Here is an 88,188-nt window from a genome sequence, read left to right as displayed (position 1 = left end):
GCGGACCCTGGTCAGGTTCCGCGAAGGTGGGCGCAGACATGCTGGGCTCGTCAGGATCAAACTGCACTATGAGGCGGCGGTTCATACCGCGCCAGGGGAGCGAATGGACAGCGAGGAGCCTCCGAACGTTCGGGTCGCCTGCTCGGGTGATATCGACGAGGTTGTGCGGCTGATGCACGACGCTGCGGCGTGGATGTCCGCCAAGGGAACGCCCGCCTGGGACGTCGCGCGGATCGACCGGACATTCGCGGAGACCTTCGTCCTGAGATCCGAGCTCCTAGTCGCGAGTTGCAGCGACGGCATCGTCGGCTGTTGCACCTTGTCGGCCGAGGATCCCGAGTTCTGGCCCGACGCCCTCAAGGGGGAGGCCGCATATCTGCACAAGCTCGCGGTGCGACGGACACATGCGGGCCGGGGTGTCAGCTCCGCGCTGATCGAGGCTTGCCGCCATGCCGCGCGAACGCAGGGGTGCGCCAAGCTGCGGCTCGACTGCCACCCGAACCTGCGTGGCCTATACGAGCGGCTCGGATTCACCCACGTCGACACTTTCAATCCCGGCTGGGATCCAACCTTCATCGCAGAACGCCTAGAACTCGAAATCTAACGTCCGTTCGGGCATCGAGGTCCATGTCGGGGTGGGACGGGCCCGTGGCGGCTCTGTTGCAAAAATCGTGAAGCTTGAGCATGCTTGGCGGAGATTGGACGGACGGAACGATGACGGATTTCAAGTGGCGCCATTTCCAGGGTGATGTGATCCTGTGGGCGGTGCGCTGGTATTGTCGCTATCCGATCAGCTATCGCGACCTTGAGGAAATGCTGGCGGAACGCGGCATTTCGGTCGACCATACGACGATCTATCGCTGGGTCCAGTGCTACGCCCCGGAGATGGAGAAGCGGCTGCGCTGGTTCTGGCGGCGTGGCTTTGATCCGAGCTGGCGCCTGGATGAAACCTACGTCAAGGTGCGGGGCAAGTGGACCTACCTGTACCGGGCAGTCGACAAGCGGGGCGACACGATCGATTTCTACCTGTCGCCGACCCGCAGCGCCAAGGCAGCGAAGCGGTTCCTGGGCAAGGCCCTGCGAGGCCTGAAGCACTGGGAAAAGCCTGCCACGCTCAATACCGACAAAGCGCCGAGCTATGGTGCAGCGATCACCGAATTGAAGCGCGAAGGAAAGCTGGACCGGGAGACGGCCCACCGGCAGGTGAAGTATCTCAATAACGTGATCGAGGCCGATCACGGAAAGCTCAAGATACTGTTCAAGCCGGTGCGCGGTTTCAAATCGATCCCCACGGCCTATGCCACGATCAAGGGATTCGAAGTCATGCGAGCCCTGCGCAAAGGACAGGCTCGCCCCTGGTGCCTGCAGCCCGGCATCAGGGGCGAGGTGCGCCTTGTGGAGAGAGCTTTTGGCATTGGGCCCTCGGCGCTGACGGAGGCCATGGGCATGCTCAACCACCATTTCGCAGCAGCCGCCTGATCGGCGCAGAGCGACAGCCTACCTCTGACTGCCGCCAATCTTTGCAACAGAGCCACCCGTCCTATTTCGCTGTCGTGCCCCTGCTCGAAGTCCTGCAAACTTTGGTGCATGAGATGGTCCACGCTTGGCAATTCCACTTCGGCAAGCCGGGCCGTCGCGGCTATCACAACAAGGAATGGGCCGACAAAATGGAGGCCATCGGCCTGATGCCGTCCAGCACCGGCAAGCCCGGCGGCGCGCGCACGGGCGAGAAAATGGCCGACTACGCCATACCGGGCGGCCTGTTCATGCAGGCGACCGACAAGCTGCTGACGCAGGATTTCAAAATCTCGGGTATACGGATTTAATGGTTGATGGGGCATCTTCACCCCATCAATCTGATACCACCCTCAGATGGTTGATAGATCGACTCCGTAGTTGAGTTCCTCTGCGAAGTCCGGCAGTCCGTAACCGATGGTTTTCTTGTAGAAAGGAGAGACCTTCGCAGTCGGTGCCTTCTTCTTGTGCTTCGTGGTGTAGAGCATTCGTGCCCGCATCACCTCGAAGGAGTAACCGCGCCCTTCACGGTTCTTGTCCTTGGCCAGTCGGTTGATGGGCTCCGTGTAAGCGTTGGTGACGGGCATGTCCGTCTCGAAGTAGGTCATGGTCTCTTCGCGCCAGTTTCCCACTGCCCTGACCAGATCGCTCCAGACTTCCTTTTGGCCCTTCGGGATGGTGGCTATCCACTCGTCCAGGGCGGCTTCTGCCTGGAGCCGTGTGGTGGCGTCCCAGATGCCGTAGAAGCGCTCTTTGTGCTCGTAGGCGGCCAGCAGTTACGGGAACGCGCCTGTCCAGGTCTCCATGATGAGGCGCTCCCGGTCTGAGACTTCGTGAGCGCGTTTCAGCAGGATTTTCCGGTCTCCCTTGAGAGTCCAGCTCTGGGACGGTTTCAGCTCCTTTCTGAGGCCCTTGCGCACTCTCTCTAGGGCATCGTTGGCCATGCGCACCACATGGAACTTATCGACCACGATACGGGCCTGGGGCAGCACAGCCTTGACCGCTGCCCGGTAGGGGTTCCACATGTCCATGCTGACGATCTCGACCTTCTGCCGGTCTTTCAGCTTCATCAGGTAGTTGGTCACCACGTCCTGGCGGCGGGTGGCCAGCAGGTCGAGCAGGGTTCGCTCCTCAATGTTGGTCAGAATGCAGCGGTAGCGCTTGTTCAGGTATAGCTCGTCAATGCCCAGGATGCGGGGCGTCTCGAAGCGGTGCCAGCGCCCCAGGAACTCGGCGCGGGCGTTGAAGATGTCGCGCACCGTCTTCTCGTCCAGGCCGGTCTGTGCCGCCACAAAGGTGTAGGGGTGGTTGAAGGATTCCTTCTCCACGTACTCATGCAGCCGCAGTGTCATACGGAATCCGTCCACCATCTCCGGTAGCTGGGGCCTGAATGTTGTCTTGCAGGCCCGGCAGGTGTATCGGCGGCGGACCACCCAGAGAGTGACCCGCTTGCCGTGGATGGGCAGATCACGATAGGGAACGTCACGCTTGCCGAACCGTACGAACTCACCCTGCACGCCGCATTCCTCGCAGGCGATGGGATCGGGCACGTCCACCTGGAAGTGCATTTCATCGTCGGTTGATTTGCAGCCCAGTACTTGGTATTGCGGCAGGTGAAGGATGTTGTCGGGAAGTTCGGTCATGGTGTTGTATAGGCGTAGGTGTCAGTCAGATCCATCCGGCTCGGCATTGGTGTTTGCTTTTTTACCCAACAAGCTGCTGGAAACGAAAAGTAAGGCACCGAGGACAATTGCAATATCAGCCAGGTTGAAGGCCGGCCAATGCCAGTCTCGCCAATAGAAATCAAAGGAATCCACAACATAGCCGCGAAAGACCCGGTCAATCAGGTTGCCCATGGCGCCACCGAGGATAAGACTGTAAGCGATGGCTTCTCCTTTATGACGATTTTCAAGGATCAGCTTGATCAGAAAAATCGAGACCACTACCGCGATTCCGATAAAAAAGTAGCGCTGCCAGCCTCCACCATTCGCAAAAAGACTGAATGCGGCACCGGTGTTCCATAGGTGCACCCAGTTAAAGAACGGGGTCACCGAAACATACTCGCCATAGGCCATTGATTGCTGCACCAGCCACTTTACAGCCTGATCAGACGCTGCCAGCAGGCCCGATATGGACAATAGGGCATACGGCGAGAGCTTTTTGCCAATAATGAGCATTATTTAACCCTTCAACGCCAAAATGCGTCTGGCACCGTTAAGTACAATGCCCCCCGCGATGGTGCCGATAATCAGATCCGGATAATTGGAACCGGTCCACGCGACCAGGGCGCCGGCGGTGATGACCCCCAGGTTGATCACCACGTCGTTGGCCGAGAATATCCAGCTTGCCTTCATGTGCGCCCCGCCTTCCCGATGTTTGGATATGAGCAGCAGACAACTGGTATTGGCAATCAATGCGACGAATGCGATAGCCATCATCACCAGCGATTCAGGCTCACTACCGAATACAAAGCGTCTCACCACCTCTACGAGCACGCCCACAGCCAAGATCAGTTGCAGTACACCAGCAAGATGCGCGGCACGTACCTGCATTTTCACGCTATGTCCAACCGCATAAAGGGCAAGCCCGTACACCGCCGCATCGGCAAAATTGTCCAGGGATTCTCCAATCAGGCCGGTGGACTGGGCGATCAGACCGGCAGTCATTTCCACCACGAACAGAAGTGCATTGATGCCGAGCAACCAGCGCAGGGTCCCGGATTCTTGCTTAGCAGAAGCTGCCGAAAACTCGGCGGCCTTGATGGTCTCCGGATTTGCAGCGACGGTTTCCTGAAGCGAGGCGCCTAGCCCCAAGGTCTTCAGTTTCGAGGTGACGGGCTCGACCTCGCCGTCATGCACGACCTTCAGCCGGCGGTTCGACAAGTCGAAGGACAGCGCCCGAATCTCCTCAAAGCCGTTCAGGGCTAGGCGAATCATTCGTTCTTCTGATGGACAGTCCATCTTCGGCACGGCATAAACACTGACCCATCTCCCTGGCGCCTCGGAGGAGGCCTGTATATCGGTATCCGCTGCGGACGTTGCATCACCGCCACAGGCGCCACCACAGGATTTGCTCATGATACGACTCCACATTGAACAATGTTGTGGTACCATTTAAAACTATAAAGCTACTATAAGGTCAATAGAGTAAAGAATCCGTTGGGGAGGAGGCTGATGCGCATTGGTCAGTTGGCGCAGTTGGTAGGGGTCGAAACACAGACGATCCGCTTCTATGAACAGCAGGGCTTGTTGCCGCCGCCTGATCGGCAGGACAACGGTTACCGTGTCTATACCGAGAAGCATGGTGAGGGGCTGGCCTTCATCCGTCGCTGCAGAATCCTGGGCCTGTCACTGGCTGAGATTCACGAACTACAGAGCTATCAGGACGACCCTCATCAGCCTTGTACCGCCGTCAACGCCTTGCTCGATGATCACATCTCTCATGTGCGGTCGCAGATAACCGCTCTGCAAGCGCTTGAGAAACAACTCGTTTCACTGAGAGCGAGTTGCAACGATGACCGGGAAGTTGAGGCGTGTGGGGTTCTTGCTGGAATTAGCGAAGGAAACATGCACCAGCAGTAGGTGAAGCATCAACCAGATAATCCGATGAGATGCCGGTCTGTCTCACTCTCATGCAAAGGTAAGATCAACCATTTAATCCGCTTACCCACAATAAGAAAAGAGGTTGACCGATGTTACCGATAGTCTCCCCTTGCGTAGTAACCAAACAACTTGCGTTCAATCGAGTAGGCGATAAGCGCAAGGTTAGGGTTTCGTCCAACTTTTTGGATGTTATGGGGTTCAAGCCAGGCATGGGCATCGCCGTTGAGCCGGGGGAGAGGATGGGCGGTTTTTCGGTGATCCCAGCGTCTGATGAACTACAGACACACCAGGTTTATCAGCGTCGGTATCAGCCAAAGAGTCGCTCCAATAACCCACTGGAAACCGTCATTGAGTTTTCGGGGCAAGGGCTCATAGATAAGTGTTTCCCTCGCTATACAGAGCGTTTCCACGTCGAAATGCGGAAAGGCCGAGTAGTCTTCACTCCTGTAGCAAACAGAGCCTTTGCTATTGCTGATCGATTCAGAAAAACCAGCCCTTTTCGTGCTTTTGTGGCATTAACTGGTGGGGTAGACATTCATGTTATGGAGTCACTTGGATGGAAGGCTGAGATTGTTTTGGAGCATCGTCCAGTAGAAGCCAGAGACAGGGCATCCGGGCGGAATCTGAGTGAAGTACATGCGCTTAACACGCTGGTGAACAGTTCCCCGCGTATCTTGCTTAATGAAGACATTCATCATCTGGAGCTGGATCGCCTCGGTGCCTTGCTTGAGGAATGCCCACCAATTGGCTTGGCTCACTATTCACTGGGTTGTGACGACCACTCGAACGCAAAGAGCCCAAAAGACAAGGAGCGTTCTCTTCAAGATCTCTCCACTATGCTCGACATGGTTTATCCGGCATTGAAACAGATCGAGGTAGTAAACCCTGCGGTCGTGCTGGTGGAGAACGTCCCAAATTTCAAATCATCAGGAGCTGGTGCGATGATGGGAACCACTCTGCGGCGTATGGGGTACTTCCTTACTGAGATGGTTTTGAACGGTCTTGATTTCGGGGCTTACCAGGGACGAGAGCGCTATTACATGGTGGCGTCGGTATTCCCCGGATTCGTTCCGCCGAAACCTCAGCAGAGAGCTGGTGGACGGCTGTGGCCCGTGATCGAGAAACACCTTGGAGATTGCACAGACGTGACAGGGTTAAAGTCAATTCAGGCCAGAGAGTCAACATCTCGTAGGATGCCAGCATTCTTGACGAGAGAAAGTATCAGTTGCCCGACCATTCTCAAGTCTCAGGACCGTGGGGTCAAAGACGCAGTGTACATCCAAGACGGCGGACGCATTTACAAGCCATCGGTCGATTTGGTTCAAGAGCTGATGTCGATTCCTGAGAGCTTTGATGTGTCGTGGATGGCAAAAGAACAAGCGACAGAAACGCTTGGGCAGAGTGTGGATTACAGATTGCATTCAGCGGTCATGTCCGCAGTTCGGGATCACCTGAATGTGAATTGCGGTCGCCATACCGTGGTGCAGCACGGTATCAGAAGTAAGGAAGGTAGATAATGGCAGTCATTTACTACGGCGAGGGAACCCATGATGCCGGTTTCGTCGGGTTCCGTGTCGCACGAACAGTTGGCGTGGCGGATGATTACCGGCAGGAATATTTCTCCTTGAGAGAGTATTCCTACGCCACCGCTCACCGGCTGGCCTACAGCTTGGACCGAAAGTGGGAAGCTGAGGCAGAAGAGGTCAAGCGCCAAAACAAGACTTGTAAGCGGCGACGCAACTCCGGGCCAAACATCATTGCTGATGGGTTGAGAGCTTACATCGGTATCGAGAACAGGAGTCGGATGGGGGGGAAGAGAACCTACTTTACACCTTGTTTTCTCGTCACAAAGCCAGGTTACGGCAATGGGGATATTGCTTTCCGGGTTTCTACTCATGGCTACAATGAAGCCTATGAAAAGGCGGTGGAAACGTATTGTGAGATCCACAACCTTACAGACGAGCAGTATGTTGAATTGCTTGACCGTATGCCGAGTAAAGAGGTGTTCACTGGCTACCTGCTGGATGCTCTTCTAATGCGCGGCCATCGCGCTACAAAAGCAGAAATACTGAGTAAGTTGGGTTCAGTGGAAAATGAAGGGTTATCGCCAATGGCAAAGGGGAAAACGGCCCGAACAGAATTCGTGGCCCAGAGTATCGGTGGGCGTAATAATCAAGCCACCAGCTATTTGGTCGAGAAGAACATGAATTTATACAAATAGGAGACACTATGTTTTTTGGTAACAATGCAGGGGATCATACGTTCTTTATGGGAACAAGTGGAAAAGGTAAATCTGTCTTTTCCGAACAAGCCCGGAAAAATGCGAGGCAGCGCGGTGATTTGCTGGTGGATACTGAAATGTTCCGTGAAGGCCGAGGGTTGAAACCATACGAGCATGAGTATGCTCGTCGCTTAGTTCTGGGGCTAAGTGGACCGTTGCCGCGTGAACTGCGTGGGAAGCCGGTGACAGTTATCTCTGATGTGTCCAGGCCAAAAAAGGTAAAACGTCAGCCAAAGCACATTGTTAAAACCGTGAATGGAGTCATCCTTGAACGCCAATTGGTGGCTGATGCCAGAGAACAGTTGGAGATGCAAACAGGTGTCAGGCTCAAACAGCCGCAGCTCATCGAGCTGATGGAGGAATCGGGCATAGATGAAACTCTAGCCGAGTTTGGTGAGGCTGAAACACAGATCAGAGAAATGCTGGCGGATGCGTTGGCTATGAAACTGGTGGGTCGCTCATGGCCTACGTGTGGAGCCCTTTACAATGCGGCAGATAAGTCAGACGTCAGTTTTGCCGCCGAACTTGATGTTGCTGCCAAAGAAGCTGGATACACGATTCGTTAATAGGATTTAGCGTGAAAAGTATAGATCGCCAAAGTTGGCTCGTTAAATTCAGGCGAGCGAAGTGTCAAGAAACCTTAGATACCATGAGGGACGCGGCCATTCGCAACTACGAGGGAAATATTGGTGTTATTGCGGATATTATACTGGCTCATGAGACAAGAGAGACTGAAATTGAAAAAGGAGTATTTTGCCGGGTGCCTCGATGCCCCAGTTTTACTCCAGGAAGGTGATTATGAAAAAACGAATACTTCATCTGTCAGTAAAAAAGATCTACTTCGATCAAATAAGGTCAAGGGAAAAGCCAGATGAATATCGCCTCGTTACGGAATACTGGATAAAGAGACTTGAGGGACGTGAGTATGATGAAATTCATGTGAAGTGTGGTTATCCAAAGGCTGGTGATATGTCTAGGATAGAGGTGAGACCGTGGAGTGGTTTCGCAAAGGAGGTAATTACACACCCACACTTCGGAGCCGAGCCCGTTGAAGTATTCGCCATCCATGTGAATTAGAGTGAGTTGTAACAACGATTCATTCATTGTAATCTGGTTTTAGTTCGCAGCTAAGCTGCGCGAAATGTCACTTGAGATAACAAGATTAGGAGATAGTAAATGCGTTTATTGATAGCTGAGAAGCCTCAACTTGCCAAAATTCTTCATGAGAACAATCTAATCGAACATGATACTGAAATTGTGTTCACCTTTGGTATTGGGCTATGGCGTTATACCATTCCTAGATTGTCTTTTGCAGACATTCCTTTTACCACCCCACCATCCTTGATAAGGCCTCAGTCATTTAAGCCCAGAAATGTCCTACTTGGAGTGGATGGGAAAGCCAAGTTTTACGTCTCTGAGGATGCTACCAATACTGAGCATGAAAAGAGATTAAATGACCTTGTGGAGTATCTACGTGGTCAGATGGGAGAGTATAAGGAAATCATCTGCGCGGTAGACTGCGACAGAACAGGTTATGGATCAGCGAAACAGTTGTTAGACAAACTGGGGTGGACTGAGAATAGCGACGTTCCAGTTCATTGTCTTTATTTAATGGCAACGGATAAGAGCTCTCTGGAAAATGCCTGGGAGAATAGAACTGAAAATACGTGGAATCAAGATTCCCTTGCAGAAAAGCTCGCAAGACAGCAACTGGCTAAGAAGACTTTTGATTATTGGTGGAATGCAAATTCATCTGTTGTTTTCTCAGAACTAAGTAAGTGGTCTGGGCTTGTAGCATCACCACTTATTTCAAAGTATGAGCTGATGTTACTTTGTATCTTGGCCGACAAGCCCAACCCAATGAGTGAAAGTGAAATAATCCGTTTGATGGATAGATGGAGAGGCTCAGGGAAATACAAGGACGATTTGTGTCAAGGAATAGGGTCTCCCATGTCAAGAGTCGCTATATTCGTGAGAGCAATGCAACGTGGAGCATTATCTGTGTATGCCGAAGATAGAAACAAAGCGTATTCTCTGTCTGCTGCCGGTAAAGCGTTTGTTTCACAGCTCCACAAAAAGACATTTGATCCAGACTTGCCATTCCGAATTAATGACTGGTTAAATAGAGGTGATTATGATGCGATGTCTCGATATATAAGAACGGTATTTGGCAGGCAAATAAGGTTTCAAAGAAATTTAGGCAATTGAAAGCAGGGGCCATAAGGCCCCTTTTTTTAATCTTCTAAATGCGAGCAGTTGAGTTCGGATAGCACCTTCTCGTAGGCGCTATTTTCATTTGCTTTTCGCAGTTCTACCATCTCTACGATGAATGGGGTTAGGGCCAAAGATTGTGGCTCCCAGATGCGATTACACATATCGGCCATGTGGGCATTTACATCAGTAATGACGTAAATAAATTCAGGAAGATCTTTTAGACCTCCCAAAGCCTTTGCCATATCAACTGCTTCCGTGTTCTGGTAGCTATGGTTACTTTTAAGTCCAGAAGTGAGAGGCATTATGTTTTGTGCTAAATAGCTTGCTGACGCCGCCATTATTCCAGATGAAATACCTTCACCTGTATCTTCGGTAATGGCTGAACTTGTGGTTAGTATGGTAGCTAGGATGATTGATCCGAACATAGTTAATTCCTTATTCTAAGTCTGATTTTTTGAAAGGCATTGTGCCTTTGCAGTCTGGATAAGCTGTGCAACCCCAAAACTTAGAGGCTCGTTTTTTACCTGGAGCTTTCCCTTTTCTAAGGCGCATAGGGCTACCGCAATCTGGGCAGTCTGGGCAATCCTCCGCAGCGATGCGCTTCTCGGGTTTACCTCTATTATCAGGGAATGTCTTTTTACAAGCCTCGTTCTGACAACCCCAGAAGAAGCCGTTTTTACCTTTGATTCGGTGCATCTCTCCACCACAGTTAAAGCATTCGTGTGAAGGAGGTTTCGCGCCTTCAAATGCTTTAGCCATCGCGCCACCTTCTTTTGTCAGAACTGGCGCGGCCACTTTGAGCTGATCGACCATCTGGCAAATCCAAGTGGAAATCTGCTTCATGAAGACAGACATGTTTCCGGAGCCAGTGGCGACTTTTTCAAGCTCTTGTTCCCAGGCCGCAGTCATGCCAGGTGACTTGATTGCTGGTGGAAGCACAGCGATAAGTGCATGAGCTTTATCTGTTGCAAGCAGTACCTTTTTCTGACGCTTGAAATAGCCTTTATCTACAGCTCCCTGGATGATGCTGGCGCGTGTTGCTGGAGTGCCCAGACCGGCTGTGTCTTTGAGGATCTGCTTGAACTTCTCCTCAGTCACAAACCGGGCAATGTTCTCCATCGCGGCAAGTAATGTGGCTTCTGTGAAGTGTGGTGCTGGCCGCGTCATTTTGTTCATCAGCTCAGTACCATTGAGCAAGGCAGGTTCGCCCTGACTAACCCTGGGGAGCTTCTCCTGTTCAACCGGCGCGTCGGTATCTTCTCCTTCATCCTTGGGGCTGCTTTCGCTGTCAGAAGCAAACAAAACCTTCCAGCCTTGTTTGGTCGGGGTCTTACCGGAAGCAGCAAAGAGGTGACGTCCACACTGCACCTCGATGGAGGTTTTGGTGAACTCGAACTCGCTGTAGAACTGCGCGATGTAGAAACGACGTATGGCGTCGTAGAGATTTAACTCGATCTCAGACATGGCACTGATGTCTGTTCTTGCAGGGGTGGGAATGATCGCGTGGTGCGCGGTCACTTTAGAGTCATTGAATACTCTGGCCTTGCGGTGAGGGTCTGCGCCAGCTACCAGCCCTGAGACGTTCTGATCGGACAAAATAAGCGCCTGTAGGATGTCAGGAATGTCTTCCTTTTGGCTCTCTGGCAGGTAGCGACTGTCGGTACGAGGGTAGGTTGTTGCTTTGTGTGTTTCATACAGAGCTTGGGCTGCATCAAGCACCTGCTGAGCTGTATATCCCCATCGTTTACTTGCGTATTGCTGTAATGAAGTCAGATCGAAGGGAAGGGGAGCAGACTCTTTTCCTGGTTTCGTCTCTGCCTTGCTGATAACTGCATTGGCACCGTTGACCTGAGAGGATACCTGCTCGGCATAGGCCTTATTGATACATCGGCCTTGTTCGTCACTACACTCCTCTGGCGGTATCCACTGAGCAGCAAACTGACCATTCTGCACGGATACGTTCACGCCTAGAGTCCAGTATGGGGATGGTGTGAAACCCGCGATCTCTCGATCTCGTTGACACACGAGAGCTACGGTAGGTGTAATGACCCGACCTACGTGGAGGGTATGATTGAAACCTACATCTCGCGCCAATACTGTATAGAGTCGGCTTACGTTCATCCCCACCAGCCAGTCTGCGCGTTGCCTTGCTAGTGCAGCGTAGTATAGCGAGACAGTTTCTTTGCCGTCCTTAACGTTATTTAGCGCTTTCTTAATGCTCGACTCATCGAGTGCAGTCAAGCAAACACGACGAATAGGACCTGAGTAGCGGAATCGATCCAAAAGCGAACGGGCGATAGCTTCACCTTCTCGGTCGAAGTCGGTAGAGATGTAGATGGTACTTGCTTTTTTGACTAGGCCTTCAACGATTTTGTACTGCTTTAGCGCACTCTTGCGAACGTTGTACCGCCAGGATTCAGGAGCAATCGGAAGAGTCTCCAGTGACCATGACTTGTATCGTTCGTCATAGTCATCTGGCATATACAATTCCAGAAGGTGGCCGAAGGCCCAGGTAATAACCCTGTTTCCTCCATCATGGATAAATCCATCTCCCCTTTGGGAGGCTTTCATTACTCCTGCCAAGTCTTTGGCCTGAGAAGGCTTTTCGCAGATATAAAGGTCCATCAAGCAGCTCCCTTCATCTTTGATTCCAGATTCGCCAGCTCAGTCCAGTTTTGGGCAAGAACTTTTATCTCGGGATAGTCTCTGGAAAGGTTTTCGAGGACTCCAGAAATGACATAGGCCGCTTCGTGGGTATTACCCCTCGAACCAGCCTCCTGGAGCATGATTGATAAAGCGTCGAAGAGCTCAGCCTTTCGGCCAGGCTCTGTGTGATTTCTTATTTCAGAGCTTTGCATGGATTCACCACAGAGTAGGGACGCACGGATTCGCGCACAATACGGCGATCTGCGTCTGTTACGGCCTGACTGGAGCAAAAGTGCGTCCAGGCATTCAGGTAATCTTGATAGTTATGAGCAGGCGGTATGCAGCCAGTCACAACGTCCTGGGGTATGTTTGTGGCACCTTCACCCTCAATAAAGCGCCAATCGTGCTCATCCATGCCCTTGCCGCTATCGCAATAGCGTTCCCAGCGTGACAACTCGTACAGCGAGTAACCTTTACCTTTGTTCATGGACTTGAAGGTATTGATGGCTTCGCCTACATCCCCTTCTTGCTTTATTCCAACCGGAGTTTTAACTGCATCAGCGGAATCATCTTTCACCTTGTTAATCGTCGCGCTGACATTACCGTCGCCCAGCACATGGATATAACCCGGTTGGCGCAATGCCGCACCACCGCGTCCCATATTGTCCCATGCGATAGAAAGTTCCCGGTTAACTCGGGCCGGTTTGTCATTCTCCGCAGGGGATACTTGGGATTGGGGTTTTTGTTCAGGGGCGTTAGAGGCACACCCGGCCAAAATTGCTACTCCCAGAATTGCTATCAGTTGTCTCATCGTGTCATTCCTCATCAAAAATTGTCGATGAACCCATTCTAAAAGGGGGGAGATGGAAAGCTGGTTTCTCAAACTGCCCAAATTGGACAGATAGGCGTGTGTGCGATCTAAACGTGTTTTGAGAGCATGTACTGACGAAAAATACGATAGGAATATGGTCAACCTACATGCTGAAAGCCCTGAACAAGTTATTTGGTGGGCGAAGTGGAGTGATCGAGGCCACGCCAAGCGCCAGAGTGTTGCCGCTTAAAGACGTGGAAGATGAAGAAATCCCTCGATACCCACCTTTTGCCAAGGGCCTGCCAGTGGCCCCACTAGACAAGATACTGGCAACCCAAGCTGAACTAATTGAGAAAGTGCGGAACTCTCTCGGTTTCACTGTGGACGACTTCAACCGGCTTGTTTTGCCAGTGATCCAACGGTATGCCGCTTTTGTTCACTTGCTGCCAGCTTCCGAATCTCACCATCACCGAGGAGCTGGTGGGTTGTTCCGGCATGGGCTTGAAGTAGCCTTTTGGGCAACTCAGGCTTCTGAGTCGGTTATTTTTTCAATCGAGGGAACGCCTCGGGAACGCCGCGACAATGAACCTCGTTGGCGATTGGCGAGTTGCTTCTCCGGGCTCCTGCATGATGTGGGCAAACCGTTGTCAGATGTGTCTATTACAGATAAAGACGGATCGATCACATGGAATCCTTATTCAGAGTCACTTCATGACTGGGCGCACCGTCACGGAATAGAGCGTTACTTTATTCGGTGGCGCGACAAGAGACACAAAAGGCATGAGCAATTCTCGCTACTGGCTTGGCATCGAATTATTCCGGCTGAGACGCAGGAGTTTCTTTCCAAGTCAGGTCCTTCCATCATCGAGGCGATGCTTGAAGCTATTTCGGGAACCACTGTCAATCAGCCTGTTACAAGACTGATGCTTCGTGCTGACCAAGAGAGTGTTTCAAGGGACCTTCGCCAAAGCCGTCTTGATGTGGACGAGTTCTCTTATGGTGTGCCAGTAGAGCGGTACGTGTTCGATGCTATCCGTCGTCTGGTGAAAACTGGGAAATGGAAAGTCAATGAGCCTGGCGCGAAAGTTTGGCATCTAAACCAAGGTGTTTTCATCGCATGGAAACAGCTTGGAGATCTCTATGATTTGATCAGTCAAGACAAAATCCCCGGCATTCCAAGAGATCCAGATACGCTGGCCGACATTCTCATCGAGCGCGGTTTTGCTGTGCCAAACACTGTGCAGGAAAAAGGTGAGCGAGCGTACTACCGATATTGGGAAGTGCTGCCGGAGATGCTCCAGGAAGCGACAGGCTCTTTGAAGATTTTGATGCTCCGCCTCGAATCAAACGACTTGGTGTTTACCAATGAGCCACCATCAGCCGTTGCAGCAGAAGTTGTTGGAGACGTTGAAGATGCTGAGATTGAGTTCGTTGACCCTGATGAGAGTGATGACGATCAAGATGAAGGCGGAGTGTCTCTGAACGATGACATGTTGGCCGCAGAGCAGGAAGCAGAGAAAGCTCTAGCCGGTCTCGGTTTCGGTGATGCGATGGAAATGCTGAAAAGCACTTCAACAGAACCCGAAGACACACCGGCCCAAGGCGCGGCTGAAACAAAGGACTCGCCTAAAGCACCATCAGCCACAACACCAAGCAAGGGAAAACAGGTTAAGGCTAAACCCAAAAAAGACACAGAAGAACAAACAGAGAAACCTGAGGCAAAAGAAGAGTTGTCACCTCAGGACATCGCCAAAAACGCGCCACCTTTGGCGAACGATAACCCTCTGCAAGCCCTCAAGGATGTTGGGGGTGGACTGGGTGACATCGACTTCCCATTTGACGCATTTAACGCATCGACTGACGCCTGCATTGCTGACGAAGAGAGCCTTAAAAACTCCAACGAGGCAGAGCTCGAACAGCCCAAGCCTGACTTCGTTCCAGAAGAACAAAACTCCCTGCAGGACGATGACTTCCCCATGTTTAGTGGTTCAGATGAGCCTCCATCATGGGCTATTGAACCATTGCCTATGTTGGCCGTTGAGTCAGAAGAGGCTTCTGCCACAACAGAAATGTCACAAGCGAACATACCTAATCAGCAGGAAAAGGACTCTAAGACATTGCTGTCTGAGATGCTTGCTGGCTATGGCGAAGCATCTGCTCTGCTTGAGCAGGCGATCATGCCTGTTCTGGAAGGGAAAAAGACGCTGGGAGAGGTTCTGTGTCTGATGAAGGGCCAAGCCGTCATCCTATACCCAGAAGGTGCTCGGTCATTAGGTGCGCCGTCAGAAGTTCTCTCAAAGCTATCCCATGCCAATGCGATTGTTCCAGACCCTATTATGCCTGGTCGTAAAGTGCGAGATTTCAGCGGTGTGAAAGCAATTGTGCTGGCGCAACAACTTTCAGATGCGGTCGTAGCGGCCATCAAGGAAGTAGAAGCGTCAATGGGTGGATACCAGGATGTCTTTGAGCTTGTGTCTCCTCCTGATTCTGATGTCAGAAAGAGCAAGTCTGCTCCGAAGCAACAAAGCCAACCGATGCAGAAAAAAAACCAACAACAGAAGTCTGATGCTGGATCAGGTCAAGCTGCACCGGCAAAAGACACGAAAGGAAAAGCCGCTCAGAAACCTCAAAAGGAGAAAAAAGGTGACACCTCCTCTGTGGTTGCGGGGCATGAAAGCAAGCCGATTGAAGAAAAACAGAACGTGGCTCGCCTTCCCAAGAGAGAGGCTCAACCCGAAGCTGTTGTAGTTACCAAAGTTGAGCGTGAAAAGGAACTTGGTCACATCGAGGTCCGAGAAAGGGAAGAGCAAGAGGTGAGGGAGTTTGAACCACCAAAGGCTAAAACAAACCCGAAAGACATCAAAGATGAAGACTTTTTGCCGCCTGGTGTTACCCCTGAGAAAGCGATTTTGATCCTCAAGGAAATGATCCAGAAACGTTCGGGCAGGTGGCTAGTTACACCTGTCTTGGAAGAAGACGGCTGCTTAGTAACCAGCGATAAAGCGTTCGACATGATTGCCGGGGAAAACATCGGCATCAACAAACACATCCTCTGTGGGATGTTGAGCCGGGCACAAAAACGCCCTTTGCTCAAAAAACGTCAAGGAAAATTGTATTTAGAGGTAAATGAAACATGACAATGAGTTATGACCCGCTCGCCTACGAGATGCCGTGGCGGCCTAACTATGAAAAAAATGCTGTGGCAGGCTGGCTTGCAGCCTCCGGGGCTGCTTTGGCCGTGGAGCAGGTCAGCACTATGCCTCCAGAGCCCTTTTATTGGATGACGGGGATCTGTGGTGTGATGGCAATGGCTCGTTTGCCTAAGGCTATCAAGCTCCATTTGCTGCAAAAGCACTTGAGGGGCCGAGATTTAGAGTTTATCTCCATTACGGAGCTCCAGAAGTACATCAAAGATACGCCGGAAGATATGTGGCTTGGTAGTGGGTTCCTGTGGGAAAACCGTCATGCCCAGCGCGTGTTTGAGATCCTGAAACGAGATTGGACATCTATCGTCGGAAAAGAATCGACGGTTAAAAAAGTTGTCCGGAAAATACAGGGTAAGAGAAAAGAGTTGCCTATCGGCCAGCCTTGGATTCACGGGGTTGAGCCAAAAGAAGAAAAACTTATGCAGCCTCTAAAGCATACAGAGGGGCACACTCTAATTGTAGGGACTACCGGCTCGGGCAAGACCCGTATGTTCGACATCTTGATCTCTCAGGCCATCCTGCGCGGGGAAGCTGTGATTATCATAGACCCGAAAGGTGATAAGGAGATGCGAGACAATGCCAGACGGGCCTGTGAAGCTATGGGACAGCCGGAAAGGTTCGTCTCATTCCACCCGGCATTCCCAGAAGAATCAGTGCGTATCGATCCCCTGCGAAATTTCACCCGTGTAACAGAAATCGCAAGTCGATTGGCTGCATTGATTCCATCCGAAGCTGGGGCTGATCCATTCAAATCATTTGGCTGGCAGGCTCTTAACAATATTGCTCAAGGGCTTGTTATCACCCATGACCGTCCTAACCTGACAAAACTCCGTCGTTTCCTTGAAGGTGGCGCTGCTGGTCTAGTCATCAGAGCCGTTCAAGCCTATTCAGAACGAGTTAGGCCTGACTGGGAGGCCGAAGCTGCGCCTTTCCTAGAGAAAGTAAAAAACGGCTCTCGTGAAAAGATCGCTTTCGCTTTGATGAGGTTCTATTACGAAATCATTCAGCCTGAACATCCCAACTCAGACCTTGAAGGTTTGTTGTCGATGTTCCAGCACGACCAAACCCACTTTTCCAAGATGGTGGCAAACCTCCTTCCGATCATGAATATGCTGACGTCCGGAGAGTTGGGGCCATTGTTATCGCCAGACTCAACTGACCTAAGTGACGAACGCCAAATCACTGACTCCGCGAAGATCATCAATAACGCCCAAGTAGCCTACCTGGGCCTCGACTCGCTGACCGACAATATGGTGGGTAGCGCTATGGGCTCAATATTTCTTTCTGACCTTACAGCGGTGGCTGGGGATAGATACAACTATGGCGTCAACAACAGACCCGTGAACATCTTTGTTGACGAAGCTGCTGAGGTGATCAACGACCCATTCATCCAACTTTTGAACAAAGGACGTGGTGCGAAACTTCGTCTTTTCGTTGCAACCCAAACTTTTGCAGATTTCGCAGCTCGACTGGGCAGCAAAGACAAAGCGCTCCAAGTCTTGGGGAACATCAACAACACGTTCGCTCTGCGTATTGTTGATGGGGAAACCCAAGAATACATCGCGGATAACCTGCCGAAGACGCGGCTCAAGTACGTTATGCGTACACAGGGCCAGAATTCTGATGGCAAGGAACCCATTATGCACGGAGGCAACCAAGGCGAGCGTTTGATGGAGGAGGAAGCGGATCTTTTCCCTGCCCAATTACTGGGAATGCTTCCGAATCTGGAATACATAGCCAAGATTTCAGGCGGAACTATCGTAAAAGGCCGTCTGCCAATATTGACCCAGTAAGAGCAGAGCTATGTGTAATAAGAAGTATAGAAACTACGAGGTAGCCATCATGGTCGATGTGAACCCTTTTGACCGGGTTATGAATGAATTGAAAAATCGTGGCCGCAAAAATGCTCATATCCTGAGCATCCTTCAATTCGATTGGCCTGCATCAGAGGTCATCATCGAGAAGCTGAGCTGCTACATCACAGACGGTATTAAGGCTAATCAAGAGCCAGTGATTTACCCGATCATTGAAGAGGCTCTTCATCGCTACAGCCAGCTTGTGTTTCATGAACAGAGAGAAAAGTACGAAGACCCAGCCCGAATAGGGGCGTTTTTAGAAACTCTCATTACCGAGACTTGCCGGGCGCTGGAAGTACAAATCGTCGATTGCGGTGGCGATTTATGGTCTGTCGATTCAGGAGAACCGTTCTCACTGTGGCTGTCTTCCCATCCTGGAGAATTATCTATTAACCCGCAGCCCCACGAGGATGAAACATCTTTGCGCGGCTTGCTGTATGAACTCATCACCTGTGAAAGTGTGAAAATTGTTTTAAGGAGAACTGACTATGAACAAGCCGTGGTTGCTGGTCGCATGGCTGCTGGCTATTGAGATACTTGCGATATTGCTGCTGATCCCAGGTGACTGGACAGACAAAGCTATCAAAAGAGAGTCTGTGCTGGTGGAGCAGAGTCTCGGGATCGAAGCCAGAGACTGGATACAGGACAAAGCATCTACCTGGTTCCGGTCGAGCATTATTGATTCTGGCTTCTATGAAGGGATGTACCAAACGTTGATCCCCTCAGAAGAAGAGCGCCAGAAATCCAAGGGTATGCAGGATATGGGGAAGGGCTGGTTCGCGTGGGTTAAGGGTCGCATGGAGGCCTTTGTTAACGTCATTTACCAGTTCTATACCAGACTGGCGCTGTTAGCTGCTTGGGCTCCCTATATGCTCATCCTGTTTGTACCGGCTGTGTACGATGGGATGATGACCTGGCGCATCAAACGGACCAACTTCGACTACGCAAGCCCAGTTTTGCATCGCTATAGCGTTCGCGGAACAATGTACTTGATGGCTGGTTTGTTCATCGCATTCTTCGTCCCTATAGCTCTCGATCCGGTTGTCATTCCACTTACGATGATGACCTGTTGCGTTCTGGTAGGCCTGACGTTCGGCAACCTACAAAAACGGGTATAGGAGGGGGAATGAGCTACTCCGTTTTAAATCAAGATGGTGTGCATCTGTGTGACATTCCACGGAATGTCTATCAGTTGATACGTCGCCAGTCCCTGTCAGAGTTGTGGCTTTACTGGGTGCAGATTTTGAATTTGGTTAAGGTGTTAATTGCTTGCGTCGGGAAGATGGTCTTTGTTATGCCAGTCGCATGGTTCTGGGTGCTGTTTTTGTGCAGCATGGTTGCACCAGAGCGAATTTCTGACGTATCAGGACTTTTCTATCCAGATGTGATCGGGTGGGCCGCTGGCGCGGCTATCACCATCATCATTTACTCTGCATTCACACGACCAACAATGTACGGATACCACAACGTATTCAAGCAGCACATCTGCTCAAGAGTAAAGCAAATAACGCCCGAGCTCAGAACAGTCTCGGGGCCACTGTTCTTCTACAGAAACGAAATTGGAACGATATAGAGAGAAACCATGAACGTAACCAAGAAAATTCATCTGCTGGCGCTGGGATTGTTTATGACCGGTACTGCCATCGCTGCACCTGATGTGCTCAATGACGACGCAAAGCTCAAAAACCTTGAGAAAGTTTGCCCTGACTGTGAAATGGTGGCAAAAGATGTGCTCAATCTTCGGGTTCAAAACTGCCAGCTAAAAGATACCTCCAGTGCAATGATGATAGGAACTATGCAAAATGACCCTATGTTTTCGTTTATGCTGGCGGTACACACTGCGGCAGGCTCGGAGGCATACAAAACAGTAGTTGGTGCCGCTGGCAACCATGTTGACTGTGAAAACCCATTGAACTGGATCAAGCTGACCCAGCAAGCAATTAAAGGAGGCAAAGTCTAATGCGTAAGAGAGATTTCTTTTTTGGAGAGGTGTATGAGGGGAGTGGAGGAGCCACTCTACGGCTGAGTGATATGGAGCCATTGGCAAGAAAAGTATCAGCAGAGTTCTTCACCGCACAACTGAACCGTATGTTGAAAGAGCATGACGGTCAGTTGACGCTCAGCGATGGAACGTCGTACCCCAGCTTTTGGAGTTTCATCGACAAGGTTGATACCAAACAGGTTGGCTATGTGGAAATCTATGCTCGTCAAGATGTCAACGATAATGTGAAAGCAACGCTGGCTTGTGACATCGTTTTGGTTAATGGCGTGATCACCGTGAAGCCGCACTGGTGTGCTTACAAGGACATCCGTGCTGACGAAGTGATTTCCACCTTACTGGTGCCTTTGCACTTGAAAGCCCTCCAGGATAAGGCTTACATTCGCTGGGATGATGGTGAAACCGAACCTCTGTTACAAAACGACTACTATCAGGCTGAACTTGAAAATGTGTTTAGTGTTGCCAAGTACCCATCAGCTATGAGCTGGAGCGATACAGCAAACCAGAAGGTTAAGCAGTACAAGATGGACCTTGAGTGCGCCACAGATGTTGGTCGTCGAGGTGTCTCATCAGAGCAAGCATGGGATGCTTATCGAGAACTCCGGCACAATAGAACAATGTGAAACAAGCGGCCATTGGCCGCTTTGAACTTTCACATGTGAAAGTTTTTCGCCTCCCGCTTTTATCATCTCCTCGAATAAACCTCCATAAAGTGCCCAAAATGGGCCGTAACAGCACTGTTCCTAGATTGCTCAATTAAGAGACGATTACATCCGTGATGACGACAAGTTATTTGGAGGGGTTATGTCCGCACAAGCTCACGTCAGAGAAAGCGAAAGCTCATCTGGTTCATTCATCTCCTGGCAGTTCCTTGTATGGCAGGTGATGTTCGTTATAGGTGTTGTTGCAGGGATGAACCTGGAACACGCATTCAATTTTCTAGGTTAATGGGAGGAAGTGTGAACGTTAATAAACAATTTTTCTGGTTTTTGATGAACGCGGTGCTTATGTGCATCTTTATCCTTCCCGTAGCGGTCGCCTTCTGGCTGTCTGCATTTGCGGCAGGGTTTGACTGGAGTCAGTGGGTCAAGTTGACCGCTGATGCTGTCAACGGAGCTGCAAGTGATCCGATTAAGGCTCTGGGTACTGTTCAGACCTACTGGGGTATTTTCAGCTTCTTTTTGCTGGCGGCGTACAGTTTTATGTTCAAGTTTAAAGCCAAGGCCAAAAAGGAACAGGAAGCGCTGGCCGGTATTCGCACTGCCAATGAAATTGGCGTTGCTTCTTCTGAAAAAGATTCAGTTGCAGTTTCTCAGAACTAATAACCGATCCTATGAAAGTAAAAGGGGCAGCTTCGGCTGCCTTTTTTTATTTGTCGCTGGAAGTGCCCGAAAAGGGCGCGAAGCCGTGGCAAAAAATTAGTCCCCTTGAAAGAGAATACAGTCCACTAGGAAAAGAAGAGGGTTGCTATGAAGCCTGTAAAGATACCGCGCCGGGTTGATGAGCCACCGCATCTGCTGTTGTGGAGCGCAGATGAGTTGGCCCCAATGCTTTTGGGGCTAACTATTGGAGTCATCATCGGTAAGGCCTTGATCTGCTTTTTAGGGGGGTTACTTGTAACCAACCTTTATCGACGGTTCAGGGATAACCATCCGGATGGATACCTGCTCCACATGATCTACTGGGCCGGGTTCATTATGACCAAGGCCAAATCTCTCAAGAACCCGTTTGTCCGGAGGTATTTGCCTTGAACTTTAAAAAGTATCTCAAGACCTGGGAAGGGACCCAAACAGAAAATAAGTGGGGTCGAGTCTTTCAGGGTGGTCTCATCGCAATCGTTTTGCTGCTAGTTATCCAAGTTTTCAGCAAGGAAACAATCGTCACTATGCAGCCGTTCACTCTGACCGAAGAAGCCTGGGTGACAAAAAACAACGCCTCCCAGTCGTATAAAGAGGCTTGGGGTTTTGCCTTTGCTCAGTTGCTTGGAAATGTGACTCCCGGAACTGTCGATTTCGTTAAGGAACGGCTTACCCCGCTTCTCTCCCCGAGCATCTATCAAGACGTGATTGATGCCATCGAAATTCAAGCTCAGCAGATCAAGAACGACCGAGTAACCATGAGGTTCGAGCCGAGATTTGTTGAGTATGAGCCCAAGAGCGACAAGGTTTTTGTCTACGGATATTCCTATGTCAAAGGGGCTTCTTCTAACGAGGAACGTAGCGAACGCTCCTACGAGTTCGCTATCAAGATTTCAAACTACGCGCCCGTGCTTGACTACATCGACACCTATGTAGGAAAGCCACGCACCAAAGCTGTTTTGGAGCAACTCCAGCGCAAAGAAGAGAACCGGAGAAAGAATGAAGAACAACGCTAAAATTTCGCTTCTGGCGCTGTCCTTGGCGCTTGGAACATCAATGGCCTATGCCTCGGATGATATTCCTGTTGTCCCGGCAAGCGTTATGAAAAAAGACGTTCCAGCCCCTGTGACGTCGGGACAAAATACCAGTGAAGTAGTGGGCCATGTAAATGAAAACCCCATGCTGACGATGAAGCCCGGTGTAAACCAAATAATCCCTATTGCCATTGGTCATCCCAATCGTGTTGTAACACCTTTCAGTAATCCGGAGATTGTCTCCACTTCCCTGACTGGAGCAAACGAAAACGGTCAATGCGGTGAGGTTTGTATCAAAGAGAACGTGGTCTATGTCGCTACGGATAAACAATACCCTGTGACTATGTTCATTACGGAAAAAGGCTCAGAAGCCCAAGCATTAAGCCTAACGATGGTTCCTCGCCGTATTCCGCCTAGAGAAGTATTTCTCAAACTCGATGGTGGTGTAGGGATCAGTGGGGCATTTGCTAATTCCAAGGCTGAGGCTTGGGAACAGAGTCAGCCTTACGTCGAAACTATCCGCTCTGTGTTCAGGAAAATTGCCATCGGGGAAGTTCCACAGGGTTATACGTTGAACCGTATCCCTGCCGGAGTCGCTGTACCTAGTTGCTCACACCCTGGGATTAAGGTGGATTTCGGAAAAGGGCAATACATGATGGGGCATCACCTGAATGTATTCATCGGTGTAGCACAGAACGTTTCTGAACAGCCTATCGAGTTCAAAGAGGCTCTTTGTGGAAGCTGGGATGTTGCTGCTGTTACTACGTGGCCGCTCAACGTGCTTGAGCCCGGCCAGAAAACGGAACTCTATGTAGCGAAGAAACAAAAGCGTGGAATTGCTCCAACGTCTAAGCGTCCTTCGCTATTAGGAGGTGGTCAATGATCAAACGATTCTGGACTGAGCTAGACCCCCAAAAGAAACGCTGGGTAGCGATTGCTGGTGGCCTATTCGTTCTTTTTGCAGTAGTGACGATGTTCTCTGGTGAGCCGAAGAAGGAAGAAAAACGCGGTAGGCAAGAAACCATCAAACATGTCCTCACAGACAAAAACACCCGTGAGATAGGGATAGATTCGCTGTCTGCCGATGTGAAGATGGTATCTCGTGAGAATTCGGATCTGAAAAAGGAGCTGGATAGAGTCAAGAGAGAGCTGGAGGAAACAAAGGATACTGCCGGTAAATCCAGCGATGTTGGTAGAGAGATTTCTCGCCTACGCCAAGACCTTGATCGCCTGACTCAGAAAAATATGGAGTTGGCTAAGAAGGTTGAAACTGGTGAGGCTGGTGGAAAAACGGCCTCTTCAACAGGTGATGCCAGAGCAGATGTTAATGGTGCATCAGACGGTGAAGGTCAAGGTCAGTTCATGGAGAAAAAGCTGGACTACAAAGATCCGGCATCTTTTTTCCGTGATGCACCACTCCCGGACTCGAAGGGTGGAGCTCCAGCAACAGGTAAAGGTGATGGCCGTGATGCCACTAAGCCAGGCATTCAGATTGTGAGCTACTCACAGAAGGCCCCAGAAGTTGATGTGAAAGACGACAAAGATGATGAGTCCCTCTATCTGCCGTCAGGTTCCATCCTGACAGGTGTACTTATCAACGGTATGGATGCGCCTACTTCCCAGGGTGCCCGACGAGATCCATTCCCTTCAACTCTTCGGATTCAGAAAGAAGCAATATTGCCTAATCGTTTCCGTGCGGATGTCAGAGAGTGTTTCCTGATTGTTTCAGGCTATGGCGACCTTAGTTCTGAACGAGCCTACCTACGCGGTGAAACATTCTCTTGTGTCAGGGAAGACGGTGGGGTGATTGAAGCGAGGCTTGATTCTTATGCGGTTGGTGAGGACGGAAAGGCTGGTGTTCGAGGCCGCGTTGTATCGAAGCAAGGGCAGATTATTGCCAAGAGCTTGATGGCTGGGTTCCTTGGTGGCGTGTCTGAGGCCTTTGATGTCAACCCTGTACCAGTTGTTAACACTAACCCTGGCTCAAATACCCAGTATCAGTCAGTTTTCTCTGATCAGATGTTTCAGGGGGCTGCTGCTAAGGGAGCGAGCAAGGCGCTGGATCGTATCGCTCAATTCTACATCGACATGGCCGAAGGTATCTTCCCGGTCATCGAGGTCGATGCTGGCCGCCAAGTAGACATCATTGTGACAAAAGGCACCAAGTTACAAATTCGTTCCAATGGGGGCAATAAGAAATGAAAAATTTGAACATTTTGACCAGAAAGGGCAGTTCCAGAGGCAAGGCTCAAAAGGAACAGGCAGTAAGATCGGCAAAGATGTTGGGGGTGGGAGCAGTTCTTCTAGTTCTGTCGGGCTGTTCCTCACTCAACATCGGTAGCGATGAGTATAGCTGTCCGGGAATGCCGAGTGGTGTTCAGTGTATGTCAGCGAGAGACGTTTACGCCGCAACAAATGACGGAAATGTCCCTCGCCCAATGAAGCCTGAGGAAGTCGAGGCCAAAGCGGAAGCGGATGGCGGAGGTTCCTCTGACGTTTCAGTGAACTCATCTAACTCCGGGGATTCGGTTATCGACAATTATGTCGCACCACGTCTTCCGGATCGCCCAATTCCAATTCGCACACCCGCGCAGGTTATGCGGATTTGGGTAGCTCCCTGGGAGGACACCAATGGTGATCTCATCGTGACAGGGTATGTCTACACCGAAATCGAACCGCGCAGGTGGGTAATTGGGGATGGCACACCGCAAAGTGAGCCAGTTTTGAGACCGCTGCAAACGGTAACACACGAACCGAAGTCTGAAACAACTAAATAGGAGATGTTCTTAATGAACGTAAATCAGTTGGCGAATGCCTCAAGTAAAAACAAAACACTCTTCCTCTTCATGGGGTTGATGGTCGTAGCCTTCCTGCTTGTGCCTGATCAGGCACACGCTGGTACTGGTGGTACAGCGTTTGATGACGTGTGGGTAACTCTCAAGGATTGGACCCAAGGTACTTTGGGTCGAATCGTTGCGGGTGCGATGATCCTGGTCGGCGTTGTCGGCGGTATCGCTCGCCAGAGTCTCATGGCATTTGCTATGGGTATCGGTGGCGGTATGGGCCTGTACAACTCACCGACCGTTGTGGAATCCATCATGTCTGCCACTCTGGAAAATGCAGAGAAGGTTATCCCGACGGTTGTGCAACTCAGCAATGGCTTGGGTCTGTAAAAGACCCTTCGCCGTTAATGATAGAGTGATATGGGCAGCCTAAAAGCTGCCCTTATTTTTTGGTAAAAAAGTCTAGTCATAACAAATTCTCAACTCTTTCCTCATTTGCTCAAAAAGGGCACTTTCACAGCCCATGTTTATGCACACCATCCCGTAACCTCCGATATTGGGTTCCTGTAACTCAAAACGAATGGAGAATGCGATGATCAATTTTAAGCCTAAACTTCCGGCGTTGCTTGGAGCTCTGGCGGTTATTACCGCTGGTGCTGCTCATGCAGAGTTGCTGGAATATACCTTTAAGGCTCCAGATGGTACTCAACGGTCTCTGCCTCCGAATACCAACTACGCCAACCCGACGGGCAACGTTTCGTTTGCCTTGAGTGCCGGTATCGACCGTAAGGTCAAGATTTCGGTGCTTCGGTCGGATGGAACAGTGGTTTCGACAGCGACCAGCCACCTTCTTGGGGCTACAGATCGTATTACAGTAGGTGGAAAATCCTACTATGGTGCGGAACTTCAACTACCAGCTCCAGTTGGTGGGGCGTACACTGTCAGGGCTGAAATTCTTGCCTCTGATGGTTCTACAGTACAGACGGACGAATACCCTCTTACTGTCGATGTGACGCCGCCAACCTACTCTTCGCTTGCCCCGGTTTATAGTAACTATGGGCAGGTTACTAGCGGTGATGTTTGGAAACTGGGTCTAGGTGGCTCTGAGGATAATGCCTTTTTGCTGTCTGGAATTTCTGATGAGTCACCCATCAAAGGCGTCAAAGCAAAGTTGTATCGTCAAGACGGTTCACTCTACAAAGATGTATCAGTGAACTACGATGACGCTAACGGACAAGCTAGACAGTCTTTCCAATCTGGCTTTTTCCCCGCCTCTGACTTGGATGAAGTGTTTACACTTCAGTTTGAGATAAGCGATAGCGCTGGAAATAGCTATCTTTCGCCTCGTCAAAAAGTGATGTTTGATAGCATAACCAATGCCCCGTCTGCACCTTTTGGTGTTTATGACCCTTCCAGCACAAACAATTTGGGTCCAGGACTATCGGGATTCGTTGCTTATACTGGTGGAATGGCTGTTAAAACCAACCCTATCAGGTTGGCTTGGCGGGTGCCGCGAGATAACTGGCATGAATACCGAGAAGGCGGCATTAATATGGTCAACGCCTTAGGTGAAATGACCAAAGTTGGTGAGGATGGTAACTACGTTTATCTCGTCACAACATCGCCTTTTGGAAATACTGACAACAACTCTTGGCGTTGGGAGAACTTCGGCCAGTGGGGTGGAGGAGGCATTGGTTATTACCTTACTCTAGCTCCATCAGCGCCACAAAGTCCCAAACTTTTGGGGGTGGATTACAACTACAGCGACATCGGGTGGTCAACTATGCACCGCTACTCGGTGAACAGTTCTGTTCTTCCTGTCGCTGTTAGCAGTATCCGTGTCAAAGTTGAACCAAGGCCTTACGTTCAAACTGCCGTTCACAGGGGAAGCTGTGAGATTCCTGTTGGTCAAGATAGCTGCGTGATTGCTAATAGCTTCACAATGGATAAAGGTACAACAGGGTATGTCCACGACAATGCTACGGTCTACAATCCAGATAAGTCCCTTCGGTCAAACTCTCTTTGGGCCGAAGTAAACTGGAACGACCAGCACTACCCTCAGCTAAGTCAGCAGTACGATCAAAGCAGCAAGGTATTTACCTTATTCGTTAACCAGCCAGGACGAGGCGCTTACTTTGATAGGCTGCGTCTGCGAAGTGCTTGGATCGAAGATAGTAAAGGCAACAAGCTGTCCCCGACAGGTGGGTTAATAGCCAACAACTGGCAGAACTACACCTACCAGTGGGATCTAAAAACTCTCCCTGAGGGGCAATACAGTCTTGTTGCCGCAGCAGAGGAAATGCACGGGCCTTTAACTCGGCAACCCATGTTTCAGATCACGTCCGATAGAACTGCACCAACACTGACGATCAGTGTGGCAGATGGGGCAGCTATTCAGACTCTGGACGATGTGGTCATTACCTTGGCTGATGCTGTTGATCCTTCCCCTAAGCTGACCTCTCTTGCCCTCGTCGGAGGCCCGGCCAATGACAAGGTTCAGTTGTCCTGGCGCGAAGAGTCGAAAGGGCGATTCCGCCTTGAGTACCCGGTAATGTTCCCGTCTTTGAAAGAAGGGGAATCTTACTCGCTGACTGTGGCGGGAGAGGACGCCCAAGGCAACGCGGTACAAAAGGCTGTTGGCTTCGAGTACAAGCCTCGTCAGGTGATGTTGGCGGATGGTATGGACGGGAAGGTCATGATTCCTGCTGTCACCCATGAATTTGTTCATGCGGATGGCAAACGGATCATTGAGACTAAACCGCTGACGCTCAGTGATGGTGCTGTCGTGACAGGTTCATATGACGTGTTTGCGACTCTCCGTTCTGATGCACAAGTGCCGCTGGTTGTTAATGGTGTTCGCATCGAGCCGGGCCAGACAATGGGAATCATGAGCCAACATGATTTTGGTGCATCAGGTGGACGCTTGAGTATCCCTGTTAAACCTGCTGTACCAGATGAGGTAGGCTCTTCCAGCCTTCTTGTCATGACTTCTGCGCCGAACTCACCCATCCTGGTTGTAGACATCAATACTTGGAAAGGTGCCGCTAAACTCTCTGCCGAGTCATGGACAATTCGCCAGGTTATTGACCCGGTGAAAATCTATGCCTTACCAGAACTTGGCGTTCCTTGCCGGTTTACTACGAAAGCAGATGTGGCTATGGCCGCAGACCCGATTCGTGATCCGGTATGTTTGCTCCAGTGGGACAGAACTCCGGATGAAGCGGAACAAACGACACAGGACAACAACGGTATGAAGGTTGCTGGACTGGTCGGTCAGGCGGTGAGCATTGGTGAACAACCTGTCGAATATAGCCTGTACCTGTTCAGTGGTGATGGCTCCAAGGTGAAGGTTGGTTCAGGCTCTCAGAACCTGACGGTAACTACAGCCTATGATTCTGTCGGCTACTCACCGATTGATGATATTGCTCAGGTGAATCGCGTCATTGAAGATTTTGATGTGAACTTCAAGCAGAGCAAAGGTCCTGATTGTTCAATCACTCTAAGCGCTGACCGAGCGAAAAACGAGGCTGCGAACAAAGGGGTGGGGAGTACAAGCCGAACCTGTCTGTTTGAGTGGCAGCAGATCCCTGATGGATTGGTCCAAGACCAGTTATCGGAATCGCCTTCGCTGTCTGGCTCATTGGCTGCGAACGGAGATCACCCATTGGGCTGGCGGGTAAGTATTTTTACCCGTAATGGCACTCGGGTGACATTGAACGACCAGACGTTCAATATCGAAGCTGTTGATCCACCAGCTCCGACCGTGGAACTGTCCTCTAAGTACAACTTCAAAGACAACATTTACATGGTGCCAATGACAGGTAATTACCTGGGTGATGCCGTTATCAACTCTGAACGGGCTGATCTGGATATTGCCATCTCGCGCAACTCTGATGTTTTGGAGTCTGAAACCTTCACTCCTGGGTGGGGTGCCACCAACAAGGTGTATCGTCGCATCAACACCGATGAGCGAGCTTTGTGGGAGGAGACTACTTACAAGGTGAATGCTGCGTACAACAAGGTGCCTGATGTAAAAGCGGAGGTTGTCTACCGAGCTATAGCTGCACCTTCTGATAGCATCCGGCCTATCGTTGAGGTTCAAGGTGACACGGCGATTGATACTCAGGCCTTGCCTGTCCGGGTGCTTATCCGTGATCAGTACAAACCTGACGGTGACTATGACGCCAACACGATGGGTGTATGGAAAGTACGTCTGATCCAGCAAAAGGCCTATAACGAGACAGTAGCTCTCACTGATTATGCGGAAGCATCAAATGGTGAAGCTCAGTTCTCGGTGGATCTATCTGGAGTGGATACAACCTCTGTCCGTATTTCGGCTGAGGCTGTTCTGGAAAGCCCTGTTGAGGGGTACAACCGAACTGAATTGTCCATTAGACCCGCTTTCCTGACCGTACTGCGTGGTGGTGCCATCGGTGCTGGAGTAGATGCGCGTAAGCTGTCTGGTGAAGCTCCATTCACAGCAGTGTTCAAGTTGTCTCTTGACGACCGTCAGGACCTTCGGGCTACCGGCCAAGTTGTCTGGGAAACCAGTAAGGATGATGGCAAAACTTGGGAGCAGTTCATCCCAGAAGATCGGTACAAGTACCAGCTTGTGAAGACCTTCGACAAGGGTGAGTACCAGGTACGAGCTAAGGTGGTGAACGTTAACTCGGGAGCTGAGAAGTACACCGAAGTGGTCAGTGTAGTCGCTTATGACAAACCAGATATTGCTGTTGTCGGCCCGACCACGTTGTTTGTGGGTAGTGAAGGTAAGTACACAGCAAACCTGACGTTGAACGATGAGCCGGTCTCTGGGGGCAATGCCGTTGTTGAGTGGTCTACTGACGGTGGCAAAACTTACTCGCAGACGGGTGATAGCATCACGCTTTCAAGTGGTGAAGAAACCCGATACCGCTTGTGGGCTAGGGTGCGCTCCGCCACGGCACCGGCTGATGACGGTTATGCCTATGAGATAGCGAAGACGGCTGTTGACTTCCGATCTGTTAAAGCCCCTCGTCCTTATGTGACTGGGCCGCGAGTCATTGAGACAGGCAAGAAGTACGTGTTCAAAGCTGAAACCAGCCTGCCTTACCGTGGGATGGATGTGAAGCTGAACGGGTTCTTTACACTGCCTAATGGCACGATTGTTCAAGGTGATACCGCCGAGTATGAACCTTCGGAGGCGGACCTCAACCAGGCCACTGTAGAAACGAAGTACACCACCTGGATCGAAGGATACCGAGATCAGGGTGCAGAAGCCTCACACAGCCTGCGCTCCCGCGTGTGGCAGTATGTGTGGCCGAGCTTCGGTATGCAGATCAGGAAGAACGCTGACGTGGCTCCTGCAACGATCACAGCGTCAGTGCGACCAATTGCCTTCAACGGCAAGCTGGAAGAGCCGACCTATGACTGGGAGTTGCCGGAAGGCGCAGTTATTCAGGACAAGCGTCAGGATATAGTCAGGTCCTTTGTTATCAATGAGCCGGGTGAATACAACATCAAGGTGACTGTCCGTGATGCTCGCGGCCATGAGACTGTGATCGAGCAACCGCTCAAGATAGGCCAGGCAGCTCCTTACGCTATCGACCTGCAATACTCTGGCTCGAACAAATACGAGCGTGAGCCTCTGGATGTGCTGTTGCGACCGTACATTTCTGGCGGCCACCCACGCGACCGTATTTCAACTCGTGTCTACTTAATCGACGGAACGCCGTTGGATGGCAGCGGTTACTACGGGAGAGCGACTCTGGGCGCTGGTGAGCACAGCATCAAGCTGAAAATAACCTCTGAGATGGGGCATGAAGCTGAGGGCGAGGTGAACATCAATGTGGCAGAGAACAAGCTACCTGCATGTAGCCTGAGCTCAAGGGAGACTGTTGGCTCGTGGATCGTCTATGCGAACTGCGAAGATACCGATGGTAGAATGAAGTCCTACGAGTGGACCATTGCCGGTGAGTTGCAAAGCATAAGCTCTGATCGCGTCACTATCAGCAAGGGCACCTATGAAGCGATGCCGACTATCTCTTTGGTCGGAGTCGATGATTCTGGTGGCAAATCCGAAGCTGTCACGATGAACTAAGGTTCATTCCTCACAAAGCCCGGCTCAGACCGGGCTTTTTTTTGTATCTCGCTGGAGTTGTCCAAATTGGGCTATTACAGAGGCGAGTCTGTTCCCATCCCCCAGATACACTGCCCAGCATCCAGTAATCCAATTTTAGGGGATAGACATGCGAACAAAATTACTTGGGGCGCTGATGGTGTTCGGGATTATTACCGGCACAGCTCATGCGTCATCGAAATTGGAAATCACCGATCCAAGAGCAGCAAAGATAGAGGACATCGTGAAGCTGCCTATTAAGGGGGTTCGAGCTGTTCAGAGTGACGGACAAATAATGTTCCTTTCCGAAAACGGGCGTTTTGTTATTTCAGGACAAATCTACGACCTTTGGAGCAAAAAACCACTCAACACTATGTCCCAGATGCGCGATGTGGCAGAGCGTATTCACTTCAAGAACATGGGCATGGACGTGGACTCGCTGAACACCCTCTCGATGGGGCACGGTGACAAAGAAGTCGTGATATTTGTCGATCCTCGATGTGCTGTTTGTCACAAGCTCATAGATGAGTCCGAGTCGTTGGCAGATGAGTACACCTTCAAAATCGTCGTAATCCCCGCTCTGGGAGCTGAGTCTAATCGACTCGCCAAGAACTTGTACTGCGCGAAAGACAAGACTCATGCGATCGATGCGCTGATGAATAACACCTTGGGCACACTTTCTTCAAAAGAAAATTGCGACCCCGGTCAGTATGACCAAACGCTGTTGACAGCCCACTTCATTGGGATTGAAGGAGTTCCGTTCGTTGTTGCTCCTGATGGCCGCGTTAGTAAGGGACGCCCAAAGAACATGAAATCATGGTTGGAGAGTGCTGAATGATCGTAACCATTAAAAAGAAACTCCAAGAAACGTTGATCCCGGAGCATTTGCGAGCTGCCGGGATTATTCCTGTTTTGGCCTATGACGAAGACGATCACGTCTTCCTTATGGACGACCACAGCGTTGGTTTTGGCTTCATGTGTGAGCCTCTATGTGGTGCCGATGAAAAAGTTCAAGAGCGGATGAACGGCTTCCTGAACCAAGAATTTCCATCTAAAGCCACGCTCCAGTTTGTTCTGTTCCGATCACCGGACATCAACCAGGAGATGTATCGGATGATGGGGTTACGTGACGGCTTCCGTCACGAGCTTCTGACATCTGTTATTAAGGAAAGAATCAACTTCCTACAGCATCACACTACTGACCGCATATCTGCCAAGACCAACAAAGGCACCTACGACAATGGCCTGATTCAAGATCTCAAGCTGTTTGTTACATGCAAAGTTCCAATCAATAACAACAACCCGAGTGAAAGCGAGCTCCAAAACCTAGCCCAGCTCCGCACGAAGGTCGAGTCGTCACTTCAAACCGTTGGCCTTCGCCCTCGCACCATGACTGCTGTGAACTACATCCGGATCATGAGCACAATCCTGAACTGGGGGCCTGATGCTTCGTGGAGGCATGATGCTGTTGACTGGGAAATGGATAAGCCTATCTGCGAGCAAGTCTTCGATTACGGCACCGATGTAGAAGTCAGTAAGAACGGTCTCAGACTGGGTGATTACCACGCAAAAGTCATGTCAGCGAAGAAACTGCCTGATGTTTTCTACTTCGGTGATGCGTTGACTTATGCAGGTGATCTGAGTGGCGGTAACTCCAGCATCAAAGAAAACTACATGGTCGTGACCAATGTGTTCTTCCCCGAGGCAGAGAGTACGAAAAACACTCTGGAGCGTAAGCGCCAATTCACAGTAAACCAAGCCTACGGCCCTATGCTCAAGTTCGTGCCGGTGCTTGCTGATAAAAAGGAGAGTTTCGACACTCTTTATGAGTCTATGAAAGAGGGAGCTAAGCCCGTCAAGATCTCTTACTCGGTGGTCTTGTTTGCTCCGACCAAAGAGCGTGTTGAAGCTGCGGCGATGGCCGCACGAAACATTTGGCGTGAATCTCGATTCGAGCTGATGGAGGATAAGTTCGTTGCTCTGCCGATGTTCCTCAACTGTCTGCCATTCTGCACCGACCGTGACGCGGTAAGAGATCTATTTCGCTATAAGACCATGACAACCGAGCAGGCCGCTGTAGTGTTGCCGGTTTTTGGTGAGTGGAAGGGAACTGGGACCTACCATGCTGCGCTGATTTCGCGCAACGGCCAGCTCATGAGTTTGTCTCTTCACGACAGTAACACGAACAAAAACCTGGTTATTGCTGCTGAATCTGGCTCGGGTAAATCGTTCCTTACCAACGAACTCATATTCTCCTACCTGTCTGAGGGAGCCCAGGTTTGGGTTATTGATGCCGGTAAGTCTTACCAGAAACTTTCGGAAATGCTCAATGGTGACTTTGTTCACTTTGAAGAAGGGACGCACGTTTGTCTTAACCCGTTCGAGCTCATACAAAATTATGAAGACGAAGAGGACGCGATTGTCAGCCTAGTTTGTGCGATGGCCTCAGCGAAAGGCCTATTGGATGAGTGGCAGATCTCTGCGTTGAAGCAGGTTCTTTCTCGTCTTTGGGATGAGAAAGGCAAAGAGATGAAGGTTGACGACATCGCTGAGCGCTGTCTCGAAGGTGAAGATATGCGACTAAGAGACATTGGTCAGCAGCTCTACGCCTTTACGTCTCAGGGCAGCTACGGCAAGTATTTCTCTCGTAAGAACAACGTCAGCTTCCAGAATCAATTCACTGTACTGGAGCTCGATGAGCTGCAAGGGCGTAAACACCTCCGTCAGGTTGTGCTACTCCAGCTTATCTATCAGATCCAACAGGAAGTATTCCTTGGTGAACGTAATCGCAAGAAGGTCGTCATCGTGGATGAAGCATGGGATCTGCTCAAAGAAGGTGAAGTATCTACGTTTATGGAACACGCCTACCGGAAATTCCGTAAGTATGGCGGTTCAGTTGTTATTGCAACCCAGTCTATCAACGACCTTTATGAAAACGCTGTTGGCCGCGCCATCGCAGAAAACTCGGCCAGCATGTACCTGCTCGGCCAAACCGAAGAAACCGTGGAATCCGTTAAGCGTAGCGGTCGTCTGACCCTTTCTGAGGGCGGGTTCCACACCCTCAAGACGGTACACACCATTCAGGGCGTGTACTCAGAAATCTTTATTAAATCGAAGAGTGGTATGGGGGTAGGACGCTTGATAGTGGGCGACTTCCAGAAGCTGCTGTATTCGACAGATCCGGTGGACGTTAACGCCATCGACCAGTTTGTGAAACAAGGCATGAGCATCCCTGAGGCTATCAAAGCCGTGATGCGAAACCGTAAACAGGCTGCATAACCAGGGAGACATTAATGGACATTAAATCAATCGTAATCGCTGCCGTTCTTGGTGCCGCTGGTGGCTTTGGCGGTAGTTACTTCGTAATGAACGAACAAACGGCAAGTATCCATGAGCGCTTAAATCAAACTCCGCCTGTAGTCGTGGTCGATTTTGCCAAGGTTGCGTCTGCATATCCTGCTGGAGCTTCTCAAGAGGAGTTGGAAAAACTGATGGTTAATACCAATAACGCGATTTTGAAGCTGAAAGACGCAGGGTATTTGGTGCTTGATGCAAGCACTGTTGTCGGTGCGCCAAACGATTTGTATCTCCCAGAGGAGGTGCTGAAATGAGATTTCATCTCACTAAATATTTCGTCAAAAAGGAGTCCTGGAAGCGCTTCGCTGTTAAGGCTGGAGTGACTCTTCTTATTTTGTGGGCTGCTGGTGCAGCTTTTGCCAGTCGCTACCGAATCGGCATTGATCCACAGCAAGAGAAATGCCTGCCTGGTTATACCTTCTTCCTCATTGATCTCAAAGACCAGTCATTGGAGAAAGGGGCTGTGTACGCCTTTAGTGCGAAGAACATGGAGCCTTTTTATAAGGACGGGACCCGCATGGTCAAAATCCTAACAGGGATGCCGGGGGACAAGGTGGAGATCAACGATAAATGGAAGATCACCGTCAACGGTGATGTCGTTGGAGAAGGACTCCAGCTTGCAGGAAAACTGCATTTGCCAGAGAGCCATTTTTACGGCAAATCCACGTTGAAAGATGACAACTACTGGTTTATGGGCAAAAGCTCATTCAGTTTCGACTCACGCTATTGGGGGACTGTGAAAAATGATCAAATCATTGGCCGCGCATATCCCCTGTTCTAAGACCGTTTTAACGGTATTGATGCTTTCTGTAGCTGGTGGGGGAGTCGCTCAAGAATCCCCGCTTACAGAGCAGGACAGGGAGCTTATTGAGCAAGGAAAACAGATAGCCGAAAGAGCTCAGAAGATGGAAATGCCGTCTTTGTTGCAAAACCAACACATGGACCAGGCTCAGGCCGAAGCCAAGACGTTTTTCAAGCAGCTCCAGTCTACCAACCAGACACTAAAGGAAATGCAGCTCAAGCAGGCCGAGAAAGGTATCTATACCGATCATCGGATACTGGTTTTCGCTTCACTTTCTCTTGGCGAACAGGGGCTAGATGATGTCTTAACGGCAGTGTCAGGTCAGCCTGATGCTGTGGTTGTATTCCGTGGTATTCCGGAGGGGATGAACTTGGGGCAGGGGGTAAAGGCTATTCAGGCGCTGGCGGCCAAGAAAGACCCTGTGCCGAACATCATCATCAATCCTACATTGTTCAAAACGTACAAAATTACAGCCGTCCCGACGATTGTTATGATCGAAGATGAACCGTTGCCGGGAGAGCAGCCAAATGTTGTTGCCCAAGTGTCTGGTTTGTCCGATCCGGTATGGCTTGCTCGTGAAGTTGATAACGGCGAGAAGGGTGATCTTGGTGTCAGGGGGCCAGTAGAGAAGATAGGTGAACCTGATCTTATTGATGTTGCCAAGAAACGCCTTGCCAATATTGACTGGGAAGATAAGAAGAAACAGGCTGCTGAGCGATTTTGGACCAAACAGAACTTCAATGAGCTGCCCAGAGCGTCTAAAGCTCGAACCAGAGAGATTGACCCCAGTGTGATGATCACCAGTGACATTAGCACTCCTGATGGCACCGTGTTTGCTCATGCTGGTGATGTGATCAACCCGCTGTGCGACCCGAAAGAAGTTTGCAAGCCAGGAACTCGTACATTCACCCAGGCTGTTGTGGTTTTCGACCCATTAGATAAAAAGCAAATGGAGCTGCTCGCCAAAAAACTGCCTGAAATTAACCGGGAGCCTGGCGTACAGAGGATCACATACATCGCTACTTCGTTCGATAAAGACAAAGGCTGGGATTCTTACAAGAGTGTCACCGACAACTTTGATGCACCGGTATATCTACTAACTCCTGATCTGATTACTCGTTTCGAGCTGGAGCATACTCCGAGCGTGATTACCTCCAGAGGCAAGATGTTCGTAGTCCGCGAGCTGGCCGAGGAGGGCGATGAATGATTTTTGCCCCGGCTTTCCAACCAATCAAAGATGTCGGCACTGGTTCGTTTGTCGCTGCTGAGGTATTGGCTCGCTGGTACGACGAAGGCCGGGTTCTTACGCCATCCAGTCTGTTATCTCAACCTCATTGGGGGCTGGTGGACATGGAAGTGGCAAGGTTCATCCAGAAAAACCTGCATCAATGCTTGGATTTATATCCGACGCTTTTTCTTAACGTCTCAGAGCACACTTTGCGCTCTGATGTCATTTTCAAAGCATGGACAAGGGTTATTCATGCCATAGCGCAAAACCACTCGGGCCGTTTTGTGATTGAGATTACAGAGGGCATTCAGGATGCGTCACTTGCATCCAGATGGGATGCGTTGATCGAAACTGGAGTTGAATTAGCCCTTGATGATTATGGAGATAAACACTCATCTCTGGAGCGTTTGAGTGGTTATCCCTGGCGTTACTGTAAGTTTGACGCGAGAAGGCTTCGCTCTCTCGAAGATTACCCAGCTATTGTCCATTGCCGAAGGAAAGGTATTCAGTTAATTGCTGAACAAGTAGAAACCTTTCCTTTAGGCGAGAGCGCCAAATTACTTGGATTGTCATGGCAGCAAGGTTTCTTTCATGGAAAGCCTGCTGTTATGGATAAACATTTGAATAACGTAAAGGCCTTACCATGATAAAAAAAATACTACGAATCATGACCGTAAGCGCGGTCTTTTGGGTTAACTCGGTGTCGGCTGACCCTGGGTGCCAGAATGCAGAAGTTATCGGCGGTAAGCTGATCACAGACATTTGCTGGAGCTGTATTTTCCCCATCAAAGTAGCTGGGGTTCCTATAAGTGGAGGTGGCGGCTCGTTCCCAAGTGAGGCCGTTAGCAACCCTCTGTGCATGTGCGAGGATAATCTCGGAGTTCCTCGGCCAGGTGTTACCACTTCAATGTGGGAGCCAGCCCGGCTGGTTGAGTTTCAGCGAGTACCAGGATGCTCATCTGTCTTGAATGGTGTCAGGTTCCCGTTTGATAGGACTAACCAAGGACACCACGGCATGGGCGACATGGATGGTGGTGATGGTTCTTTTATGCACTATCACTACTATGCGTTTCCTTTGTTAGTGATGCTCGATTTGTTCATTAAGCAAACCTGTAATGCTGATGGGTATATGGACCTCGACATCATGTACATGTCTGAGCTTGACCCTACTTGGAATAATGACGAGCTCGCCTTTTTCACCAACCCAGAAGCTGCGGCAGTGGCAAACCCAATTGCGGCGGCTGCGTGTACAGCGGATGCTATCTCATCAACAGCAGGAAAGCCTTTAAAACAGCTTTTCTGGTGTGCAGGATCATGGGGCACTTTGTATCCGTTTAGTGGCAATCAGAACGGTGGGAAAGGTGTTATCCGTGATAGCAGTCTTCTTAGCACCAGAGTTTTGGCCGCATTGCATCGCCGTGGTCTGGCATGGAAAACAATGGGGTCTGAGGCAATGTGCAGAGGTGTTATCAGTCCAACACTTCCCAAAACGCAGTACAAATTCACGCTATTACATCCGGTTCCAGAGACCAATTCATCTCACGTCATTGGTGAATCCACTCTTACCTGGGGGCTGGCGCGTACTATACCGGCAATTGGGCAAGACCCTATTTACACCATCTGGCGATGGAATGATTGCTGCAACAATTAATCAGCACCAAATGAATCTGAATGGGCGTTTTCGATTATGCCCCAAAAGGGCCACTACACGTACAGGTGGCCCTTCTCTTCTCAGATAGCATGGGAAGGTTAAAATGGAGAACACAATGCGAAGTCATAATTACTTTATGAGAGCTGTGGCCTCGCTGTTGACAGTAACCATGTCTGCGCTGCCGATACATACCTATGCTAACGGTAGCCAAGACCAGGACATCACAGCGGTAGGTAAAGAGGCCCAGGCTTTCGGACAAAACCTCTCAAACTCATTCAAGTCGAGCTCGGGGACTGTGCAAAATGGCACAATCTCTATGCCCACGTTGAAAGATGGTCAGTTCCAAATGAATGGGGGGAGCCAGATTAATGTCAATGATCTGTTCCCAGGAACAAGCGGTACTAACAATAAACCGGACAGTTATTATTTCCCTGATGCCAACAAACCTGACGTTGGAGGTCTGCAAGGCATTTACGAGTCAGGCGATGACATGGACAGCGTGGGGAATAATGCCAAGGGGTCACTCTGGAGTGATGCCAATAGTGCAAACCCATCAATCTCAGGGGCTGCATATAAGGTTCTTCTCGATGCCTCTAATCGTTCACGTCCTGATTTTAGTAATGACCCGGTACTGAACCTAAGCAAAAAGACCTATGAGGACATGGACCTCATAGCAGATGGCTTTGGTGATTGTTCTGCCGAAACAACTATTAATCAGAATACCATCAACGCGCATATTCCAGAGTATGAGCGATGCCAGCGTGTTGTAGATCAAAGCGCGGACTGTGAGGTTGTCCATGACTACGACGCCTCAGTTGTGAAGCACTATGATGGCCCATATAACCTCAAATCTTGTGGAGAAGGCTGTACTGAGTTGTGGATTGGCCGAGTGGGTGACAACTACTGGAGTGGCAACTGTACGATCTATGAGGAATACACGCGGGTACAAGTCAGTAATCCAGACGCCATAGTGTCTGCAACGCTTGAGTACGCCAAGTGGGATGACTACATGCAAGTTTGGGTTGGTAAATCCGGTCAGGAAACTAAAGTGTGGTCAGGCCCTGATGGCAACTTCCCTCCAGAAACTGCTGGTCGATGCGAATTGTCAACAAGTTGGGAGCGTAACCCTAATGTCGATGTCACCCCCTATTTCAAGAATGTGAAAGATGGTGATGTTGTTACGTTTAAGATCCGCGTTTCAGTAAGTGGCGAAGGTGAGGGCTTTGGCCGCATAAAGCTACGCTATGACCCATCAAAAGCCATTACCAAGGATGAGTGGGCTCCACAGAGCTGCATGGATTCAGCCAAAGGGGTTGTAGATGGTTTTGCGGAAGGCGAGATCACTTGTATAGATGACCCGACTGATGCTACAGGCTGCACAGTCATCAACGGGATCAAAGTTTGCGAATCCCAACTCAAACCGTCACCTTTGCCTGGTATTCCAAAACTATGTAAAAAGGTTCGAGTTAAAGCCGACTATGACTTCTATAAGGGTCAAATGGACTGCTGGACTGACCCTCAAGGTGAAACACACTGTCCGGTAAACACTGGCGGGAACCTTAATAGTTGTCAGAAGTATGAAGAAAACCCACAGTGCGGCTTTATCAGTTCCAAATGTGTTGATGGAGCTAAGGGGAGCTCTGGAACCTGCTACGTCCACGAGGATACCTATGACTGCGGAACGGATGTTTCTGTTCCAACCTTAGAAAAGGAAACAGAGTATCAATGTGGTGGGCCTATACGTTGTATGGGCGACGACTGTCTTGATTTGACAAAAACACAAAGTACAGATTTCGCTCGTGCTACTGCATTGCTTAATGCGGCCCAGTTTATGACTCAGGATATGAGCTGCACAGGCCAAGACGGTGATGACAATCCAACCGGGGAAGAAAACGTTATTTGTTCAGCATTTGCGGGAGAGGCTGGCGAGTGCAAAATAGCTGTTGGAGGTGTTTCAGATTGCTGTGAAAAGCCAACCAATATATCTCTTGCTGATTACTTGAACCTAATAATGGCTGTTCCAAAACTCGATGGGGCAGTAATGGGTTTGACTGATGGTAATGCGCTTAAAGGGGCTTATCAGGTTCTTAGGGAGCCAGCACTTCAAGGGTGGACAGAAGTCACAAAACCGTTCACAAGTTACATAGAGAACGTCTCTGGTGCGGTTGATTCGTTCTTTCAGCCTGTAGAGCAGTTTGTTGACCAGCTCATTGACCAGCTCAAAGAGCAAGTCAAAGAAGTGATGATGGATGTCATGAAATCAGCAGGTCAGGATGCAGCAACTGAGCAAGCTGCTGCTGCCGCATCCGAACAGGCAGCCGAAGCGATGATGGAGTCGGCAACGACATGGCTTAGTACCGCTATGACGATATATACCGTCTATGTTGTTGCAATGGTGATGATCCAAATGATTTATGCTTGTGAGGAAGAAGAGTTCACAATGAACGCCAAAAGAGCGCTAAAAAACTGCTCTTATGTGGGTTCTTACTGTAAGTCTAAGGTGTTAGGAGCTTGTATTGAAAAGAGAGAAGCATACTGCTGCTTCAATTCTCCACTCTCTCGTATTATACAAGAACAAGTTCGTCCGCAATTGGGCCAAAGCTTTGGAGACCCGAAAAACCCGCAGTGTGAAGGTATTCCACTAGATAAAATTGCCGAAATTGATTGGAGTAAAATTAATTTGGATGAGTGGCTTGGGATATTGCAGCAGAACGGTAAGTTCCCAGATCCAAACGCAATCAATCTCGATTCGCTGACAGGCGCTGGAAACGACTTTAATGTTGACGGTACGCGAAAGAATGCTCAGGAAAGGGCGTTAGAGCGTTTAGAGGGGATCGACATAGATGCGAAGCGTAAAGAGGCGACAAATAGTATAGACCCTCAAACTGGAGCTCCGACAAGTGGCGGAGGAGGGGGATAAAAAAGGGGCCGAAAGGCCCCTTTTTTATGTCGATTGATTACGCTTCCGGGTAAACAAATAGCTCTGCTTTTCCCTGTTCAAGGAGGTAAGGGAATGCAACTTTTTCGCCATTCTCCAGCTCCACTGATTTCGGGGCAAGGTAGAGGTAGGTCCAAGCCGGTAGCTGCTTGCTGATGGCTGCATAGATCGCCTGTTGAGGGGCGTGGCTGGTGGTTCCATTACCGACATTCACAAAGTTGTAAGCGGTCTCATGACCTGATGTAAACGCATAAGCCGCACCTTGGACACTAGAGACAAAATCAGGAGCTACACCGAGGCGAGGCTCAACGAGCTTCACCTTGACTGAACACATGTCAGCCACTTTGCTTTGTCCGTTCACCCACGTCGAGCAACCCCATTCGTTTTTGTAGAACTGATAGGTGAGGCGGCCATCTTTGTCATACAGAAGCGTGAAATCGGCACCCAAGTCGGTCAGCGCTGACTCGATGGAAACTTTCACATGTGAAAGAAATTTGGCTTGAGCATCTACCGGTGAATTGGCTTCTTTTGCTGGCATCCATGCAACCAAGCTGTTACGGGCGCCATGCTGTTTAGGGCCAATAGCCCAATTCGCAAGGTTCACTAAGCCACCTTGCCAGTTTGTCATTCCAAGCTGAGGTGAGGTGTAACCAGATAGCACGTAAGCTGCACCAAACGTCTTTGTGTCAGTAAGACGCTCCAGCTTATCACGAGGAACAGAAGCGTCCTGGATACCAGTGACCAGACCACCAGCCTCTGCAATGTTGTAGGCGCGACTGTGGTTGGCTTTATAAGCTGAGGGTTCGTAGTTACTGCTGGTAGATGCACAGCCAGACAGAGTTGCTACAGCCAAAGCTACGGTTGTGATTAATGTTTTGTTCATGTTGTTCTCCGTTTTGCCTGAGTTGAATCTGATTTACTTCGATAATATCACGGCATCATAAAATGCAACCATAAAAGACAAAAAAAAGCCCCTCAGGTGAGGGGCAAAGGTTTGGGCTGGGTTATGCTGCTTTCGTTTTTTCGGCTTCGTCTGCGATTTCTTTGTCGCCAGTTTCAGATTCAGGAGCTGCTTGTGCCACTTCACCTTCTTTACCTTTGGTGTGTGCTGAAATACGAGCTCGTTTCTCGATGCCGATGATGCGACCTGCCAGTTTGATGAGGCGCTGTTGCCACTGATAGGTAGCGTCAGTGCGCTGCTTGCTGGTCAGAACGGTGTTTAACCAGAGTGTATCAACGATCCCCATCAGTTTGTCCAGCTTGCGGATCAGATGCGCGAACTGGGCAACTTGGGGAGAGTTAATCTCGATGGTGTATTCGTTCGGGTTGGTATAGCCCGGCATCATGTCGATGCCGTTATCTTCCATCAGTTTGTTAAGTTGGGCGGTGGCTTTGTCCAGATCTTCGGAGACCTTGGAGATTTGTTCCAGGATGACAGTTTCAACCTGGTCGATTTCATCCTGCTCACCGATGATACGAAGGATAACGTCGATGGAGAACAGAGAGTTGGAAACTCGCTCAAAGCTGCGCTCCATGACTCGCTGAGCCTGGAGGCTATTCACTTTCAATACTTGTTTGAAAATAGGGCGAGAGTAGTGGTTGCTACGGTCGCTGTTTGTGTCCACTGCTGCTTGTGCTTCTGCCATTAGAGATACTCCTAGATTTGAGGTACAGATAAACGCACTGGAAAGGATAAATGCGGTCAATCTGTAACCTGACATCCCAAAGTGCCCAAAATGGACAGTTACAGCGTTTTCTCTTGAGCAAAGGTGAGTTATATTTGAACCATCTTAGTCGCTCTGCGGCTATAGGTGAGATAGCTGGTCTCCAAAAACAAACAGCATCTAGCTTTATGCCGTATGGCATTACTTAACCCCAAACCGGGGGCTTCTCCCGGTTTCCGGGTGTTGCCCCTGATTTTTTATATAGGAGCAACACCATGCACATCATCACTTTCATTGTAGTTCTGCTTGCATCTCTGGGCGCACTGTACGTTGGCGCGAAGGTATTTGCATTTTCCTTCATCGCTCTCGCTAAAGTGTTCCAGCGTATCGGTTTGTTCCTTTGGAACAAATTCGCAGTTCCTGCAATGCGGTCTGTACAGGCCGTCATAAAAGAACGTGCTGCTAAGGCTGAGCAAGCCAAGGTAGCCGTTGAACCTGAGGTAACTCAAGTTCAAGAAGCCGCTAAACAAGAACCTGATTGGGATTATCTCGAAATCCCTACTTACCTTCGTAAGGGTAAGGATCTTGTTTGGTAATTACTGTCGCTGAGTAATCTTCGACACTTTCAAACCCATCGGGGCAATCATACCCCGACGGGGATGTTGCCCCTTTTTTGCTTAGGAGCAACATCATGGAAATCGCTATCATCGCTATGTGTATCCCTACTGGTTGGGCAATCTCTCGTCCTTTCGTGAGAATAGCTGAATCGTTTGGCTACTGCTGATAGTCAACGAAAAGAGAGGGGGAACCCCCTCTCTTTCTGGTCAAGCCTCTGTGGCTTGTCCTCAAAGTCTTCTGGTTTCAGTTTGCTTTGACGACAAGCTACAGGGGGAATGTCGAATGCAACAGAATCTTCATGTTTACGACGATCAAGCAGGCATCATCTATCTAGCTGATGGACGCGAGGTGAAATTTGATCCGAAACTGTATTCCAGCGCCTACCTGGCGCACAGCGAAGCAGTGAAATGGGCCAAAGAAACTGGGGTCATTGGTCAAGACGACGATGTGGTGATGTTCGTCCATTGAGGGAGTAGCCTCTAGGAGAGGCTACTCTTCTCTCTCAAAGAAGTCTTCTTACTTATGGTAAAGCCATCAGTAAGCAGATTTTGTTCTCTTCGGAGAGCGAAAACGTGCGATAGCTGGTCGCCAAAAACAAACAGCAAATTAACGTTAATTTACTAGCCCAACCGGGCGCATCCTCCCGGTTCGGGACGTGGTGCGCCTGTCAAATTTAGGAGCGCACCTATGTCTCAATATACTCAATTCTCAGTAAGCAAGGTTTTCGGTATGCCTAGCATTCCGGAGAAGGTAACTGCCATCGGCTATGCTGACGGCTCGCACCCTTTTATCCCTGCCACTGATACCAACTACGTTTTCCGCAAAGAGTTTCTGCGAGAGGTTTTGGCCTATCTCAAAGAACCTGGCGGTGACGCACTGTTCGTAACCGGCCCTACCGGGTCTGGTAAAACCTCTGGTATCACCGAGATCGCTGGTCGTCTCAACTGGCCTGTTCAGCAAATCACTGCCCACGGGCGGATGGAACTGACAGATCTGATTGGACATCACGCTCTGGTCGCGGAAAAACCAGGTCAACCACCTGTCATGAAGTTCATGTATGGACCTCTGGCAGTTGCTATGCGTGAAGGTCATCTACTCCTCATCAACGAGGTGGATTTGGCCGACCCTGCCGAGCTGGCTGGTCTCAACGATGTCCTTGAAGGGCGTCCTCTTGTGATCACTCAGAATGGTGGAGAAATCATCAAACCACACCCAATGTTTCGTGTGGTCGTTACTGGTAACTCTACGGGTTCCGGTGATGCTTCTGGTTTGTACCAGGGGGTGATGATGCAGAACCTCGCAGCTATGGATCGCTATCGTTTCACCAAAGTAGGGTATGCGGATGAGGAAGCTGAACTCAGCATTCTTGGCCGTGTTACTCCGAAACTTCCGGAAAATGTACGGAAGGGAATGGTTCGGATTGCTAATCAGGTCCGCAAACTGTTTCTTGGTGAAAACGGTGAAGATGGTCAGCTAAGCATCACCATGTCCACCCGGACGTTGGTGCGTTGGGCGAAACTGTCTCTTGCGTTCCGAGGTGCCCCAAATGCTCTTGAATACGCCCTAGATCAAGCTCTGCTTATCCGTGCGGCCAAAGAGGAGCGTGAAGCCATCCTGCGTGTTGCGAAGGATGTGTTTGGGGACCAATGGCGCTAAGGGGTGACGCATGAAGAAAAATCACTGTTTGTGCCGTCGTTACACATTCAAAGATGCGGTAACGTTGGAAACATTCGAGGTATTTATTGGCTACAAAGCTCTCCGGGAGCCCAGCTCCTCGGAGCCAGGCCAATTCACGATGGTTAAGCTAAACCGAACCGTCACTGATGGGAAAGCTGAAAACTGGTCTGAGACAAAGCTCGAAGGACCTTTTGAAGCCAACGGCCCAGACACGATCCCAATGTCCTATAAGGACAAAGAAAGCCAGTATGTGTCACAGTTTCTCAGCCAGGGGTACACCTTTCTGGATGAGGTGCTGGTAAACGCAGAGACACAGACTGTGCTGGAAAGGGGAAATGTTTCAGCCGAACAAACAATCAGATTAGGATCTCTAAACTGGCTGTTGTCTCCGCCCTCTGAGTTACCTCCTGGCGACATAAACCTCTTCAAAGGTTTTGTAGCTGGGATATTTGCCAAAGGAGCCAGTTTGATCGGCTTTGAGGTTGCTCGGAATGAAGGCTCTAACGACTTGCTGCCCTGTGTGCTAATGCGTACAGACAGCGGTTATGAGCTTGGGGTGAGCACTGGTCTTGGCGAGAACACTATCCATCCAGCAACGCTGGAAGGCGCTGGTGAACTCCGCCCTGAACATGGTCACAAACCCCTGCTGATGTTGGTTTACCTACAACAGCGTTTCGCGGATGACTTTTCAAACGTTGATAAGCCGCTGGTGGCCTTCTGTGATGAACAGGGTATCACCTTCGACTACGAGCGTTTTGATTCACTAAACCCCCTCATTGAACGGTTTGGTTTCAGCTACGACGAAGTAAGAGCGGATGCAGAAAGGCTTGGCCTTGTATCTGAGCTGATTCGGCTGGCAGAGATCGACTCCGAACAAGAGGATCACTTTTTTTAACCCTAACGGAGGCTACTCCCTGTTAGGAAAGTTGGCCCTGTCCAAATAACTTGGCTGGCGGGTAACACCGCCAGTTCTTACTAAACCCTACGGGGGCACCGATGCCCCGATGGGGTCATGGTGTCCTCAAACCGTTCATTAGTGAATAGGAGAAACACCATGTCTGATAGCAAATCTCTTGTAACCCGTATCGCTGAACGTTTTGGTGTTGACACCCGGAAGTTCTATGACACGTTGAAGGCTACAGCGTTCAAACAGCGAGATGGCAGCGCACCGACCGATGAGCAGATGATGACGCTCTTGATCGTGGCTGAACAATACGGCTTAAACCCTTTCACTCGGGAAATCTATGCGTTTCCTGATAAGCAAAATGGGATTATTCCGGTTGTAGGCGTTGATGGTTGGAGCCGTATCATCAACGATCATCCCCAGTATGATGGCGTCGAGTTCGTTTACGCGGACAAGATGATCAGAATGCAAGGCGCGAACGTTGAGTGTCCTGAGTGGATAGAATGCGTGATTTACCGTAAGGACAGATCTCGCCCTATCCGGATCAAGGAGTTCATTGACGAAGTTTACCGAGAGCCAGTGCAGAAAAATGGGCAACACGGCCCTTATGTTGTCACTGGTCCTTGGCAAACACACACCAAGCGTCAACTCCGGCATAAGTCACTGATCCAGTGTTCTCGTGTCGCTTTTGGCTTCTCCGGTATTTATGACCAAGATGAAGCTGAACGTATTCGTGAAATGGAACAAGCATCAGCCATTAACCCGGCTATTGCCAACCTCCCTTCACCGACGCAAGTTCATAGCCAAGAGCCTTTGGCTATCGAGCATAAAGAGCTTGATCCGATCCTGACCAAACTCGCAAATCGCGCTATTGCTGAAAAGGCATGGTCTGCGGCGCATGAGTATGTGAAGGGACGGTATGAAGGTTCGGAATTGCAATATGCGACTCAATTTCTTCGTGAGAAGGAATTGGATCAAATGGAGCCACCGAAGCCTGACTACCAGGAAACGCATGAGCAAGAGCCCATCATCGCTGGTGGCCCAGCTAATGCAAAGTCTGGTGCCGATGAAGTGCCGCCTTTGAGTGACGTGGACATGATCCCCGTAGCAGAAGAGGAGGGCGCAGAAGGGCATTACTACTAACCCCAACGGGGGGACTCCCCTGCTGGGGGAGATCTCCCTCCTAACCACTGGAGAGAGGTCCATGAAAATAGTCAACCTATCGCAACGCGAGGAAGATTGGCTTGATTGGCGGCGTCAAGGTGTAACAGCCACTGACGCCGCTATCCTGCTCAACCGGTCTCCGTACAAAACACGATGGAGACTGTGGGCCGAGAAGACTGGGTATGCGCGAGAAGTCGATCTGAGTCTTAATCCGCTGGTTCGCCGGGGGATAGAAAACGAAGATGCCGCAAGACGTGCTTTTGAGGAGAAGTATGATGATATGCTCCTCCCTGCCTGTGTTCAATCGGTTCAATACCCGCTCATGAGGGCCTCCCTGGATGGCCTGAGAGATAACGGGGAACCCGTCGAGCTGAAAAGCCCGAGTGCTACTGTATGGGAAGATGTTTGTGCTGAGAAAGCAAACAGCAAGGCATACCAGCTTTATTACCCGCAGGTGCAACACCAGCTCCTGGTTACGGGTGCTAAGCAAGGTTGGTTAGTCTTCTACTTTGAAGGACAGATAAAGGAGTTTCCAATACTCCGAGACGAAGCCATGATAAAAGAAATCTTGGCTGAGGCTAAAAAGTTCTGGCAACAGGTAGTAGACAAGAAGGAACCTGATAAAGATCCAGAGAGAGACTTATACATACCGCAAGGTGGTGAGGTCAATTGTTGGATTGCTGCTGCTGAGGAATACCGCCTCTATGATGCTGAGATTCAGGAGCTTAAACAGCGACTGACTGAGCTTCAAGAAAGGCAAAAACCTCATCTCGATACCATGAAGTCCCTCATGGGGGAATACTTCCATGCCGACTACTGCGGCGTGATGGTGACGAGATACAAAGCGGCTGGTCGGGTAGACTACAAAAAACTGCTTGCTGACAAAGCATCAGGTGTTAAGCCTGAGGATATTGACCAGTACAGAGAGAGGTCATCCGAACGTTGCCGTGTAACGGTTACAGGTTCGGTGAAACCACGGTACATTGTTGATGAGGACGTACTTGCTCCTCTTGATGATCTGCCGGAAGAAGTAGTTACATGCTACTGGTAAGTGGGGGATTTTCCCCCGCTTTCCCTTGGAGATTCTGAGAGTCTTCAACGGAAAGGAGATTTTGTTCTCTTCGGAGAGCGAAAATGTGCGATAGCTGGTCGCCAAAAACAAACAGCAAATTAACGTTAATTTACTGGCCCTACCGGGCGCATCCGCCCGGTTCGGGACGTGGTGCGCCCCCAACTTTTGGAGTGCATCATGACTAAAGTGAACCATCTACAAAGCCTTTGTGTTATCCACGTTGACTTTGACATTTGGAGCGGACAAACCCGTTTGTCTGCATCTGACCTCAAGCTGGGTGAGGGTGGTGAAATACCACCTGAGAAAGTCGCTCAACTAGGAAGTAAAAAAATCTGTGATCCGGCGAAGCTGAAAGGCTTTCATCGCCTGAAAACAGAAACTCGTCGTCTCCTGCTGAAATTCGGTATGCCGTTTATGAACGGATTTGCCGTCCCTGTCAGCAGGACCGATGAAATCTGTAACAAGCTGAATGACATCAACTACCAGTTCAACCAATTGAAACAGGATTTCATCAACGGTTATAACAAAGCTGTGGATGAATGGTGTCAGGAAAACCCTGAATACGAACGAGCCATACGCGCTGGAGCCCTTCCAAAGGAAACGGTCGAAGAGCGGATTGGTTTTGAATATCAGGTGTTTATGATTCAGCCGGTGAACGAGGATGAGGCTAACGCTAAGCGTCTTAACCGCAAGGTTGAGCGTCTTGGTGACGATCTTGTCTCCGAAGTAGTTCAGGAAGCAAATAAGTTCTATATGGAACGTCTGGCAGGTCGAGACCAATGCGCGGTTACGACACGTCAAACCCTCCGTAATATCCGCGACAAAGTGGATGGGCTTAGCTTCTTGAACAGCGCTTTTAACCCTTTGGTCAATCTGCTCGATCAGACCCTTCGTGGCTACGAGCAACATGCTGATGGTCGTAACATCGTTGCACCTTTCTTTTATCAGGTCGTGGCCGCAGTGCTGATCATGAGCGAAAGGGAACGCATCGAGGAGTATGCCAACGGTTCGATCACTGTAGAGGGAATGGCTCTTAACATTGGTGGTTCGGAAGCCCATATGGGGGACCGTTCTAAAAATGAAAAAGCCGGACTGGAAAGCGATAAAGCTGGTGAGTCTGCCCTCGTATTAGAGGGTGACAACACTGTGCAGCAACAGGTAGGTGGTGCTGGCGCTGTTCAATCTGAACAGACCAACAACGGTGGTGACGCCGTTGACGTGGATGAAGACATTGACAGTTTCTTCAAGAATTTTGCAGAGCGAGGTGAGGGCGAGTCGGAAGATGACCCCAATGCCGGTGATGCTGTTCAAGATGAATACGTTGATGTTGAGGATGAGCCTGTTTTACCTGAGGAAACTCTGGTAGTACCCGATCCCATCCAAGAGGAGCCTGCTACGGAGCCTCTCAACCAGGAACCGCCTAAAACTGACGATGATGGTGACTTGTTCTTTTAATAGTCACTTCAACTAAACCGACCCGGAGGGGATAGCCATCCCCTCCGGGGGTGGACTATCTCCTTCTCAATCAGGAGAAAAGATATGTCCAAAAAACGCACCATTTACAGCGCTCTACCTATCGTGGCCGCAGCCTATGGTGAAAAACTCGGTGTTAAAGTGGCAATCGGTAACGATGACGCTTATACCGACGGTAAAACCATCGTGGTTCCGAATATCCCCGACGACTATCCAAATATGGATGCTGTTTGGGGGTATTTGGCCCATGAAGCCGCCCACGTCCGTTTTACGGATTTTGGTGTCGAACGCCGAAGAGGCCTTCATGCTGAGCTGTCCAACGTTTTGGAGGACTGCCGTATTGAACGCGCCATGATGGATCTCTTCCCAGGCACTTCACAAACCCTGAATGAAGTCGCTCGTTATATGGCTCAAGCTGGTCATTACGAGCACGTCACAGATAAAGAGGCTCCAGCCTCCATTCTGACAGGGTTCTGTTTGTACTGGCTGCAAACTAAGGCTGTTGGGCAATCTGTCCTGCAACCCTATCTCGATTCGGCTACTACCGTATTCGAGCGAGTGTTTCCTCAAGGTGTTGTGGTTCGGTTGAACGCTTTGCTGCGTAAAGCTGTGAACACGAAATCCACCGCAGAGGTAGTATCCTTGGCCGACCAAATCATCAAGATGATCGAAGAGGAAAAGGAAAAAGAAGAGCAGAAACCCAAGAATGGTCAGGACGGTAACAACCAACAAAACGCTGGTGGAGACCAACCTCAGAACAATCAGGGTGGAAGTGGTAATGATCAGAACCAAGGGCCTAGTGCCGGAGGCAGTGATCAGCAAGGCAAAAATCAGAAGCAAGATGAAGCTGGCGGGAAGCCTGATCCGAAAGGACAGAGCGACCAAGCTAAGTCAGATGCTGATGGTGGCAGTAAGGCAGGACAAAGCCAGGCTGGTGGTAATTCTGACGCGGCGAAACAAGACGCGGCCAAAATGCTACAGCAGGTTCTGAATGCCGGTGCCGGTGACTTGCGTGGTGACGCGCATGACGCATTAAAAGCCGAGCTTAACCGGGTGGCTCAGGATAAGGGGGATAACAGCTATATGACTGTTCGCTCCGCTGTAGATACCCAAAACAATCCTGCTGTTGGCAAAAGCCTTGTGGGGGATGTGAAGAGCACCACTTCAAAGATAAGAACGCAGCTTTACGGATTGGTTCAGGCCAGCCAGCGAGTTGCTCACCGTAATCAACGTTCAGGGAAGCGTGTGGATGCTCGGAAGCTACATCGTGTAGTGACGGGTGATACTCGCGTATTCCTCAAGCCGGAAGCCAAGAAGCGCCCTAACACGGCGGTTCACATCCTGGTTGATATGAGCTCCTCGATGGCCTACAAGGCCGCCAATGGAAAGGAGCGTCAAGACATTGCGCGGGAAGCGTCTTTGGCTATTTCGATGGCCCTAGCAGCGATCCCCGGCGTAAACCCGGCTGTTACCTTTTTTGGTGGCAATCGGAATCAACCAGTGTTTAGCGTCGTTAAGCATGGAGACACTGTTCAAAATCGGGCCGGTCGATTTGGGTTCAAAGCAACAGGCGGCACTCCTATGGCGGAAGCCATGTGGTATGCAGCCTTTGAACTCACCAAGACCCGTGAAGAGCGGAAAATGTTGATCGTGGTGACTGACGGGCAGCCTCAAAGCGCTCCGGCATGTCGCTCTGTGATTGACCTCTGCGAACGAAGTGATGTTGAGGTGATCGGTATAGGGGTAGAGACTACCGCAGTATCAGGACTGTTCCACAAGAACATTGTCATTGATGACGCGGCAGCTTTACAACGCACACTGTTTAAGTTGATGGAGCGGTCATTGACTGCTTTTGCGGCCTAACAGGAAGTGAAACGATAAACGGCTATCCCTTCGGGGGTGGCCGTTTTTATTTGGAGAGTCTATGAATCAATTCCATCCATCCTTGGATTTGTATCATCGGAACAAAGGTAAAAGGGCCATAGTGCCTGATACGCCTTTCATACTGCTTGCCAAGCGCATTCCTCCAATGTACTGGAGACTTTTCCAAGGTGTTACCTTGGATAGTCGTATGGGATACACAGGCAGGCGGCAGTTCCACAATCTTGGGCAAGCAATTGATTGGGCAAAGTCATCAGTTGGTGATTCCTGGTCAAACAAGAGCTTTCGTAAGCCAGTTGGCCTCGATACCTTACTTGTCTGTACTGCGAGCAAGGTGCCTGAACATCTGGTCGAAGAACTGAAAAGGCGTGTTAGTTGATACGTCTTTGATCTTTGCACCCTAAAAGGGCAGTTTGAGCGTTCCTGTTCACACTGCTCTCGTGGAACAATCAAAGTGAGGAGGGAATACCCTCCCACTTTCTCAGATGCCTTCGCTGAGGGTTGCTGAGAAAGTGAGTTTTGTTCTCTTCGGAGAGCGAAAACGTGCGATAGCTGGTCGCCTAAAACAAACAGCATTAAACCTCAGCCTAAGGGCGCACTGCGCCTGTCAGGCTCTGTGTGCCCCAAAATTACTTTAAGGAGCGCACATGTCTCATTTAACTAATCTGAAATCCGTAATGGTCTCTCTTGCCGCCGAACATAAGCTGCCTGAAATCTACAAAGATGACATCACTACCGATGTGGAGTCTCTGGAAAGATTTGATGGTTTGCGTTTGGTATGGCTGTTGCGAGATTGCGGCAGCGTTTTGGTGCCAACGGAAGTTGGTGTCAATCCGATCTATATCACCCATTGGCTGTGGTCTAACCACGGTCAGCAGGTGGTTCCGTTCTCTGTAGATACCCGCACGGGGTTGATTGAAAAAATCGACTTTGAGCAAGCTGAAAAGCTAATCATGCAGATGCCTTGCAATCTATCGTCATTGCAGAACAAGGAATATTTGGTTGACCAAGTAAACCGAGTTTTGAAACGTGGTTGTGAAATGCGTATCTGGGGTATCTTCGAGTCTCCAAGTTCGGTCGAGTCTGTAGGTGGTTGGAAAGAGTGGCAGAGCTATTTCAGCTCTACTGGGAATCGGCTGATGGCTGATTTTATTGGTAAAGCCATTCGATTTACGAACCCACATTAATCCGCCGTTCAATTAATAACCCTATGGGGCCTCAATAGCCCTGAGGGGCAGGGGCTCTGCAATCGCAATAAGGAGCCCTTATGAAAAAATTATCAGCTTTGGAATCAGTTCTTAACCACGACAAACCTTCTCGACGTTTTCTTGATGGACTCAACGAAAACCAGATGAAGGACCTGTCAGGAGAGATATTCGCCAAGCTCTATTGGAGCAAGCGTAATCCCCAGTGGTACGAGAAAGACACCAAGCGGCTGTTTGCACGACTTCGTTGGATTCAGCGCATCATCAAGAAGCGTTTAAAGACCGGCAAAGTTAAACCTGAACTGACTGAAAATGGTTCAGTGATGGAACGCTTTAGCTTTCCCTGCGGTGACACTCTCGATTTCTTCCGTCGGTACTTGCGCCATCCCAAATGGGAGGTTATGTACCAAGATTCGGGGTGCAGTGCCTTTTGGAAAAATGAAGCAACGCTTGAGCTATGCACCTACTGCGAAGGTGATGTTGTCATGATGAAGGCTCCCGATAAAGTTGCTTTCTTTCGTGATTGCAATCGCCTTAGCTGGTGGTATGCAGATAACGCTTGATCTTAATCCCTAACCAGGGGCGAACCTGCCCCTGATGGGAGCATGGTGCGCCCCATCTATGATGGAGGACGCCATGTTCAAATCATCAGTATGCTCCTACGAAAATAGGGGGCCTTACGGAAACAACAAGTACAGAGGTAACTGCTCAGGCTTTATTGTGAAGGACTTTATTGAATCCTACATGAGAAAGCCTAATGGTCTGGTGGCCGATCCCAGTGTAGGGGGAGGTTCCAGTATCGACGTTGCCAATGAACTTGGTATCCGTTTCAAAGGAACAGACTTGCATCAGGGATTCAATCTGCTGCGGGATGACTTCCTTTCGTTCCTGGGAGAGCCTGCCCACCTTATCTGGTGGCATCCTCCCTACTGGGACATGATTCAGTATTCCGGTATGCAGTGGGGCGAGCCCAACAAATGGGACATGAGTCGCATGAACTTGCCGGAGTTCGTTGAAGCTCTGGAGCTGGCTGTTATGAACATTCATGACGCCTGCGAGCGAGGGGGACACTACGGAATACTTATGGGAAACCTGAGGCGAGATGGGGACTATTACAACCTCTCTAGCCTTGTAGAACGTATAGCGCCTGGGAAGCTGGTGGATGAGATCATAAAAACGCAGCACAACTGTGTGAGTGATCGAACTCAGTATTCTGGGAAGCTGGTGCGTATCGCCCATGAGAAACTGTTGGTGTTTCGTCGTAACGACGTTGCCTCATCGCTTAGTCTTCTTGCTGCGGTTCACCGTCGAGCAACCAATATGGTTTCGACAACATGGAAAGCTGCAATACGGCGTGTCCTGCAAGGGAAGACGTTGAAGCTGGAGCAGATTTATCAAGAGATCGAACCTTATGCAAAGCATCGAGAGAATAACCACTGGCAAGCAAAGGTCAGGCAGGTTCTCCAAGATGCCAGGTTCTTTATTCGCATCGAGGTAGGTGTCTATGCACTTGCTGAGTAGCCCAACCGGGGCGTGACATCCCGGAAGGGGTGGTCGCGCTCATCAATAACTAAGGAGCGTGACCATGAACGTACAACTGCAAGCCAGCAACAATGTTCTGCTGGAACAAATCGAAAATAAAGGCCTCACTGTTGAAACGCATTGTCGCAGTGGCTTTTGTGGCATGTGCCGGGTTCGTCTTCTCAAAGGTCAAGTGGCCTATGACGAGATCCCCGTCGCATTTGTCAAAGAAGGGGAAGTGTTGGTTTGCTGCGCTAAAGCAAAAACTGATGTGACCTTGGAAATTTAACCCATCCGGAGGGGCCTTTCCTGCGGGTGGGGCTCCTCTATCCATCACGAGGAGAAACACTATGTCTATCAAAACCAAAGTTGAACAAATCGCATACGGTCATGCTACTGCTCAAGTGCTCAGTGAACTGGGTCAACAAGAGAATTGGTACAAGACTTATGAGTATTTGTCTGAGTGCGTAGAGCGGGGAGATGAGCCTGATGATCTGATCGTTTGGCAACCGTTTGAGCACTGGGAGTGGAAAGACATTCTGGAACAAATCGAAAGCGAAGCCGAGTCTCTGCTTTCGACAATTAAGTCGGTTTTGGCATTGGCTCACAAAGGCATCATACAGTCAGCGATTGATTGTTCTCTGGATTCGGACATGACCCAGCTAGACCTGATTGGAATGGTCGAACTTGGCAATGACATCGAAGAAAGCGAGAGGGCTGGAGGTGGCTATGCAGCTTAACCGATACACGGCCAGAGAATCTGATAAAGGTCGGATTCTCCGGACTATAGGTTGGTGCAAACGCAACCACCTTACACTTGCCGGTCTTCCATACGACGACAACCTTGCTGGGAGCGAGGGGATCAGCCTGGAGATAATCACTCCACCAGGTATGTCGAGGGAAATGCTGGAGCAAGCTGTCAGAGAAGGGTATTCGGAACGAGATGTTGTCAGACATCGCATTCTGGAGTGCCCCGTCGGCTGGTTCATGGAAGCTGATGGCAAGTCATTTGAACATGAATTATTCCACGATTACGTGGTTGCTCATGGTTATGGCGAGCCTTCCAGTGAAGCCTATGAGCTGGCGGAACGATGGTTCTGGCAAGGTAATGATTATGCGTTGATAGCAGCGGAGATAGTTGCTCGTGATCTTTGTGTTCGTGATGACGAGGATTGAGCCTATGACCGCTGTAGCGCATATAGCAGCAGATAACCTTTTACCAGCCTGTGGTGGTACAGAGAAGCCGTTTACCGTCAGTGGTAGGCAATGGCTTTACTGTTACCACCCTGCTAGTGGAAGGCACTGCTACTTAGATCTCGATAACGACCATCCAGTTTGGCATCGAGGATTCCATCCCGCTTTTCATCCTGAGTTTGAGTTTGCTGACGAAGCTGAATTGCCTCAGTCAGTCAAGCAAAAGCCGGATCATGAAGAGCTGGAGGATTTTTACTTTTAACCCTCGGGGCTGCTCTTCCTGATGGGAGACGGTCCCACATTCTCAAAGGAGAAGACCATGACAGATCACAGTCAAACGATTGTGTTCCCAGGGAACAATGTTGAATCACTTGCTGAGGCTAACGCCATGTTGAGCGCTGTGTCGGAAGATGCACGTAAAGCAAGCAATCTGAAAGACAAGTGTGACCTTGAATCACTTCAAATCTGGCTGGAAGAGAGTATCAACTCTCAACTGGCAGGCGCGAAGTAACTATGACTGTAACCCCACTGGGGGCTTCATGCCCCCGTGGGGGCATGGTGCCCATAAAAGGAGCCACCATGAACGCAGTAAAGATGATCCAGAAGGAAAGCCAGCTTGAGCTGCCTCTTTTTTTCTTGGACGAAGAGCCGAAAACCGCAGAAGTTATTCCATTTGATCCAAGGCTTGAATGGTCTGATGATGAGGTGAAGCAGTTAAGATATGGGCTTCTATGGCACAGCCTTAGGGTCCTGGCAGATGGTCGAGCAGGAACTGAAATCAAGCAGGAAACTATGGAGTGGATGATGTCCGACGAGGTGCATCCTTTCTCATTTGTGGCCTGCTGCGGTGAAGCCGGTTACGATCCATCTGGAATAAGGGAAGGCGTGAAGTCTATCCTAAACCGCTTAGCGCGGGTTAAAGCGGGGGTTTAACCCCCTGCTTTCCCAGCGGCATCGACTTTCACATGTGAAAGTTTTGTGCCCCTCGGAAAGCAAGATTTTGCTCTCTGACGAGAGTGAATAGTGAGGTAGCTGGCCTCCTCAAACAAACAGCATTCAACTTAACCCTTGGGGGATCACTGCCCCTGGGGCTGGTGGTTCCCTGTCAAACATGGAGCCACAACTATGACTACTCTTGCCAGCTTTGCGAATCCGATTTCTGTTATTCAACTCTCACCAACCAGTGGGGTGTTTGGCTCAAATCAGTTCGTAGGAGACAAAGAGGGATTTGTACAAAAGGTGCTCGGGAAGTGGTACTGCAATCCAGGGAATACCATTCCCGTTGAGAGCATGTCCCACCTAGAGCAGGCTGAGAAACTGTATGACTTTTATGTCAAGTATCTCCAAGTGAAAGAAAAGACCTCTGTGAACCTTGGACGGGTGCTGCATAAGCTGTACAGCACTGGTTCTATCAAGGAGGCAGAGATCGCTCTTGAAGCAATAAAAACTCAGGCTGGCGTGACAGCTTGATCAATCAATCAACCCTAAGCCGGGTGCATCCGCCCGGCTCGGGACGTGGTGCGCCCCCAAACTAATTGGAGAGCATCATGGAAAAACATAACCTCAAATCTGGATTCAGCATCTATTTCGCTGACGTCCATTTCGAGAAACAAGTCTACGCATTCGGCTCAGGACTTGGCTTCACCTCTGTGATTTACGCCTACTCGCTGGGCCGAGATCCGGAAGAAGCTGAAAAGCTGGCGCTTGAGAAGTACGACTCTGACGATACGAAGGTGAAAAAGGTACATGTCAATCTGGCTCGCAGCCAGGACATTAACCGCTACACCTTTCCTGAACATATGGCTGGCTTTGCTAATGCCATTCAGTCTCACGGCGTTGCTGTGAACTGAGAACCACTTTAAACCCATCGGGGCCATTACTTCCCGATTGGGACGGTAGTGGCCTCTCAACCGAAAGGAGAGAGCTCATGGCTACTATCGTAAACACTAAGTTAGGAGAACATCGAGGCAAGAAGCGCGTTTGGCTGGAAGGTCAAAAGCTACTGCGTGAAGGTTACTATCCTGGCATGAAGTACGATCTGGAATTGAAAGACTCCCAGGTTGTGCTCCGAGTCAAAGAGGAAGGTAAATTCACCATCAGCAAGCGTGAGCGCAATGGCCGAGTGTATCCAATCATCGATCTGACCGCGCAGGAACTCGCTACCGTTTTTGACGGCGTAGAGATGCTCCGCGTGTTCATTCGTAACGGCGCTATCGTGATCTCCGCTCACCATCAGCAAGAGCGAGTGATCGAGCGTGTCAACAGGCTTATCAGTAAGCTGGAGAATGGAGAATCGCTGTCAGTATGCAGCCTCTTTCATGGGGGTGGTGTGCTCGACAAAGCGGTTCACGCCGGTTTTCACAAGGCGGGAATTGCCAGTGCCATATCTGTGGCCGTGGAGATGGAAGGGAAATATCTCGATTCGTCTTTGGCAAATAACCCCGAGCTCTGGAATGAAGATTCAATAGTTATCGAATCACCAATCCAGGCAGTGAATCTCAGCAAGCGCCCACCGCAGGTGGATGTCTTGATGGGGGGAATACCTTGTACCGGCGCATCGAAGTCAGGTCGTAGTAAGAACAAACTGGAGTTTGCCGAATCGCATGAGGCGGCAGGTGCTATGTTCTTTAATTTCCTGCAATTCGTAGAAGCGCTAAACCCAGCCGTTGTGTTGATTGAGAACGTGCCCGAGTACCAGAACACAGCTTCGATGGAAGTTATCCGTTCTGTACTCTCTTCGTTGGGCTACTCCCTACAAGAGCGCATTCTCGACGGCAATGAGTTTGGGGTTATTGAACGCCGCAAGCGTCTTTGTGTCGTTGCGCTTTCCCACGGGATCGACGGTTTTGAGCTTGCGAAGGTTCAGCCTGTTCGTACCAAGGAAAGCCGCATCCACGAAATCCTTGAGCCGGTGCCTCTCGATTCTGAACGTTGGAAGTCATTTGACTATCTGGCTGATAAGGAATTGAGAGACAAAGCCGCTGGCAAGGGGTTCTCTCGTCAGCTCCTGACTGGATATGATGAGTATTGCGGCACCATAGGTAAGGACTATGCAAAATGCAGAAGTACCGAGCCTTTCATTGTTCATCCGGAACAGCCTGAGTTGTCTCGCATCTTTACACCGATAGAACATTGTCGAGTGAAGGGGATACCAGAGGAGCTCATCCAAGGTCTATCGGACACAGTTGCCCACCAGATTCTCGGGCAATCTGTAGTCTTTCCCGCGTTCGAGGCTTTAGCCCTCGCATTAGGGAAGAGTCTTTGGAACTGGGTTGGAATGATGCCGATCATGGTCGAAGTCGTGGATGAGTCACAGCCGGTTATCGGTGGTGAAGACTTCCATTGGGCAACGGCTCTGGTTGATGCAAAGGGCACTCTCAAGCTGTCACCGACAGCAGAAAGACAGGGGATGCCCTTCAACATTATGGACGGTCAATTGGCTGTCTATTCACCTAATGGAACCAAAAAAAGCTGCGGCCATGAACCTTGCGAATATCTCCCGGTAATGATGACCGGAGACGCAATTGTGGTCACTTCATCTTTGGTTCATTAGTAACTCACCGGAGCAATGCCGAAAGGTCTTTGCTCCGGCCTATCCGTAAGGAGAGTAATTATGAAAATCGAAACTGTTGTGCCTTTACCTCCCGAGGATTCAGGCCTTCAATACTGCATTGCCAGGTTCCATAACCGCAATATGGATTCCAAGCGAAAAGACAAAACCCGTTTTTTCAGGAGGGAGCCGGTTATGATCGTAAACCCAGAGACCAAAGCAAAGGTACTCCGGTATGCGATGGGCAACCCTGGGAATTTATCCATCACCAAGCTGGCGGTCGCGCTGGATTACGATGCGGTAGATGCTCTGGGTGTTCGTTTTAAAGACACTGTAAATCTTGAGGTTCGCAGAGCCAGGCGCTGGGAAGTCTGGCAGTGGTTCTGGAATCATCCGGATCAAAGTGTCCAACTGTCAATCAAACTGGGCGTGGTTGGTGCTGTGTTGGGAGTCATGGGCTTCCTGACCGGCGTAGCTCCGTACCTCTTGGGATAAACCAATAAGCCGTTAACGGGCAATGTAAGTCCGGAGACGGCTTGCATTGCTCTCTCGAAAGTGGAGAGTCAAATGAATACATTGGAACAACTTGTAAATCAGAGGGTGCTTGAGGAAGGTCTGAAAAAGGCGAAGCCATTGGCCGCGCAAATGGGGCTTGAATCAGTACCTGATGAGATGCTTGAAATGATCTGCCCGAACTTGAACTACTCAGGGCAATTTACGCCAGCTCTGTACGCAAGATTTCAAAGCGTAAAGCGATTGCTGAAAGAGTTGTCGGAACAAACCTCACCGAAGCACGGGCATATTGTGAAGTTTACCTACCAATATGGGAGCTACGACGAGTCTGCTTTGCTGTTCAAAGAAGGAGACGTCAGAAACGAGAACCTGATTGCTTGTGTAGGTGGAAAAACGCTGAACCTCGGAGAATTAGAGCTTCGAGATTATGGGCTCGATATGCACATTGGTTGCGGTGGCCCATTTGAGCCGATCTCAGAATCGCAGATTCAGTCGTTGTCTGAGTTTGACTTTTATGAGACGACCTACAGATTTTGGGGCCAGAATCCATGTGGAAATGGGTTGATAGAGATCACCGTTCCTATGAAGCGTTGGTTCTTGACTGTGTAGGTTCAACCTGAGTGCGCCGAGAAATCGGCGTACCTTTCCCTGAAAATGGGTAATAAGCGCAGGGGGGGAACCCCCTCGCTTTCCCAAGCATCTCGCTCTACCTGGATGTTTCGGAAAGTGCCTTAGGCGCTCAAGTGCGGTAGCTGGCTGCCAAAAACAAACAGTAAATTATCAACCCTGCCGGGGATAGCTCTCCGGTAGGAGACTATCTCCAAAAAACTTATGGAGATATAGATATGTCAAATTTCGATCAAATAGCAACCGTACACAAACTTACGGTTGTGAGAAAAGTTGATAAACATGACTCAGAATTCGATGTTTACTTATGTGAAGACCATCTCGGTAACGAATGGGCTTTATCAAAAGAAGGGGAGCCTGAGTATGCTGAATGGGGTGTTTACAATTATATCGTTCGTAACGATGTTTTTATGATCACCACTCCTGTATCACTACCTTGTATGACATTGGAGCTTGTAGAGCTTCCCAAAGATTATAAAGGTGAGCTACAAGTCGGTATGTCAATTAACTAGATTATTAACCCTGACGGGAGATCCTCCTGTCAGGGGATCTCCGTCACAAACTGGATGGAGATATAGCATGTCTAAAAACGTCAACGATGTTTTTTCAAACCGAACTTCTTTGGAATGTACTGTGAATGCAGCGCTGGATCGTCGTATCGGTCTGCGTGTCGGGTTCCCTCATTACCGAGAAGGGGCAAACGGTGTGGTTTGTGAGATCGAAGCAGAGTACCCATTGCTCAACACTCATTCGAGTGTTGCATGGCCCCTGATCGATGAGCTCAACAGTTACACCATCCAAAAAAACCAATCGCTCATTGATCACATTGATAATGCGATTGCTGAGTTGTTGAAACACAAGGCTCGTCTACAGCTTGATATTCAAAAGCTGCAAGACGGTGACATTGATCTGGTTAAACAGGCCAAGCGGCAATACGACGACAATCAAATGTCGAGTACCAGCTAGTGAGGCTCTGATAGGCAGTTTCAATTTTAACCCTACCGGGGTGCTTTATCCCGGAAGGGATGGGCACCCTGCTAATCCAGGAGGCCCTATGCAACAAACATTAAACTTTGATCTATCAGAACACCCCCTCCCTGTGCTTTTGCGTGGGGATAAGTGGGATTCTGTTTGGTCAGAACTGACTGATAACGAGGATTTGAACTTCGTTGATGCCAGTAGAGGAACCAGTCTGTCATCGTTGATCACGTCATCGGTTGAGGCCATTCACACGGCCTTAATTGATGGATGGACCATGATGATCGGCTATTCCAGTGGTAAAGATTCTGAAACGGTCTTGCATCTGTTCCTGATGGCCCTGATCCGGGCTGTCAGGAGTGGGGCGACCATCAGCCAACACCACTTCATCTTGCACACTGACACACTGATCGAAAGCCCTGAGGTAAGGTGGCTGGCGGATCAGAAACTGGCCGAGCTGGAGCGTTTCATTGCGAAGGAAAACCTTCCTCTGACCATCGTTCTAGCAAAGCCTGGGATCTCGCAGAGTTGGACGGGCCGAATCCTTACTGGGAGGGGGTTGCCTACGTTTTCCAACTCCACGGCCCGCCAGTGTAGCCAGGATTTAAAAATCACCTCGGCCAAAAGAGCGAAGGCAGCTTATATGCGAGAGCTTCCCAAAGAGGTTCGGCAGAAAGTCTGCCTTTTGCTGGGCAGTCGTGATGCTGAAAGCACTATTCGTGCAGCCAACATTGCAAAACAGCGAGGAAGCTCAGATCGCGTCATTAAGACGAAGGATGGGGGTGAGCTGTATGTAGTGAAAAACTGGTTGGCGAGTGATGTATGGGAGTTCTTGTTATCCGCTGGCATGGACTCAAAATATCCTCTGCCAAGTTACTTGGAGAGCAATGTCACTACGGCAGAGCTCTACAAGGCGGCAACAGAGAAAAAGGCTAGTGACGCCTGTGGCGCTCGCTTCGGTTGCTGGGCTTGCCAGGCTGTTGGGTTGGATAAGTCAATGGAGACATTGCTTACCACGGACCCTGAAAGGCATGGCTACATGTCAGGGCTGAACCGCATCCAGCGCTACTTGGCTAAGCGCCGGTACGCATGGGAAGACCGCCATCCCGTAGGTCGAACGATTTACGAGGGTGGATACATCAAAATACAGCCTGACGTTTACAGTCCTGTTTTCCTTGAGCGATTGCTTCATGTCTGTTGCAGTATGGACTACATGGAGCAAAAGAGAGCTGATGAGCTGGCTTACAAGCTGGCTACTGGACAAGCAGAGGATAACGACTGGAACCGTCGAATGGCAGAGCCACAATTCCGGATCATATCGGAAGAGGCTTTAGTCCATATCGACTTCATGTGGGCCTTCCATCATTTCAATGATAAGCCTTTCCATGCTCTGGAGATTTACCACAGGGTTTGGTCGATGGGTGATCTGGACTTGCTGGAAGATGAGCCGCAGTGTGAAACCGTTCCTCAGTCACCAATTCCGAAGCCATTGTGGTTGAAGGTTGGACGATGGGGCGATGGTTCGCTTTCTGATGGCTTGGCCGATCCGTTAGCGGAAATGGTTTACTTTGACGGCGGGGATGACCCGTTGGCAACGAAAGTAATCAATACCTCAGACGGAAAGAGAAGGGTGGTTTGTTTCGCAGAAGATGATGAGGTGAAAGTCGATCCCGACTCCGCTGCGTTCATCATCTGGAACGAATACCCGCGACTAAGAGAGTCTGTGCTAAAGGGACATTATACGCCTGGCAGCGCTGCTCAGTTTTACCTTAGGTTTGGAGCAATCCAGCTTGCGAAAGGAAAAGGCGCTTTGTATCACCGCATGATGCAAAGAGGCCAAACCTACCACCAGATGGGCCTTACTGGGCTCCAGACGATGGAAGGAATCCAACAACGTAAGGATGTCAAAGTGCTTAGCGATGCCAAGTACAAAGATTTGGTTATGCGAAAAATCAAAGGAAGACTGGCAACTGTACGCTGGTGGGTAAACTTGCACTTAACGTTCAAGTACCACCTGCACCACCGGACTCCGACAGGTTTGTTCATCGAGAAGCAGCTCAACCAGGAAGTAATGGAAGAACAGAAGCGGCATCAAGCACGATGGTTTAACTACGTGACCGATGCAATGCTATGTTACTCCAGTGCATTCTGTATGAGCGTCATGGAAGGGCGAGAAGGAAGCGGAAACGCTAACATCCGCCGCTACATGATAGCGACCAGAAGAAAGGCTTATACGGCGCTCTGTGAGCTCCTAAACAATACTGATGCACCTTGGGTGTCTGATGTGTTGCAGGGGGCATTGGGGCAGTATGAGTCGATACAGGCAGCTTTAACCGAAGGTTCAGCGCTGACTATTTATCTGGATTGGATCAACCTACTGTCAAAACGTCACCCAGCCTCTTTGGAACGACATGTCAGAACGATGATCAAGGCGGTTCAACGCAAACATCGTCGTAACGGCACAGAGTTGCAAAGAGGACAACAAGGCTTGTCCTTGGCCGCATAAAATGCCCTCCTTCGGGAGGGCTTTTTCTCTTGCACCCCAAAAGGGCAATTACAGCGTTTTACCCTTGTACATGCCTGTCATACTCTTTGCTTATTGTCAGCGTTTGCTGGCTATAACGGTAGCTGGCCTAAAACAGCAATAAACTTACCCCTCGGGAGGAAAACCCCTCCTGGGTTTCTCTCCCATAACCAAAGGAGAGAAGCATGAGCCTAAAAAAGTTAAGTCGGCTGGTGGACCAACAACGAAAGACCCAGGATGAAATCAATGATGAAATCATTCTGGCCGTCAAAGAGGTGTTGGCTACCAATTCAGTCGGTTTAGCCCGTGAGCTTGTTGGGGGTGTCCCGCAAGATCATCCATTCCATCCGTTTTTACTCGCTATAGCTAAGCAGCTTGACCCGAGATAACTCATTAACCCAACCGGGTATACCAAGGCCCGGTCGGCTTTGGTGTACCTCCAACCAATTTTGGAGGCACTATGTCTAATTCAAATTTCGGCTTTTTAGCTCTGGCCTTGCGCCAACGCCTGATCAAACGCTGGTCACTGATGCACTCTGTTCAACCAGAGTCTGTGTTAGAGCACAGCGCTGTTGTTACCTTACTTTCCTATCTGGCTGGCAATATCGCTATTCAGCAAGGTAAGTCGGTGGATCTGGCAACTATGCTGGCTCATGCTTCTTTGCATGACGCTGCCGAGGTTCTCTGCTCTGATGTTGTAACACCAGTCAAGAAAGCAAATGCTGTTTTGCAGCGTGAGTTTGAAAGATTGGAGAAGGCCGCAGAGGACAAACTCATTCAGACTCTTCCCGTAGAGCTACAGGATGCAGTCGCCATAGCCTTCGCTCCCGGTGGCTATGAACAATCACTGGTTAAGGCCTGTGATACCTACTCCGCTTACATCAAGTGCAAACTTGAGGTGGCCGCAGGTAATGGCATTGAGTTCCAGGATGCGCTTAGCAAAATGGAGCTGGTTGTTGCTCAGGTGAAATTGGACTTTCCGGAAATCGACGCTCTGGATAAATGGTTTGGTAACGGACTCGGCCATTCAGTAGATAAACTGCTGTCAGGGGGTAACGATGACTAACCTACAACCTGGCGAAATCAAGATTAAGGACTTTGGCCGCGACCGGAAATTCCGTTCGGTTGATGAGCTTCAAAGCACTTTGTCTGAACAGTACAAAGGTCAGCATGTCAGTATCGTTTACCCAGCAAAGCCTAACGGGTTACTCCGAACGGTCTTTGTCAGTGTTGATGATGCTGGTGGCGTAAATCAGACCTATGGAGACCAATCTCCAGTCGATTTTTCTGCCATCAAAGATGACCTTTTTGGTGAAATGCTATGAAAGCATCACTAAAATCCTTATCAAAAGAGCAGGTTAATACACTGGCATGTAAGCTAGGGGAAATTCAAAGGTATTTGGCCGAAGATACTGAATTACTCTCTGATTTAAGTGAACTAGGTATTGATTTGTCGTCTGAGATTGATGGCTACGATTGTGTGATAGAAGCTCTATTTGAGTTGCAACAGTTCGCCAATCAAAATCTGTCTTAATAAGTTAACCCTCACTCGGGCGCATCATCCCGAGAGGGTGTGGTGCGTCCTAACTATAAGGAATGCACTATGTCTAACTTTGAACAAGCTCTGGAACGTACTGACGGCAAGACACTGATTCTCAGCAACGGGAGTAAGTGGGCAGGCCAAGACCCGGATAACATTCAGACTTTGCTGGATGTTCTCGGCAACAACGTTCTTGATCCAATGTTTGAGCAGTATCACTGCTACCGTTCTTATCCGTTTGAACCCCTGATTAAGACGGGGCGCAATGATAAGATATTCCAGCCTTGGCTGGGAGCAGCTTGTTTCTTTGGGAACTTTCTTACGGTCTCTCATGTTTTCAACATCATCACGAAAGATGACAGTGTTGTTGAGGCGTTAAATGAGGCGATCCAGAAGAACATAGCGACTGAACAATACCAGCAGTATGCCTATGAGCGTTACGCCGGTTGGTTCTACGTTGAAACTAGCGAAGGGTTTAGGCTTGTATCTCCAAGTGAGGCTGCCGACATCCGTGCTGGCGCAGTTTCAAAGCTGCGTTACCCAAGAAACTTCGAGGTTATGAAAACTGCGGTTATCAAAGGCCCTCGATTCGATGCTGAATTAAGCCGCAAGGCTTCTTAAACCCAAATATTAACCCCACGGGGGACATTAGTCCCTGCGGGGGTGGTGTCTCCCTCTGAAACTAAGGAGATACCAATGATTAAACAGCATTTTCAAAACGAACTGGTTAAGTGCGGATACCCGGATGATCTGAAAATTGAGTACAGTCTCGGGTACTGCCAGGGCGATGGAATGGCATTTTATGGAGACTTGGGCGTTGATGACGTAAAAGCACTCATGAAGCGCCTATTCAGCACTGAGCTCGGCCAAGTAGATGCTGTCAGTCGCGTGAAGAACCTGATGGCACAGAAAGACATTGAGAATATGCTTTTTGTCCTCCGTGAGTATGGTTCCTGTGACTTGTCCATTACCCGGAACAGTTATGGGCATCACTACTGCCACTGGAACTGCATGAACATCGACGACAACGTGGACTTTACAGGGATCTTCCCTGATGATGACACCATGCTAGGAACCGGCATTGAAGCGATTAACCAGGATATGATCGAGCGTTGGCAAGACATCTGGGATCGTTTTGTGTTGGAGCTGGCGGATGATGTGAAAAGCATTTCCAAGAAGCTCGAATCCGACGGATACTCGCTGATAGAGGCATCTCCATGCGAAGAAGAGGTGGTTTGGGAACGGACCACTGAAAACTACCTGGTGCGTGTGACTGAACTCCCTGAGCGGGATTTCGATATGGGCCACTGGGATGACGAAGTACGAGACCAAACAATTTGCTCCATTCTGGAAGGGAAAGAGCGAGTTCTTGGCCTACGAGTTGAGGTACTCTCTCGTGAAAACGAGATAGTTCTGGGTGAAGATAGTCTGCACGGTTTGACCGTTGCCAGTGATGACAAGAGTTACGCTGGTTACAGACGAGAACTTCTCCGGGCTGCTATCCAGCAAACCAGGGACTTCTTCTCTCGCCACCTCAAAGCGGCATAATCAAGGCAGGGGGAAACCCCTGCTTTACTTTCCAAGTCTTTTTACTCATGGTAAAGCCATCAGTAAGCAGATTTTGTTCTCTCCGGAGAGCGAAAACGTGCGATAGCTGGTCGCCAAAAACAAACAGCAAATTAACGTTAATTTACTAATCCCTGCGGGAGTTTATCTCCTGCTGGAGATACCTCCCGTTTTTTCTGGAGGTATCCATGAATAGCAAATTCCAAAATTTTAAGCTGGTTTATCGTCAAGGTGGTCGTCGCTTAGAGCGTGTCTTTACAGACACTCTTTACGTGAATGTGAAGCGTGTCGCTGACTCGTTTCCCCCGACCGTTCTTTGGCGCATCTTGCCAGCGTAAAATTCGGAACCTTAAAGCTCGGCTTTGGCCGTGACCTTTCAATAACCCATGCGGGTACACTTCCCCGCACGGGGTTGGTGTACCCATTAACTTTGGAGTACACCTTATGAACCAATTAGCTAAATTGGACATCGCCCAAATCCGTCAACAAGCCATCAATGATGGACTGCTGGTGGACCAATCTTCCATCGGTAAGCAAGCTGGTTTCCTGACGAATGTGGCAGTGACCCCGGCAATTGTCGATGGTGTATTTGGTGCAGATGGTAAACACTCAGTAGAAGACTTCCTTTTCATGTTTTTGCAGCTTTGTGTTGCTCAAACAAAGGTCGCTTTTACCGACAACAAGAACTGGGGAAAGATTCGTCTTTACTACCCCATGCCTACTGTAGATGGCTTTTTCAAACCCACTGAGGTTGTGATTAAGTCAGATCCTGTAACCGCAGATGTCACAGTCATGATGGCCTCGGAAGAGGGCACCCATTTGTGCTTGTGATATTCACAAAATTCGCCTCCGTTTCGGGGGCGATCTTTTAAACCCCTTGCCGGGGAGTTCTCCCCGGCTGGGGAGCCTCCTTGGCACATCCTCCCAGTGTCGGGGTTTCCTTAAAACCCTGGCAACGGGGGGTTAAGGAAGCCTCGATGCTGGGGTTCACGCTAAGGAGAAAACCTATGTCTTACTACAAAGCTGACACCGTTCGTGAAGCGGCTAACGGAAACTGGCTATTCATCCTGGCGGCCCTAGCGCCCCATCTTGAACCAGCTCTCCGTAAACCAGGTCGTCATGTTTCTTGCCCTATCCACGGCGGGAAAGATGGCTTCCGACTGTTCAAGGATGCCCACCTGACTGGTGGCGGCGTATGCAACACATGCGGTGCTAATCATGATGGTTTTGAGTTGCTCATGTGGCTCAATAATTGGGACTTTAAGCAGTGCCTAAGCGAGGTTGGTGATTACTTGGGAGTTGAGAAAGAGCAACCCCAGTATCAACAATCTGCTGCACCGTCACGAGCTCCTGCCCAGGCCAAAGCGCCTGTTCAGCAAGAGCCTATGAAGGTAAACAACAAGGTTCTCGATTCCAAGAATCGCAAGAAATCCATTGCCGGTACTCTGATCGCCCACGGTAAAGCTCCCTACGAGCATAACGAAGACAATGAGCTTAGCTACTTTGCCTTCATCCGTGACAAGAGTGGCTTGGAACGCACCGTTTGGGGTGTGGATCTTGAAAGAGCCATTGGTGAAAGCGAGGCCAAGTATGGGGATGAGATCATCATGACAAACCTCGGGCGCGAGCCTGTAACTGTCGTCGTTGAAGTTAAAGACGATCAGGGGAATGTTGTGAGAGAACAACCTATGCAAACGCACCGCAACACTTGGTTGGTCGAACGTCGTGGCGCTACGGTAACGCAGTTCCGCGCTCGTTCAAACGGTGGTGTTGAACCGGTGAGTCACTATGTTGAGACGGCCCCTGTGGTCAATCACACGGTAGCAACTCCGGCACCGCAAGCACAATCTGCGGCAACACAACCCGAAGCGCAAAGCAGTGAAGTCAAGCCGAAAGTTGTTCCGATGTTTCGTGAACAACCCAAGCCTTGGCTGCTTGAGCTCCAAGAGGAAATGGAGAAGAGAATGGAGCGCGAACGCGCTTACAGTGCTCGTCTCCGTGAGAAAATCGAGAAGGTATGGAACGAGTGTTTACCGTTCTCCAGTCATGTGACTGAGCCAATGCGTCTGTACTTCAAAAACCGTGAGCTTCTGTTCAAGGTCGATGAAGTAGAAAAAACAGACTGTCTGCGGTTCAATCCGGCTATGGCCTACTACGACGAAGATGGCAATGAAGTTGGGAAGTTCCCGGCTATCGTCTGCGCTATCCGAGATGTGGAAGGCAATCTGGTAACGCTCCACCGCACCTATCTCACCCCAAACGGTAAGAAAGCTAAGGTCGGCAACGCCAAGAAAATGATGCCCATTCCGGAAGGTTTGGATGTCAATGGTGCGGCCATCCGCCTTGGTGAACCGACTGAGGGTATCCTGGGTGTTGCAGAAGGGTTGGAAACAGCTCTATCCGCTTATCGAGTCACTCAAATCCCGGTTTGGTCAACGGTCAATGCGACCCTGATGGAGTCCTTCGAGGTTCCGGAAGGTGTTCACACCGTACTGATCTGGGCTGACAAAGATAAGTCTGTGACTGGTGAGAAGTCAGCGAATGTGCTGAAAGCCAAGCTGGAGAAGCGCGGCATTCGTGTGTACATCCTGCTGCCTAAGCTCCCTATCCCGCCCAGAGCGAAAGGGATTGACTGGAACGATGTCCTGATGAGTCAGGGAAGCCTCGGCTTTCCAAATGCTCGCTACCTGCGCGATTTTATTGCGAGAAGGAGAGATGAGTATGCCCGTCATTGATGTCTCAAAGGTTGATACCACGCCTGGTAACGACGAAGTGTGCTCCTTCTCACCCCCTGAGGGGTGGGAGGGTGACTCTGCGGCTTACATTGAGCTTATGCGGTCTCGGTATCGTAATCTGATGCACTGCCAGAGAATGATGGTGACGGCTTCTTTCGCAAGAAGGGAGTCCATCCAAGTTACTGGTCCTTTTGCTGACGAAGCGACTAAGATCATTAACTCAATGAAAATGAACAAGGCAAAGCCGCCATCGGCTTTGTCTGCTTAAAACTTTAACCCTGAGGGGGTGTTCATGCCCTCTCGGGCATGATTCGCCTCCTCTTCAACTGTGGAGGTAATTATGAAAAAGTTTTTGCGTATTAAGACGTGGTTTGTGCGTCTTTTCTCTCCTGACAAGAAGACTCTGGGAGCTATCGGTGAAGACCTGCGTAAGGTCGCCGTAACAGCCATCGGTGTTGGTATTGTAGGATTGGCTGTATCTGGGGACACTATTACCGTCAAAGAAGCCGGTTTAGTGTTGTTTGTTGGGGTTATCCTGTGGATCTATGGTATAATCTTAACCAAGGTCAGCAATTCCTAAGGGGGTCAAATGGACGCTTTCACATTAGGTATGTTAGGGTTGCTTTTATTTTTCACTGTCGTCACTGGCGGCAGTCTGTATCTCTACCATGAGAAACAGAAAGAAAAAAAGCATCACAATGCCTAAAGAATAACTGCGAAAATGAACGAAAAGGCCAGCAATAGCTGGCCTTTTTTTATACTTGAAGTTTGATGTGTTACATGTCACGATAAGATAAGTGTGACATGTAACGGAAAAGGTGGTTTTTTGAAAGTATCCAATGAAGACGCTCATTCGACGTCAATATATCTCCTCAGAGCCGCTTCACGTCCAGCGTTTTGGCGTGACGTTCCCTTTGATAAGAAACTTGAAGCTGTGAATAGTCTGAATAGCATAGGACGCTCACCCTCAGAACTCACCGAATGGATTAATAAATATCTGACAGCAGAGCAAATTAATAAGCTCGGGACATCTATTAGGCAACGTCGCAGAAGGGGATATGGTGTTGGTAAAAGCATAACTATAAGCGATAACGCCCACAGGATTTTGAAGCGGTTGTCAGAAGTCGATGGTTGCAGTTTGTCAGAAGTGATCGAGAAACGCCTAGCCCGAGCTTATAAAAATACATGGGACCATAAATAGAGTGACACGAGGGGTTGCATTTTTAAAACCCGTGATAGCATCTAAATGAACCCAAACGAATAGGGGTGCTGGCGGCGATGCCGACCATTATCCCGACAATGGAGAAATAGACCATGATGACATTGACTACCGTCTCGAAGAAAACTTCAAATAATTCAGCCCTTGTATTCTGGCGCGTTGGTACAAAACGGAAAGGCATCCTTGATGTCCATATTGATTTTGACCACGAAGAAGCGGATCTTTTGGCTGAGCTCGTAGCCATTCGCTATCTGGCGCTGGACAAACAGGTTTTTTGCAGAGAGCCAGGTGCTGGTGCTGGTTACAAGCTGGTTGTATCTAAAGGCGCAATTAAGAAGCTGGCGCTGGGCAAATCCAGCAAGAAGTTTGCTTTCAAGTTTGCAGCTTGTCTCACCGGTCGCTTGAAAGGCGCAACCATTGAGGTTTCGCAGAGCATGGAGTTCATGGATGAGCCAGGGGAGGGGAATGTTGAGCTCCTCGATGTGGACAAGCAGGCCTATACCCAGACCCATGACGAAATCTCTACACCAGCCATTGGCCCCGTCTTGGTGACTCAACATGCCATCGATCAGTATCAGGCCCGGATAACCTCTGGAGACCCCAAAAAACCGTGGGCCTCACTCGTTGGCCGCCTCCAGCATCCAGAGCTACAGGTCCAGCCTTTTGACGAAAAGGTGGCTCGCCATAAAGCCAGAAAGTATGGCCGCGTCGATAACGTGGAAGTCTGGGGCCACCGCGATTCCAAATTCAAGTACCTCATGGTGATCAACGACGACAACAAGAAGCGTGTTCTCGTGACAGTGTTTGAACGAAATGAGTAAGAAAAGGGAAGTTTTTGATGAAAAAGGGGTTGATAAATAAGTATCAAAATTATGCAGCAACAGAAGAGGCATTTGCTGTTCTATTTGTTAGAAATAATCTTAGAAAGGCTTTGGGTCACTGGGTTGATATAACGGATTCTAGGCAGTACGAAATGTCAGATGATAAACTTCATTTCCGTTATGTTCGTGGCGGCCTGTTCAGGCGAAAAATAGATCCAATGTATCCTAAAAAGTCCATGTTCACCGTTGATGGTGTGTTTAATGAAAAAGCATACATATTGGCTGTTCGCGCTATAACATGGGAGACGGCGAAAAAAGATATTAAAAAACAAAAAGAACAAGGTGTTAAGCCATTGAGATTTAATATAAATGGAATCGTCTACGACAAGAACAAAGACAAGTTTTTCATAGATGAAACGCCACCAGAGATTAGAGTTCTTGAAAAAAACCTTTCTGATCGCACTAATCCATTGTGGGATAAGGCAATGGGTTATATGGCTTCGCCTGAATTTGTTTATAAAATCAAAAATATAAGTATATATAAATAACTTTGAGAGGTAACTGATGCCTGAGAACTTCATTTCTCAGCTCTTAGGGGGCGTTTTGGCTTCACTGATAAGCGAACCGTTAATTTGGTTGCTTTTTGCGGTAGCGGTCGCTGCGTTTTTTGTCAGAATGTATTCACGAAACATCAAGGGGCGGTTCGGAGAGTGGGCGTTATCAAAAATACTGCACAACCGATGTGGGCAGGAGTGCGTTGTTTTGGATGATGTCACACTGGTGGTTTCAGAAGGGGATACGACGCAGGTAGACCACATTGTCATTGCTCCAACCGGAATATTTGTCGTCGAGACAAAGTTCTATAAAGGCCGGATTTATGGCAAGGAATCGGATAAGCAGTGGACCCAGAAAATCTTCAAGAGCACCTATAAGTTCCAGAATCCGTTTCGTCAGAACTACAAGCATGTGAAGGCTATCGAGGCTCTTCTTCCTAACGTCGGGTTGGCAAACATTCATTCCTTGGTTGTCATGCTCGGGGAATGTGAGTGGGCAAGCAAAGAACAACCAGCAGCTCTCTTCACTTCCGGGTGGAAAGCGGCGGACTACATTAACGACATGATTGCCAGTGGACAGAAGGTGCTCGATGTCGAAGAGGCCTCTGCGAGGTTCCAGAGTCTCAGGCTTCAACGTGGTTTGAGGACTAACCGAGCTCACATTGAGAATCTGCGACGGAACAACAAAGTCTAACAACGCAACCCTGCAACCATACTTTGCACCATCAGCGCAAACATAGCTTTGCTGTTCTTCATTCCCTAAAAGGGCAGAAACACAGTCGCTGAAAACGACCCACCTACCTGAAAATGGCTCCAGTGCAACAACTGGAGCTGTTTATGAGATCGAGACCTACCCTTTCACTGATGCGAAATCTGCGGTCATTGGCCGTGGTGGTGCTCGCAACCTTGCCGTGCATCGCTTTTGCACAATGGCGGGTTGTGGCCGTGAGCACCGAAGTAGATGCAATGCGCTTCAACACCATCATGGACGCGCATTCCTTCATGAAGAACTACCGCATTGAAGAGGAGAAGGGGTACGGAGAGTTCGTCAGCGAAAAGCTGTATCCGGTCGAGGGATATGGTGATGGCCGCTACACCTCCAGGATCTGCTTCAAGTACGTTGGCGGGACCGCAAGCTATGACCCTGAAACCTGTACTGGTGGAGCATACTGGCGGTCAACCTACATCCTGCCGGGCGAGATGGACAATACGCCATTCCTTGACCGTGACCTCGGTTTACCATCAACAGCCATGTGTGTGGGGAACCCTATCCATCTCGGCACCGGCAACAAGTTCCAGGCTGAGCTGGATTATCAAAGCGGCGGTTCAGACCCGCTCACTTTCACCAGGTACTACAACAGCCATCTTCCGGATGAAGAGATCGGCGGCTGGCGGCATACCTACTCGCGGAGCGTCGAGGTCAACGCCTCGAAGTACGGTGAGAACATGGTTGTCCTGCACCGGCCAGAAGGGCAGGAGCTCGCCTTCTACGAAACATCCTCTGGATGGGTGCCAACATGGAAAACCGATGACGCCTTAGCCAAAGAGACTACCGGCTGGCGCTACACCCAATCTGACGGGGTGGTTGAGTCCTATGATGAAACCGGACGACTGACCGGCATCGAGAAGCCCAACGGCAATCACATCACCCTGAGCTATCTAAACGGAGAGCTCTCCTCGATCACTGACGGCTTTGGCCGCACCCTCCAGTTCCAGTATCAGGATGGCCGCATGGTCAGTGTCACCGATCCTGCTGGTGGCAGTATTCAGTACCAGTACAACAGCGCTGGCAAGCTGGCGGAAGTGATCTACCAGGACAATACGACTCGCAGCTATCTCTACGATGACCCGAACGCACCTGGTTTGCTCTCTGGGCTGGTGGACGAGAACGGCAACCGTTTCGCCACATGGGGATATGATGCTCAGGGGAGGGCGGTTCTAAGCGAACACGCCGGAGGCGCAGAGAAGACTCAGGTAAGCTACAACGCTGACGGAAGCGTCTCTGTCACCAATGCCCTCGGCCACGTTCAGCGATACACCTACAGTCGCCACAATGGGATGCTCAAGCCTGATGTGGTTGAGGGTGCGCCGTGTACCGGCTTTGTGGGCGGCAAGGAAACCTACGTCTACGACAGCAAAGGGCTCGTCTCCAGCATTACTGACCGCGCTGGGCAGAAGCGCACGTTCACCCATAACGACCGGGGATTGGAAACCACCCAGATAGACCAGGACGGGGGCAAGGTTACGACCGACTGGCTTCCTTCCAAGTCGCTCCCGGCAAAAATCACAGAACCAACAAGGATCACTGAGCTCACCTACGACACTCATCTTCGGGTGATAAGTCGCAAGGTCACTGATCGCAGCTCGGGCGCTTCCCGGACATGGACCTACACCTATGCCCCTGTTGGTACAGGAAAGCCGAGCCTGTTGGCCTCGGTTGATGGTCCGCGCACCGACGTCAGCGATGTGACGACATTTGACTACGATGACCAGGGCAACCTGAGCCGAGCAACGAACGCGCTGGGGCAGGTGACGCAGTTTGGTGACTACGACGCGAACGGTCGCGCCGGGACCATTCAGGGGGTCAACGGTGTAACCCAGACCCTCACCTATGACGCCAGAGGAAGACTTGTCAGCTCCACTGGTCCAGAAGGCACCACGACCTACAACTATGATGCTGTGGGGCTTCTGAGTTCGCTAACCAAGCCAAATGGTGCAACTGTCAGCTATGAATACGACGCTGCCCACCGGCTGGTAGCGGAAACAGATGGACAGGGCAACCGGCGCGAGCTTGAACTCAATGACCTCGGGAACCCAGTAGAAGAGCGTCTGCTTGATGCGCTGGGCCAGACCCGTTGGATAGAGCACCGGATCTTCAACGAAGTAGGCTGGCTCTCCAGTGTCTCCGACGCCTATAGCAATCAGTCATCGTTTTCCTACGATGTGGTGGCAAACCTGATACAGGAGACCAGTCCATCTGGTAACGCGCACTCCTACAAGTACGACGGTTTCCATCACCGGACGCAAACAACCGATCCCCTAGGGAAGGTCACGCAGGTACTCTACAAGGATACCGGCGATGTTTACCGCGTCTCAGACCCTCGTTCGCGCCTGACCTACTACAGCTACAACGGCTTTGGCGAAGTGACTCAAGTCCGGAGCCCGGACACCGGCACCACCGACATTACCTATGACGAAGCCGGTAACGTGGCAACGCGCAAGACGGCCAAGGGGCAAACCACAAGCTACAGCTATGACGCGCTGAACCGGATCATCGAAACCTCCACCGATGTCGCTGGCGAATCGCCAATTCTGTACGGGTATGACGAAGCAACCTCACCATACGGCATGGGCCGCTTGACCTCAGTCGATGATGGCAACGGTGTCCGGAGATTTGGCTACACACCCGAAGGATGGCTGGCTTACGAGACCTGGGAAACCCACGGGCAGAGCCTGACGACCCAGTACCAATACGATGGTGCAGGCCTCGTCACAAAGATCACGTATCCCAGTGGCCGTGAGGTCTCCTACACCCGTGACTCAGCCGGTGACGTCATCGAGGTGACAACGACACAAGCAGGCACCACAACAAGCCTGGCAAGCCAGATTGAGCGAGCGCCCTTTGGCCCCGTCACCAGTATGGTCAGAGGGAACGGCATTTCAGAAAGCCGCGCTCTGGATCTCGATTACCGCGTCACCGGCATCGACGCTACCAGGGTGCATTCGCTGGTCTATCGGTACACGCCAGACTCGTTGATTTCAGCCATAGACGACAACCTCAGCTCATTAGTCAATCAGTCGCTCAGTTACGACGCGGTTGGCCGCATCACCTCTGCTGAGGGGCTCTATGGCGTTTTGGGCTATGGCTATGACGCCACCGGCAACCGGACCTCGATCACCACCGATGGCCTGAGCCAGAGCTACACCATCAACTACATGAACAACTGGTTGGTAAAAGCCGGGCAAACCTCCAGAAGCTATGACGCCAATGGCAACCTGACGAAGCAGGGGACGGATACCTTCACCTATGACAGCCAGAACCGGCTGGTGGCCGCAACGGTCGCTGGAGTGACAGCGAGCTACACATACAACCATCTGGATCAGCGTGTAACCAAGACCCTAAACGGGCATACCCGGCTGCTAGTTTACGACCTGGCAGGAAACCTCATCGAGGAGCTGGACGCGGCCACAGGAGACGTGCTGGCGGAGTATATCTGGCTCGATGGCACTCCCCTGGGCTTTGCTCAGTCAGGACAGACCTACCAAGTCCACGTCGATCACCTGGGCACCCCGAAGGCGCTGACCGACACCAGCGGCCAAGTGGTTTGGAAGGCGAGCTACAGCCCGTTCGGTAAGGCCAGCGTCACCACCCAGGGGCCAACCTTCAACCTGAGGTTCCCAGGGCAGTATTTCGACGCGGAGACAGGTCTCCACTACAACTGGCGGCGTTACTACGACCCAGCGACTGGGCGGTACATCACCAGCGACCCGATTGGGCTGGCTGGTGGGATTAACACCTATGCCTATGCGCTGAGCAACCCGATAGGCAATGCAGATCCAACAGGGGAGTTTGTGCCGCTTCTATTGGGGGCCTATGCTGCTGTTGAATTTGCCTTGAGCGCTTGGGACGCCTATGACACGTTCAAGACTATCACCAGTGATTGCGCTACAACAGGAGAGAAATGGACTGCTGGTGGGCTGTTTGCTGCGGGGATTATCCTGCCGGGTAACTATGGATGGGTTGATAATGTAGCAAAAGACGCGAAAGCATACTCAACAATATTTGAGACAACACTGAAAAAGACATCATACCCAGGCAAGAGCAGAGCGAAACATTTCCAGGAGGCAAACGAAAACCTACTGAGCCAGATGGAAATTGATTCCGAATTTAATAACATGATGAAACATTTAGGTGTAGATATAAAAAGAACACCTACAGGCCTAGCTCCGAGAAGACCTCCGGAGGGCTTTACATGGCATCATGAGGTTGAAGATGGTCTTATGAGGCTGGTTCCAAGAGAGCAGCACACACCTGGTAGCGCCTACTGGAACGTACTACACCCTAACGGACGTGGAGGATATTCAATATGGGGGAAATGAATGTGCTAATTGACGTGACGAAGAATATATCCAGTTACGACGAAGAAATGACGATATACGCAAGGAAACCTTGGACATTATCGTCAGAGGTTGTTGTAGCATTTGAAAGTGAAAATGGTGAGCCGCCAGAAAATATAAAGCAACTAGGGCTTGAGTATTTTTTAGAAGTGTTTCTTGCAAAGGATCTGATTGAAACGTTGAGGTCAAGCAATAAGTCTGTGCAGGGTCCTGATGAGATTTGTCAAAGAGTGATTGATTATGCGATTAATGATGCTTAATCGAATGTATATTTGGTTTTTTTTGGCGATAGGTGCCGTGATTGGGGTGATAGGTTCAACTATGTCCTTAATCGAGTTCTGCCACAGTAAACGACGGTGAGTAATGACTAGAAATAAAGCAATTGCGGCATACTTGATCTGCCTGCCAGCTTTGGGTGGTGTATTTGGACTCCTTTCCTATGTGGCGTACAGGCTAATAAATGGAAATGATTCCATGTTTGTATTTGTGATGATGATGGCTGTATGGGGAGGTTTTGGAATCTTTATCGGTGCTTATGGTGTTTTTCATACGATTCGGACAGAAAAGAAAATCAATGAATTTATGGGTGGAGGTGGAAAATAGGTCTGAGGGCTGGTCTACGCGAACGTTTCTGGCGTTGGCCCAGCCGACGTCAGCGCCCAAGTGGTTTGGAAGGCGAGCTACAGCCCCTTCGGCAAGGCCAGCATCCCTCTCTTTCACATGTGAAAGTTGCTTCTTTCGTTCCTTTATGCGCCCCAAAAGGGCAACTTGAGACGAGTGTTTTCTTAATAATCAAAGTGATAATTAGAGCATTTAGAAAAACAGGAGCGTTGTATGAATCTTCTCCGGCAAATTTTTGGCTATAAGAAAAAACACTCAAGATATGCGGAAGTGAATCAGGAAATTAAAAAGCAGTTGGAAGAGACACGTCTAAGCATTAGCAAGAGAGCCGGAGTGCATTTAGACCTTTCATCAATATTGTTGGCTCGCAAATACATTTATGTTCCGTTTAATGAAAAAGAAGAAGCAAAAGCTCTAGGTGCAAGGTGGGACAAACCCGTGAAGCGCTGGTATGTTCCAGAAGGAAGAGATGTAAAACAATTTCAAAAATGGCTGTACCCTCATGCTCTTCACGGAGTTTCAGTAACCCCGCCGCTATATATTATCAGCACAACTTGTCACTGCTGGAAGTGTTTTAGTCCAACAAAGGTTAGCACTCTTGCTTCATTCGGTTTTGAGGATGCACTTATTACATACGGCTATATTGAAGGTGGGAACTTTGAGTTGGAGGATGCACTGAGTAGCCCACAACTTGGATTTGAGAAACGTTACTCTCGAACGATAAAAAGCTCTTACTTCACAGTTCCTTGTAAAGAGTGCAACTCAATTCAGGGTGATAATTTCATCATTTTCGACTCCGATGCTCCGTTAACACCACTTTATGGTTCAGAAGGCATGATTCTTGAGCATATTATTCATGAACCTGTTTGGATCACTGCTACTTATACCGTAAACGCAGAATCACCACTTATACCATTTTTAAAATCGTAGTTATGAGATTCCTAGTGAAAAATTAATGAGTTATTCTTGGTACAGTAGAGCTGTCGCTCGATCTTGAAAAGGTGGATTTCAAAACAATGAAAAATATGAAGGTAATAGCTTTGATAATGGCCGCAGCCGCATCTGGCTCGTCAGTCTACGCCGCGACATTACCGACCAGTGAGGTGGACGCATACATACTTGCGATGAACACCATGTCACCGATCACTGCTAAGTACACCATCCAGTACAAGCAAGCGGTTGAGCAAAAATGCAATACGGCCCTGAGTGTTGAGCAGCTCAACTCAAAGGCATTCACCAATGTTGTCCAGGCAATGGTGAGTAGTGAGACCGTCGATAGAATGGGGCTGGATGCTGCTGGTGGATCACTCCAGGATACCCTGTCTGTGATCGGCAAGAACGTTACTTGCAACAACCTGAACGCGCCATTTAAAGCACTCCTGGATGATAAAGACTTCACCCGAAAGCATCAGCACCTATCGAAGGTTTTGCATACGTGGGATGAGGTGGTTTCGCAGAGCAAACCTTGAATAATAAAAAGGAGCCTAACTGGCTCCTTTTTTAATGGGGATGATGTTACGTTCGTGGACGTTATTTTCACTCGGGATATGTAACGTTGAAAAAGGCGTACCGACAAGAGAGTGGTCACATAGCTCTCCATAATAGATAAGCGACAAAATCTCTTGCTCGTTGATTTTTCCCACCTTAAAAAGGTAATTGATAATTGCTGTATCCAGTAGGTCGTGACACCCATTAAGCAAGTCCACGATATTGGCCGCAGCTTCATTTTCCTCTCCGTCATCTCGACCAGCTAATACCGATTCAACCCAAGCCTCAAGGCTAGGGTGTCCCTCAGCGAGTTGTATTTGACGGCACTCGTTCTCGATCAACCCTGTGATTGCTTCGTTGAGCGTTCCGCCATAAGTCGGCATGTTGAGAACGACTCCAAATCCAGGGATTTCTTTTTGGATTGGCTTCGCATCCTTGGGAGCTGATTTCAGCCACAGGAAAAACCAGATCCCAGAGCTTATGTCTTCCGGCTTGACTTGGTTGGCCGCAAGGAATTTGGAAACCTCGTTACAGATGATGCCATCTGGCGCGGCCATCTCGTAAATACCCGCCATCAGATCTTCAAGGCTCTTATACATATTATTTCTCGCACCTGCACATTATGTATCCACTATCGCTGTTAAGCCGATCCCTCGCAAGTATGTTCCAGCGCGACATTATACCGTTTTGTCGTAACCTGTAAAATTATCGTATTACCGTAATTATGATAATTACGGTAAATGATCGTAAAGTCTGCGTGGTTTGTTCTACTTATTAAAATGTATCTTTGAAAAAGTAGAGTTTTTGAAATAGGATAGGTGGTGGAGAATGCCAACTTTATACGAGGAGCGAGATCAGTGATTTTTGATGTAAGAGCAGCCTTCGAGGTAGCGCTCCAGACGGACACCCACCTGGTACTTATCGATCTGGATCAGGGAGCATCAGTTACGAACGATGCGGAAGCGGTAATCGCCTGGTTGGCCGCAAACCTCGAAGGTGGAATTGGAAAACGTAAGGTGTACTACCGGGACACCTATGAACGATTTGATGAGCTCAAGGTTAATGCTGGTACTTTTGCCGGTTTTTCTCCTTGTAGCGAAGGCCAGCAGATCGCCTTGGCTAAGATGCTGGACAAGTAACCCTGTACGGAGAACTCGATGTTAAATAAGAACAAATTTGAAAAAGTGTTAAAGAGAATCCTCGATAAGAACTTTGAGCGCTGCTCTATTTGCAGGAAACCATTCCCTGGACCGTGCCATACTTTTGCGGGTTTGGATTCGGACAATAAAGTTCAGAACGTAGGTTCTTGCTGTCGGACCAGTATTGTGGACTTGCGGCATGGAGGTGTGTATACGACCGCTCCTGTAGATACTCAAGAGGGGCAAAGTCAGGTGCGTGAGCTGCTCGCAACGCATCCTTGTAAGGAGATGATGGGACATGCTTAGAAAAAAAGTCTTTTTTATCAGTCAAGCGGAGGCCGAAAGACTGGAGCCGGTTCCCGGTGCGGCCATGATCTCCATAACTGACCCTGATAAGTCCCCTGCTACGCTTGGTGCCTGGGAGCTATTGTACCGTGACAGCTTCTACGACGGAGGCTATTCCGAGAACACCATCTACACGATGAAGTCAGCGTTCCGGATGAATTACGCATCCTACATCGACTCGTTCCAGGCTGAAAAGCTGTCCACCTTCCTAGATGGATTGGTTGGTAGCGGTATCGATCAGATATTCGTTCATTGCTACTACGGTGAATCCAGAAGCGGAGCGGTAGCGCTGTACCTACAGAACAAACATGGTTTCACTCCGAACAAGCCGATCACCAAGCCCAATCGAACAGTTTACGAATTGCTGTGCGCTCCGACCAAGTATGAATCACTGATACAAAGCTACGAAACGCAACATATTGAGAGGGAAACCCCTCTCCACCTCAAAATATGGGATTTGGTTCTCGTGGCGGTCGGCCTTAGGAGGTGATTTTGTACAATACGAACAACGACAAAGAAGGGCCAATTCCACTTACAGGAGCCCCTGTTCCGTTAGAACAAAGCGTCCGTAGTGAGTTGCTGCCATCATCGAGTTCTCTCCAGAACATCCATGACAACCCTGCCATCGCCTATCTGTTGAGTCTTGGCTCAAAGCGAAGTAGGCAGACTATGGGCTCATTCCTTAATATTGTCGCCAAGATGATCGGGTTTCAGAACCTTCGTGATTGTGCATGGAGCTCAATGAGGAGGCACCACATTTTGGCCGTGCTCGAAATGCTAAGCGATTCAGGTAAAGCTCCGGCAACCATCAACACCTATCTCGCAGCGCTGAAAGGTGTAGCTCTTGAAGCGTGGACGATGAAACAAATAGACACGGACAGTTTCCAGCACATTAAGCAAGTGCGCTCTGTGAAAGGGTCCAGGCTACCCAAGGGCAGAGCCCTTGAACGCCATGAAATTCGCAGTCTTTTTTTCACATGTGAAAGCGATCTAAGCTCCAAGGGGGTGCGTGACGCGGCTATTTTGGGGGTTCTTCTCGGATGCGGTTTACGTCGTTCTGAAATTGTCGCCTTGGACATGGTGGACATGATTTATAAGGACCGAGCTCTCAAGGTGCTTGGCAAGGGCAACAAAGAGAGAATTGCTTATGTACCTGGCGGTGCATGGAAAAGACTGGAGAAGTGGGTTGAAGAGGTTCGGGGGGAGCATGAAGGTCCTCTTTTCCCGAGGATAAGGCGATTTGATGATGTGACAGGAGAGAGGATGTCTGATCAGGCCATCTACCACATTCTGGAAACCAGAAGAGTCGAAACAGGTCTGGAAAAGTTCGCCCCTCACGATCTTCGGCGTACCTTTGCCTCCTCGATGCTGGATAACGGTGAGGACATTGTGACCGTGAAGGATGCTATGGGCCACTCAAGTATCGCCACCACCCAGAAATATGACAGACGTGGTGATGAACGTTTGAAGAGAGCAAGCCAACGCCTCGATCTAGCGGATTAACAACATGAATGATGAAGAACTCGAACTCGCCAGAGCCGATGCCATAAAAGACGATAGATGCTTTTCAAAGGGGCGGCTCAGGGATGAATTTAGGATGAAGCCCAAGCCCGGAGTGGAGCCTGTTTCGTTCTACAAAAACGGGTATGGCAGACATTTTGGCGTGTTCCGTATTGCTGATTGCGAGCCAATGAAGAGCAGGGCCTGTTCACCGGCCTCAGAAAAACAAATCAGGGCTCAGCTTATCCTATCTATCAAAGCAAGAATGCGTAGCAACCTAGCAAAAGCATCGGTTGTGGCTGAAACATGGGTAAACCTGGAGCCCGTAGTTCTCGACACTGAGACGACCGGCCTTGGTGAAAGAGACCAGGTGATAGAGTTGGCTGTCACAGACATCTGGGGCGATGTTCTACTGAACACCAGGTTGCGGCCAACCGTGAAAATTTCCCCTCATGCAATGGATGTTCATGGAATCAGCGAGGCGGATCTGACGAATGAGCCTATGTGGCCTCAAATTGCGCCAGCTCTTGCCCAGCTTCTCTCTGGCCGACATGTAGTGATATTTAACTCCAGTTTCGATAGCAGGCTGTTGAGGCAGACTGCCGGTGCATTTGGAGATCATATGCCTTGGTGGGAAGAGAAAAATTTGCTGTGTGCGATGACGCTGGCGTCTGATGCCTTTGGTTCAACCAACCGGCACGGCACTATCTCGCTTGCGGATGCAACCTACCAAGCAGGCGTGGTTTGGAAAGGTCGAGCCCATTCAGCAGCGACCGACGCCATTGCCACCGCCGATCTGGTGACAGAGATAGCAAAAGTCCAACGTAATCTCGTGGTTCAGCTCCAGGAGCTTCAAAGCAAAGGTAATTTGGAATGACAGAACAATCCTACGGCGAAAGCCTGAAATTTTTCTCAGACTGGCAGAAAGACCCGGCGAAACGTACCGGCATTAATGTGCAACACACGCTAACCAGAGGTGATTATCCTACTGTCAGCATCGAGATTGCACCGATCAGGGCGTCGGGGTCCAGCCCAGACTGGAAAAGCAAGATCACAGTGCAACTCACTCGTGGCGAGCTGACGGCGTTTTGCTGTGTTCTCTTTGGCTTGCGTAGCAAGGCTGAGGGTTCATATCACGGTGACTCGAAGAACAAGAGCTTTGCGGTTTACAACAACGGCAAAGCCGGTGTTGCAATCATTCTCAGCGAGAGAGGCAACCAGCTCCAGAATTTTATCAATGATGACGACCGGATGGAGCTTGCAGTTTTCGCAGTTCGCCAGCTTTCCAACGCATGGAAAGTTACCCCTTCTGATGCCATCGCGCTGCTACGCCAATCAGCGTGGATGGACCGAAATTTGTCCTAATCGAGCAAATCTAGGCACCCTAAAAGTCGTCCTATAACCACAAAGTTAGACCATCATGCAAAGTGGGGTATAATGGGTGCCAGCCCCACCCCCGCAGTCCCACTCAGCCACATTTCTGGCCTGACCCGCGCTTTTCTTCTTTCTCTCTTTTTCTCTCTCTTTCTCAATCTAATCTCACACACGAAGGTCAAACAGGACACCCGCCGAAGCGAAGCGGAGGCGTATTCTTGCTTCCTCCCCCTCGTTGCATGATGGTCTAATACTGTCTACTATGTAACCAATGATCTGTTAGAACAAACCCACACACAGGCGGCAACATGGCTAAAAACTTCATTTCAGAACAATTCTCGGCCATGTGCCGGGACTTAACGAACCTGTCTTCCATTATCAAACGACTACCACCACGGTACGCAAAAGTTGCGGCCATCCCCCCTACCAGAAAGGGAATGGAGAATGAGCGTATCAACAATATTGTCGTGACGGAACAAATAGGACGCGAAGCTCTTGAACTCGCAGCGCATAGCTACAAAGATCTGCACATCAACCCAGACTATTCGCAGAAGTCCGCCAGGCGCACAGTGGGGGTCCTATGGTTCTCCCCTTCCAAAGTCGGGCTGGCTGCTGAAATTGCTGCAACAGTTGATCGTATCAATGCGGCCAAAGCCGGTATAGAAGAGTTCATTATCTCTACATACCCCTCCAGGCAAGAGCGGTTTGAAGCACTTCGAGTAGACTGCCCTGGAGTAATGACACTTCACCTTTACAGGCAAATCCGATGCTATTCCAGTGGCGACATCGACTCTATCCGCTTCACCTGGCAACGGAAGGACTCTTTAAAGAAGCCTGTGAAAGAAGAACTCTTGCAACGAATAAGAGAGGAGCTTGAACGCTCTGGTGCTGACTATCAGCTTCCCCTTGAACAACTTATCCAGAGGATAGTCAGCACTCCAGAGCCTTACCTCCGGGAGCGAAGGGAGGTAAAAGTGCAGCCGGTAGCAAACGTCATGGCCGCAGGCGTACTCAAAACCGTTACCGCGCCCATGCCCCTGATTCTGCTACAAGACAAGGATGTTGAGCTCAAAATGCTTCGCAGCTTCGACGCATCAGAACAGCGCAAAACACGATCAGATAAGTCGGCTTCTGAAATCCTTGGCACCTTTGGCGGCGTCACCATCGAATCTACCCCTGAGTAAACGTGACCATGTAACAAAACCCTTCTCAGCACGGAAGGGTTTTATCCAGACGAAATAATTTCAATCTATCTTGCTTTAATGTATAATTACGATAATTATCATATTACGGTAATTATCGTAATTACCGAGAGAAAAAGGAACGTTATTATGGCTAGAAAATTAGTTGAGTACGACGATGTAGCAGCAGCGGCACAGCGGCTCAAAGACGCAGGTAAACGTCCAACTCTCATCGCGGTCAGAGATCTGATTGGCAAGGGAAGCTACACCACCATATCAACATTTCTAAAACAGTGGTCAGAGGAACATTCTCTCGATGATGAACCCGTAGAAGTGATTCTACCTGAATCGGTTATGAGTGATGCTCAGCTCTTTCTCCAGAAAATATACACTGTTGCAAAAGCCAGTGCTGATGATCAGCTTGAACGCGAGCGAGAGCTTCTGCGCCAAAAAGAGATTGAGTTCCAAGAAGACATGCAGCAAGCCGTGGATATGGCTAATGATGCCACAGAAAAATCTGAGCTTTTGGAAGAGCAGCTTGAGGCTATAACCAACAAAAAAGCAGAAAGTGATGCTGCTCTTGCTAAAACTGAGAGCTCGTTATCACTCAAATCTGCGGAGTTAGAACGCTCTCTAACTGACATAGAAAAACTAGAAAAGCGGATCATGGATTTGGAAGGAAAGTTGGAAGCGAAATCCACCGAACTTACCCGAGCTCAGGACCACTTAGAGCAAGCTGAAATCGAAAATCGCTCTTTGAGCCAAAAATTGGCAACTACAGAGGGTGAGTTAGCTGCTCAAAAAGGCAAAAGTATAGAGCAGACTGAAAAACTCCGGGCAGCTCACGAGCAAAATAAAGCGTTAAAAGAGCAGCTCGAAAATACACAGGCCAAATTGGCCCAATCACAGGACTCCCTCGCCACAGCCAAAGCTCATGGCGAATCCTTAGAACGAGAGTGCCAGCGTCTATCTGGTGATGTCCAAAAGCTGGAATCTAAACTCTCTAGCGCCGAAGCGGAAGCTCGCTCTCTTGTTCAAGACAAAGGCGTTATTGCTGGTCAGTTACAGGAAAAAGACCAGCAGACCAGGAACCTTGAACAGAGACTCAATGAGGCGCTGACCAAAATTTCGGGGTTAGAGTTAGAACTCGTTAAAGCTGGCAAGGGAGGGAAAAAGAAAGAGGAAAACTGATGGCGCGTAAGGCTAAATATTCAGAAGAGTGGCGAAGCAGAGCGGCTGCTCTTCAAGCCAATATCGAGGAGGCTATGAAACTAGCCTCTGCGTCTATTGGTGACGATGGCTGGTTACACCGGCTGCATGTCTGGGTTGCAGAAGTGGCCCAGGGTAACGCCCCAGACTGGTGGACAGATCTGGATTGTGAAGTATCACTCCCCCGAGAAGAAAAGCGGGTCAGCACCTTCATCTCAACACAAAGGAAACGCATCACTTTTCAGATGTGTTTGGCGTAGGAGGTTTCATGAAGCAACTACCTCCTGATACACCCGAACAATCACTGATCACTCAGTATAAAGGGCCTCGACTTGTCGTTAAGGCTTACGCTGGTACGGGTAAAACAACTACGTTGGTTAAATATGCCCACAACAACCTCAATTCCAGAATCCTCTATTTGGCATACAACCGAGCCATCCGCGACGAGGCCAGAGAGAAGTTTCCTGCAAACGTGGACTGCAAAACATCCCATCAGCTTGCATACGCCACTATTGGAAGAAGCTATCAGCATAAACTCACCGGCAACCTAAGACTTACCGATATAGCGCAAGCGGTAAATACGAAGAACTGGACCTTTGCCAAAGACATTATTGACACGCTCAACGCCTTTATGTGCAGCGCTGACACGCGGATTCTTTATACTCATTTTGCTCGTGCTGACACTGGCAAGTTGCTTACATCCAAACAGGAGAGATACCAAATACAAGTGATTGAGGGTGCTGAGCTTATATGGAAGCGCATGACCAACGCCGAAGATCCGTTCCCTACTGTCCACGACTGCTACCTAAAGCAGTATCAACTAGGTATGCCAAATCTTTCTCGCCGGTACACGACTATTCTTTTTGACGAAGCTCAGGACGCAAACCCTGTCACAAGCAGTATCGTTTTGCAGCAGAACTGCAAGGTAATATTGGTTGGAGACCGCCACCAGCAGATCTATAGGTTCAGAGGAGCAAACAACGCTCTTGATAGCAAAGAGCTTATGAACGCCGATCAACTCTATCTCACTCATAGCTTCCGCTTTGGTCCCAACGTGTCGCTTGTGGCAAACGCTCTTCTTGAACTCAAAGGTGAAACTCGCCCAGTCATTGGCCGGGGGCCAGCAGATCAGGTAGTTATGTTTTTACCAGGCGATGTAGGCCATCGAGCAATACTTCACCGAACCGTAATGGGTGTCATTGAAACTGCTCTATCTGCTACCGAAGCAGGTTCACAAGTTTTCTGGGTGGGTGGAATTGACGCTTACCAGATTAACGAGCTCCAGGACTTGTATTGGTTCTCGATGGCTGAACCTGAACGGGTCAAAAATAAGAAACTGCTTGATGAATATGAAGACTACTTTGAGTATCAAGAAGTAGCCAAAGCGACAAAAGACCCCGAGATGATGAGAGCTGTCAAAATCATCAACAGCTACGATGAAATACCTGAGCGACTCACTGTTCTTCGACGAAATACAGTCAAAGAAGAGTTTGGTGCCGATATTACGGTTTCGACTGCCCATCGCTGCAAAGGGCTTGAATGGGACTTTGTTCAGCTCTATGACGACTTTCCTGATGTCCTTGACCCTGAACTCGACCCTATGGCTCGTGATGACGAAATAAACTTGCTCTACGTCGCCTCCACCAGGGCGATGCGTATCCTCGCCTTGAACAGCGCTGTAGAGATGGTTATCCGCTACATTACCCAAAAGCGATTAGTCGAAAAGCAGATAAAGATGGCTGCTGAGGCCAAAGAAGTTGAAGAGGACACGTCCAAATAGCTTGGTCAATTCTTTCACATGTGAAAGTTGACAAATAAAACGCTCTAAGCGCCCT

94 protein-coding genes and 2 pseudogenes are annotated in these 88,188 nt (G+C 49.7%); 87 read left to right on the top strand and 9 right to left on the bottom strand.

What is annotated here, in order from left to right; all coding sequences use genetic code 11:
* Positions 1 to 103: 103 nt before the first annotated feature.
* The 3 genes and pseudogenes from CXF88_RS16330 to CXF88_RS16320 form a co-directional block, all read left to right on the top strand.
* Positions 104 to 604 carry a GNAT family N-acetyltransferase gene (locus tag CXF88_RS16330; RefSeq protein WP_000376623.1) on the top strand — a complete coding sequence of 167 codons (501 nt, stop codon included), beginning with the start codon at positions 104 to 106 and terminating at the stop codon, positions 602 to 604.
* A gap of 110 nt (positions 605 to 714) precedes the next feature.
* The gene (locus CXF88_RS16325; RefSeq protein ID WP_101087658.1) at positions 715 to 1,479 is read left to right on the top strand and encodes an IS6-like element IS6100 family transposase; all 765 of its coding nucleotides are present in this window, start codon (positions 715 to 717) and stop codon (positions 1,477 to 1,479) included.
* A gap of 53 nt (positions 1,480 to 1,532) precedes the next feature.
* Positions 1,533 to 1,811, top strand: a pseudogene (locus CXF88_RS16320) (SprT-like domain-containing protein); the annotation flags it as partial.
* A gap of 57 nt (positions 1,812 to 1,868) precedes the next feature.
* Here the strand turns inward: CXF88_RS16320 and CXF88_RS16310 are convergent.
* The 3 genes and pseudogenes from CXF88_RS16310 to CXF88_RS16300 form a co-directional block, all read right to left on the bottom strand.
* Positions 1,869 to 3,158, bottom strand: a pseudogene (locus tag CXF88_RS16310) (ISL3-like element ISPpu12 family transposase).
* A gap of 21 nt (positions 3,159 to 3,179) precedes the next feature.
* Positions 3,180 to 3,692, bottom strand: coding sequence for a signal peptidase II (gene lspA / locus CXF88_RS16305; RefSeq protein ID WP_004863699.1), 513 nt, complete (start codon positions 3,690 to 3,692; stop codon positions 3,180 to 3,182).
* Positions 3,693 to 3,695: 3 nt separating this feature from the next.
* Complete coding sequence (locus tag CXF88_RS16300; RefSeq protein ID WP_004574643.1) at positions 3,696 to 4,592, bottom strand: cation transporter; 897 nt, start codon at positions 4,590 to 4,592, stop codon at positions 3,696 to 3,698.
* 96 nt (positions 4,593 to 4,688) lie between these two features.
* On the opposite strand from CXF88_RS16300, the gene cadR reads away from it, so the two are divergent.
* The 6 genes from cadR (at position 4,689) to CXF88_RS22120 (ending at position 9,606) form a co-directional block, all read left to right on the top strand.
* Positions 4,689 to 5,096 (top strand): Cd(II)/Pb(II)-responsive transcriptional regulator, encoded by a 408-nt coding sequence (gene cadR, locus CXF88_RS16295; RefSeq protein ID WP_004364961.1) that lies wholly within the window; start codon positions 4,689 to 4,691, stop codon positions 5,094 to 5,096.
* A gap of 110 nt (positions 5,097 to 5,206) precedes the next feature.
* Positions 5,207 to 6,634 (top strand): DNA cytosine methyltransferase, encoded by a 1,428-nt coding sequence (locus tag CXF88_RS16290; protein ID WP_071681769.1) that lies wholly within the window; start codon positions 5,207 to 5,209, stop codon positions 6,632 to 6,634.
* Entirely contained in the window at positions 6,634 to 7,338 is a 705-nt protein-coding gene (locus CXF88_RS16285; RefSeq protein WP_022635532.1) for a hypothetical protein, read from the top strand. The genes CXF88_RS16290 and CXF88_RS16285 overlap by 1 nt, the downstream gene beginning before the upstream one ends.
* 8 nt (positions 7,339 to 7,346) lie before the next feature.
* On the top strand, positions 7,347 to 7,964 hold the full coding sequence (locus CXF88_RS16280) for a hypothetical protein (RefSeq protein WP_022635533.1): 618 nt from the start codon (positions 7,347 to 7,349) through the stop codon (positions 7,962 to 7,964).
* Positions 7,965 to 8,196: 232 nt separating this feature from the next.
* Positions 8,197 to 8,475, top strand: coding sequence for an RNA-binding protein (locus CXF88_RS16270; RefSeq protein ID WP_071681765.1), 279 nt, complete (start codon positions 8,197 to 8,199; stop codon positions 8,473 to 8,475).
* Positions 8,476 to 8,574: 99 nt separating this feature from the next.
* Positions 8,575 to 9,606: a hypothetical protein gene (locus tag CXF88_RS22120; protein WP_071681762.1), complete on the top strand. Its 1,032-nt coding sequence runs from the start codon at positions 8,575 to 8,577 to the stop codon at positions 9,604 to 9,606.
* 26 nt (positions 9,607 to 9,632) lie between these two features.
* Here CXF88_RS22120 and CXF88_RS16260 read toward each other — a convergent pair whose 3' ends face one another.
* The 3 genes from CXF88_RS16260 to CXF88_RS16245 all read right to left on the bottom strand — a co-directional run bounded on the left by CXF88_RS16260 (position 9,633) and on the right by CXF88_RS16245 (position 13,069).
* Positions 9,633 to 10,037 (bottom strand): hypothetical protein, encoded by a 405-nt coding sequence (locus tag CXF88_RS16260; protein WP_071681760.1) that lies wholly within the window; start codon positions 10,035 to 10,037, stop codon positions 9,633 to 9,635.
* A 10-nt stretch (positions 10,038 to 10,047) separates the two neighbouring features.
* Complete coding sequence (locus tag CXF88_RS16255; RefSeq protein ID WP_022635534.1) at positions 10,048 to 12,237, bottom strand: DNA topoisomerase 3; 2,190 nt, start codon at positions 12,235 to 12,237, stop codon at positions 10,048 to 10,050.
* 214 nt (positions 12,238 to 12,451) lie between these two features.
* On the bottom strand, positions 12,452 to 13,069 hold the full coding sequence (locus CXF88_RS16245) for a hypothetical protein (RefSeq protein WP_071681756.1): 618 nt from the start codon (positions 13,067 to 13,069) through the stop codon (positions 12,452 to 12,454).
* A gap of 167 nt (positions 13,070 to 13,236) precedes the next feature.
* Between CXF88_RS16245 and mobH the strand changes: the two genes are divergently transcribed.
* The 23 genes from mobH to traN all read left to right on the top strand — a co-directional run bounded on the left by mobH (position 13,237) and on the right by traN (position 41,360).
* Positions 13,237 to 16,206, top strand: coding sequence for a MobH family relaxase (mobH, locus tag CXF88_RS16240; protein ID WP_022635535.1), 2,970 nt, complete (start codon positions 13,237 to 13,239; stop codon positions 16,204 to 16,206).
* Positions 16,203 to 18,068, top strand: a complete 1,866-nt coding sequence (traD, locus tag CXF88_RS16235) for a conjugative transfer system coupling protein TraD (protein WP_022635536.1) — start codon at positions 16,203 to 16,205, stop codon at positions 18,066 to 18,068. Before mobH ends, traD begins: the two co-directional genes overlap by 4 nt.
* 49 nt (positions 18,069 to 18,117) lie before the next feature.
* Entirely contained in the window at positions 18,118 to 18,663 is a 546-nt protein-coding gene (locus CXF88_RS16230; RefSeq protein WP_023044870.1) for a hypothetical protein, read from the top strand.
* Positions 18,620 to 19,249, top strand: a complete 630-nt coding sequence (locus CXF88_RS16225) for a DUF4400 domain-containing protein (RefSeq protein ID WP_022635537.1) — start codon at positions 18,620 to 18,622, stop codon at positions 19,247 to 19,249. The genes CXF88_RS16230 and CXF88_RS16225 overlap by 44 nt, the downstream gene beginning before the upstream one ends.
* A gap of 8 nt (positions 19,250 to 19,257) precedes the next feature.
* Positions 19,258 to 19,704 carry a hypothetical protein gene (locus CXF88_RS16220; RefSeq protein ID WP_071681752.1) on the top strand — a complete coding sequence of 149 codons (447 nt, stop codon included), beginning with the start codon at positions 19,258 to 19,260 and terminating at the stop codon, positions 19,702 to 19,704.
* 9 nt (positions 19,705 to 19,713) lie between these two features.
* Positions 19,714 to 20,091: a hypothetical protein gene (locus CXF88_RS16215; RefSeq protein ID WP_013141541.1), complete on the top strand. Its 378-nt coding sequence runs from the start codon at positions 19,714 to 19,716 to the stop codon at positions 20,089 to 20,091.
* The gene (locus CXF88_RS16210; protein ID WP_101087657.1) at positions 20,091 to 20,753 is read left to right on the top strand and encodes a hypothetical protein; all 663 of its coding nucleotides are present in this window, start codon (positions 20,091 to 20,093) and stop codon (positions 20,751 to 20,753) included. Before CXF88_RS16215 ends, CXF88_RS16210 begins: the two co-directional genes overlap by 1 nt.
* A gap of 336 nt (positions 20,754 to 21,089) precedes the next feature.
* On the top strand, positions 21,090 to 21,452 hold the full coding sequence (locus CXF88_RS16205; protein WP_231897578.1) for a hypothetical protein: 363 nt from the start codon (positions 21,090 to 21,092) through the stop codon (positions 21,450 to 21,452).
* 147 nt (positions 21,453 to 21,599) lie between these two features.
* Entirely contained in the window at positions 21,600 to 21,881 is a 282-nt protein-coding gene (traL, locus tag CXF88_RS16200; protein ID WP_000805625.1) for a type IV conjugative transfer system protein TraL, read from the top strand.
* On the top strand, positions 21,878 to 22,504 hold the full coding sequence (locus CXF88_RS16195) for a TraE/TraK family type IV conjugative transfer system protein (RefSeq protein WP_022635539.1): 627 nt from the start codon (positions 21,878 to 21,880) through the stop codon (positions 22,502 to 22,504). The genes traL and CXF88_RS16195 overlap by 4 nt, the downstream gene beginning before the upstream one ends.
* Positions 22,488 to 23,405, top strand: coding sequence for a type-F conjugative transfer system secretin TraK (locus CXF88_RS16190; protein ID WP_022635540.1), 918 nt, complete (start codon positions 22,488 to 22,490; stop codon positions 23,403 to 23,405). Before CXF88_RS16195 ends, CXF88_RS16190 begins: the two co-directional genes overlap by 17 nt.
* On the top strand, positions 23,405 to 24,724 hold the full coding sequence (locus CXF88_RS16185; RefSeq protein ID WP_071681777.1) for a TraB/VirB10 family protein: 1,320 nt from the start codon (positions 23,405 to 23,407) through the stop codon (positions 24,722 to 24,724). Before CXF88_RS16190 ends, CXF88_RS16185 begins: the two co-directional genes overlap by 1 nt.
* Positions 24,721 to 25,299 carry a type IV conjugative transfer system lipoprotein TraV gene (gene traV, locus CXF88_RS16180; RefSeq protein ID WP_010845916.1) on the top strand — a complete coding sequence of 193 codons (579 nt, stop codon included), beginning with the start codon at positions 24,721 to 24,723 and terminating at the stop codon, positions 25,297 to 25,299. The genes CXF88_RS16185 and traV overlap by 4 nt, the downstream gene beginning before the upstream one ends.
* A gap of 12 nt (positions 25,300 to 25,311) precedes the next feature.
* Positions 25,312 to 25,695, top strand: a complete 384-nt coding sequence (gene traA / locus CXF88_RS16175; RefSeq protein WP_089140452.1) for a TraA family conjugative transfer protein — start codon at positions 25,312 to 25,314, stop codon at positions 25,693 to 25,695.
* Between the two features lie 202 nt (positions 25,696 to 25,897).
* Positions 25,898 to 31,384, top strand: a complete 5,487-nt coding sequence (locus CXF88_RS16170) for an Ig-like domain-containing protein (protein ID WP_071681748.1) — start codon at positions 25,898 to 25,900, stop codon at positions 31,382 to 31,384.
* A gap of 148 nt (positions 31,385 to 31,532) precedes the next feature.
* Positions 31,533 to 32,240, top strand: coding sequence for a DsbC family protein (locus CXF88_RS16165; protein WP_022635544.1), 708 nt, complete (start codon positions 31,533 to 31,535; stop codon positions 32,238 to 32,240).
* On the top strand, positions 32,237 to 34,681 hold the full coding sequence (gene traC / locus CXF88_RS16160) for a type IV secretion system protein TraC (protein ID WP_022635545.1): 2,445 nt from the start codon (positions 32,237 to 32,239) through the stop codon (positions 34,679 to 34,681). The genes CXF88_RS16165 and traC overlap by 4 nt, the downstream gene beginning before the upstream one ends.
* A 14-nt stretch (positions 34,682 to 34,695) precedes the next feature.
* Complete coding sequence (locus tag CXF88_RS16155) at positions 34,696 to 35,013, top strand: hypothetical protein (RefSeq protein WP_013141553.1); 318 nt, start codon at positions 34,696 to 34,698, stop codon at positions 35,011 to 35,013.
* On the top strand, positions 35,010 to 35,540 hold the full coding sequence (locus CXF88_RS16150) for a S26 family signal peptidase (RefSeq protein WP_022635546.1): 531 nt from the start codon (positions 35,010 to 35,012) through the stop codon (positions 35,538 to 35,540). The genes CXF88_RS16155 and CXF88_RS16150 overlap by 4 nt, the downstream gene beginning before the upstream one ends.
* Entirely contained in the window at positions 35,503 to 36,768 is a 1,266-nt protein-coding gene (locus CXF88_RS16145; protein WP_071681746.1) for a TrbC family F-type conjugative pilus assembly protein, read from the top strand. Before CXF88_RS16150 ends, CXF88_RS16145 begins: the two co-directional genes overlap by 38 nt.
* Positions 36,765 to 37,436, top strand: a complete 672-nt coding sequence (locus CXF88_RS16140; protein WP_071681744.1) for an EAL domain-containing protein — start codon at positions 36,765 to 36,767, stop codon at positions 37,434 to 37,436. Before CXF88_RS16145 ends, CXF88_RS16140 begins: the two co-directional genes overlap by 4 nt.
* Before the next feature lie 20 nt (positions 37,437 to 37,456).
* Positions 37,457 to 38,440 carry a TraU family protein gene (locus CXF88_RS16135; RefSeq protein WP_231398180.1) on the top strand — a complete coding sequence of 328 codons (984 nt, stop codon included), beginning with the start codon at positions 37,457 to 37,459 and terminating at the stop codon, positions 38,438 to 38,440.
* A gap of 115 nt (positions 38,441 to 38,555) precedes the next feature.
* Positions 38,556 to 41,360, top strand: a complete 2,805-nt coding sequence (gene traN, locus CXF88_RS16130; protein WP_071681742.1) for a conjugal transfer mating pair stabilization protein TraN — start codon at positions 38,556 to 38,558, stop codon at positions 41,358 to 41,360.
* Between the two features lie 37 nt (positions 41,361 to 41,397).
* Here the strand turns inward: traN and CXF88_RS16125 are convergent, their stop codons facing one another.
* Positions 41,398 to 42,261 (bottom strand): hypothetical protein, encoded by an 864-nt coding sequence (locus CXF88_RS16125; RefSeq protein ID WP_022635550.1) that lies wholly within the window; start codon positions 42,259 to 42,261, stop codon positions 41,398 to 41,400.
* A gap of 121 nt (positions 42,262 to 42,382) precedes the next feature.
* Positions 42,383 to 43,024 carry a hypothetical protein gene (locus tag CXF88_RS16120; protein ID WP_071681740.1) on the bottom strand — a complete coding sequence of 214 codons (642 nt, stop codon included), beginning with the start codon at positions 43,022 to 43,024 and terminating at the stop codon, positions 42,383 to 42,385.
* A gap of 293 nt (positions 43,025 to 43,317) precedes the next feature.
* Here CXF88_RS16120 and CXF88_RS16115 point away from each other — a divergent pair, with 293 nt between their 5' ends.
* From CXF88_RS16115 to CXF88_RS15895, 46 genes are all read left to right on the top strand, one after another.
* The gene (locus tag CXF88_RS16115; RefSeq protein WP_013141561.1) at positions 43,318 to 43,638 is read left to right on the top strand and encodes a hypothetical protein; all 321 of its coding nucleotides are present in this window, start codon (positions 43,318 to 43,320) and stop codon (positions 43,636 to 43,638) included.
* Positions 43,639 to 43,942: 304 nt separating this feature from the next.
* Positions 43,943 to 44,128 (top strand): hypothetical protein, encoded by a 186-nt coding sequence (locus CXF88_RS16110; RefSeq protein WP_154398366.1) that lies wholly within the window; start codon positions 43,943 to 43,945, stop codon positions 44,126 to 44,128.
* A gap of 219 nt (positions 44,129 to 44,347) precedes the next feature.
* Positions 44,348 to 45,316 (top strand): AAA family ATPase, encoded by a 969-nt coding sequence (locus tag CXF88_RS16105; protein WP_022635552.1) that lies wholly within the window; start codon positions 44,348 to 44,350, stop codon positions 45,314 to 45,316.
* A gap of 10 nt (positions 45,317 to 45,326) precedes the next feature.
* Positions 45,327 to 46,232: a hypothetical protein gene (locus CXF88_RS16100; protein WP_071681736.1), complete on the top strand. Its 906-nt coding sequence runs from the start codon at positions 45,327 to 45,329 to the stop codon at positions 46,230 to 46,232.
* Between the two features lie 159 nt (positions 46,233 to 46,391).
* A complete protein-coding gene (gene bet / locus CXF88_RS16095) occupies positions 46,392 to 47,384 on the top strand; it encodes a phage recombination protein Bet (protein ID WP_071681734.1) in 993 nt (330 codons plus the stop codon).
* A 61-nt stretch (positions 47,385 to 47,445) separates the two neighbouring features.
* A complete protein-coding gene (locus CXF88_RS16090; RefSeq protein WP_022635555.1) occupies positions 47,446 to 48,456 on the top strand; it encodes a lambda-exonuclease family protein in 1,011 nt (336 codons plus the stop codon).
* A gap of 198 nt (positions 48,457 to 48,654) precedes the next feature.
* Complete coding sequence (locus CXF88_RS16085) at positions 48,655 to 49,932, top strand: DUF3150 domain-containing protein (protein WP_071681732.1); 1,278 nt, start codon at positions 48,655 to 48,657, stop codon at positions 49,930 to 49,932.
* 84 nt (positions 49,933 to 50,016) lie between these two features.
* Entirely contained in the window at positions 50,017 to 51,813 is a 1,797-nt protein-coding gene (locus CXF88_RS16080) for a VWA domain-containing protein (RefSeq protein WP_022635557.1), read from the top strand.
* A 61-nt stretch (positions 51,814 to 51,874) separates the two neighbouring features.
* Positions 51,875 to 52,210: a hypothetical protein gene (locus CXF88_RS16075; RefSeq protein ID WP_038220028.1), complete on the top strand. Its 336-nt coding sequence runs from the start codon at positions 51,875 to 51,877 to the stop codon at positions 52,208 to 52,210.
* A 268-nt stretch (positions 52,211 to 52,478) separates the two neighbouring features.
* Positions 52,479 to 53,018 carry a hypothetical protein gene (locus CXF88_RS16070; RefSeq protein WP_071681730.1) on the top strand — a complete coding sequence of 180 codons (540 nt, stop codon included), beginning with the start codon at positions 52,479 to 52,481 and terminating at the stop codon, positions 53,016 to 53,018.
* An 80-nt stretch (positions 53,019 to 53,098) separates the two neighbouring features.
* The gene (locus tag CXF88_RS16065; RefSeq protein WP_071681728.1) at positions 53,099 to 53,599 is read left to right on the top strand and encodes a hypothetical protein; all 501 of its coding nucleotides are present in this window, start codon (positions 53,099 to 53,101) and stop codon (positions 53,597 to 53,599) included.
* Between the two features lie 73 nt (positions 53,600 to 53,672).
* A complete protein-coding gene (locus CXF88_RS16060) occupies positions 53,673 to 54,557 on the top strand; it encodes a DNA adenine modification methylase (protein WP_071681775.1) in 885 nt (294 codons plus the stop codon).
* Between the two features lie 64 nt (positions 54,558 to 54,621).
* The gene (gene yfaE / locus CXF88_RS16055) at positions 54,622 to 54,846 is read left to right on the top strand and encodes a class I ribonucleotide reductase maintenance protein YfaE (RefSeq protein ID WP_021293651.1); all 225 of its coding nucleotides are present in this window, start codon (positions 54,622 to 54,624) and stop codon (positions 54,844 to 54,846) included.
* A 61-nt stretch (positions 54,847 to 54,907) separates the two neighbouring features.
* Positions 54,908 to 55,297: a hypothetical protein gene (locus CXF88_RS16050; protein ID WP_071681725.1), complete on the top strand. Its 390-nt coding sequence runs from the start codon at positions 54,908 to 54,910 to the stop codon at positions 55,295 to 55,297.
* Positions 55,287 to 55,733, top strand: a complete 447-nt coding sequence (locus tag CXF88_RS16045; RefSeq protein WP_071681723.1) for a hypothetical protein — start codon at positions 55,287 to 55,289, stop codon at positions 55,731 to 55,733. The genes CXF88_RS16050 and CXF88_RS16045 overlap by 11 nt, the downstream gene beginning before the upstream one ends.
* A 4-nt stretch (positions 55,734 to 55,737) precedes the next feature.
* Complete coding sequence (locus CXF88_RS16040; protein WP_071681721.1) at positions 55,738 to 56,013, top strand: hypothetical protein; 276 nt, start codon at positions 55,738 to 55,740, stop codon at positions 56,011 to 56,013.
* Between the two features lie 57 nt (positions 56,014 to 56,070).
* The gene (locus CXF88_RS16035; RefSeq protein ID WP_071681719.1) at positions 56,071 to 56,262 is read left to right on the top strand and encodes a hypothetical protein; all 192 of its coding nucleotides are present in this window, start codon (positions 56,071 to 56,073) and stop codon (positions 56,260 to 56,262) included.
* 68 nt (positions 56,263 to 56,330) lie between these two features.
* Positions 56,331 to 56,684, top strand: a complete 354-nt coding sequence (locus CXF88_RS16030; RefSeq protein ID WP_240500571.1) for a topoisomerase II — start codon at positions 56,331 to 56,333, stop codon at positions 56,682 to 56,684.
* Positions 56,685 to 56,876: 192 nt separating this feature from the next.
* The gene (locus CXF88_RS16025; RefSeq protein WP_071681718.1) at positions 56,877 to 57,221 is read left to right on the top strand and encodes a hypothetical protein; all 345 of its coding nucleotides are present in this window, start codon (positions 56,877 to 56,879) and stop codon (positions 57,219 to 57,221) included.
* 77 nt (positions 57,222 to 57,298) lie between these two features.
* A complete protein-coding gene (locus CXF88_RS16020; protein WP_071681717.1) occupies positions 57,299 to 57,601 on the top strand; it encodes a hypothetical protein in 303 nt (100 codons plus the stop codon).
* Between the two features lie 77 nt (positions 57,602 to 57,678).
* On the top strand, positions 57,679 to 59,304 hold the full coding sequence (locus tag CXF88_RS16015) for a DNA cytosine methyltransferase (protein WP_071681715.1): 1,626 nt from the start codon (positions 57,679 to 57,681) through the stop codon (positions 59,302 to 59,304).
* Positions 59,305 to 59,364: 60 nt separating this feature from the next.
* On the top strand, positions 59,365 to 59,796 hold the full coding sequence (locus CXF88_RS16010; RefSeq protein WP_174208833.1) for a hypothetical protein: 432 nt from the start codon (positions 59,365 to 59,367) through the stop codon (positions 59,794 to 59,796).
* 72 nt (positions 59,797 to 59,868) lie between these two features.
* Complete coding sequence (locus tag CXF88_RS16005) at positions 59,869 to 60,423, top strand: hypothetical protein (RefSeq protein ID WP_071681713.1); 555 nt, start codon at positions 59,869 to 59,871, stop codon at positions 60,421 to 60,423.
* A gap of 236 nt (positions 60,424 to 60,659) precedes the next feature.
* Complete coding sequence (locus CXF88_RS16000; protein ID WP_071681711.1) at positions 60,660 to 60,953, top strand: hypothetical protein; 294 nt, start codon at positions 60,660 to 60,662, stop codon at positions 60,951 to 60,953.
* 67 nt (positions 60,954 to 61,020) lie between these two features.
* Positions 61,021 to 61,407: a hypothetical protein gene (locus CXF88_RS15995; RefSeq protein ID WP_071681709.1), complete on the top strand. Its 387-nt coding sequence runs from the start codon at positions 61,021 to 61,023 to the stop codon at positions 61,405 to 61,407.
* 88 nt (positions 61,408 to 61,495) lie between these two features.
* Entirely contained in the window at positions 61,496 to 63,925 is a 2,430-nt protein-coding gene (locus CXF88_RS15990) for a phosphoadenosine phosphosulfate reductase (RefSeq protein WP_101087656.1), read from the top strand.
* Positions 63,926 to 64,128: 203 nt separating this feature from the next.
* Positions 64,129 to 64,332, top strand: a complete 204-nt coding sequence (locus CXF88_RS15985) for a hypothetical protein (protein WP_013141582.1) — start codon at positions 64,129 to 64,131, stop codon at positions 64,330 to 64,332.
* Positions 64,333 to 64,403: 71 nt separating this feature from the next.
* Complete coding sequence (gene yfbR, locus CXF88_RS15980) at positions 64,404 to 65,009, top strand: 5'-deoxynucleotidase (RefSeq protein ID WP_071681624.1); 606 nt, start codon at positions 64,404 to 64,406, stop codon at positions 65,007 to 65,009.
* Complete coding sequence (locus CXF88_RS15975) at positions 65,002 to 65,268, top strand: hypothetical protein (protein ID WP_071681622.1); 267 nt, start codon at positions 65,002 to 65,004, stop codon at positions 65,266 to 65,268. Before yfbR ends, CXF88_RS15975 begins: the two co-directional genes overlap by 8 nt.
* A complete protein-coding gene (locus CXF88_RS15970) occupies positions 65,265 to 65,477 on the top strand; it encodes a hypothetical protein (protein WP_071681620.1) in 213 nt (70 codons plus the stop codon). The genes CXF88_RS15975 and CXF88_RS15970 overlap by 4 nt, the downstream gene beginning before the upstream one ends.
* A gap of 69 nt (positions 65,478 to 65,546) precedes the next feature.
* On the top strand, positions 65,547 to 66,104 hold the full coding sequence (locus tag CXF88_RS15965) for a pyruvate dehydrogenase (RefSeq protein ID WP_071681618.1): 558 nt from the start codon (positions 65,547 to 65,549) through the stop codon (positions 66,102 to 66,104).
* Between the two features lie 75 nt (positions 66,105 to 66,179).
* On the top strand, positions 66,180 to 67,031 hold the full coding sequence (locus CXF88_RS15960) for an NgrC (protein WP_071681616.1): 852 nt from the start codon (positions 66,180 to 66,182) through the stop codon (positions 67,029 to 67,031).
* Between the two features lie 462 nt (positions 67,032 to 67,493).
* A complete protein-coding gene (locus CXF88_RS15955) occupies positions 67,494 to 67,880 on the top strand; it encodes a hypothetical protein (RefSeq protein ID WP_071681614.1) in 387 nt (128 codons plus the stop codon).
* Positions 67,881 to 68,056: 176 nt separating this feature from the next.
* Positions 68,057 to 69,784, top strand: coding sequence for a toprim domain-containing protein (locus CXF88_RS15950; RefSeq protein ID WP_071681635.1), 1,728 nt, complete (start codon positions 68,057 to 68,059; stop codon positions 69,782 to 69,784).
* Positions 69,771 to 70,052 carry a hypothetical protein gene (locus CXF88_RS15945; protein ID WP_071681612.1) on the top strand — a complete coding sequence of 94 codons (282 nt, stop codon included), beginning with the start codon at positions 69,771 to 69,773 and terminating at the stop codon, positions 70,050 to 70,052. The genes CXF88_RS15950 and CXF88_RS15945 overlap by 14 nt, the downstream gene beginning before the upstream one ends.
* A gap of 72 nt (positions 70,053 to 70,124) precedes the next feature.
* Positions 70,125 to 70,364: a hypothetical protein gene (locus CXF88_RS15940; protein ID WP_021326768.1), complete on the top strand. Its 240-nt coding sequence runs from the start codon at positions 70,125 to 70,127 to the stop codon at positions 70,362 to 70,364.
* Positions 70,365 to 70,373: 9 nt separating this feature from the next.
* Positions 70,374 to 70,490, top strand: a complete 117-nt coding sequence (locus CXF88_RS22005; RefSeq protein WP_013141592.1) for a hypothetical protein — start codon at positions 70,374 to 70,376, stop codon at positions 70,488 to 70,490.
* 120 nt (positions 70,491 to 70,610) lie between these two features.
* The gene (locus CXF88_RS15935; RefSeq protein WP_113847821.1) at positions 70,611 to 70,985 is read left to right on the top strand and encodes a hypothetical protein; all 375 of its coding nucleotides are present in this window, start codon (positions 70,611 to 70,613) and stop codon (positions 70,983 to 70,985) included.
* Between the two features lie 113 nt (positions 70,986 to 71,098).
* Positions 71,099 to 71,824: a hypothetical protein gene (locus CXF88_RS15930; protein WP_071681608.1), complete on the top strand. Its 726-nt coding sequence runs from the start codon at positions 71,099 to 71,101 to the stop codon at positions 71,822 to 71,824.
* Between the two features lie 17 nt (positions 71,825 to 71,841).
* A complete protein-coding gene (locus tag CXF88_RS15925) occupies positions 71,842 to 72,372 on the top strand; it encodes a hypothetical protein (protein ID WP_071681606.1) in 531 nt (176 codons plus the stop codon).
* Positions 72,373 to 72,388: 16 nt separating this feature from the next.
* Entirely contained in the window at positions 72,389 to 73,072 is a 684-nt protein-coding gene (locus tag CXF88_RS15920) for a nuclease-related domain-containing protein (RefSeq protein ID WP_071681604.1), read from the top strand.
* A gap of 251 nt (positions 73,073 to 73,323) precedes the next feature.
* Positions 73,324 to 77,478 carry an RHS repeat-associated core domain-containing protein gene (locus CXF88_RS15915; protein ID WP_242445181.1) on the top strand — a complete coding sequence of 1,385 codons (4,155 nt, stop codon included), beginning with the start codon at positions 73,324 to 73,326 and terminating at the stop codon, positions 77,476 to 77,478.
* Positions 77,466 to 77,756: a hypothetical protein gene (locus CXF88_RS15910; protein ID WP_000504362.1), complete on the top strand. Its 291-nt coding sequence runs from the start codon at positions 77,466 to 77,468 to the stop codon at positions 77,754 to 77,756. Before CXF88_RS15915 ends, CXF88_RS15910 begins: the two co-directional genes overlap by 13 nt.
* 103 nt (positions 77,757 to 77,859) lie before the next feature.
* A complete protein-coding gene (locus CXF88_RS15905) occupies positions 77,860 to 78,099 on the top strand; it encodes a hypothetical protein (RefSeq protein WP_071681602.1) in 240 nt (79 codons plus the stop codon).
* A gap of 231 nt (positions 78,100 to 78,330) precedes the next feature.
* Positions 78,331 to 79,047, top strand: coding sequence for a DUF5710 domain-containing protein (locus tag CXF88_RS15900; RefSeq protein WP_071681598.1), 717 nt, complete (start codon positions 78,331 to 78,333; stop codon positions 79,045 to 79,047).
* Positions 79,048 to 79,133: 86 nt separating this feature from the next.
* Entirely contained in the window at positions 79,134 to 79,586 is a 453-nt protein-coding gene (locus CXF88_RS15895; protein WP_071681594.1) for a hypothetical protein, read from the top strand.
* Between the two features lie 15 nt (positions 79,587 to 79,601).
* Here the strand turns inward: CXF88_RS15895 and CXF88_RS15890 are convergent, their stop codons facing one another.
* Positions 79,602 to 80,204 (bottom strand): hypothetical protein, encoded by a 603-nt coding sequence (locus CXF88_RS15890; protein WP_021293852.1) that lies wholly within the window; start codon positions 80,202 to 80,204, stop codon positions 79,602 to 79,604.
* 258 nt (positions 80,205 to 80,462) lie between these two features.
* Between CXF88_RS15890 and CXF88_RS15885 the strand changes: the two genes are divergently transcribed.
* The 9 genes from CXF88_RS15885 (at position 80,463) to CXF88_RS15840 (ending at position 88,133) form a co-directional block, all read left to right on the top strand.
* The gene (locus CXF88_RS15885) at positions 80,463 to 80,744 is read left to right on the top strand and encodes a hypothetical protein (RefSeq protein ID WP_114822873.1); all 282 of its coding nucleotides are present in this window, start codon (positions 80,463 to 80,465) and stop codon (positions 80,742 to 80,744) included.
* 298 nt (positions 80,745 to 81,042) lie between these two features.
* Complete coding sequence (locus CXF88_RS15875) at positions 81,043 to 81,579, top strand: hypothetical protein (protein ID WP_071681588.1); 537 nt, start codon at positions 81,043 to 81,045, stop codon at positions 81,577 to 81,579.
* Positions 81,580 to 81,581: 2 nt separating this feature from the next.
* Complete coding sequence (locus tag CXF88_RS15870; protein WP_071681586.1) at positions 81,582 to 82,592, top strand: tyrosine-type recombinase/integrase; 1,011 nt, start codon at positions 81,582 to 81,584, stop codon at positions 82,590 to 82,592.
* A gap of 4 nt (positions 82,593 to 82,596) precedes the next feature.
* A complete protein-coding gene (locus CXF88_RS15865; protein WP_071681584.1) occupies positions 82,597 to 83,466 on the top strand; it encodes a 3'-5' exonuclease in 870 nt (289 codons plus the stop codon).
* Positions 83,463 to 83,954, top strand: coding sequence for a hypothetical protein (locus CXF88_RS15860; RefSeq protein WP_071681582.1), 492 nt, complete (start codon positions 83,463 to 83,465; stop codon positions 83,952 to 83,954). The genes CXF88_RS15865 and CXF88_RS15860 overlap by 4 nt, the downstream gene beginning before the upstream one ends.
* Positions 83,955 to 84,271: 317 nt before the next feature.
* Complete coding sequence (locus CXF88_RS15855; RefSeq protein ID WP_022635564.1) at positions 84,272 to 85,147, top strand: DNA replication terminus site-binding protein; 876 nt, start codon at positions 84,272 to 84,274, stop codon at positions 85,145 to 85,147.
* A gap of 147 nt (positions 85,148 to 85,294) precedes the next feature.
* Complete coding sequence (locus CXF88_RS15850) at positions 85,295 to 86,335, top strand: DNA-binding protein (RefSeq protein ID WP_022635565.1); 1,041 nt, start codon at positions 85,295 to 85,297, stop codon at positions 86,333 to 86,335.
* Positions 86,335 to 86,613, top strand: a complete 279-nt coding sequence (locus CXF88_RS15845; RefSeq protein WP_071681580.1) for a hypothetical protein — start codon at positions 86,335 to 86,337, stop codon at positions 86,611 to 86,613. The genes CXF88_RS15850 and CXF88_RS15845 overlap by 1 nt, the downstream gene beginning before the upstream one ends.
* Positions 86,614 to 86,621: 8 nt before the next feature.
* Entirely contained in the window at positions 86,622 to 88,133 is a 1,512-nt protein-coding gene (locus CXF88_RS15840; RefSeq protein ID WP_071681578.1) for a UvrD-helicase domain-containing protein, read from the top strand.
* Positions 88,134 to 88,188 lie beyond the last annotated feature (55 nt).

Source organism: Shewanella sp. ALD9, assembly GCF_002836315.1.
In the GTDB taxonomy this organism is placed as follows: domain Bacteria; phylum Pseudomonadota; class Gammaproteobacteria; order Enterobacterales; family Shewanellaceae; genus Shewanella.
Note: the sequence above shows the minus strand (reverse complement) of the source record. Positions and strands in the feature narration are given on the sequence as shown.

Bases quoted from the DNA above. Each gene is read 5' to 3' on its own strand.
- CXF88_RS16330 (WP_000376623.1), top strand. From the start codon at position 104: ATGGACAGCGAGGAGCCTCCGAACGTTCGGGTCGCCTGCTCGGGTGAT.
- CXF88_RS16325 (WP_101087658.1), top strand. From the start codon at position 715: ATGACGGATTTCAAGTGGCGCCATTTCCAGGGTGATGTGATCCTGTGG.
- lspA (WP_004863699.1), bottom strand. From the start codon at position 3,692: ATGCTCATTATTGGCAAAAAGCTCTCGCCGTATGCCCTATTGTCCATA.
- CXF88_RS16300 (WP_004574643.1), bottom strand. From the start codon at position 4,592: ATGAGCAAATCCTGTGGTGGCGCCTGTGGCGGTGATGCAACGTCCGCA.
- cadR (WP_004364961.1), top strand. From the start codon at position 4,689: ATGCGCATTGGTCAGTTGGCGCAGTTGGTAGGGGTCGAAACACAGACG.
- CXF88_RS16290 (WP_071681769.1), top strand. From the start codon at position 5,207: ATGTTACCGATAGTCTCCCCTTGCGTAGTAACCAAACAACTTGCGTTC.
- CXF88_RS16285 (WP_022635532.1), top strand. From the start codon at position 6,634: ATGGCAGTCATTTACTACGGCGAGGGAACCCATGATGCCGGTTTCGTC.
- CXF88_RS16280 (WP_022635533.1), top strand. From the start codon at position 7,347: ATGTTTTTTGGTAACAATGCAGGGGATCATACGTTCTTTATGGGAACA.
- CXF88_RS16270 (WP_071681765.1), top strand. From the start codon at position 8,197: ATGAAAAAACGAATACTTCATCTGTCAGTAAAAAAGATCTACTTCGAT.
- CXF88_RS22120 (WP_071681762.1), top strand. From the start codon at position 8,575: ATGCGTTTATTGATAGCTGAGAAGCCTCAACTTGCCAAAATTCTTCAT.
- CXF88_RS16260 (WP_071681760.1), bottom strand. From the start codon at position 10,037: ATGTTCGGATCAATCATCCTAGCTACCATACTAACCACAAGTTCAGCC.
- CXF88_RS16255 (WP_022635534.1), bottom strand. From the start codon at position 12,237: ATGGACCTTTATATCTGCGAAAAGCCTTCTCAGGCCAAAGACTTGGCA.
- CXF88_RS16245 (WP_071681756.1), bottom strand. From the start codon at position 13,069: ATGAGACAACTGATAGCAATTCTGGGAGTAGCAATTTTGGCCGGGTGT.
- mobH (WP_022635535.1), top strand. From the start codon at position 13,237: ATGCTGAAAGCCCTGAACAAGTTATTTGGTGGGCGAAGTGGAGTGATC.
- traD (WP_022635536.1), top strand. From the start codon at position 16,203: ATGACAATGAGTTATGACCCGCTCGCCTACGAGATGCCGTGGCGGCCT.
- CXF88_RS16230 (WP_023044870.1), top strand. From the start codon at position 18,118: ATGGTCGATGTGAACCCTTTTGACCGGGTTATGAATGAATTGAAAAAT.
- CXF88_RS16225 (WP_022635537.1), top strand. From the start codon at position 18,620: ATGAACAAGCCGTGGTTGCTGGTCGCATGGCTGCTGGCTATTGAGATA.
- CXF88_RS16220 (WP_071681752.1), top strand. From the start codon at position 19,258: ATGAGCTACTCCGTTTTAAATCAAGATGGTGTGCATCTGTGTGACATT.
- CXF88_RS16215 (WP_013141541.1), top strand. From the start codon at position 19,714: ATGAACGTAACCAAGAAAATTCATCTGCTGGCGCTGGGATTGTTTATG.
- CXF88_RS16210 (WP_101087657.1), top strand. From the start codon at position 20,091: ATGCGTAAGAGAGATTTCTTTTTTGGAGAGGTGTATGAGGGGAGTGGA.
- traL (WP_000805625.1), top strand. From the start codon at position 21,600: ATGAAGCCTGTAAAGATACCGCGCCGGGTTGATGAGCCACCGCATCTG.
- CXF88_RS16190 (WP_022635540.1), top strand. From the start codon at position 22,488: ATGAAGAACAACGCTAAAATTTCGCTTCTGGCGCTGTCCTTGGCGCTT.
- traV (WP_010845916.1), top strand. From the start codon at position 24,721: ATGAAAAATTTGAACATTTTGACCAGAAAGGGCAGTTCCAGAGGCAAG.
- traA (WP_089140452.1), top strand. From the start codon at position 25,312: ATGAACGTAAATCAGTTGGCGAATGCCTCAAGTAAAAACAAAACACTC.
- CXF88_RS16170 (WP_071681748.1), top strand. From the start codon at position 25,898: ATGATCAATTTTAAGCCTAAACTTCCGGCGTTGCTTGGAGCTCTGGCG.
- CXF88_RS16165 (WP_022635544.1), top strand. From the start codon at position 31,533: ATGCGAACAAAATTACTTGGGGCGCTGATGGTGTTCGGGATTATTACC.
- traC (WP_022635545.1), top strand. From the start codon at position 32,237: ATGATCGTAACCATTAAAAAGAAACTCCAAGAAACGTTGATCCCGGAG.
- CXF88_RS16155 (WP_013141553.1), top strand. From the start codon at position 34,696: ATGGACATTAAATCAATCGTAATCGCTGCCGTTCTTGGTGCCGCTGGT.
- CXF88_RS16150 (WP_022635546.1), top strand. From the start codon at position 35,010: ATGAGATTTCATCTCACTAAATATTTCGTCAAAAAGGAGTCCTGGAAG.
- CXF88_RS16145 (WP_071681746.1), top strand. From the start codon at position 35,503: ATGATCAAATCATTGGCCGCGCATATCCCCTGTTCTAAGACCGTTTTA.
- CXF88_RS16140 (WP_071681744.1), top strand. From the start codon at position 36,765: ATGATTTTTGCCCCGGCTTTCCAACCAATCAAAGATGTCGGCACTGGT.
- CXF88_RS16135 (WP_231398180.1), top strand. From the start codon at position 37,457: ATGACCGTAAGCGCGGTCTTTTGGGTTAACTCGGTGTCGGCTGACCCT.
- traN (WP_071681742.1), top strand. From the start codon at position 38,556: ATGCGAAGTCATAATTACTTTATGAGAGCTGTGGCCTCGCTGTTGACA.
- CXF88_RS16125 (WP_022635550.1), bottom strand. From the start codon at position 42,261: ATGAACAAAACATTAATCACAACCGTAGCTTTGGCTGTAGCAACTCTG.
- CXF88_RS16120 (WP_071681740.1), bottom strand. From the start codon at position 43,024: ATGGCAGAAGCACAAGCAGCAGTGGACACAAACAGCGACCGTAGCAAC.
- CXF88_RS16115 (WP_013141561.1), top strand. From the start codon at position 43,318: ATGCACATCATCACTTTCATTGTAGTTCTGCTTGCATCTCTGGGCGCA.
- CXF88_RS16110 (WP_154398366.1), top strand. From the start codon at position 43,943: ATGCAACAGAATCTTCATGTTTACGACGATCAAGCAGGCATCATCTAT.
- CXF88_RS16105 (WP_022635552.1), top strand. From the start codon at position 44,348: ATGTCTCAATATACTCAATTCTCAGTAAGCAAGGTTTTCGGTATGCCT.
- CXF88_RS16100 (WP_071681736.1), top strand. From the start codon at position 45,327: ATGAAGAAAAATCACTGTTTGTGCCGTCGTTACACATTCAAAGATGCG.
- bet (WP_071681734.1), top strand. From the start codon at position 46,392: ATGTCTGATAGCAAATCTCTTGTAACCCGTATCGCTGAACGTTTTGGT.
- CXF88_RS16090 (WP_022635555.1), top strand. From the start codon at position 47,446: ATGAAAATAGTCAACCTATCGCAACGCGAGGAAGATTGGCTTGATTGG.
- CXF88_RS16085 (WP_071681732.1), top strand. From the start codon at position 48,655: ATGACTAAAGTGAACCATCTACAAAGCCTTTGTGTTATCCACGTTGAC.
- CXF88_RS16080 (WP_022635557.1), top strand. From the start codon at position 50,017: ATGTCCAAAAAACGCACCATTTACAGCGCTCTACCTATCGTGGCCGCA.
- CXF88_RS16075 (WP_038220028.1), top strand. From the start codon at position 51,875: ATGAATCAATTCCATCCATCCTTGGATTTGTATCATCGGAACAAAGGT.
- CXF88_RS16070 (WP_071681730.1), top strand. From the start codon at position 52,479: ATGTCTCATTTAACTAATCTGAAATCCGTAATGGTCTCTCTTGCCGCC.
- CXF88_RS16065 (WP_071681728.1), top strand. From the start codon at position 53,099: ATGAAAAAATTATCAGCTTTGGAATCAGTTCTTAACCACGACAAACCT.
- CXF88_RS16060 (WP_071681775.1), top strand. From the start codon at position 53,673: ATGTTCAAATCATCAGTATGCTCCTACGAAAATAGGGGGCCTTACGGA.
- yfaE (WP_021293651.1), top strand. From the start codon at position 54,622: ATGAACGTACAACTGCAAGCCAGCAACAATGTTCTGCTGGAACAAATC.
- CXF88_RS16050 (WP_071681725.1), top strand. From the start codon at position 54,908: ATGTCTATCAAAACCAAAGTTGAACAAATCGCATACGGTCATGCTACT.
- CXF88_RS16045 (WP_071681723.1), top strand. From the start codon at position 55,287: ATGCAGCTTAACCGATACACGGCCAGAGAATCTGATAAAGGTCGGATT.
- CXF88_RS16040 (WP_071681721.1), top strand. From the start codon at position 55,738: ATGACCGCTGTAGCGCATATAGCAGCAGATAACCTTTTACCAGCCTGT.
- CXF88_RS16035 (WP_071681719.1), top strand. From the start codon at position 56,071: ATGACAGATCACAGTCAAACGATTGTGTTCCCAGGGAACAATGTTGAA.
- CXF88_RS16030 (WP_240500571.1), top strand. From the start codon at position 56,331: ATGAACGCAGTAAAGATGATCCAGAAGGAAAGCCAGCTTGAGCTGCCT.
- CXF88_RS16025 (WP_071681718.1), top strand. From the start codon at position 56,877: ATGACTACTCTTGCCAGCTTTGCGAATCCGATTTCTGTTATTCAACTC.
- CXF88_RS16020 (WP_071681717.1), top strand. From the start codon at position 57,299: ATGGAAAAACATAACCTCAAATCTGGATTCAGCATCTATTTCGCTGAC.
- CXF88_RS16015 (WP_071681715.1), top strand. From the start codon at position 57,679: ATGGCTACTATCGTAAACACTAAGTTAGGAGAACATCGAGGCAAGAAG.
- CXF88_RS16010 (WP_174208833.1), top strand. From the start codon at position 59,365: ATGAAAATCGAAACTGTTGTGCCTTTACCTCCCGAGGATTCAGGCCTT.
- CXF88_RS16005 (WP_071681713.1), top strand. From the start codon at position 59,869: ATGAATACATTGGAACAACTTGTAAATCAGAGGGTGCTTGAGGAAGGT.
- CXF88_RS16000 (WP_071681711.1), top strand. From the start codon at position 60,660: ATGTCAAATTTCGATCAAATAGCAACCGTACACAAACTTACGGTTGTG.
- CXF88_RS15995 (WP_071681709.1), top strand. From the start codon at position 61,021: ATGTCTAAAAACGTCAACGATGTTTTTTCAAACCGAACTTCTTTGGAA.
- CXF88_RS15990 (WP_101087656.1), top strand. From the start codon at position 61,496: ATGCAACAAACATTAAACTTTGATCTATCAGAACACCCCCTCCCTGTG.
- CXF88_RS15985 (WP_013141582.1), top strand. From the start codon at position 64,129: ATGAGCCTAAAAAAGTTAAGTCGGCTGGTGGACCAACAACGAAAGACC.
- yfbR (WP_071681624.1), top strand. From the start codon at position 64,404: ATGTCTAATTCAAATTTCGGCTTTTTAGCTCTGGCCTTGCGCCAACGC.
- CXF88_RS15975 (WP_071681622.1), top strand. From the start codon at position 65,002: ATGACTAACCTACAACCTGGCGAAATCAAGATTAAGGACTTTGGCCGC.
- CXF88_RS15970 (WP_071681620.1), top strand. From the start codon at position 65,265: ATGAAAGCATCACTAAAATCCTTATCAAAAGAGCAGGTTAATACACTG.
- CXF88_RS15965 (WP_071681618.1), top strand. From the start codon at position 65,547: ATGTCTAACTTTGAACAAGCTCTGGAACGTACTGACGGCAAGACACTG.
- CXF88_RS15960 (WP_071681616.1), top strand. From the start codon at position 66,180: ATGATTAAACAGCATTTTCAAAACGAACTGGTTAAGTGCGGATACCCG.
- CXF88_RS15955 (WP_071681614.1), top strand. From the start codon at position 67,494: ATGAACCAATTAGCTAAATTGGACATCGCCCAAATCCGTCAACAAGCC.
- CXF88_RS15950 (WP_071681635.1), top strand. From the start codon at position 68,057: ATGTCTTACTACAAAGCTGACACCGTTCGTGAAGCGGCTAACGGAAAC.
- CXF88_RS15945 (WP_071681612.1), top strand. From the start codon at position 69,771: ATGCCCGTCATTGATGTCTCAAAGGTTGATACCACGCCTGGTAACGAC.
- CXF88_RS15940 (WP_021326768.1), top strand. From the start codon at position 70,125: ATGAAAAAGTTTTTGCGTATTAAGACGTGGTTTGTGCGTCTTTTCTCT.
- CXF88_RS22005 (WP_013141592.1), top strand. From the start codon at position 70,374: ATGGACGCTTTCACATTAGGTATGTTAGGGTTGCTTTTATTTTTCACT.
- CXF88_RS15930 (WP_071681608.1), top strand. From the start codon at position 71,099: ATGATGACATTGACTACCGTCTCGAAGAAAACTTCAAATAATTCAGCC.
- CXF88_RS15925 (WP_071681606.1), top strand. From the start codon at position 71,842: ATGAAAAAGGGGTTGATAAATAAGTATCAAAATTATGCAGCAACAGAA.
- CXF88_RS15920 (WP_071681604.1), top strand. From the start codon at position 72,389: ATGCCTGAGAACTTCATTTCTCAGCTCTTAGGGGGCGTTTTGGCTTCA.
- CXF88_RS15910 (WP_000504362.1), top strand. From the start codon at position 77,466: ATGGGGGAAATGAATGTGCTAATTGACGTGACGAAGAATATATCCAGT.
- CXF88_RS15905 (WP_071681602.1), top strand. From the start codon at position 77,860: ATGACTAGAAATAAAGCAATTGCGGCATACTTGATCTGCCTGCCAGCT.
- CXF88_RS15900 (WP_071681598.1), top strand. From the start codon at position 78,331: ATGAATCTTCTCCGGCAAATTTTTGGCTATAAGAAAAAACACTCAAGA.
- CXF88_RS15895 (WP_071681594.1), top strand. From the start codon at position 79,134: ATGAAAAATATGAAGGTAATAGCTTTGATAATGGCCGCAGCCGCATCT.
- CXF88_RS15890 (WP_021293852.1), bottom strand. From the start codon at position 80,204: ATGTATAAGAGCCTTGAAGATCTGATGGCGGGTATTTACGAGATGGCC.
- CXF88_RS15875 (WP_071681588.1), top strand. From the start codon at position 81,043: ATGCTTAGAAAAAAAGTCTTTTTTATCAGTCAAGCGGAGGCCGAAAGA.
- CXF88_RS15865 (WP_071681584.1), top strand. From the start codon at position 82,597: ATGAATGATGAAGAACTCGAACTCGCCAGAGCCGATGCCATAAAAGAC.
- CXF88_RS15860 (WP_071681582.1), top strand. From the start codon at position 83,463: ATGACAGAACAATCCTACGGCGAAAGCCTGAAATTTTTCTCAGACTGG.
- CXF88_RS15855 (WP_022635564.1), top strand. From the start codon at position 84,272: ATGGCTAAAAACTTCATTTCAGAACAATTCTCGGCCATGTGCCGGGAC.
- CXF88_RS15850 (WP_022635565.1), top strand. From the start codon at position 85,295: ATGGCTAGAAAATTAGTTGAGTACGACGATGTAGCAGCAGCGGCACAG.
- CXF88_RS15845 (WP_071681580.1), top strand. From the start codon at position 86,335: ATGGCGCGTAAGGCTAAATATTCAGAAGAGTGGCGAAGCAGAGCGGCT.
- CXF88_RS15840 (WP_071681578.1), top strand. From the start codon at position 86,622: ATGAAGCAACTACCTCCTGATACACCCGAACAATCACTGATCACTCAG.